Source organism: Streptosporangium sp. NPDC002524, assembly GCF_040295985.1.
Taxonomy (GTDB): Bacteria; Actinomycetota; Actinomycetes; order Streptosporangiales; family Streptosporangiaceae; genus Streptosporangium.
Genome location: NZ_JBEOWK010000009.1, coordinates 1 through 112,578, shown reverse-complemented (window position 1 = coordinate 112,578; position 112,578 = coordinate 1). Strand labels below are relative to the sequence as shown.

At 72.3% G+C, this 112,578-nt stretch carries 102 protein-coding genes and 1 riboswitch; of the genes, 51 read left to right on the top strand and 51 right to left on the bottom strand.

What is annotated here, in order from left to right; translation table 11 throughout:
• The first annotated feature begins 78 nt into the window (after nt 1-78).
• Nucleotides 79-582 carry a calcium-binding protein gene (locus ABT053_RS17745; protein WP_350970121.1) on the top strand — a complete coding sequence of 168 codons (504 nt, stop codon included), beginning with the start codon at nt 79-81 and terminating at the stop codon, nt 580-582.
• Nucleotides 583-733: 151 nt separating this feature from the next.
• On the opposite strand, the gene ABT053_RS17740 is transcribed toward ABT053_RS17745, so the two are convergent.
• Nucleotides 734-1,510 carry an alpha/beta fold hydrolase gene (locus tag ABT053_RS17740; RefSeq protein ID WP_350970120.1) on the bottom strand — a complete coding sequence of 259 codons (777 nt, stop codon included), beginning with the start codon at nt 1,508-1,510 and terminating at the stop codon, nt 734-736.
• A 57-nt stretch (nt 1,511-1,567) separates the two neighbouring features.
• Between ABT053_RS17740 and ABT053_RS17735 the strand changes: the two genes are divergently transcribed.
• Nucleotides 1,568-2,026, top strand: a complete 459-nt coding sequence (locus tag ABT053_RS17735) for a MarR family winged helix-turn-helix transcriptional regulator (RefSeq protein WP_350970119.1) — start codon at nt 1,568-1,570, stop codon at nt 2,024-2,026.
• Nucleotides 2,027-2,159: 133 nt separating this feature from the next.
• Here the strand turns inward: ABT053_RS17735 and ABT053_RS17730 are convergent, their stop codons facing one another.
• The gene (locus ABT053_RS17730; protein WP_350970313.1) at nt 2,160-2,759 is read right to left on the bottom strand and encodes a TetR/AcrR family transcriptional regulator; all 600 of its coding nucleotides are present in this window, start codon (nt 2,757-2,759) and stop codon (nt 2,160-2,162) included.
• Nucleotides 2,760-2,828: 69 nt separating this feature from the next.
• Between ABT053_RS17730 and ABT053_RS17725 the strand changes: the two genes are divergently transcribed.
• From ABT053_RS17725 to pcaG, 5 genes are all read left to right on the top strand, one after another.
• Entirely contained in the window at nt 2,829-3,656 is an 828-nt protein-coding gene (locus tag ABT053_RS17725) for a class I SAM-dependent methyltransferase (RefSeq protein ID WP_350970118.1), read from the top strand.
• Nucleotides 3,657-3,855: 199 nt separating this feature from the next.
• The gene (locus tag ABT053_RS17720) at nt 3,856-4,644 is read left to right on the top strand and encodes a CoA transferase subunit A (RefSeq protein ID WP_350970117.1); all 789 of its coding nucleotides are present in this window, start codon (nt 3,856-3,858) and stop codon (nt 4,642-4,644) included.
• Nucleotides 4,641-5,270 (top strand): CoA transferase subunit B, encoded by a 630-nt coding sequence (locus ABT053_RS17715; protein ID WP_350970116.1) that lies wholly within the window; start codon nt 4,641-4,643, stop codon nt 5,268-5,270. Before ABT053_RS17720 ends, ABT053_RS17715 begins: the two co-directional genes overlap by 4 nt.
• A gap of 98 nt (nt 5,271-5,368) precedes the next feature.
• Complete coding sequence (pcaH, locus tag ABT053_RS17710; protein ID WP_350970312.1) at nt 5,369-6,139, top strand: protocatechuate 3,4-dioxygenase subunit beta; 771 nt, start codon at nt 5,369-5,371, stop codon at nt 6,137-6,139.
• Complete coding sequence (gene pcaG / locus ABT053_RS17705) at nt 6,136-6,660, top strand: protocatechuate 3,4-dioxygenase subunit alpha (protein ID WP_350970115.1); 525 nt, start codon at nt 6,136-6,138, stop codon at nt 6,658-6,660. Before pcaH ends, pcaG begins: the two co-directional genes overlap by 4 nt.
• A 220-nt stretch (nt 6,661-6,880) precedes the next feature.
• Here the strand turns inward: pcaG and ABT053_RS17700 are convergent, their stop codons facing one another.
• A complete protein-coding gene (locus ABT053_RS17700; RefSeq protein ID WP_350970114.1) occupies nt 6,881-7,714 on the bottom strand; it encodes an NAD(P)H-binding protein in 834 nt (277 codons plus the stop codon).
• 129 nt (nt 7,715-7,843) lie between these two features.
• On the opposite strand from ABT053_RS17700, the gene ABT053_RS17695 reads away from it, so the two are divergent.
• The 7 genes from ABT053_RS17695 to ABT053_RS17665 all read left to right on the top strand — a co-directional run bounded on the left by ABT053_RS17695 (nt 7,844) and on the right by ABT053_RS17665 (nt 15,338).
• Entirely contained in the window at nt 7,844-8,821 is a 978-nt protein-coding gene (locus ABT053_RS17695; RefSeq protein WP_350970113.1) for an AraC family transcriptional regulator, read from the top strand.
• 180 nt (nt 8,822-9,001) lie between these two features.
• Entirely contained in the window at nt 9,002-9,259 is a 258-nt protein-coding gene (locus ABT053_RS17690) for a type II 3-dehydroquinate dehydratase (RefSeq protein ID WP_350970112.1), read from the top strand.
• Nucleotides 9,259-10,104 carry a shikimate dehydrogenase gene (locus ABT053_RS17685; RefSeq protein WP_350970111.1) on the top strand — a complete coding sequence of 282 codons (846 nt, stop codon included), beginning with the start codon at nt 9,259-9,261 and terminating at the stop codon, nt 10,102-10,104. The genes ABT053_RS17690 and ABT053_RS17685 overlap by 1 nt, the downstream gene beginning before the upstream one ends.
• A 314-nt stretch (nt 10,105-10,418) precedes the next feature.
• Nucleotides 10,419-12,248 carry a sugar phosphate isomerase/epimerase and 4-hydroxyphenylpyruvate domain-containing protein gene (locus ABT053_RS17680; protein ID WP_350970110.1) on the top strand — a complete coding sequence of 610 codons (1,830 nt, stop codon included), beginning with the start codon at nt 10,419-10,421 and terminating at the stop codon, nt 12,246-12,248.
• Nucleotides 12,245-12,955, top strand: a complete 711-nt coding sequence (locus ABT053_RS17675) for a TetR family transcriptional regulator (RefSeq protein ID WP_350970109.1) — start codon at nt 12,245-12,247, stop codon at nt 12,953-12,955. The genes ABT053_RS17680 and ABT053_RS17675 overlap by 4 nt, the downstream gene beginning before the upstream one ends.
• Nucleotides 12,956-13,257: 302 nt before the next feature.
• Nucleotides 13,258-14,565 carry an MFS transporter gene (locus tag ABT053_RS17670; RefSeq protein ID WP_350970108.1) on the top strand — a complete coding sequence of 436 codons (1,308 nt, stop codon included), beginning with the start codon at nt 13,258-13,260 and terminating at the stop codon, nt 14,563-14,565.
• The gene (locus ABT053_RS17665; RefSeq protein ID WP_350970107.1) at nt 14,562-15,338 is read left to right on the top strand and encodes an N-acyl homoserine lactonase family protein; all 777 of its coding nucleotides are present in this window, start codon (nt 14,562-14,564) and stop codon (nt 15,336-15,338) included. Before ABT053_RS17670 ends, ABT053_RS17665 begins: the two co-directional genes overlap by 4 nt.
• Nucleotides 15,339-15,407: 69 nt before the next feature.
• Here the strand turns inward: ABT053_RS17665 and ABT053_RS17660 are convergent, their stop codons facing one another.
• Nucleotides 15,408-16,070 carry a TetR/AcrR family transcriptional regulator gene (locus ABT053_RS17660; RefSeq protein WP_350970106.1) on the bottom strand — a complete coding sequence of 221 codons (663 nt, stop codon included), beginning with the start codon at nt 16,068-16,070 and terminating at the stop codon, nt 15,408-15,410.
• 173 nt (nt 16,071-16,243) lie between these two features.
• On the opposite strand from ABT053_RS17660, the gene ABT053_RS17655 reads away from it, so the two are divergent.
• The 3 genes from ABT053_RS17655 (at nt 16,244) to ABT053_RS17645 (ending at nt 18,462) form a co-directional block, all read left to right on the top strand.
• Nucleotides 16,244-17,455, top strand: a complete 1,212-nt coding sequence (locus tag ABT053_RS17655; protein ID WP_350970105.1) for a cytochrome P450 — start codon at nt 16,244-16,246, stop codon at nt 17,453-17,455.
• Nucleotides 17,456-17,495: 40 nt separating this feature from the next.
• Complete coding sequence (locus ABT053_RS17650) at nt 17,496-17,690, top strand: ferredoxin (RefSeq protein WP_350970104.1); 195 nt, start codon at nt 17,496-17,498, stop codon at nt 17,688-17,690.
• A 262-nt stretch (nt 17,691-17,952) separates the two neighbouring features.
• On the top strand, nt 17,953-18,462 hold the full coding sequence (locus ABT053_RS17645) for a DUF1579 family protein (RefSeq protein ID WP_350970103.1): 510 nt from the start codon (nt 17,953-17,955) through the stop codon (nt 18,460-18,462).
• A gap of 172 nt (nt 18,463-18,634) precedes the next feature.
• On the opposite strand, the gene ABT053_RS17640 is transcribed toward ABT053_RS17645, so the two are convergent.
• The 5 genes from ABT053_RS17640 to ABT053_RS17620 all read right to left on the bottom strand — a co-directional run bounded on the left by ABT053_RS17640 (nt 18,635) and on the right by ABT053_RS17620 (nt 24,714).
• Nucleotides 18,635-19,624, bottom strand: a complete 990-nt coding sequence (locus tag ABT053_RS17640) for an amidohydrolase family protein (RefSeq protein WP_350970102.1) — start codon at nt 19,622-19,624, stop codon at nt 18,635-18,637.
• A 224-nt stretch (nt 19,625-19,848) separates the two neighbouring features.
• Nucleotides 19,849-20,331 carry a (2Fe-2S)-binding protein gene (locus ABT053_RS17635; RefSeq protein WP_350970101.1) on the bottom strand — a complete coding sequence of 161 codons (483 nt, stop codon included), beginning with the start codon at nt 20,329-20,331 and terminating at the stop codon, nt 19,849-19,851.
• On the bottom strand, nt 20,328-21,254 hold the full coding sequence (locus ABT053_RS17630) for an FAD binding domain-containing protein (RefSeq protein ID WP_350970100.1): 927 nt from the start codon (nt 21,252-21,254) through the stop codon (nt 20,328-20,330). Before ABT053_RS17630 ends, ABT053_RS17635 begins: the two co-directional genes overlap by 4 nt.
• Nucleotides 21,251-23,746, bottom strand: a complete 2,496-nt coding sequence (locus tag ABT053_RS17625) for a xanthine dehydrogenase family protein molybdopterin-binding subunit (RefSeq protein ID WP_350970099.1) — start codon at nt 23,744-23,746, stop codon at nt 21,251-21,253. Before ABT053_RS17625 ends, ABT053_RS17630 begins: the two co-directional genes overlap by 4 nt.
• Nucleotides 23,747-24,162: 416 nt before the next feature.
• Nucleotides 24,163-24,714 (bottom strand): NADPH-dependent FMN reductase, encoded by a 552-nt coding sequence (locus ABT053_RS17620; RefSeq protein WP_350970098.1) that lies wholly within the window; start codon nt 24,712-24,714, stop codon nt 24,163-24,165.
• 113 nt (nt 24,715-24,827) lie between these two features.
• Between ABT053_RS17620 and ABT053_RS17615 the strand changes: the two genes are divergently transcribed.
• From ABT053_RS17615 to ABT053_RS17595, 5 genes are all read left to right on the top strand, one after another.
• The gene (locus tag ABT053_RS17615; RefSeq protein ID WP_350970097.1) at nt 24,828-25,751 is read left to right on the top strand and encodes an AraC family transcriptional regulator; all 924 of its coding nucleotides are present in this window, start codon (nt 24,828-24,830) and stop codon (nt 25,749-25,751) included.
• A gap of 406 nt (nt 25,752-26,157) precedes the next feature.
• Entirely contained in the window at nt 26,158-27,231 is a 1,074-nt protein-coding gene (locus ABT053_RS17610) for a TDP-N-acetylfucosamine:lipid II N-acetylfucosaminyltransferase family protein (RefSeq protein WP_350970096.1), read from the top strand.
• An 11-nt stretch (nt 27,232-27,242) separates the two neighbouring features.
• Nucleotides 27,243-28,793 (top strand): WzyE family oligosaccharide polymerase, encoded by a 1,551-nt coding sequence (locus ABT053_RS17605; RefSeq protein ID WP_350970094.1) that lies wholly within the window; start codon nt 27,243-27,245, stop codon nt 28,791-28,793.
• Nucleotides 28,790-29,524 carry a lipopolysaccharide N-acetylmannosaminouronosyltransferase gene (wecG, locus tag ABT053_RS17600; RefSeq protein WP_350970093.1) on the top strand — a complete coding sequence of 245 codons (735 nt, stop codon included), beginning with the start codon at nt 28,790-28,792 and terminating at the stop codon, nt 29,522-29,524. Before ABT053_RS17605 ends, wecG begins: the two co-directional genes overlap by 4 nt.
• A gap of 118 nt (nt 29,525-29,642) precedes the next feature.
• Nucleotides 29,643-30,050 (top strand): TetR/AcrR family transcriptional regulator, encoded by a 408-nt coding sequence (locus ABT053_RS17595; protein ID WP_350970092.1) that lies wholly within the window; start codon nt 29,643-29,645, stop codon nt 30,048-30,050.
• Here the strand turns inward: ABT053_RS17595 and ABT053_RS17590 are convergent.
• The gene (locus ABT053_RS17590) at nt 30,004-30,753 is read right to left on the bottom strand and encodes an SDR family NAD(P)-dependent oxidoreductase (protein ID WP_350970091.1); all 750 of its coding nucleotides are present in this window, start codon (nt 30,751-30,753) and stop codon (nt 30,004-30,006) included. The two genes, ABT053_RS17595 and ABT053_RS17590, sit on opposite strands and share 47 nt — an antisense overlap.
• Before the next feature lie 235 nt (nt 30,754-30,988).
• On the opposite strand from ABT053_RS17590, the gene ABT053_RS17585 reads away from it, so the two are divergent.
• Entirely contained in the window at nt 30,989-31,546 is a 558-nt protein-coding gene (locus ABT053_RS17585; protein ID WP_350970090.1) for a TetR family transcriptional regulator, read from the top strand.
• Nucleotides 31,547-31,748: 202 nt separating this feature from the next.
• On the opposite strand, the gene ABT053_RS17580 is transcribed toward ABT053_RS17585, so the two are convergent.
• A complete protein-coding gene (locus tag ABT053_RS17580; protein ID WP_350970089.1) occupies nt 31,749-32,129 on the bottom strand; it encodes an FAD-binding protein in 381 nt (126 codons plus the stop codon).
• Nucleotides 32,130-32,304: 175 nt separating this feature from the next.
• On the bottom strand, nt 32,305-32,850 hold the full coding sequence (locus ABT053_RS17575; RefSeq protein WP_350970088.1) for a YceI family protein: 546 nt from the start codon (nt 32,848-32,850) through the stop codon (nt 32,305-32,307).
• Between the two features lie 93 nt (nt 32,851-32,943).
• Here ABT053_RS17575 and ABT053_RS17570 point away from each other — a divergent pair, with 93 nt between their 5' ends.
• Together ABT053_RS17570 and ABT053_RS17565 are read left to right on the top strand one after the other, a co-directional pair.
• Nucleotides 32,944-33,420, top strand: a complete 477-nt coding sequence (locus ABT053_RS17570) for a MarR family winged helix-turn-helix transcriptional regulator (protein WP_350970087.1) — start codon at nt 32,944-32,946, stop codon at nt 33,418-33,420.
• Between the two features lie 98 nt (nt 33,421-33,518).
• Entirely contained in the window at nt 33,519-33,950 is a 432-nt protein-coding gene (locus ABT053_RS17565) for a VOC family protein (protein ID WP_350970086.1), read from the top strand.
• A gap of 71 nt (nt 33,951-34,021) precedes the next feature.
• Here ABT053_RS17565 and ABT053_RS17560 read toward each other — a convergent pair whose 3' ends face one another.
• The 3 genes from ABT053_RS17560 to ABT053_RS17550 all read right to left on the bottom strand — a co-directional run bounded on the left by ABT053_RS17560 (nt 34,022) and on the right by ABT053_RS17550 (nt 37,208).
• Nucleotides 34,022-34,546, bottom strand: coding sequence for a GNAT family N-acetyltransferase (locus ABT053_RS17560; protein ID WP_350970085.1), 525 nt, complete (start codon nt 34,544-34,546; stop codon nt 34,022-34,024).
• A 327-nt stretch (nt 34,547-34,873) separates the two neighbouring features.
• Nucleotides 34,874-35,623, bottom strand: coding sequence for a response regulator transcription factor (locus tag ABT053_RS17555; protein WP_350970084.1), 750 nt, complete (start codon nt 35,621-35,623; stop codon nt 34,874-34,876).
• A gap of 82 nt (nt 35,624-35,705) precedes the next feature.
• The gene (locus ABT053_RS17550; RefSeq protein WP_350970083.1) at nt 35,706-37,208 is read right to left on the bottom strand and encodes a histidine kinase; all 1,503 of its coding nucleotides are present in this window, start codon (nt 37,206-37,208) and stop codon (nt 35,706-35,708) included.
• 258 nt (nt 37,209-37,466) lie between these two features.
• On the opposite strand from ABT053_RS17550, the gene ABT053_RS17545 reads away from it, so the two are divergent.
• The gene (locus ABT053_RS17545; protein ID WP_350970082.1) at nt 37,467-38,528 is read left to right on the top strand and encodes an AF_0692 family protein; all 1,062 of its coding nucleotides are present in this window, start codon (nt 37,467-37,469) and stop codon (nt 38,526-38,528) included.
• A 66-nt stretch (nt 38,529-38,594) separates the two neighbouring features.
• On the opposite strand, the gene ABT053_RS17540 is transcribed toward ABT053_RS17545, so the two are convergent.
• The 11 genes from ABT053_RS17540 to ABT053_RS17490 form a co-directional block, all read right to left on the bottom strand.
• On the bottom strand, nt 38,595-38,936 hold the full coding sequence (locus ABT053_RS17540; RefSeq protein WP_350970081.1) for a hypothetical protein: 342 nt from the start codon (nt 38,934-38,936) through the stop codon (nt 38,595-38,597).
• A gap of 225 nt (nt 38,937-39,161) precedes the next feature.
• Nucleotides 39,162-40,613: a family 43 glycosylhydrolase gene (locus ABT053_RS17535; RefSeq protein ID WP_350970080.1), complete on the bottom strand. Its 1,452-nt coding sequence runs from the start codon at nt 40,611-40,613 to the stop codon at nt 39,162-39,164.
• Nucleotides 40,614-40,802: 189 nt separating this feature from the next.
• Nucleotides 40,803-43,118 carry a rhamnogalacturonan lyase family protein gene (locus ABT053_RS17530; protein ID WP_350970079.1) on the bottom strand — a complete coding sequence of 772 codons (2,316 nt, stop codon included), beginning with the start codon at nt 43,116-43,118 and terminating at the stop codon, nt 40,803-40,805.
• A 751-nt stretch (nt 43,119-43,869) separates the two neighbouring features.
• Nucleotides 43,870-45,318, bottom strand: a complete 1,449-nt coding sequence (gene argG, locus ABT053_RS17525; protein WP_350970078.1) for an argininosuccinate synthase — start codon at nt 45,316-45,318, stop codon at nt 43,870-43,872.
• A 272-nt stretch (nt 45,319-45,590) separates the two neighbouring features.
• Nucleotides 45,591-46,217: a GNAT family N-acetyltransferase gene (locus ABT053_RS17520; RefSeq protein ID WP_350970077.1), complete on the bottom strand. Its 627-nt coding sequence runs from the start codon at nt 46,215-46,217 to the stop codon at nt 45,591-45,593.
• 317 nt (nt 46,218-46,534) lie between these two features.
• A complete protein-coding gene (locus ABT053_RS17515; RefSeq protein ID WP_350970076.1) occupies nt 46,535-48,292 on the bottom strand; it encodes an ABC transporter ATP-binding protein in 1,758 nt (585 codons plus the stop codon).
• Nucleotides 48,289-50,004: an ABC transporter ATP-binding protein gene (locus ABT053_RS17510; RefSeq protein ID WP_350970075.1), complete on the bottom strand. Its 1,716-nt coding sequence runs from the start codon at nt 50,002-50,004 to the stop codon at nt 48,289-48,291. Before ABT053_RS17510 ends, ABT053_RS17515 begins: the two co-directional genes overlap by 4 nt.
• A gap of 129 nt (nt 50,005-50,133) precedes the next feature.
• Nucleotides 50,134-50,370, bottom strand: coding sequence for a hypothetical protein (locus tag ABT053_RS17505; protein ID WP_350970073.1), 237 nt, complete (start codon nt 50,368-50,370; stop codon nt 50,134-50,136).
• A gap of 152 nt (nt 50,371-50,522) precedes the next feature.
• Entirely contained in the window at nt 50,523-51,671 is a 1,149-nt protein-coding gene (locus tag ABT053_RS17500) for a serine hydrolase domain-containing protein (protein ID WP_350970072.1), read from the bottom strand.
• A gap of 168 nt (nt 51,672-51,839) precedes the next feature.
• A complete protein-coding gene (locus ABT053_RS17495; RefSeq protein WP_350970310.1) occupies nt 51,840-52,319 on the bottom strand; it encodes a Clp protease N-terminal domain-containing protein in 480 nt (159 codons plus the stop codon).
• A gap of 2 nt (nt 52,320-52,321) precedes the next feature.
• Complete coding sequence (locus tag ABT053_RS17490) at nt 52,322-52,558, bottom strand: hypothetical protein (protein ID WP_350970071.1); 237 nt, start codon at nt 52,556-52,558, stop codon at nt 52,322-52,324.
• A gap of 296 nt (nt 52,559-52,854) precedes the next feature.
• Between ABT053_RS17490 and ABT053_RS17485 the strand changes: the two genes are divergently transcribed.
• A complete protein-coding gene (locus ABT053_RS17485) occupies nt 52,855-53,301 on the top strand; it encodes an SgcJ/EcaC family oxidoreductase (protein WP_350970070.1) in 447 nt (148 codons plus the stop codon).
• Nucleotides 53,302-53,467: 166 nt separating this feature from the next.
• On the opposite strand, the gene ABT053_RS17480 is transcribed toward ABT053_RS17485, so the two are convergent.
• On the bottom strand, nt 53,468-53,953 hold the full coding sequence (locus tag ABT053_RS17480) for a winged helix-turn-helix transcriptional regulator (RefSeq protein ID WP_350970069.1): 486 nt from the start codon (nt 53,951-53,953) through the stop codon (nt 53,468-53,470).
• Between the two features lie 118 nt (nt 53,954-54,071).
• Here ABT053_RS17480 and ABT053_RS17475 point away from each other — a divergent pair, with 118 nt between their 5' ends.
• Nucleotides 54,072-54,665 (top strand): dihydrofolate reductase family protein, encoded by a 594-nt coding sequence (locus ABT053_RS17475; protein ID WP_350970068.1) that lies wholly within the window; start codon nt 54,072-54,074, stop codon nt 54,663-54,665.
• Between the two features lie 112 nt (nt 54,666-54,777).
• Here ABT053_RS17475 and mug read toward each other — a convergent pair whose 3' ends face one another.
• From mug to ABT053_RS17460, 3 genes are all read right to left on the bottom strand, one after another.
• Complete coding sequence (gene mug / locus ABT053_RS17470; protein ID WP_350970067.1) at nt 54,778-55,335, bottom strand: G/U mismatch-specific DNA glycosylase; 558 nt, start codon at nt 55,333-55,335, stop codon at nt 54,778-54,780.
• Between the two features lie 117 nt (nt 55,336-55,452).
• Nucleotides 55,453-56,019, bottom strand: coding sequence for an SPL family radical SAM protein (locus ABT053_RS17465; protein WP_350970065.1), 567 nt, complete (start codon nt 56,017-56,019; stop codon nt 55,453-55,455).
• A gap of 279 nt (nt 56,020-56,298) precedes the next feature.
• On the bottom strand, nt 56,299-57,114 hold the full coding sequence (locus tag ABT053_RS17460; RefSeq protein ID WP_350970064.1) for an isocitrate lyase/PEP mutase family protein: 816 nt from the start codon (nt 57,112-57,114) through the stop codon (nt 56,299-56,301).
• A 208-nt stretch (nt 57,115-57,322) separates the two neighbouring features.
• Between ABT053_RS17460 and ABT053_RS17455 the strand changes: the two genes are divergently transcribed.
• Complete coding sequence (locus ABT053_RS17455) at nt 57,323-57,967, top strand: TetR/AcrR family transcriptional regulator (RefSeq protein ID WP_350970063.1); 645 nt, start codon at nt 57,323-57,325, stop codon at nt 57,965-57,967.
• A gap of 220 nt (nt 57,968-58,187) precedes the next feature.
• Here the strand turns inward: ABT053_RS17455 and ABT053_RS17450 are convergent, their stop codons facing one another.
• Nucleotides 58,188-58,658 (bottom strand): nuclear transport factor 2 family protein, encoded by a 471-nt coding sequence (locus ABT053_RS17450; protein WP_350970062.1) that lies wholly within the window; start codon nt 58,656-58,658, stop codon nt 58,188-58,190.
• Between the two features lie 354 nt (nt 58,659-59,012).
• On the opposite strand from ABT053_RS17450, the gene ABT053_RS17445 reads away from it, so the two are divergent.
• The 3 genes from ABT053_RS17445 to ABT053_RS17435 all read left to right on the top strand — a co-directional run bounded on the left by ABT053_RS17445 (nt 59,013) and on the right by ABT053_RS17435 (nt 61,325).
• On the top strand, nt 59,013-59,525 hold the full coding sequence (locus ABT053_RS17445) for an RNA polymerase sigma factor (RefSeq protein WP_350970061.1): 513 nt from the start codon (nt 59,013-59,015) through the stop codon (nt 59,523-59,525).
• Nucleotides 59,522-60,571 (top strand): CU044_5270 family protein, encoded by a 1,050-nt coding sequence (locus tag ABT053_RS17440; RefSeq protein ID WP_350970060.1) that lies wholly within the window; start codon nt 59,522-59,524, stop codon nt 60,569-60,571. Before ABT053_RS17445 ends, ABT053_RS17440 begins: the two co-directional genes overlap by 4 nt.
• Before the next feature lie 133 nt (nt 60,572-60,704).
• Entirely contained in the window at nt 60,705-61,325 is a 621-nt protein-coding gene (locus ABT053_RS17435) for a TetR/AcrR family transcriptional regulator (protein ID WP_350970059.1), read from the top strand.
• Nucleotides 61,326-61,545: 220 nt separating this feature from the next.
• Here ABT053_RS17435 and ABT053_RS17430 read toward each other — a convergent pair whose 3' ends face one another.
• Nucleotides 61,546-61,680 (bottom strand): hypothetical protein, encoded by a 135-nt coding sequence (locus ABT053_RS17430; RefSeq protein ID WP_350970058.1) that lies wholly within the window; start codon nt 61,678-61,680, stop codon nt 61,546-61,548.
• 458 nt (nt 61,681-62,138) lie between these two features.
• Here ABT053_RS17430 and ABT053_RS17425 point away from each other — a divergent pair, with 458 nt between their 5' ends.
• From ABT053_RS17425 to ABT053_RS17405, 5 genes are all read left to right on the top strand, one after another.
• Nucleotides 62,139-63,092 (top strand): sporulation protein, encoded by a 954-nt coding sequence (locus tag ABT053_RS17425; RefSeq protein WP_350970057.1) that lies wholly within the window; start codon nt 62,139-62,141, stop codon nt 63,090-63,092.
• A gap of 475 nt (nt 63,093-63,567) precedes the next feature.
• Complete coding sequence (locus tag ABT053_RS17420) at nt 63,568-64,188, top strand: L-threonylcarbamoyladenylate synthase (RefSeq protein WP_350970056.1); 621 nt, start codon at nt 63,568-63,570, stop codon at nt 64,186-64,188.
• A 459-nt stretch (nt 64,189-64,647) separates the two neighbouring features.
• Nucleotides 64,648-65,679, top strand: a complete 1,032-nt coding sequence (locus tag ABT053_RS17415; protein ID WP_350970055.1) for a LacI family DNA-binding transcriptional regulator — start codon at nt 64,648-64,650, stop codon at nt 65,677-65,679.
• A 689-nt stretch (nt 65,680-66,368) separates the two neighbouring features.
• On the top strand, nt 66,369-67,820 hold the full coding sequence (locus ABT053_RS17410; RefSeq protein WP_350970054.1) for a glycoside hydrolase family 43 protein: 1,452 nt from the start codon (nt 66,369-66,371) through the stop codon (nt 67,818-67,820).
• 378 nt (nt 67,821-68,198) lie between these two features.
• Nucleotides 68,199-70,226 carry a PQQ-dependent sugar dehydrogenase gene (locus ABT053_RS17405; protein ID WP_350970309.1) on the top strand — a complete coding sequence of 676 codons (2,028 nt, stop codon included), beginning with the start codon at nt 68,199-68,201 and terminating at the stop codon, nt 70,224-70,226.
• A gap of 183 nt (nt 70,227-70,409) precedes the next feature.
• Here ABT053_RS17405 and ABT053_RS17400 read toward each other — a convergent pair whose 3' ends face one another.
• Complete coding sequence (locus tag ABT053_RS17400; RefSeq protein ID WP_350970053.1) at nt 70,410-71,504, bottom strand: LacI family DNA-binding transcriptional regulator; 1,095 nt, start codon at nt 71,502-71,504, stop codon at nt 70,410-70,412.
• Nucleotides 71,505-71,709: 205 nt separating this feature from the next.
• Here ABT053_RS17400 and ABT053_RS17395 point away from each other — a divergent pair, with 205 nt between their 5' ends.
• The 3 genes from ABT053_RS17395 to ABT053_RS17385 are packed head-to-tail and all read left to right on the top strand — an operon-like array spanning nt 71,710 to nt 75,003.
• Nucleotides 71,710-72,612 (top strand): carbohydrate ABC transporter permease, encoded by a 903-nt coding sequence (locus ABT053_RS17395; RefSeq protein ID WP_350970052.1) that lies wholly within the window; start codon nt 71,710-71,712, stop codon nt 72,610-72,612.
• Between the two features lie 2 nt (nt 72,613-72,614).
• A complete protein-coding gene (locus ABT053_RS17390) occupies nt 72,615-73,610 on the top strand; it encodes a carbohydrate ABC transporter permease (protein ID WP_350970051.1) in 996 nt (331 codons plus the stop codon).
• A gap of 49 nt (nt 73,611-73,659) precedes the next feature.
• Entirely contained in the window at nt 73,660-75,003 is a 1,344-nt protein-coding gene (locus ABT053_RS17385) for an ABC transporter substrate-binding protein (RefSeq protein ID WP_350970050.1), read from the top strand.
• Nucleotides 75,004-75,196: 193 nt separating this feature from the next.
• Here ABT053_RS17385 and ABT053_RS17380 read toward each other — a convergent pair whose 3' ends face one another.
• Together ABT053_RS17380 and ABT053_RS17375 are read right to left on the bottom strand one after the other, a co-directional pair.
• Nucleotides 75,197-77,254 (bottom strand): beta-galactosidase, encoded by a 2,058-nt coding sequence (locus tag ABT053_RS17380; protein ID WP_350970049.1) that lies wholly within the window; start codon nt 77,252-77,254, stop codon nt 75,197-75,199.
• 205 nt (nt 77,255-77,459) lie between these two features.
• The gene (locus tag ABT053_RS17375; RefSeq protein WP_350970048.1) at nt 77,460-78,335 is read right to left on the bottom strand and encodes a bile acid:sodium symporter family protein; all 876 of its coding nucleotides are present in this window, start codon (nt 78,333-78,335) and stop codon (nt 77,460-77,462) included.
• 422 nt (nt 78,336-78,757) lie between these two features.
• Nucleotides 78,758-78,935, top strand: a riboswitch (cobalamin riboswitch).
• A 200-nt stretch (nt 78,936-79,135) separates the two neighbouring features.
• Here ABT053_RS17375 and ABT053_RS17370 point away from each other — a divergent pair.
• Complete coding sequence (locus tag ABT053_RS17370) at nt 79,136-79,465, top strand: (2Fe-2S) ferredoxin domain-containing protein (protein WP_350970047.1); 330 nt, start codon at nt 79,136-79,138, stop codon at nt 79,463-79,465.
• Nucleotides 79,466-79,611: 146 nt separating this feature from the next.
• Here ABT053_RS17370 and ABT053_RS17365 read toward each other — a convergent pair whose 3' ends face one another.
• Nucleotides 79,612-82,257, bottom strand: a complete 2,646-nt coding sequence (locus ABT053_RS17365) for a ricin-type beta-trefoil lectin domain protein (RefSeq protein WP_350970046.1) — start codon at nt 82,255-82,257, stop codon at nt 79,612-79,614.
• Nucleotides 82,258-82,581: 324 nt separating this feature from the next.
• Between ABT053_RS17365 and ABT053_RS17360 the strand changes: the two genes are divergently transcribed.
• A complete protein-coding gene (locus ABT053_RS17360) occupies nt 82,582-83,670 on the top strand; it encodes a methyltransferase (RefSeq protein WP_350970045.1) in 1,089 nt (362 codons plus the stop codon).
• 152 nt (nt 83,671-83,822) lie between these two features.
• Here ABT053_RS17360 and ABT053_RS17355 read toward each other — a convergent pair whose 3' ends face one another.
• Both ABT053_RS17355 and ABT053_RS17350 read right to left on the bottom strand, forming a co-directional pair.
• A complete protein-coding gene (locus tag ABT053_RS17355; RefSeq protein ID WP_350970044.1) occupies nt 83,823-84,233 on the bottom strand; it encodes a VOC family protein in 411 nt (136 codons plus the stop codon).
• 10 nt (nt 84,234-84,243) lie between these two features.
• The gene (locus ABT053_RS17350) at nt 84,244-84,684 is read right to left on the bottom strand and encodes a helix-turn-helix transcriptional regulator (RefSeq protein WP_350970043.1); all 441 of its coding nucleotides are present in this window, start codon (nt 84,682-84,684) and stop codon (nt 84,244-84,246) included.
• Between the two features lie 193 nt (nt 84,685-84,877).
• Between ABT053_RS17350 and ABT053_RS17345 the strand changes: the two genes are divergently transcribed.
• Both ABT053_RS17345 and ABT053_RS17340 read left to right on the top strand, forming a co-directional pair.
• Nucleotides 84,878-85,558, top strand: a complete 681-nt coding sequence (locus ABT053_RS17345; RefSeq protein WP_350970042.1) for a hypothetical protein — start codon at nt 84,878-84,880, stop codon at nt 85,556-85,558.
• 262 nt (nt 85,559-85,820) lie between these two features.
• Nucleotides 85,821-86,450: a DoxX family protein gene (locus tag ABT053_RS17340; protein WP_350970041.1), complete on the top strand. Its 630-nt coding sequence runs from the start codon at nt 85,821-85,823 to the stop codon at nt 86,448-86,450.
• A 184-nt stretch (nt 86,451-86,634) separates the two neighbouring features.
• Here ABT053_RS17340 and ABT053_RS17335 read toward each other — a convergent pair whose 3' ends face one another.
• Complete coding sequence (locus ABT053_RS17335) at nt 86,635-87,285, bottom strand: MOSC domain-containing protein (RefSeq protein ID WP_350970040.1); 651 nt, start codon at nt 87,283-87,285, stop codon at nt 86,635-86,637.
• Nucleotides 87,286-87,671: 386 nt separating this feature from the next.
• Between ABT053_RS17335 and ABT053_RS17330 the strand changes: the two genes are divergently transcribed.
• Nucleotides 87,672-88,529, top strand: coding sequence for an NPP1 family protein (locus tag ABT053_RS17330; RefSeq protein WP_350970039.1), 858 nt, complete (start codon nt 87,672-87,674; stop codon nt 88,527-88,529).
• Nucleotides 88,530-88,534: 5 nt separating this feature from the next.
• Here ABT053_RS17330 and ABT053_RS17325 read toward each other — a convergent pair whose 3' ends face one another.
• The 6 genes from ABT053_RS17325 to ABT053_RS17300 all read right to left on the bottom strand — a co-directional run bounded on the left by ABT053_RS17325 (nt 88,535) and on the right by ABT053_RS17300 (nt 95,956).
• Nucleotides 88,535-91,072, bottom strand: a complete 2,538-nt coding sequence (locus ABT053_RS17325; RefSeq protein ID WP_350970038.1) for an FtsX-like permease family protein — start codon at nt 91,070-91,072, stop codon at nt 88,535-88,537.
• A complete protein-coding gene (locus tag ABT053_RS17320) occupies nt 91,069-91,761 on the bottom strand; it encodes an ABC transporter ATP-binding protein (RefSeq protein WP_350970037.1) in 693 nt (230 codons plus the stop codon). Before ABT053_RS17320 ends, ABT053_RS17325 begins: the two co-directional genes overlap by 4 nt.
• Complete coding sequence (locus ABT053_RS17315; RefSeq protein ID WP_350970036.1) at nt 91,758-92,282, bottom strand: PadR family transcriptional regulator; 525 nt, start codon at nt 92,280-92,282, stop codon at nt 91,758-91,760. The genes ABT053_RS17320 and ABT053_RS17315 overlap by 4 nt, the downstream gene beginning before the upstream one ends.
• Before the next feature lie 129 nt (nt 92,283-92,411).
• Nucleotides 92,412-94,709 (bottom strand): S8 family serine peptidase, encoded by a 2,298-nt coding sequence (locus tag ABT053_RS17310; protein WP_350970035.1) that lies wholly within the window; start codon nt 94,707-94,709, stop codon nt 92,412-92,414.
• Between the two features lie 471 nt (nt 94,710-95,180).
• The gene (locus ABT053_RS17305) at nt 95,181-95,471 is read right to left on the bottom strand and encodes a hypothetical protein (protein ID WP_350970034.1); all 291 of its coding nucleotides are present in this window, start codon (nt 95,469-95,471) and stop codon (nt 95,181-95,183) included.
• A gap of 32 nt (nt 95,472-95,503) precedes the next feature.
• Complete coding sequence (locus ABT053_RS17300; protein ID WP_350970033.1) at nt 95,504-95,956, bottom strand: carboxymuconolactone decarboxylase family protein; 453 nt, start codon at nt 95,954-95,956, stop codon at nt 95,504-95,506.
• Nucleotides 95,957-96,062: 106 nt separating this feature from the next.
• Between ABT053_RS17300 and ABT053_RS17295 the strand changes: the two genes are divergently transcribed.
• On the top strand, nt 96,063-98,843 hold the full coding sequence (locus ABT053_RS17295) for an AfsR/SARP family transcriptional regulator (RefSeq protein WP_350970032.1): 2,781 nt from the start codon (nt 96,063-96,065) through the stop codon (nt 98,841-98,843).
• Nucleotides 98,844-98,891: 48 nt separating this feature from the next.
• Here the strand turns inward: ABT053_RS17295 and ABT053_RS17290 are convergent, their stop codons facing one another.
• From ABT053_RS17290 to ABT053_RS17280, 3 genes are all read right to left on the bottom strand, one after another.
• Nucleotides 98,892-99,740 (bottom strand): SGNH/GDSL hydrolase family protein, encoded by an 849-nt coding sequence (locus ABT053_RS17290; RefSeq protein WP_350970031.1) that lies wholly within the window; start codon nt 99,738-99,740, stop codon nt 98,892-98,894.
• A 219-nt stretch (nt 99,741-99,959) separates the two neighbouring features.
• On the bottom strand, nt 99,960-100,838 hold the full coding sequence (locus ABT053_RS17285) for an alpha/beta fold hydrolase (protein WP_350970030.1): 879 nt from the start codon (nt 100,836-100,838) through the stop codon (nt 99,960-99,962).
• A gap of 3 nt (nt 100,839-100,841) precedes the next feature.
• Nucleotides 100,842-103,577: a helix-turn-helix transcriptional regulator gene (locus tag ABT053_RS17280; protein ID WP_350970029.1), complete on the bottom strand. Its 2,736-nt coding sequence runs from the start codon at nt 103,575-103,577 to the stop codon at nt 100,842-100,844.
• Between the two features lie 259 nt (nt 103,578-103,836).
• On the opposite strand from ABT053_RS17280, the gene ABT053_RS17275 reads away from it, so the two are divergent.
• The 4 genes from ABT053_RS17275 to ABT053_RS17260 are packed head-to-tail and all read left to right on the top strand — an operon-like array spanning nt 103,837 to nt 107,842.
• Nucleotides 103,837-104,868 carry an ABC transporter substrate-binding protein gene (locus ABT053_RS17275; protein WP_350970027.1) on the top strand — a complete coding sequence of 344 codons (1,032 nt, stop codon included), beginning with the start codon at nt 103,837-103,839 and terminating at the stop codon, nt 104,866-104,868.
• A 9-nt stretch (nt 104,869-104,877) separates the two neighbouring features.
• Nucleotides 104,878-105,918, top strand: coding sequence for a FecCD family ABC transporter permease (locus ABT053_RS17270; RefSeq protein ID WP_350970026.1), 1,041 nt, complete (start codon nt 104,878-104,880; stop codon nt 105,916-105,918).
• A gap of 5 nt (nt 105,919-105,923) precedes the next feature.
• Complete coding sequence (locus tag ABT053_RS17265; RefSeq protein ID WP_350970025.1) at nt 105,924-107,072, top strand: FecCD family ABC transporter permease; 1,149 nt, start codon at nt 105,924-105,926, stop codon at nt 107,070-107,072.
• Nucleotides 107,069-107,842, top strand: a complete 774-nt coding sequence (locus tag ABT053_RS17260) for an ABC transporter ATP-binding protein (protein WP_350970024.1) — start codon at nt 107,069-107,071, stop codon at nt 107,840-107,842. Before ABT053_RS17265 ends, ABT053_RS17260 begins: the two co-directional genes overlap by 4 nt.
• Before the next feature lie 22 nt (nt 107,843-107,864).
• On the opposite strand, the gene ABT053_RS17255 is transcribed toward ABT053_RS17260, so the two are convergent.
• Both ABT053_RS17255 and ABT053_RS17250 read right to left on the bottom strand, forming a co-directional pair.
• On the bottom strand, nt 107,865-108,668 hold the full coding sequence (locus ABT053_RS17255; RefSeq protein ID WP_350970023.1) for a MerR family transcriptional regulator: 804 nt from the start codon (nt 108,666-108,668) through the stop codon (nt 107,865-107,867).
• Nucleotides 108,661-109,197, bottom strand: a complete 537-nt coding sequence (locus ABT053_RS17250) for a VOC family protein (RefSeq protein WP_350970022.1) — start codon at nt 109,195-109,197, stop codon at nt 108,661-108,663. Before ABT053_RS17250 ends, ABT053_RS17255 begins: the two co-directional genes overlap by 8 nt.
• 533 nt (nt 109,198-109,730) lie before the next feature.
• Here ABT053_RS17250 and ABT053_RS17245 point away from each other — a divergent pair.
• Nucleotides 109,731-110,084 (top strand): hypothetical protein, encoded by a 354-nt coding sequence (locus ABT053_RS17245; RefSeq protein WP_350970021.1) that lies wholly within the window; start codon nt 109,731-109,733, stop codon nt 110,082-110,084.
• A gap of 149 nt (nt 110,085-110,233) precedes the next feature.
• Here ABT053_RS17245 and helR read toward each other — a convergent pair whose 3' ends face one another.
• Complete coding sequence (helR, locus tag ABT053_RS17240) at nt 110,234-112,384, bottom strand: RNA polymerase recycling motor ATPase HelR (protein ID WP_350970020.1); 2,151 nt, start codon at nt 112,382-112,384, stop codon at nt 110,234-110,236.
• Nucleotides 112,385-112,578: the final 194 nt, after the last annotated feature.

Genomic DNA, 112,578 nt, shown 5'->3' with positions numbered 1-112,578 from the left:
GGAGGGGGTCTGAGGCGCTTTCCTTGGGTCATCGGCCCGACGGGGGCCGGGACCATCGAATCGAAGGACTGAATGAAAATGCGTCGTCACATCGCCGCTCTCGCTCTCACCATCGCCGGTCTGGCCGGCATGGTGTCGCTGTCGGCTCCCGCCCAGGCGGCCGCGCCGATCAACGTGACCGTGAGCCTCGGCGGCCTGTCGGTCACCGGCACGACCGGATCCGACCTGATCACTCTTGCCGAGGGCGGCAGCGGCCTCATCAGGGTGACCGGGGCGGGCGTCACCTCCAGCGACACCGACTGCCAGCCGATCTCCGGCGGGGTCAGCTGCGCGAACGCCAGCACGATCATGGTCAACATGCGCCAGGGCGACGACATCGTCAACAACGACACCGTCAACCGGTTCACCGAGATCTTCGGCTCGGCCGGCCACGACACCCTCTGGGGCGGCAGCGGCCGCGACGTCCTCGTCGGCGGCACCGGTGACGACTTCCTGCACGGCCGTGGCGGCAACGACACGACCGACGGCGGAGCCAACACCGACACCTGCACCGGCGAGACCGAGGAGAACTGCGAGATCTGAGCGACCGGCCTCACGGTAGGGGACCGTTGAGCCGGTAGCGGGGCCGGGCGTCCGATCGGACGCCCGGCCCTTCCACGTCCGGCCCTTCCACGCCCGGCCCTTTCGTGACCGGCCTCGGAAGCCGGTTTCGCGTCACGCCTCACCCGTGCCGTCAGGTCGTGCGGAGGAAGTCCGCGAGGATCTCGTTGAAGACGCCGGGACGTTCCATGTTGGGGTAGTGGGCGGCGTCGCCGACGGAGACGGCGCGGCCGTGGGCGACGGTTTCCGCGAGGCGTCCGGCCATGCCGATGTGGTCGGGGGAGTCGACGGCGCCGTGGACGGCCAGCACCGGGACGTCGATCTCGGCGGCGCGGGCCCAGGTGTCGCGCACCGGGACGAGCCAGTCGGGTTCGTCGGCGGTGTGCTTGCCCATGGTCTCCGCGGCCATGCGGCGCAGGCGGCGTACGACGTCGGGGTCGACCTCGTCGAGGGTCCGGTACGGGCCCGCCGCGAACAGCGTGAACGCCTCGATCGAGGCGACCAGGTCGCCGGCGGCCATCGCGGAGGTCCAGGTGGCGAGGCTCCGGGTGGTCCACGGGTCGGTGAAGTACGGTTCGCCGGTCCCGGCGCCGCTGACGACCAGGGCCCTGACCAGCTCGGGGTGCTCCAGGGCGGTGTCGACCGCGACGGCGGCCCCCATGGACACGCCGACGAGGACCGCGGGACCGGTGCCGAGGTGACGGAGCAGCGCGGCGAGGTCGTCGGTGTGGCGGAACGGCTCGGTCGCGTTGGGGGACCGGCCGTGGCCGCGGGCGTCGGGCGCGATGACGTGGTGGTACGGCGCGAAGGCGGGGATCTGCGCGTCCCACATGCCATGACCGAGAAAGCCGCCGTGCAGCAGGACGAGGGGTGGGCCAGAGCCGGCTTCGCGCCAGAACAGGTCACTCATGACACCTAAGGTGTCATGTTATCGCCATGATGACAACCTAGGTGTCATCATGGTGGAGTGACGGAAACAGGACGGGAGCCGGCCGACCGGCTCGCCGAGGTGTTCGACCTGGTGGGGCCGCTGTACCGGCGGGCGCAGCGCAAGGTGGAGCAGGACGTGCCGGGCGAGGGATTGTCGGTCGGGGTCCGGGCCGTGCTGAACATGCTCCACGGGCACGGGCCGATGACCGTCCCGCAGATGGGTCGGGCCCAGGCGCTGAGCCGCCAGTTCGTGCAGCGGATGGTCAACGAGGCGGCCGCCCGGCACCTCGTCGAGTCCGTCGAGAACCCGGCGCACAAGCGGTCCTCGCTCATCCGGCTGACCGCCGGGGGCGCGGCCGTCATCGGCGCCGTGATCGCCCGCGAGCGCGCGATGCTCGGCCAGGTCGGCGACGACCTCACCGACGCCGAGGTCGACGGCTGCGTCCGGGTGCTCTCGCGCCTGCTCCGGCTCCTCGACGACGTCGAGATGGACTGACGGGCGGGCCATCGGGCGGGCGCGGTTCCGTGCGGCCGTCCCTGTGCGATTGGGCGCGGTTCCGTGCGGCCGTCCCTGTTGCGACGTCGAGCCGCCGGTGCCGCGCTCGCGGCCCGACGTCGCGGACGGGCGCTCAGAGCAGCCGTCTCTGCACGACGTCGGCGACGACCGTGGTCACGATCCTGTCGACGGCCCCGGCCTCGGGCGGGGTGCCCCCCGTGCCGGCGTACAGCAGGTGCCCGGCCCCGACCAGCGTGAACGCGAGCGTTTCGACGTCGGCGTCCGCCGCGATGCGGCCCATCTCGCACTCGGCGGTGAGGTAGGCGGCGAGCATGGCCCCGGCCTCCGCCAGGACTGGGACGCCGGGCGATCCGGACCGGCGCAGCCGGGCGCGCAGGTCGTCCCGGGAGATGACGAGGCCGACGATCGCCACGGCGACCGTCTCGAACAGCTCCGTCAGCGCGCCGGCGAGGTTGCCGGCGACGGTGCCGGTCCCGGCGGAGTCGCGCAGGGCGGTGGCCTGGGCGCCGATCCGGGCGACGCGGTCCAGCACGAGCTCGGCGAGGAAGGCGTCGAAGTCGGCGAAGTGCCGGTGCAGGACCCCCTTGGCGCAGTCGGCCTCCGTGGTGACCGCCCGGCTGGTCAGCGCGTTCGGCCCGTCCCTGAGCAGGACGCGCTCGGCGGCGTCGAACAGCTGCTCGCGCGCGTCGCGCATGGCCACCCCCGTCGGCACGTGCATCCCCGCTTTCGATCGAAGAACCCGTCCGTTGACGAGTGGGCATGTGCCCACTACGGTGGGCACATGCCCACTATATCGTCGGCCGGAGCGCCCCTTCCCAAGAACGATCCTCATCGGCACCGGCAGGTGGCGGAGTCGTTCGGCTCGGACGCCGAACGCTACGACCGCGCCCGGCCCCGCTACCCCGACGCGATGGTCGGCCGGATCGTCGCCGCCAGTCCCGGGCCCGGCGTCCTCGACGTCGGCTGCGGCACCGGCATAGCGGCCCGGCAGTTCCGGGCGGCCGGCTGCGAGGTGCTCGGCGTCGAGCCCGACGCGCGGATGGCCGGCTTCGCGCGGAGCGGCGGGATCGAGGTCGAGGTGGCGACGTTCGAGGACTGGGACCCCGCCGGCCGGGAGTTCGACGCGGTCGTCGCCGGGACGGCCTGGCACTGGGTGGACCCGGTGGCGGGAGCCGCCAAGGCGGCGCGGGTGCTGCGGCCCGGTGGCCGGCTGGCGGCGTTCTGGCACGTGTTCCAGCTCCCGCCCGGCGTGGCGGAGGCGTTCGCCGAGGTCTACCGGCGGGTGGTGCCCGACTCGCCGTTCGTCTTCCAGGGGGCGGGGAACGCCCTGGAGGGATACCAGGCGCTGTTCACCAGGGCCGCCGACGGGATCCGGGAGGTGGGCGGGTTCGGCGAGCCGGAGCAGTGGCGGTTCGACTGGGAGTGTTCCTACACCCGTGAGTCGTGGCTGGACCAGCTGCCCACCTCCGGCGCGCTCACCCGGCTCCCGCCGGACCGGCTGGCGGAGGTGCTGGAGGGCGCGGGGGAGGCCATCGACGCGATGGGGGGCGGCTTCACGATGCCCTACGCCACGGTGGTCGTCACCGCCGCGCGAACCGGTGCCGCCTGACGCGATCGCCGTACGCGGTACGACATGCGGTACGACCGTCGTGCGCGCTGTCTCCTGCTGGTGTGGCAGGTGCGCTTTGACAGGAGGGTCGCCGGTACACATACTCAAGTGCGCGATAATGAACCAAAGTTCGCACAGCGAACACGACGAACACGATGAGCACAGCGAACACAGCGAACGCCTGGCCGAACGGAGTGTCGTGCGCGGAGACCGCGGGGACAAGGTGATCGCCACGGCCGCGGAGGCCCTGGCGGATGTGCGCGACGGCGCGTCGTTCGCGGTGGGCGGGTTCGGCCTGAGCGGCATCCCGAACGTGCTGATCCAGGCCCTGTACGACACGGGGGTGCGCGGGATCGGCGTGGTGTCGAACAACTGCGGCGTGGACGGCGGCGGCCTGGGCGTCCTGCTGGAGGCCGGGCGGATCGGCCGGGTGACCGCCTCCTACATCGGCGACAACAAGGAGTTCGCCCGGCAGTACCTGACGGGGGAGCTGGAGGTGGAGCTCACCCCGCAGGGCAGCCTGGCCGAGCGGCTGCGCGCGGGCGGCTGCGGCATCCCCGCCTTCTACACCCCGGCCGGGGTCGGCACGCCCGTCGCCGACGGCGGGCTGCCGTTGCGGCACGGCCCGGACGGCTCGGTGGTGCTCGCCTCGCCGCCCAAGGAGGTACGCGAGTTCGACGGCCGGGCCTACGTGCTGGAGCACGGCATCACCACCGACTTCGCGCTGGTACGGGCGGCCAGGGGGGACCGGCACGGCAACCTCGTGTTCGGCAAGGCCGCGAGGAACTTCAACCCGCTGGCCGCGATGGCCGGGCGGGTCACGATCGCCGAGGTCGAGGAGCTGACCGAGCTCGACCCCGACGAGATCCACCTGCCCGGGGTGTTCGTCCAGCGCGTCGTGCCGCTCACCCCGGAGCAGGCCGCCGACAAGGCCGTCGAGCGGCGTACCACCTCCGCGCCCGCGGAGCGGGAGGGGGCCACCTCATGAGCTGGAGCCGTGACCAGATGGTCGCGCGCGCGGCGGACGAGCTGCGCGACGGCGACTACGTCAACCTCGGCATCGGCCTGCCCACCCGCATCCCCTCCTTCCTGCCGCCGGGCACGGACGTGATCCTGCACTCGGAGAACGGCATCCTCGGCGTCGGCCCCTATCCCGCGCCGGACGCGGTCGACCCCGACCTGATCAACGCGGGCAAGGAGACGGTGACCGTGCTCCCCGGCGCGTCGTTCTTCGACTCCTCGCTGTCGTTCGGCATGATCCGAGGGGGGCACATCGACGTGGCGGTGCTGGGCGCGATGCAGGTCTCGGCCCGTGGTGACCTGGCCAACTGGATGGTCCCCGGCAGGCTCGTCAAGGGCATGGGCGGGGCGATGGACCTGGTCCACGGCGCCCGCAGGGTCATCGTGATCATGGATCACGTCGCCAAGGACGGCTCGCCGAAGATCATCGAAAGGTGCTCGCTGCCCCTCACGGGGAAGGAGTGCGTGCACCGCATCATCACCGACCTCGGCGTCCTCGACGTCACGGGGGAGGGGCTGGCGCTGGTGGAGACCGCGCCCGGGGTGAGCCTGGCGGAGCTGCGCGATCGTACGGACGCGGAGGTGCGGGCATGAGGGGCGTCCCCGTGGCCGGGGCGGACGGCACCGGCCGCGCCTCCCCGCACGCCGGTGCCGGTCAGGGCCTCGCCGTCGTTCCCGAAAGGCAGGAGTTCATGTCAACACCCCTCACGCAGGCCGACATCGACCGCGAGATCGCCGAGCTCCGCGAGCTCCGCGCGCTCCGGGCCGACGGTGACGGACGGGAGGCGCACCACCCATCCCGCGACTACGGCCCCTACCGCAGCACCGCGCTCCGCCATCCGAGACAACCGCTGATCGCGCTCAAGGACCCGGAGGCGGCCGAGCTGGCCGGGCCGGTCTTCGGCGTCACCGACGTCACCGCGCTCGACGCCGACCTGACCAGGCAGCACCTCGCCGAGCCGCTGGGCGAGCGCATCACCGTGCACGGCCGCGTCCTCGACAGGAACGGCCGCCCGGTGCGCGGCCAGCTCGTGGAGATCTGGCAGGCCAACGCCTCCGGCCGCTACCCGCACCAGCGCGACGACCACCCGGCCCCGCTCGATCCCAACTTCACCGGCGTCGGCCGCTGCCTCACCGGCGACGACGGCGGCTACGCCTTCACGACGATCAAGCCCGGCGCCTACCCATGGCGCAACCACACCAACGCCTGGCGCCCCGCGCACATCCACTTCTCGGTCTTCGGCACGGCCTTCACCCAGCGCCTGGTCACCCAGATGTACTTCCCGAACGACCCGCTGTTCCCCTACGACCCGATCTTCAACTCCGTCACCGACGAGCGGGCCCGGCAGCGCATGATCGCCGCCTACGAGCACGACCTGTCCGTTCCCGAGTGGTCCCTCGGCTACCGGTGGGACATCGTCCTGGACGGCCCCGCCGCGACCTGGACGGAGGAGGACCGGTGAACCCCACCCCCTCGCAGACCGTCGGCCCCTTCTACGGCTACGCGCTCCCGTTCCCCGGCGGCGGTGACATCGCGACCGGCGGGATCACCCTGCACGGGTACGTCTACGACGGCGCGGGCGATCCGGTGCCGGACGCGCTGCTGGAGTTCTGGCAGGCGTCTCCGTCCGGCGACCTCACCGGCGCGCCCGGCACGCTGCGCCGCGACCCGGTGAACGGCGCGGTCATCGGCAGGAACGGCGTCGACTTCACCGGCTTCGGCCGGGTGCCCACCGAGGCCGACGGCCGCTGGACGCTGCGCACGCTCGTGCCCGGCAACGGCTACGTCAGCGTGTGCGTGTTCGCCCGCGGCCTGCTGCACCACCTCTACACCCGCGTCTACCTCGCCCACGACGCCTTCCTCGACTCGCTGCCGCCCGAGCGCGCGCACACGCTGCTCGCCGCCCGGGAGGGGGAGGACCGCTACCGCTTCGACATCCACCTGCAGGGCGAGAAGGAAACGATCTTCTTCGACTTCGGCTGACCCGGCTCCGGTTGATCCGGCTTTAGCTGGCCCGGCTCCGGTTGACCTGGCTTCGGCCGGCTCGGGTTCGGGTTCGGGTTCGGCTGGTTCCGGGCCGTCACCCCGTGGGGGCGGGCGCCGTTCACAGGGCGCACGTCTCCGGGGTGGCCGCTTTCACGGGATACCCGTGTTCAGGGGATACCCGCGTCGACAAGACGCCTGTGCAACGGGACGGCGGGCTTCACGGGGTGCGGAACCGGTCCGCGTGGTCGGTCACCCAGGCGCGGAACGTGCGTGCCGGGACTCCGGTGACCTCCTCCACCGTGGCGGTGGCCGCTCTCGGCGAGGTCACCATCCCGGCCTGGGCCCGCAGGACGCCGTCCACGGCCTCGGGGGGCCAGCCCCGTTCGAGCATCCGCTCCCGCGCGGCCCGGGGCGAGGTCTCCTCCCAGCGCACCGGGCGGCCGATCACCTCCCCGATGACTCTCGCCTGCTCGGCCTGGGTCAGTGTTTCGGGACCGGCCAGCTCGTAGGCCGCGCCGTCGTGCCCGTCGCCGGTGAGCGCGCGCACCGCGACCGCCGCGAGGTCCCGCTCGTGCAGCGGGGGCATCGCGGCCGCGCCGTACGGCTCGCGCACGACGGCCTCGGCGCGGATCTGCCCGGCCCACCGCAGGGTGTTGGCCGCGAAGGCGTGCGGCCGCAGGAACGTCCGTTCCAGCCCGGACCGCTCGATCATCCCCTCGATCCGCCGCTCGTGGTCGCGTACGGCGGCCGAGGAGAGGTAGACGACGCGGCGGGCGTGTGCGGCGATCATGTCCAGGAGCGCGGGCATCCCCTCGGCGGTGGCGAAGGGCCAGAGGAGGAAGACGGCCTCGGCCCCGTCCAGGGGCGCGCGCAGGCTGTCGGGGTCGGCCAGGTCGGCGCGCACGACCTCGGCGCCGCCGGGAAGCCCGGCCGTCTCCGGATCTCGGGCCGCCGCGCGCACCTCGGCGCCCGCCTCCAGCGCCTGGGCCACGACCTGCCGGCCGATCGTGCCGGTCGCCCCGATCACCAGGATCCCGCGCTGACCCGCCATGAAGGCTCCTCCTACGGTTGATCACCTTGTGTCCGCCAACCGTATGAGCCCGTAGAGAGACATCCAATGTGTGATTATCTCGTTTTCATGCGTATTCGTCTTCGGGGAGCCGCCGGATAGACTCGCGCGATGGACGTGCTCAGTGACGTGATCGCCGCGATGCGCGCCGGTGAGCCCCGTTCGGCGCGCGTCCGGTGGCACGCTCCCTGGGGGCAGCGCTTCCCCGCGGTGCGCGGGTCCGCCGGTTTCCAGGTGGTCCTTCAGGGATCGTGCCGGTTGATCCCCCCGGACGGCGGCGTCCCCGTCACGCTGAACGTCGGCGACGTGGTGTTCCTGCCGCACGGAGGCGGCTACGCGCTCGCCGACAGCCCCGGCACCCCGCTGACCGGACCCGCCTGCGACCCGCTGAACGACTCCCGGTTCGAGGACCGCTACGCCTCCGCGAGCGTGGGGGAGGTCGGGGACGGCAGCCCGCAGGCGGTCACCGTGACCCTCTGCGGCGGATACCGGCTCGATCCAGGCCGGGCCCATCCGCTCCTGGGCGACCTGCCGGAGATCGTCCACCTGCCCGCCCGCCTGGGGCACCACCCCGAGCTGCGCGCCGCCGTCGACCTCCTCGGCGGCGAGCTCGACGCCCCCCGCCTCGGCGTGGACACCATAGTGCCCGCCCTGCTCGACATGCTGCTGCTCTACATCCTGCGGACCTGGTTCGACGAGCAGTCCGAGCGCGGTACGGCCACCGGCTGGGCCGCGGCCCTCGCCGACCCGGCGATCGGCGCCGCGCTGCACGCCCTGCACCGCGACCCCGCCCTCCCGTGGACGGTCGAGACGCTCGGCGGCAGGGCGGGACTGTCCAGGGCGGCCTTCTCCCGGCGCTTCACCGCCCTGGTCGGCCGTCCGCCCCTCACCTACCTGACCTGGTGGCGGATGACCGCCGCCGCCCGGCTGCTCCGCGAGTCCGACGCCCCGCTCGGCGAGGTGGCCGCCCGGGTCGGGTACACCTCGGAGTTCGCCTTCGCCAACGCCTTCAAGCGAGAGCACGGCACCCCGCCCGGCGGCTACCGGCGGCGGAGCCGTGCGGAGGCCCGGAGCGGCGCCCCGGCGTGACCCCGCCCCGGCCGGCTGACTGGAAAGCGGGGGCGTCATGCGCTATAACGAACTCACTAGTTCGTACATAAAAATGGCACATGAATGGGAAGGGTGTCCTGGCGCTGTCGCCTGGCCGCTCCGGCCCGGTCCGTGCGCCTGCCTGGTCAGCTAACGTACTAGTACGTACATTGGAGAGCGATGCCTGGCGTCATGGTCCTCGACGGGTCCAACCTCAACCTCCCCGGCCGTCGCGAGCCGCACCCGTACGGCGGCGCGGCACTCGCCGGCATCCGGGCGCGGTGCCACCGCGTCGGCGCCACACCCGGTCCCGAGGTGGACTTCCGGCAGAGCGACCACGAAGGCGTGCCGATCGACGCCGTGATCCGCGGCGCCGGGGCGCACGGGTACGTCCTCGCGCCGATCCATCTGGCGCACCCGCTGAAGAGGGAGAACTGATGGCCTCGTACCTGACCGGGTTGATCGGCTCGGGCATCGGCCCCTCGCTCAGCCCGCCGCTGCACGAGCGCGAGGCCGCCCACCACGGGCTGCGGTACGTCTACCGCCTGCTCGACACCGACAGCCTGGGGCAGGACGTGGGGGAGCTGGTCCGCACGGCCCGCCGGTTCGGCTACGACGGGCTCAACATCACCCACCCGTGCAAGCAGGCCGTCATCCCGCACCTGGACGAGCTGTCGGAGGACGCCCGCATGCTGGGCGCCGTCAACACGGTCGTCTTCGACGGCGAGCGGGCCGTCGGCCACAACACCGACTGGACGGGCTTCGCCGAGTCGTTCGACCGGGGACTGCCGGACGCGCCCACCCGGCGCGTCGTCCAGCTCGGCGCGGGAGGCGCGGGAGCGGCGATCGCGCACGCGCTGCTGACCATGGGCGCGGGCCAGGTCACCGTCGTGGACGCCGACCCCGGGCGGGCGACGGCGCTGGCCGCCCGGCTGGGCGACCGCTTCGGGCGCGAACGGGCCCGCCCCGCCGCCCAGGACGACCTGCCCGGACTGCTCGCCGGCGCCGACGGCCTGGCGCACGCCACCCCCACCGGCATGGCGCTCCACCCCGGGCTGCCGCTGCCGGTCGAGCTGCTCCACCCCGGGCTGTGGGTGGCCGACATCGTCTACCGGCCGCTGGAGACCGAGCTGCTCAAGCAGGCCCGCGCCCTGGGGTGCCGGACGCTCGACGGCGGGGGCATGGTCGTCTTCCAGGCCGCGCACGCCTTCCGCCTCTTCACCGGCCGCACCCCGGACAGCGAGCGGATGCTCGCCCACCTGACCGACCTGGTCGCCACCTGACCACCTGTTCGGCAAGGGCGCCGCCTGAGACCCCGTTCGGCAGGGGTGCCGCCTGAGAACCCATCCATCCGACCGCCCTGATCGCCACCGACCGGCCTGACCACCACTGACCGACCGGTCACCACCGACTGGTCTGGTCACCACCGACCGGCCTGACCGCCACCGACCGACCGGTCACCACCGACCGACCCGATCGCCACCGACCTGCCTGACCGCCACCGACCGACCCGGTCACCACCGACGGAACCTGATTGCCACCGACCGGCCCGGTCACCACCTGGGAACCCGGCCAGGCCACCACCCGAGAAGGAGCCATGCGCACGTCCATCGCCACCGTATCCGTCAGCGGCACCCTCACCGAGAAGCTCATCGCGATCGCCACCGCGGGGTTCGACGGGGTGGAGATCTTCGAGAACGACCTGCTCGTCTGCCCGCACCCGCCTGAGGAGATCCGCGCCCGCGCCGCCGACCTCGGCCTCGGCATCGACCTCTACCAGCCGTTCCGCGACTTCGAGGCCGTACCCGCCGCCGTGCTGGAGGCGAACCTGGAGAGGGCCGAGCGCAAGTTCCGGGTGATGGAGCGCCTCGGCGCGGACCTGCTGCTGGTCTGCTCGAACGTCTCGCCCGCCTCGATCGGCGACGACGCCCTCGCCGCCGAGCAGCTGCGGCGGCTCGCCGAGCGGGCCGCCGAGCACGGCATCCGGATCGCCTACGAGGCGCTGGCCTGGGGCCGGCACGTCAACGAGTACCTGCACGCCTGGCGGATCGTCCGGATGGCCGACCACCCCAACCTGGGCACCTGCCTGGACAGCTTCCACATCCTGTCGCGCGGCTCCGACCCGATCGGCATCGAGGCCATCCCCGGCGAGAAGATCTTCTTCCTGCAGCTCGCCGACGCGCCGCTGCTCTCCATGGACGTGCTGCAGTGGAGCCGCCACTACCGCTGCTTCCCCGGCCAGGGCACCCTGGACGTCGCCGGGCTGGTCCGGCACGCGCTGAACGCCGGATACGACGGGCCGCTGTCGCTGGAGGTGTTCAACGACCACTTCCGCCAGGCCGACACCGGCCGTACCGCCCGCGACGGCATGCGCTCGCTCATCGCCCTGGAACAAACCCTGCGGGGCGCCGCGCACCCCGCCGTGCCCACCGGCTTTGCCTTCGCCGAACTCGCCGACGCCGACGGCTCCCTGAGCGGCGTGCTGAGCGCGCTCGGCTTCACCCGTACCGGCTCGCACACCAGCAAACCGGTCGAGCTGTGGACCCAGGGCGAGGCCCGGATGCTGCTCAACGCCGCCGGGACCGATCCCGCCCTGGTCGCCCTCGGCCTGGACAGCCCGGATCCCGCGCGGGCCGTCAAGCACGCCGAGACGCTGCTGGCGCCGGTGCTCCCGCGCGAGCGCGCCCCGCGGGACGCCTCGCTGGACGCGATCGCCGCCCCGGACGGCACCGCGCTCTTCTTCTGCGACACCGCCTGGCTCGGCGACTTCGTCGGCTCCGGCGACCCCGGTGACCCCGCCGCCGGGACGGTGGAGGCCGTTCCCGGGCGGATCACCCACATCGACCACGTGGCGCTCACCCAGCCCTGGCACCACTTCGACGAGGCCGCGCTGTTCTACGGCAGCGTGCTGGGACTGCGCCCGCAGGAGAGCCTGGAGCTGCCCGACCCCTACGGCCTGCTGCGCAGCAGGGCGATGTCCACGACGCCGGTGTCCGCCGCGGGCACGGGCACGACGGACGGGGGTGCCGGGGCCGCCGGGGCCGCGGAACAGGTGCGGATGGTGCTCAACATCGCCCAGGTCGGCGCGGGTGACACGCCGTGGCAGCACGTCGCCCTGGCCAGCGACGACCTGCTGTCCGTCGCTCGCGCGCTGCGGGCAAGGCATCCGGAGCTGCTGCTGCCCATCCCGGGCAACTACTACGACGATCTGGAGGACCGCCATGCCGTCGATCCCGAGCTGCGCCGGCTGGGCGTGCTGTACGACAGGGACGAGCACGGTGAGTTCCTGCACATGTACACCGTCACCGTGGGACGTGTCTTCTTCGAGATCGTCCAGCGCGTCGGCGGCTACCGGGGCTACGGCGCCGTCAACGCCCCGATCCGGCTCGCCGTGCAGCACGCGGGCCATCCTAAGATGGGTCAATGACCTCGCAGCCCGCCACCACCGAACGCCAGCGGGACGCCGACCGCACCAGGGCGGAGATCCTCGAGGTCGCCCAGCACGAGTTCGCGCGCCACGGCTACGCCGGTGCGCGGGTCGACGAGATCGCCGCCAGGATGCGCACCACCAAGCGCATGATCTACTACTACTACGGCAGCAAGGAGCGGCTCTACATCGCGGTGCTGGAGAAGGCGTACGCCGAGGTCCGCGCGGCCGAGCGCACGGTCGACGTCGAGCACCTGGACCCGGTCGAGGCGATCCGCACGCTGGCCGAGCTGACCTTCGACCACCACGACGCGCACCGCGACTTCATCCAGCTCGTCGCCATCGAGAACATCCACCAGGCCGAGCACATCCGCAAGTCACAGGCGCTGGCCGGTCTCGCCACCCCGGTGCTCGACCTCATCGGGCGCATCCTCGACGCGGGCCAGGAGTCCGGTGACTTCGTCACCGAGGCCGACGCCATCGACGTGCACATGATGATCAGCTCGTTCTGCTTCTTCCGGGTGGCCAACCAGCACACGTTCGGCGCGCTGTTCGGCCGCGACATGACCGCGCCCGAGCATCGGGCCAGGCTGCGCCGGATGGTCGGCGAGATGGTCGTCGGCTACCTGCGCGGTGAGGGTGGCGAGGGCGGGAAAGACGGGCAGGGCCGCTCCGCGCCGACCTCCGCGCCTGCTTCCCCGGCGTGATGGCGTGATGGCGTGATCCCGCGTTCGACGTGACCCCTCGGGTGCTCGGCGGCCGGGGGTGAACCGCGCCGCGCCGCGTCGCCGGCGCGCGAGGAGCGCGGGGAACGCGGTGCCCGTGCCCCGGTGACGCCCGCCCGCGCGGCGCGGCCTCCGACGAACGCGGGCACGGGCACGGGCATAAGCATGGGTGCGCCCACGGATCCGGGGTAACCGATCGGCAACACTCTTGTAATGTACGAACCGGTGAGTTAGTTTCCTGCCATCACGCTATCCCCCCAAACCTCCCAGCATGAGGAGCGCCCGTGACAGTGCAGGGTAAACCCCGCAAGGCGGCCGCGGCGGCCTGGATCGGCAGTGCCTTGGAGTACTACGACTTCTTCATCTACGGCACCGCGGCCGCGCTGGTCTTCAGCAAGATCTTCTTCCCGGAGTCCTCGCCCGCGACGGGCACGCTCCTCGCGCTGGCCACCTTCGGCGTCGGCTATCTGGCCAGGCCGGTGGGCGCCTTCGTCCTCGGGCACGTGGGTGACAGATTCGGCCGCAAGAAGGTGCTGGTCATCACCCTGGTGATGATGGGCGTGTCGACGTTCCTGGTCGGCTGCCTGCCCACCTACGACGAGGTCGGCGTGCTCGCGCCGATCCTGCTCGTGCTGCTGCGCCTGCTGCAGGGCTTCTCCGTCTCCGGCGAGCAGGCGGGCGCCAACTCCATGACCCTCGAACACGCCCCGCCGGGACGGCGCGCCTTCTACACCAGCTTCACCCTCAACGGCACCCAGGCCGGGCAGATCATCGCCACCGCCGTCTTCCTGCCGATCGCCGCGCTGCCCGAGGAGCAGCTGCTGAGCTGGGGCTGGCGGGTGCCGTTCTGGCTGAGCATCGTGGTGGCCGTGGTCGGGCTGGTCATCCGGCGCACCCTGGAGGAGACGCCCGTGTTCGAGCGGGAGGTCGCCTCCAACGCCGTCGCCAAGCTCCCGCTGGCCGTGCTCTTCCGCGAGCACTGGAAGGACGTGCTGCGGGTCGTCGTGGCCGCGGTCATCGCCTCGGTGAGCACGATCTTCACCGTCCACGCCCTGTCCTACGCGGTCAACACCGTGGGACTGGAGCGAGGTCCCATGCTGTGGGTGGGCGTCCTGGCCAACGTCGCCGCGGTGATCACCATCCCGCTGTGGGGCATGCTGTCGGACAGGATCGGCCGCAAGCCGGTCTTCATCGGCGGGTCGCTGGGCTGCGCGGTGCTGATGTTCGCCTACCTGTGGTCGATCTCCACCGGCAGCTACGCCCTGATCTTCGTGCTGGGCATCGCGATGTTCGGCGTCGTGCACAGCGCCACCAGCGCGGTCTGGCCTTCCTTCTACGGCGAGATGTTCACCACCAGGGTGCGGCTGTCCGGCATGGCGGTCGGCACCCAGATCGGCTTCGCGATCGCCGGCTTCGCGCCGACGGTGGCCACCGCGCTGGCGGGCACGGGCAGGGAGAGCTGGTTCGGCGTGTCGGTCATCGTGGCGGTGCTGTGCCTGGTTAACGTGGCCGCGGTGGCGACCGGCCGGGAGACCTACCGGGTCCCCACCGAGCAGCTCGGTCTCAAGCGTACGGAGCCGATGAAGGTATGAACGAGTTCCGCGTCTACGCCCTGCGCTACGCCGTGCGCGACGCCCGGCGCGGGGAGCACTTCCACGGCTACGACGCCGATGCCGGCCTGCCGCATCCCACCTCGTACTACGTGTGGCTCGCGGTCTCCGAAAAGCACACCGTCGTCGTCGACACCGGCATCGGCCGCACGCGCGCCCGGGGCGTCGAGGGGCTGGACTACCGCACCTCGCCGGTGGAGGCCGTGGCGGCGCTGGGCGTACCCGCGGACTCCGTCGACCACGTGGTGCTGACCCACCTGCACTACGACCACACCGGCACCGCGCGCGAGTTCACCTCCGCCCGCTACGTCCTGCAGCGGGCGGAGCTCGACTACTGGACCGGCCCCTGGGCCGACCGCATCACCAGAGAGCGCCGGCTGCTGAACGCCGACGACCTGGCCCACCTGCTCGCCGCCCGCGAGGACGGGCGGCTGACGCTGGTGGACGGCGACGCCGACGTCGTGCCCGGCCTGAGCGTCCACCTGGTGGGCGGGCACACCGCGGGCATGCAGGTGGTGCGCGTCAACACCGCGCGCGGCGACGTCGTCCTGGCCTCCGACGCCGCCCACTTCTACGAGAACCTGGAGGACGACCGGCCCTTCCCGATCCTGCACAGCATGACCGGCATGTACGGCGCCTTCGACAGGATCGGCCGGCTGGCCGGCGGGCCGCATCTCGTGGTCGCCGGTCACGACCCGGAGGTGCTCGAACGCTTCCCGCGGCTGGGACCCGACGTCGCGGTGATCTCCGGCTGAGCGGGCCGTCCACCGGGCGGGCCGATCGTCACTTCGCCCGGCACCTGCCCGCGGGGTGCGGTGGGGGCCTCAGGTGGGCGTACCGGTGTCGACGCGGTGGTCGAGCGCGCTGAAGAGCGGCCAGGTCAGGGCGGCCATCTCGGCCGGAGAGCGCGGGCATCCGCGCTGGAGCCAGTCGGAGGCCACGCCGATGAGCGCCCCGGCGGTGAACGCGGCCGGGACGTCGTGCGGGATGTCATGTGGGACGTCGTGTGGGATGTCCGCCGGCGCGCCGGGATGTCCCGTCGGATCACCGGTGGCGATCCGGTGGAGGCGGTCGTGGACGGTGGCGGCGATGCGGCGCCGGATGTGGTCGACGACACGCGCGCTGCCCTGCGGCCCCAGCAGGGTGCGGAAGAGCCCCGCGTGCTCGGCGAGGCTGGCGAAGAACGCCTCCAGCGACTGGGTCGCCTCCGGCTCCGGGTCCGCCGCCTCCGGGCCGGGGCCGGGCAGGGACTCGATCAGCCCGTCGATCATCGCGGTGCAGGCGACCTCGGCGAGCTCGTGGACGTCGCGGTAGTGGTCGTAGAAGGTCGAGCGGCTCACCCCGGCGCCTTCGGCGACGTCGGCCACGGTGATCCGGGAGAGGTCCCGCTCCTCGACGAGCTCGATCAGCGCGCGCGCCAGGGCCGTGTGGGTGCGTCGCACGCGCCGGTCACCGGAGAGGGAGTTGCTGTTCTTGGTCGTGGCCACGTTCTTACTTTACCGTCAAACTACATGTGTAGGTTTCCCGACACGTGTAGGGTAGCGTGAGGGTGCATTCGGTACCTGGCGTGCGGCTCCTCACCTCACGCCCGCGTGACAGCGGAGCGGCACAGGCACACGACGCGGCCCGCCCGATCCATCCGTTCGCAAGGAGATGACGCATGAGTGCCAACGAGCAGGTCCTGCGCTACCCGATCCCCAACGACAGGGCGCTGGACCCGCCCGCGGAATGGGCCGAGCTGCGCGGCGAGTGCCCGGTGGCGCACGTGGAGCTGCCCAGCGGCGACCGGGCGACGCTGCTGACCCGCTACAAGGACGTCAGGCAGGTGCTCGCCGACCCGCGCTTCACCCGTCAGCTCACCGCCCCCGACGCGGCGCGGCTGTCGGCGGAGGGCGGCGGGGTCTTCAGCAGCGAGATGGCGCAGATCATCCCCGACGGGGGCGAGGAGCACCAGCACTGGCGCCGCCTGGTCGGCAAGTGGTTCACCGCCAAGCGGATGTCCGCGCTGCGGCCCTCGATGGCCAGGATCGCCGAGGAGCTCATCGACGACATGGTCGGGCGCGGCGCGCCGGGCGACCTCAGGGCGGCCCTGGGCTTCCCGCTGCCGGTGTACGTCATCTGCGACATGCTCGGCGTGCCCGCCGCCGACCGGGACCGGTTCTCCTACTGGTCCGACACCCTGCTGAACCTCACCCGCTACAGCAAGGCCGAGACCGAGGCCGCGCAAGTGGAGTTCTTCCAGTACATGTCCGAGCACGTCGCCGCCAAGCGCGCCGAGCCGGGCGAGGACCTGCTGAGCGAGCTGATCGCGGTCGGCGGCCCCGAGGACGGCGGGCTGTCCGACATCCAGATCCTGGTCACCGGCATGGGACTGCTGGTCGCCGGGCACGAGACCACCGCCAACATGATCGGCAAGATGGTCTCCATGCTGCTGGCCGACCGCGGCCGGTGGGAGCGGCTGCTCGCCGACCCGTCGCTGGTACGCACGGCCGTGGAGGAGACGCTGCGGCTCGACGCCAACTCCGGCTTCGGCCTGCCGCGCTACCTGCCCGAGGAGACCGAGGTGAGCGGCACGGCCCTGCCCCGCGGCACCACCGTGGTGTGCAGCATGGCCGCGGCCAACCGCGACGAGAGCGTCTTCGAGGCCGCCGACGAGATGGACCTGACCCGCAGCCCGAACCCGCACCTGGCCTTCGGGGTGGGCGCCCACTCCTGCCTGGGGCAGGCGCTGGCCCGCACCGAGCTGCAGGTCGTGCTGGAGGTGCTGCTGCGCAGGCTTCCGTCCCTGGAGCTGGCCGTCCCGGTGGAGGAGCTGGAGCGCGTGGAGGGGCTCGCCGTCGGCGGCCTGCGCACGGTGCCGGTCCGCTGGTGACCCGGCACCGCCCCACCCGGTCAACGGAGAGGAACGCGATATGAAGGTCATCGTGGACGAGGACAAGTGCTGCGGCGCGGGTCAGTGCGTGCTGATCGCGCCGGAGGTGTTCGACCAGCGCGACGACGACGGCATCGTCCTCCTGCTCGACCCCGAGCCCGGCGCGGACCAGCACGCCCTGGTCCGCGAGGCCGCCGCCGTCTGCCCCGCCGCCGCGATCACGCTGAGCGAGTAGGCCCGAGCACGCGGATCCGAGCGGTCCCGTACGCCTCGTGCACCCCGTGCACCCTGTCCATGCCGGGTGCCGGTCGTGACCATGGCGGGCGCCTGGCCTGGACGGGGGACTGGTGAACCCGGGCTGGTGAACCCGCCGGTGCCGATCCGCTCCCGCGCCTCCCGGAGGCGGCGGGAACGGATCGGCGAAGGATGTCGAGGCGTCCGTGCCGGTTCCGACCATGGGGTGTACGAACCTTCACCGCGCACCCCAGGGAGCAATCATGTCCAACGCCCGTACCGGCGAGTCCGCTCGCGTCCTCAAGGTCGCCGCCGGGGTCGAGCGCACCGACCGGCGGGCGCCGGTGCGTGACGCGCGCCACGAGGCGCTCGAGATCCTGATCGGCAAGTGGATCAACGAGGGGCACACGGTCGGCGCCGAGGGGACCCCGCCGGTCCCGATCCTGACCAGCGACGTCTACGAGTGGGCGCCCGGCGGGTTCTTCGTGGTGCACTCGGCCTACGGAAGGATCGGCGACACGAGCGTCGGCGGCGTCGAGATCATCGGCGTTGACGGCGACGCGTACCGCTCCACGTTCTACGACAGCCTCGGCAACGTCCACGGCTCGCGTGTGGAGGTCGACGGCGAGGTGATCAGGTGGGTCGGCGACCGGACCCGCTGCACGGTGACGCTCACGGACGGCGGCATGACCCAGGTCGCCCGCCACGAGTCCAGCGCGGACGGCGTGAGCTGGAGCGCGTCGATGGACGTCACACTCCGCAAGTCCGGGTGAGCGGACGGCACCCCTAGGCCAAGCCGGGCCGGGTAGGCCGGGTAGGCCGGGCGCGGTGCGGGCGGCGGCTCGCCCGAGCCGCCCGGCCCAGGTCTGGAGCGGCCCAGGTCTGGAGCGGCCCAGGTCTGGAGCGGCCCAGGTCTGGAGCGGCCCAAGTCAGGGGCGGCCCAAGTCAGGGGCGGGGGGCCAGCCCAAGGAAGGCGCGCCCGTTCGCCTCTAGTGTCGCGGCGTCGATCCCGTTGTCCAGCGGGAAGCGGGCGGGGTCCGGCTGCGCCATGTCGAACGGGTAGTCGCTGCCGCAGATGATCCGGTCCCGCGAGGCGCGCGCCCTCAGCAGTCGCAGCACCTCCGGGTCGTGGGTGACCGTGTCGAAGTACATCAGGGCGAATGATTCGGCGGGCGGGCGGTTGTTCCCCCGCCGTACCTCCGCCCGCGTCCGCCAGCCGTGTTCCCAGCGCCCGAGCAGGGACGGCGCGCAGCCTCCGCCGTGGACGAAGCAGATCCGCAGGTCCGGCAGCGTCTCCATGACACCGCCCAGGAGCATCGACGCCACGGCGGTGGCGGTCTCCACCGGGTTGCCGATCAGGTTGGCCAGGTAGTGGTCCGCCCACTCGGGGCGCGGCGTCTGCATGGGGTGCACCAGGACCGCGAGGTCCAGTTCGGCGGCGACACCGAGCACCTCGCGCATGACGCCCTCGCCGTAGGACCGTCCCCGCACGAGCGGCGGGACGGCGATGCCGGCGACGCGTTCCGCCGCCGCCAGCCGCGTCATCTCCCGCCGGGCGGCGTCCACGTTGTCCAGCCGTACCAGCCCGAGTCCCACGAGTGCCCCGCCGGCGGACGACACGGTCTCGGTGAGCCGTTCGTTGTAGGAGGCGACGTAGTCGTCCGCCTCGGCCGGCGCGTGGACGGGGAAGGCGAAGGGCGGCGCCGAGATGGCGCGGACGCCGAGGCCGGCTCTCGCGGTGTCGGCGACGAGCCTGCCGACGTCGCTCATCGCCGCCGCCGGGAACGACAACGGAAGCTCGCCGAGGAACAGCTCGCCGTCGCGCTCGTTCATGCCCCCCAGCGGGGTGCCGGGCGGGAGGGCGAACAGCTCTCGCGGCAGCCAGTGCGCGTGGACATCGACGATCCCCGCGCGGATGTCACCTGTCACAGCCATCGTTCCCCTCCTCGCTCGTCACCTTCACCGCTCTCGCGGGAGTCCCTTCGTTCGTCACCTTCGCCTACCGCTCTCGCGGGAGTCCCTTCGCCCGTCGCCCTCGCCTGCCGCTCTCGCGGAGGTCTCCTCGCTCGTCGCCCTCGCTTACCGCTCTCGCGGGGTCACCCTGTCCGCCGCTTTCACCCGCCGCTCTCACGGAGATCACCCCGGGGCCGAGGATCACCTCAGGACGGGGTTCGCGGCCACTCGCTCGCGGCGCGTGCGATCGCGCGCCGGATGGGCTCGTAGCCGGTGCACCGGCAGATGTTGGAACCGACCAGGGCGGCGACGCGCTCCGGGTCGTCTCCGGCGGAGGGGTCCGCCTCCAGCGCCCCGGCGGCCACCATCAGGAAGCCCGGCGTGCAGAAACCGCACTGCAGGGCGTGCTCGGCGGAGAAGGCCCGCTGCAGCGGGTGGGGCTCGCCGCCGGGACCGGACAGCCCTTCGACGGTACGGACCGAGGCGCCGTCGCACTGCACGGCCAGCACGAGGCACGACCGGACGGCCTCGCCGTCGACCAGCACCGTGCAGGCCCCGCAGACGCCGTGCTCGCAGCCCAGGTGCGTGCCCGTGAGGCGGCAGTCCTCACGCAGCACGTCGGCCAGAACGCGCCGGGGCTCCACGTCGAGCGCGCGCTCCTCGCCGTTCACCGTGACGGTGATCCTCATCGGTGGCCTCCTCCGGATGTGCCGGTCCGCGACAGCCGATCCCGGGCCGCCTCGCACAGGGTCCTGCCGACCAGGACGGCGACGGCCTGGCGCCGGTACTCCACGTCGGCGTACGGCTCGGGCAGGGGGGCGGCGTCCCGTTCGGCGGCGGCGCGGCCCGCGCGGGCGAACGGGTGGTCGCCGGGCACCCGGTGCCCGGCCGGGGGCGTGATCTCGGCGCCGATCAGCGCCCGTTCGGCGGCGTGGGCCCGCACCGGCCGGTCGGCGCAGTTGACGAGCCCGATCCTCGCCTCGGTGATCACTCCGTCGGACGCGGTGAGCGTCGCCGCCACGGCCACCTGGGCGAAGCAGAAGTGCGTGCGCCGGTGCTCGACGAAGCCGACACCGGTGTCGTCCGCGAGCAGCGGGAACCGTACGGCGGCGATGAGCTCGTCCTGCGCGCGCGAGGTCAGGAACGGCCCGAGGAAGTAGTCGCGAGCCGCGATCTCGCGCGGGCCGCCGGGGCCGTGCACCTCGATGGCGGCGTCGAGGGCGAGGGCGAGGGCGCACCACTCCGCGGCCGGATGCGCCCAGGCGAGGCTGCCCACCAGGGTGCCGCGGGAGCGGATGGGCGGATGGGCGACGTTGACGACGGCGCGGGAGAACAGCGTGCCGAGCGGGCCCGGCACGGCCCCCTCCCGCTCGAAGGCGGCATGACGGACCAGGGCGCCGACCCGCAGCGTGCCGTCGTCGGCGCTCAGGTGGCCGAGTTCGGCGACGTGGTTGATGTCGACCACCAGGTCCGGGCGGACGCGCTGCAGGCGCATCTCCAGGATGAGGCTCTGGCCACCGGCGAGAATCCGGGCGCCCGGCCCAGTGCCGAGCGCGCCGACGGCCTCGCGCACCGTGCGCGGCACGACGTAGTCGAAGGCGGCGGGCTTCACCGGCCCCCCTCCCCGGCCTCCCCGGCCTCCCCGGCCTCCCCGAACTTCCCGGCCTTCCCGAACTCCCCGGCTTTTCCGAACTCCCCGGCCTCTCCGAACTCCCCGGTCTTCCCGAACTCCCCGGCTTGCCCGACCTCCCCGAATTTCGGGGCGCGAGCCGCCCGCCACACCACGTCCGGGGTGAGTGGCATCTGCAGCAGGCAGGGGTCGGCCACCCGCAGCGCGTCGGCCACCGCGTTGACGATCGCGGCCGGGGTGCCGATGCAGCCCGACTCCCCGGCCCCCTTGGCGCCCAGCGGCGTGCTGGGACTCGGCGTGCGGGTGTCCCTGATCTCGATGGGCGGGATCTCGGCGAACGTCGGCAGCAGGTAGTCCAGCAGCCCCTCGGCGAGCAGCGGCACGCCGTTCTCCCCGAAGGGGATGCCCTCGTACAGCGCCTGGCCGATTCCCTGGACGGCCGAGCCGAAGGCCTGCCCGTGCACCATGGCCGGATCGAGCACCACCCCGCAGTCGTCCACCGCCACCAGCCGCAGCACGCGCACGGTGCCCAGCTCGGGATCGACCTCCGCCACCGCCGCGTGGGCGCCGAACGGGAACGCCATGCCCGACTCGAACCGGCCGCCCACCCGCATCGGCCCGGTCGTCTTCACCAGCTCGGCCAGGTCCATCGCCGCCGCGCCGCCATGGCCGCCGTGGCCGCCGTGGACGGGGTGCACGGTGCCGCCGGACCACGCCACCTCCGCCTCCGGCACCTCCCACAGGGCCGCCGCCCGCGCCCGCGCCTCCTCGACGAGCAGCGTGGCGGCCTCCCGCAGCGCCGCGCCGCCCACCTGTGCCGACCGGCTGGCGAAGGAGCCGACCCCCTCCGGCTGCTCGCCGGTGTCGCCCTCGACCAGCCGGACCAGTGTCCCGTCCACGCCGAGGGTCTCGGCGACCAGCGCGGGGAAGACCGTCTCGTGGCTCTGGCCGCTGGAGGCCGTGCCGCAGCGGGCGGTGAGCGTCCCGTCCTCGTGCGCCTCGACGCTGGCGAACTCGTGCAGCCCTCCCGGTTCGCCACCGGAGCGCTCCACGTAGCAGGACAGGCCTATCCCCAGGGGGAGGGCGTCCGGGTCCGTCCGGCGGCGGGCCCGCTCGGCCCGCCACCCGTCGTAGTCGAGGGTCTCCAGCGCCAGGTCGAGCGCGGCGGCGTAGTTCCCGCTGTCGTAGCGCCGCCCGGTGGGCGTCTCGTACGGGAAGTCCTCGGGCGGGATGAAGTTGCGCCGCCGCAGCTCCGCCGGGTCCATGCCCAGCTCGCGGGCGAGCGTGTCCATCGACCGCTCCAGCGCGATCGCCGCCTCGGGGCGCCCCGCGCCTCGGTAGGGGTAGGTCACCATGGTGTTGGTGACCATCGAGCGGACCGTGGCGTGCACCCGCGGGGTGGCGTACGGACCGGTCGCCATCCAGGCGGTCTGCATGGGCAGCCCGACCCCGAGGTGGGGGTAGGCGCCGATGTCGGCGTCGATGTTCAGCTCGTACGCGAGCAGCCGCCCGTCGGCGTCGGCGGCGAGCCGGACCCGCTGGTCCTGGCCCCGGCCCCGGCTGGCGACCGTCATCGACTCCAGCCGGTCCTCGATCCACCGGACGGGACGCCCGAGCTTCACCGCGAGGAAGGCGACCGCGATGAACTCGGGGAAGGTCGCGCTCTTCGACCCGAACGCGCCCCCGGTGTCCGGGACGACCACGCGTACCCGCTCGACCAGCCCGCCCAGCAGCGTGGCCAGCTCCCGGCGCAACCGGTGCGGTGCCTGATGGCCCGACCACACCGTCAGCGCGTCTCCCTCGGGTACGGCGAGGATCGTCCTGCACTCCATGGGGGTGGGCATCAGCAACTGCTGGCGGTACCGGGCCTCCACCACGACCGCCGCCTCCCGCCACACCGACTCCTCGATCGGCTCGCCGGTCTCCCCCCGCAGGGCGACGTTGCTCAGGCCGTCGAACAGGCGGACGGAGTCGTCCGCGGCGGTGGACGGCGTCACCACCGCGGGCAGCGGGTCGATCCGGAAGGTGACCTTCGCGGCCCCGTCCTCGGCCCGGTAGCGGTCCTCGCCCAAGACCACCACCAGCGCCTCGCCCGGGTAGCGCACCCGGTCCCTCACCAGCACCGGCCACTCCCGTCCGGCCACGGCCTCCTCCGTGGACAGCTGGGCGAGCAGCACGTACGGAACCGGAGGCAGGTCCTGGAGCGTGGCGGCCGACTGCGCGCACGGCGGCATCTCGGAGAGATCGGCGGCGGACCAGGCACCCACCACTCCCGGCACCTCGTAGGCGGCGGAGCAGTCCACCTCGCGCAGCGTGCCGTGGGCGACGTCGCTCCTCACGAACACGGCGTCCAGGCAGCCCGGCACGTCCATGTCGGCGACGTAGCGGCCCTCACCGGTGAGCAGCCGTTCGTCCTCACGCCTTGACCATTGCTCCACGACCAGAACCTCCGCGCCGTGCATGTCGCCGTGCATGTCATCGCATGGTTCGGTTGATTTTCAGCGGATGCGCGGGGGGTGACGGATATTCGTGGTCGGCCGCCACGCGGGAGGTGGCGCGAGTCGTTCGCGGACGCATCGGATGCGCGACTTGGATGTGACTTGAGTGTACTGAATCAACGGTACATGGGGATTTGAGGGGGTTTTGGGGGTTTTGAAGGTGATTTGAGGACGATTTTCCCGGGCTTCGACGGCCGGGGCCTCCGCCCCGCGAACCCGGGCCCGGCATCGGCGCGACCGAGCGCCCGCACCGGAACCGGACGTACAGCCGTGATCGAGCGCCCCTGCCGGACCGTCGGACCGGGGTGGTACGGCCGTGATCGAGCGCGCCTGCCGGCCGGTGGGACCGGGCCGGTCGCCCGACGGCGACCGGCGGGGACGCCCGTCGCCGGCTACCCCCTGAGCGGGCGCAGGACGGAGCCCCAGGAGAGGACCTGGTCGAGGACGAGGTTCAGCCGGTCCTCGTGGGCGGGGGCGGGCTTGAAGCCGTCCGCGAAGTCGGTGTGGATCGACAGCCCGACCTGGTTCGACACGGTGGCCACGCTGAGCAGGCCCAGGACGTGCCGCAGGTGCGAGATCGCCCGGGGCGCGCCGTCCACGCCGTAGCCGACGAAACCGGCCGCCTTGTTGTTCCATTCCGCGTACAGGAAGTCGAGGGCGTTCTTGAGCGCGCCGGGGTACGAGTTGTTGTACTCGGGGGTCACGATCACGAACGCGTCCAGGGACGAGACCTTGGCCGACCAGCGCTTGGTGTGCTCGTGCGTGTAGTTGCCCATGGCGGGGTGCTCGGGCTCGTCCAGGTTGCCCAGGTCGTAGTCCTTCAGGTCGACGAGCTCGTACTCGGCGTCGCCTCGTTTGACCGCCAGATCGCGGACCCAGTGCGCCACCGCCTCGCCGTTGCGGCCGGGACGGGTGCTGCCCAGGATGATGCCTACCCTCAGCATGTCGATACTCCCTCAGTCGGTTACGTGAACCACGCTAGGGGGACCCGCTGAGATACTGAATGCGCTCCTGTCCAACATTTATACGCCAGCGTCTCAGGCCATAGACTCGGCCCATGGACATGCTGAGCGACGTCGTGGCCTTCATGCGGTGCGGGCGCCCCACCTCCGCCCGGATCTCCTGGCGGGCGCCCTGGGGGGTGTCGTTCCGCGCGGTGCCCGAATCCGCGGGGTTCCAGGTCGTGCTGCGCGGGTCCTGCTGGCTCATCCCCTCCCAGGGCGAGCCCGTCCCGCTGAGCGTGGGCGATGTGGTGTTCATGCCGCACAGCGACCCGTTCGGGCTGGCCGACGACCCCGCGAGGCCGCTGGCCGAGTCGGACTGCGGCCCGCACTCCGAGCTGTTCGCCTCGGCCGGTTTCGGCGGCACCGGGGCCGAGACGGTGATCCTGTCCTGCGGCTACCGGCTCGACCTCGACAGGACCCACCCGATCCTGAGCTCGCTGCCCGGCGTGATCCACCTGCCCGCGACGCTCGGCGGCCGTCCGGAGCTGCGGGCCGCCGTCGAGCTGCTGGCCGCCGAGATCGACACCCCGCGCCCCGGCACGGACACCGTCGTGTCGTCCCTGCTCGACATGCTGCAGCTGTACGTCCTGCGGGCCTACTTCGACACCCAGGACGAGCCCTGCACGCTGTCCGGCTGGGCCGCCGCGCTGGCCGACCCCGCCGTCGGCCGCGCGCTCGACGCCATCCACCGCGACCCGGCCCGCCGCTGGACGGTCGAGTCGCTCGGCACCCACGCGGGCATGTCGCGCGCGGGCTTCGCCCGCCGCTTCGCCGGGCTGGTCGGGCAGCCGCCGCTGGCGTACCTGACCTGGTGGCGGCTGGTGAGCGGGGCGCGCATCCTGCGCGAGTCCGACGCGTCGGTGGCGGAGGTCGCCGAGCGGGTGGGGTACGGATCGGAATTCGCCTTCGGCAACGCCTTCAAGCGGGAGTTCGGCGTGGCGCCCGGCCGCTACCGCCGCCGGGTCGCGGTGGTCTAGGCCCGGCCGGTGGGGCGACGCGGGAGGCGTCCAGCCGGAACGGACGCCGGCCGTCGCGGCCCCGTTCCTCCCAAGTGCCGGAGATGTTTCCCACGAGCGCCGCGAGCGCTGTGGGTGCCGGAGGTATGGCAGGAACCGGACACGGGAAAGGGTCGGTCATTCTTCGGTCACACAAAGACATGAGTCGCTACGCAGAGTAATATCTGGGCGGTCGGTTCCCCGCACGTAAGGAAACGCCCCGATGAGAACTCTCCCCGCGATCGCGGCGCCGGTAGTCACCCCGGCCTCTCCTGCGACCTCGGAGGAAGGCTCGCCCAGCGTGCCGCGGGTCCCCGGGGAAGCGCACTTCACCGTCGTCCCGGCCTGACCCGGCCGGCCCCCGCACAGCGTCCAGGCAGGCGCCGCCGTGATTCACGTCCTCGGATCCGACATCGCGCACCACAACCCGACCGTGCTGCGGTTCTTCAACGACGTGCTGGCGGCCGAGCTGCCCGGGCGGCCGCTGTTCTGGGTGGTGTCCGCGGCTCCCGAGCGGCTCGGCACGCACCCGCGCCTGGACGTCGTCGCCTACCCCGACCGGCGGGCACTGGCCAGGGCCCTGGTGGCGAGGGCGCGGCGAGCGCGTGGGGAGCGTTTCTTCCTGCACGGCCAGTTCTCCCCGTGGATCTGGCTGGCCCTGCTGACCGGGGCCGTCCACGGCTCGCAGGTCCTGTGGCACATCTGGGGAGCGGACCTGTACGAGAACGTCTCCGGCCCGCGGGCCTGGCTCGCCTATTCGCTGCGCAGGGCGGCCCACGGGCGCGTCGGACAGGTCTTCGGCACCCGCGGCGATCTGGCCCACTACCGGCGCGGGCACCCGGGCACCCCGTCGCAGCCGCTGTACTTCCCCACCCGCATGCCGGACGGCGACATCCGCCCCGCACCGGCACCCTCCGGGCGGGATCCGCTCACCGTCGTGATCGGCAACTCGGGCGATCGCGGCAACCGGCACGTCGAGGCGTTGCACGCCGTCCGCGAGCGGTTCGGCCCTGACACGCGCGTCGTCATCCCCTTCGGCTACCCGCCGGGCAACGACGGTTACGCCCGCCGGGTGCGCGCCGCCGCGCACCGGCTCTTCGCGCCCGAGCGCGTCGAGCTGCTGGAGGAGACGCAGGATCTCGACCGGTACGCGGCGACGCTGGCCCGATGCGATCTGGGTTACTTCATCTTCCGGCGCCAGCAGGGCATCGGCACCCTGTGCCTGCTGATCCGCTCGCACGTGCCGTTCGTCATCAGCCCGGACAATCCCTTCGCGCTCGACCTCGCCGGCCAGCGGATCCCCTTCCTGCTGCACGGCGGCGACCTGGACGCGCGGGCCGTCGCGCGCACCAGGGCCGGGCTGGCCGCCCTGTCCTGGGACGACATCTCCTTCGCGCCGCACAACTGCGTGGCCGGATGGCGCCGGGCCCTGACCCGTGGACAGACGGACGCCCCCCGATGAGAGGAGAGCCGATGCCACCCGACGACGGCACAAGCGGTGACACCGACGGCGACGACACCGACGGCGACAACGACAGCGGCGGCGACGCACGCGAACCCACGCCGCCCGATGAGCAAACGGCCGATGAGCAAACGGCCAACGAGCAGACGGCCGATGAGCGGGCGCGCGACGAGCGGGCGGCCGGAGAGATCCGAGAGGAGGTCGGAGGGGAGGAGGGGGAGGGCCGGACCGCGATGTCGGTCGAGGAGTTCGCCGTTCTGCTGGCCATCTGGCTGGCCTGCACGCTGATCATGATCGCCCTCATGTGCCGGTCGTTCGCCGCCACCGGCTTCAGCTTCCACCTGTGCTTCTCACTGGCCTACCTGCTGACGTTCTACTCCGGTTTCCCGCTGTCGGCCGTGCTGGTGTTCCGGTTCCGGTCGCCCATCGTCGAGTCGCCCTACCTGGCGGGCGCGCTGCTGCTGGCACTCGCCTTCTACCTCGCCTACCACGACGCCTACACCGCCGGAGGTTCCTCCCGGGGCATCCCGGGGCCGGCCTTCGGCCAGGGCTTCGACGAAGGCGAGGCCGTCGCGACGGCGGCCGTGCTGGCACTGATCGCGCTGGCCGCCCTGACGGCGTTCGTCGCCAGGAACGGGCTGCTGCTGTTCAAGCTCCGTACCTACAGCCAGACGTTCTCCCGGCAGGTGTCCGGGTTCGCCCTGCGGCGCTTCTTCTCCTTCTTCCTACCCGGCATGCTGATCGCCTACTTCCTGCGTCCGGGCGTCGGGAGCTGGCTGATGTTCCTGGCGGCCTGCGCCGGGTTCGGCGCGTTCACCTACGTCGCCGTCGGCGGCACGCGCGCCAACCTCGCCATGGCCCTCGCGCTGTTCGTCGCCGTGGGACTGGCCGAGGGACACCTTCACCCCCGGCACCTGCCGCCGCTCGCGGCCCTGGGGGTGACCGGCATGGCGCTGCTCGCGCTGGCCCGCTACCGGCTGCCCGGCCCGGCCGTCCAGCAGGTGCACCACGCCGTGCTCTTCACCCGCGACACGCTCTCGCCGTGGGAGAACCTGGCCCTGACCCTGCGGCACCTGCCGCGGATCGAACGCCAGGGCCTGGCCCCGATCGTGCGCGACTTCTACGTCCACATCCCCAGAAGACTCTGGCCCGGCCGCCCCGACCTGGTGCTCAACACACCGAACTACTTCACCAGGAACGTGCTGGGACGCGGGCCCGGCGTGACCATCTCACCGACGCTGATCAGCTCGTGCCTCATCATGGGCGGCCTGCTCGCCCTCCCGGTGGGGGCGCTCGCCTGCGGGCGCCTCATCCGCTGGTACGACCGGCTCTACGACACCGCCCGCCGCGCCGACGACCCGGGCACCCGCGCGGTCGTCAAGGCGTTCTGCTTCGGCTCGCTGTTCAACATCGCCGTGCTGGTACGGGAGGGCCCGGACTCCTTCGTCTCCCGCTTCGCCTTCCACGGCGCCGGGTTCGGCCTGTCCGCGCTGGCGGCCAAGGGCTCCTCCCGCCTGTCGCGCAAGGTCGGGAACATCCGAGGACGAACGGCGGCGCCATGACGACCACCCCCGTGCCCACCTACCGCCTGCGCGGCCTGGACATCCTCGGCTTCGGCAGCCAGGAGGAGTTCCTCGACGAGCTCTTCGCCGACGGCCGGGTCAAGACCGGCCTCATGATCGCTTTCAACGCCGAGAAGGTCGTCGTCTGCGATCGGGACCCCGCGCTGCGCCGCATCGCCGAACAGGCCGCCTACACCTACGCCGACGGCATCAGCGTCGTCCGGTCCATCAGGCGCAAGTACGCCGACGGCCTGCCCCGCATCGCAGGCATCGACCTGTGGCAGGCCATGATGAGCCGCGCCGGCCGCGAGCGGATCCCCGTCTTCCTGCTCGGAGCGCGGGCGGAGGTGCTGACCGAGGTCGAGCGGCGGCTCAAGGACGAGTGGGGGGTCGACGTCGTCGGCGGCCAGGACGGCTACTTCGACGACGACCAACGCGACGCGATCTTCGAACGGATCCGGCGGAGCGGCGCGGCCATCGTGACCGTCGCGCTGGGCTCCCCCGCGCAGGAGATCTTCATGCACGAGTGCCACCAGGTGTATCCCGGCGCGCTCTACATGGGCGTCGGCGGCACCTTCGACGTGGTGGCCGGATACGTCAAACGCGCCCCCGCGGGCTGGCGCAGAGCCAACCTCGAATGGCTCTACCGGCTGCTCTCCCGGCCGGCCCGGCTGCGCCGGAGCGGACGGCTGGTCGTCTACGCCTTCTACCACTTCACCAACCGGCTGTAGCCGGTGTCCACGAGGGCGGCAACGGCCGGACACCCGGGCCCGGCCTCGCGAGACTCCGGCACCCGCGGCCCGGCGACCGGCCGGGCGGTGCCCGGCGAGCCTGGCCTAGGCTGGGACCGTGACACCGAATGCTGAGCGGGCGCCGGCGCTGCGCGCGGACGCCGCGCGCAACCGCGCACGGGTGTTGCAGGTCGCCAGGGAGCAGCTGGCCACGGGTGACGACTCGCTCATGCTGAACACCATCGCCCGGCTCACGGGAGTGGGCGTCGGGATGGTGTACCGGCACTTCCCCAACCGGCACGCGCTGCTGGAAGCGCTCTCGGCGGAACGCTTTCAGCAGCTCGTCCACGAGGCGCAGGCCGCGGGGCAGAGCCGGATCGTGAACGTCACCTCGGGTTCGGTCCGGGCCGCCAAACGCTCCTTCGGCGCCGTCGAGCCGTTCCGGTGTTCCTCGACCCCGGCGCCCCCGCGCGAAGGTCTCAGGCCGCCGACCAGCCGCCGTCCACCGGCACGATCGCGCCGTTGACGAACGAGGCGGCGTCGGAGGCGAGGAAGAGGGCGACCTCGGCCATCTGCTCCGGCTGGGCGAGGCGCTCCCCCAGGCTGAGCACGGGGGCGAGGCGGGCCGCGCCGATCGGGTCGAAGGAGGCGCCGTCGGCGATGCCGGTCATGGTCGGGCCCGGCAGGATGGCGTTGCAGCGGACGCCCTCCTTGGCGTAGGCCCAGGCGACGTTGCGGGTCAGGCCGACGACACCGTGTTTGGAAGCGGTGTAGGCGGCCCCGGCCGCGCCGCCGCGGATCCCGGCCTCGGAGGCGGTGTTGACGATGGCGCCGCCGCCCTGGCGGAGCAGGTGCGGCAGCACGGCGCGGGTGACCAGGAACGCCCCGGTCAGGTTGACGCGCATGACCCGGTCCCACTGCTCCAGCGTGATGTCGGCGGGCAGCGCCATGCTGTCCATGATCCCGGCGTTGTTGCACAGGACGTCGACGCGGCCGTACGCGCCGATCGCGGTCTCGACCAGCGTGGCCACCGAGGTCTCGGAGGAGACGTCGGCGGTGACGGCGAGGGCGGCGTCACCGATGCCGGAGGCGGTGAGCCCGGCGCGGTCGGGGTCGAGGTCGCAGACCACCACGCGGGCGCCGGCCTTGGCGAAGGCGATCGCCATCGCCCTGCCGATCCCGGAGCCCGCGCCGGTGATCAGGGCGACCTTGTCGTCGAAGGTGCTCAAGAGGTGGTCCTTTCGGTCGGAGCGGCGGCCGGGCGCCGGGATTCCCATGGAGTGAGGGCTGCCGTGGTTCAGGTGTCCACGGGCGCGGCCCGCGGCCGGGGTGGTGGCGGGTAGGGGCCGTGGCCTTGGTGGCGGGGGCGGGTCGCCGTACCCCGTGGGGGGTGTGGTCCGCCGAGCGGTCGCGGCGCCTTCGGCGCCCATCGGACGTCATTCTCCGGTTGGTAACGTGACCGCTGTGACTGCCACGCGTCGACCCAACAGAGGGCCTCGTGCCGCGGCCGCGAACCGGGCGGCGCTGATCACCGCGGCCCGCGAGGCCTTCTCCGCCACCGGATACGACGCGCCGCTCACCGAGGTCGCGCGGGCGGCCGGGGTCGGGCAGGGCAGCCTCTACCGGCACTTTCCCGACCGCATCAGCCTGGCGCTGGCCGTGTTCAAGGACAGCGTCGCCGACCTGGAGACGCTGGCCGCCAGGCCCGGCACCACCCTCGACGACGTGCTGGACCTGCTCACCGAGCAGACCATCGCCTCGACCGCGTTCGTCGACATGGTGACCCTGGCCTCGGCCAGCGATCCCCGCGTCATCGAGGTGCGCGACCGGGTGGGGAATCTGCTGGCGGGCACGCTCCCCGAGGCCCGGCGGACCGGCAGGCTCGGCGAGGACGTCACCGCGGACGACCTGCTCCTGGCCGTCGGCATGCTCGCCGGGCTCCTCACCAGGCTCCCGGCCGCCGAGCGGCGTACGACCGCCGAGCGGATGTGGACGCTGCTCCGCCACGGGATCGAGCCCTGAGCGCGGTGCGGCGGGGGCGTTATCCGCTCCGGTGACGGCGAGGCCGTCGAGGTCGTCGGGGCCGTGGGAGGTGTCGCCCGCTTCGGTGACGGTGGAGCCGTCGGGGCTGCCGGGGCCGTGGGGGTGTCGCCCGCTTCGGTGGTGAGGCCGCCGGGGGGCGGGGAGAGCGCGTTCGCGCCTGCCCGCGGCCCGGCTCCCGGGGTCACCGTGACGCGGCGGCGTGCTGTGCGGCACGGTAACCGAAGACGACGGCGGGGGCGATGGAAGGCCACGACCTCGGGGGCGGTCCGGACGAAGGCGGTCCTGCGCTCGGGGGAGGAGGCGGGACCGGCGTCGCCGATGACGTCGTCCGTGTACCGCAGGGCCTCCTCGGCGGAGTCCCGTACGCCGGCCCGGAGCATGAGCGGGCCGGCGGGCATCCACGGCCCGCCCCGGAGGCGGAGGTGGTGTCGCCCCGCCGGGGGGTGCTCTCCACCACGAGGACGTCCAGCCCGAGGTCGGCGGCCGTGATGGCGGCGGTCAGGCCCGCCGCGCCGGAACCCGCGACGAGCACGTCGACGGCGGTGTCCCACTGATCGGTCATCACAGCGTCCTTCGATTCGCGGGGGACGGCTCGGAAGGCGCCTCCCCACAACCGGACGGTCTCGTCCGGTTGGCTCGTAGTCTGTGTGATGACCGCGCACCGCGTCAACAGTGGCGTGGTGAGCGGGACGTCGATCCCTTCTTCCCCCGTGCCGGGGAGGGGGTGGCGAGAGCGCTCAGGTGGTCCTCACGGCGGACAGGTCGAACTCGAGCGTGATCTTCTCGGAGACCATCACGCCGCCGGTCTCCAGGACGGCGTTGTAGGTCATGCCGAAGTCCTTGCGGTTGATCACGGTGCTGCCCTCGAAGCCGACCCGGGTCATGCCCTGGATGTCGACCGCCGTCCCGGTGTACCGGAGGGGGACGGTGATCTGCCTGCTCACGCCGCGGATGGTCAGATCGCCCGTGACCTCGAAGTCGTCGTCGCCCGCCTGCTTGACGCCGGTGGAGTCGAAGGTGATGAAGGGGTGGCCGGTCGCGTCGAGGAAGTCGCCGGTGCGCAGGTGGGCGTCGCGGTTCTCGTTGCCGGTCTCGATGCCGGCCACGTCGAGGACCACGTGGACGCTGGAGGCGCCCGGGTCGCCGGCGTCCAGGGAGGCGGTGGCCTCCCGGACGGGGATGCTGCCCCGGACCTTGGTGACCATCGCGTGTCGGGCCGCGAAGCCGAACCGGCTGTGCGCGGGGTCGAGGGTGTAGGTGCCGGTGAGTTCGCTGGGGTACATGCCGCGCCGCTCCTTTTAGTTCAGTGCTGGAATATTTAGCAGGACAGTACCTCCGCTTATTTCAGCGCGCAACTTTTGAGTACGATGACTTCCGTGACACGATGGCTCACCGACGACGAACAGCGCGCCTGGCGGGCCTTCGCGCTCGCCACCCGCCTGCTGAACGACCGGCTGGACCGCGATCTGCAGGCCGCGGCCGACATGCCTCCGACCTACTACGAGCTGCTGGTGCTGCTCTCCGAGGCACCCGGGCGGACCCTGCGCATGAGCGAGCTGGCGCACTGGACCAACTCCAAGCCCAGCCGCATCTCCCACGCGATCAACAAGCTCGAACAGAAGGGGTGGGTGCGCCGGCAGCACTGCGCGGACGACCGGCGCGGCTGGCTCGCCGTCCTGACCGACGACGGGCTCGCCACGCTGCGGGAGGCGGCCCCCCCGCACGTGGCCAGCGTGCGCGAACACCTGATCGACCTGCTCACCCCGGAGCAGGTCCGGCACCTGGAGGACATCAGCCGGGTCCTCCTCGACCACCTTGCGGCCGAGTCCGGTCCGCCCTCCCTGTCACGATGATCACCGGCGGCGGGCTCTCCCCGCTGTCGTGATGTCACCATTGGGGCAACCGCTTCCGGTCCGGTGACCCGCCGGGCCCGCGTCCAGGAAGGCAGCCCATGACCGTTCTCGACTCCCCGATCCCCAGGTTCCATCTGGCCGTGCCGGTCGACGACCTGGCCGCCGCGCGCCACTTCTACGGCGAGGTGCTGGGCCTGGAGCAGGGCCGCAGCTCGGACACCTGGGTCGACTGGAACCTGCGCGGCCACCAGTTCGTCACGCATCTGGCACCCGGCCGCGCGCGGCGCGTGCACAACCCCGTCGACGGCCACGACGTCCCCGTACCGCACTTCGGCCTGATCCTGACGATCCCGGGGTTCCACGCGCTCGCCGACCGGCTGCGCGCGGCGGGTACCGAGTTCGTCATCGAGCCCTACGTCCGCTTCGAGGGGCAGACCGGTGAGCAGTGGACGATGTTCCTGCTCGACCCGGCGGGCAACGCCTTGGAGTTCAAGGCGTTCGCCGACGACTCCCAGGTCTTCGCCTCCTGACGGCGAACACTCGGGCCCCGGTGCGGGCGCCCACGCCGTGACCGGTCGTGGGCGCCGGGGCCGCCCGGCAGCTAGACGCCGAATGCCGCCGGGTAGCGGATGACACCGGAGGGGACCGGGCGCGCGGGGTCGAGGACGAGCGCCATCATGTGCTCGTCGGAGACGTCGAACGGCGGCCGGATGGCGTGACCCGAGGCCGGGGTGAAGCCGAAGCGGGGATAGTACCCGGCGTGGCCGAGGACGAGGACGAGGCTCTCGCCCTGGTCACGGGCAGCTCGCAGGGCGGCGCGGATGGCGGCCGAACCGGCGCCCCGCCTCTGGTGGCCGGGCAGGACGGCGCACGGGCCCAGGGCGAGGGCGGGGACGTCGCCGACATGGCACCGGGTGAGCAGCGCGAACCCGGCGACGGTCCCGTCGGGGGCCTGGGCGAGCCAGGACAGGCCGGGGCGCCAGGCCGCGGGGTCGGCGCGCAGGGCCTCCACCAGGTCGGCCTCCTCCGAGGTGGGGAAGGCGGCGAGGTTGACCGCGCGAATCGCGGCGAGGTCGGCGTCGGCCTCGGTCCGGGTGATCCAGGTGGCGCTGGTGGCGGTGTTCATACCGGGACAGGCTCCTCGGAACACGAAGACCGGCTGTGACGCGTCCCGCGTCTTGACGTTGTCACCATATCGGCAGCCGGTACGCGCGACAGCGGGTCGTCCCGAGGCGCGTACCGATGACCGGGGAGCCGGGACCGTTCCTCCGCACCGGGGGAGGAGCGCCATCCGGGAGGGGGAGTCATTCAGGGGACGGGCCGTCCTCCGTGCCGGGGTCGTCCACCAGGAACGTCCCTCCACACAGGGAGGGAGACGTCATCCGGGAGGCGGGCCGTCCTCCGTGCCGGGGTCGTCCACCAGGAACGTCCCTCCACGCCGGGGGAGGGTACGTCATCCGGGAGACGGGTCGTCCTCCGTGCCGGGGTCGTCCACCAAACCGGCCTCGTGCGCGAGCAGCACCGCGTTGGCCCGGTTGGCCAGGTCGAGCTTGGCGAGCAACCTGGAGACGTAGCTCTTGACCGTCGTCTCGGACAGGAAGCGGTCCGCGGCGATCTCCCGGTTCGTCAGGCCCCGCCCGACCAGGCCCAGCAGGTGGCGCTCCCGGTCGTTCAGCACGGTGATCCTGCTTCGCGCGGCGTCCCGGTCGTCCGCCGCGCGGGCCGAGCGATCCAGCAGGCGTCGCGCGGCGCCGGGCGACAGCACGCTGTGCCCGCTCGCGGCCACCTTGATCAGGCCGAGCAGGTCCTCGGGGGGCGTCGTCTTCGCCAGGAAGCCGATCGCGCCCGCCTCCAGCGCGCCCAGCACATGGGCGTCCGAGTCGAAGGTGGTCAGCGCCACGACGGCGGGCGGAGTGGGCAGCCGGCCGATCTCCCTGGTGGCGGTGACCCCGTCGACACCGGGCATCCTGATGTCCATCAGCACTACGTCGGGGCGGTTGCGCAGCACCTCTTCGACGGCCTCGGCGCCGTCGTGCGCCACGCCGACGATGTCGATCTCCGCTGTCGAGCCCAGGATGGTCCGCAGGTGGCCGAGGACCATCGGGTCGTCGTCGACGAGCAGGACCCTGATCGCCGGTGACGGGCCGTCGGCACCGGCCTGACCGGCGTCGTCCGGCGGCTCGGCCGACCGGGGGGTGGTCATGTCCCAAGCGTATCCATCCGCGCCGGTCCCCACACCGGACGCGACGGGGGGGCGGCGGGCCGGGCCCGGCCGGGCCCGTCGCTCACGCGGGGGCTCGCGGCGGAAGCGGGGCCGGGGGAACAGCTCGCTCATGGTGGTCCTCGGCCGGGACGGGCGCCGGTCGTTCTTGGTGGTCTTCGGCCGGGACGGGTGCCGGTTGTTCACGGTGGTCTTCGGCCGGGAGGGGTGCCGGTCGTTCTTGAGGGTCTTCGGCCGGAACGGGCATCGGCTGTTCACGGTGGTCCTCGGTCGGGACGGGCACCGGTTGCTCTTGGTGGTTTCCGACCGGAACGAGCACCGGTCGCTCCTGGTGGTCGTCGGCTGGGACCGAGGCCGGGAGGCTCGCCGTGACCAGGTATCCGCCCTGTTCGGTGGGCCCGTTCCGCAGGGTGCCGCCGAGCAGGGACACCCGGCGTCGCAGACCGGCCAGCCCCGCCCGCGACCCGCTCGCGACCAGCGACGGGTCGGCGGACTCGGTGGGCGCGGTGTTGAGGATCTCGATGCTCACCGCCTCGGGGCGGTAGCGCAGGTCGACGGTCGTACGGGCTCCCGGGGCGTGTTTGCGGACGTTGGTCAGCGCCTCCTGCACCACCCGGTACGCGGCACGGGAGATCACAGGGGACGCCGTGCCGGGATCGCCGCCGACGCGCAGCGACGCCCCGGTGGCGACGGTCAGCTCGGCCAGGTCGCCGCCGCGGTCGTCCGTGCCCCGCGGTGCCGTCCGGTGGCCGTCCCGGTCGTACGTCCCCCGTTCCGGTGTGGCCCGCTCGCCGCTCCGCATGACGCCGATGAGGTCCCGCAGCTCGACCATGGTCCGGGAGCCGAGGTCCCCGATCCGCCGTGCCGCGGCCCTGACGGCCTCGTCCTCGGTGGACGTCCGCAGGGCCCCGGCGCTCAGGACGATCTCGGTGACGTGGTGGGTGACGACGTCGTGCATCTCGGCGGCCAGGTGCTGGCGTTCGGCCGCGATGGCCCTCTCGTTGAGCAGATGCCTCTCACGTTCGGCGATCTCGACCCGCTCGCGCAGCGAGTGCAGCAGCCGCGCCCGCGCCCGCAGGTACATCGCGATCACGGCGGGCAGCACGGTGTAGACCGCGGCGACGTAGAGGCCGGTCCAGGTCGGCGCCCACGGCTGGGCGTTCAGCAGCGCCAGCGCGCCGACGCAGGCGAACGCCGTGGGCGTGGGCCGCAGGTAGGCCAGGATCCACACCGCGACGGGCGTCGCCAGCGGCACCGGGCCCGCGAAGAGCGTGTCGGTGGAGGTCAGCAGCCCCGGCGCGGCCACAGCTGCGACCTGCGCGACCACCGCGCCGAGGACGACGAGAACGCCGGCCGTCCGCGGGCGGCCCGGCATGAGCAGCAGGAGCCCGTCGACGGCGAGGTTGAACACCAGTTCGGCCGCCGGTCCCAGCGCTCCCGAGGTCCGTTGCCCCCCGGCGTGGAGCAGCACCTGCAGGCACGCGTAGGCCGCGACGACGGCGAACATCGCGGCGTACCCCGCCCGCCCGGGGTCCCGGTCGCGGGCGGGCGCCGATCGTGACGTCATGACCGCCCACCTTCCCCGTCAGGAGACGCCGTCACCTCGTGGCGGCGGCCGGAAGCGGGCCGCCGAACAGACAACATCGGCGTCGTACAACGCAACTCGGTTGCCGGGGTCGCAGGGCTTTCAGCCGATAGATTGGTCATTGTCCGTACGGCAATTCGGCAGGTCAGCGTGCCGATGCCAGTGGCGTCCGGTCGCGGTCGCGCGCAGGTCGAACCGCCGTCCTCACCGCCGTAAACCACTCCACACAAGGAGATCGGCATGTGGAAAAACACGCACCCATCCGATCCCGTCCCGCACCCCGGACCGGCCGGAGACCGGCCGGAGCCGAGGTGGCGGCGATGGGCCCCCGTCGTCTCCCTGCTGCTGCTCGCGCCGTTCGTGGCGGAGTTGCTGCTCGGCGACGTCGCGTTGCCCAGCGTGGGCATCGTGGTGGTCTTCGTCCCGCTGTACGGCTGCGGGGCACTGCTCGTCCGCGAGCTCGCGCGGCGCACCGGCCGGGGCTGGCCCACCATCGCGTTGCTGGCCGGGGCCTACGGCGTGCTGGAAGAGGGCTTCGCCACGATGTCCCTGTTCAACCCGGACTTTGCCGGGCACCGCCTGCTCGACGAATCACCCCTGCCCTTCCTCGGCATGGGGGCGAAATGGACGGTCTACGTGCTGTCGCTGCACGTCATCTGGAGCGTCTGCACGTCGATCGCGCTCGCCGAGACCCTGTTCCCGAGCCGGGCACGGGTGCCGTGGCTGCGTACTCGCGGCCTGGTCGTCACGTCCGTCGTGTTCCTGATCACCGTCGCGCTCTACTGGGCCGGGGCGCTCTACGCGGCGGGGACGACCCCCGGGGTGCCGGTGTTCCGGCCCTCCGCGCCCCAGATGATCGCGACCGCGGTCACCGCCGTGGCGCTCGTCGTCGCCGCCTTCGCCGTCCGGCCGAACGCCACGGCCTCCCGCCCGTCCGGCTTCGTCCCCTCGCCCCTGCTCGTCTTCGCCGGATCGCTGGTGGCGGCGAGCGCCGTCCGGCAGAGCGCTCATCACCTGCACGGCTGGGTGAGCGTCGCCGTCTGCCTGTCGGCCGAGATCGTGGCGGTGGCCGCGCTCTGGTGGTACGGCCGCCGGCGAGGGTGGGGGCCGCCGCAGGTCTTCGCCGCCGCGTCGGGGGCAGTCGTCGCCTACGCGTGGTCGAGCTTCTTCCTGACGCCCATCGTCGGCACGACCGATCCGGTCGTCGCCCGCGTCGGCAACGTGGTCTACACGCTGATCGCCGTCGCGATCCTCGCCCTCGCCGCGCGGCGCCTCCGCGGGACCACGACGCCCCGACCGTGACGCGACGCGCGTCCGTCACCGCCCCGGCCTCGGGCCTGCCCCGGCCGACGGCGGGCGGCGGGACGGCTAGGGCAGGTCGCGGAGCACCAGGGCCCGGGCGTACGACTCCCCGGTCCTGCGGGCGTACGTCATCCGCGCACGCACATCGGCGGGCGTGCGCGGGCGCCAGCCGGGGCCGCCGCAGCACCCCTGGTGGAAGCCGACTCCCGCGTGCAGCAGCAGCGAGAGCGTCCGCCAGGCCGCCGTGTCGCGCCTGCGCGGCGCGGCGAACGCGGAACCGACATGGGTCAGCGAGCCGGCGCAGCGCGGGCAGGACCGCTCGAAGCGGCCCTCACCGGGGGCGAGGCGCGCCTGCTTGTACGAGGCCCGGCAGGGCAGGCAGACGTACGAGGTGTTCGACGGGGCCATCCGGCCAGGATAGGTCCGCCGCCGTCCGCGATCTACCGGGTTTTTCCCCGGCCCGCGCTCCTTTCTCCGCCGCCCGCGATCCACCGGGTTCTCCCACGGCCCGCGCGGTCCTTTCTCCGCCGCCCCCGGTTTTCGGCGGGGCGGGGCGTGGGCGGGGTCGTGACCCGTGGAGGCCCGGACCCCGCGAGGAACGCTGCGCCCGGGTCGCCGCCCGCTCGCCGGATCTCATTCCTGGACGAAGGCGGCGTTGCCCCTGAAGGTGGCGGTGCCGTCGTTCTGCTCGACCCATACCTGGCCGGCACGGTGCCGCAGGTAGTAGCCGGGGAAGTTGGCCGATTCCAGCGACAGCGTGCCCGAGCCGGCGAGCCCGGCGCGGCGGATGAAGCCGGCGTCGGCCCTGAACAGGCTCGTGCCGTCGTTCCTCTCCACCCAGGCCTCGTGGTCGCGGTGCCGCAGGTAGTAGCCGGGGAAGTTGGTGGACTCCAGCGACACGGTGCCCGAGCCGGACAGGCCGGTGACGAGCTTGAACTGGGAGTCGGCCAGCGGGGAGACGTTCGCCTCCAGGCGGGCCCGGTACTCCCAGTGGCGCACCGCGAAGCCCGGCGTGTCGTGGGACATCAGCCGTACGGGGGTCGCGCCGTCGGGGACCGGGATGCCGAAGTCGGGGGTGCCGTCCGCCCTCCAGTAGATCTTCTGGACGCGGGTGCGGCGGTTGGGGTCGTTGAGCGGGTCGCCGGTGATGTCGCGGTAATTGCGGTCGTGGTAGACGAGGATGTCGCTCTGCCCGTCCTCCGAGGTGGTGAAGGAGTTGTGGCCGGGGCCGTACTGGCCGGTCGAGGCGTTGCTCGCGAAGACGGGGCTCGCGCTCTTGGTCCAGGAGGAGGCCCGCAGCGGGTCGGCCGAGGCGGGGGCGGTCAGCATGCCGAGGCAGTAGTTGGCGTCGGTGGCGCTGGCGGAGTAGGTGAGGAAGAGCCGCCCGTTGCGCTGGAGCACGGCCGGGCCCTCGGCGACCTTGAAGCCGCGGGTCTCCCACGCCAGGGTGGGCACGGTCAGGCGGGTGGTGGCGCCGGTGATCGTCCAGGGGTTGGCGCCCATCCGGGCGATGTACAGGTTGGAGTTGGTGGCGATCCCCGGCTCCTGCTGGGCCCAGAGCAGGTAGCGCACGCCGTTCGTGACGAAGGTGGTGGCGTCCAGGGCGAAGGTGTCCCAGGGGGTGGTGATCCGGCCGCGTTCCGTCCAGCCGCCGGTCAGGGGATTGGCCGCCGGGCTTTCGAGCACGTACATGCGGATCCGCCAGACGTCGTCGGCCCGGCCGGCGGCGAAGTAGACGTACCACCTGCCGTTGATGAAGTGGATCTCCGGTGCCCAGATGTGGGCGCCCATCTCGCCGCTGGTGTGCCTGCGCCAGATGACCGTCTCGGGGGCGCTCGCCAGGCCCTGGATCGTGGTGGCGCGGCGCAGCACGATGCGGTCGTACTCGGGGACGGTCGCGGTGAGGTAGTAGTAGCCGTCGGTGTGGCGGAAGATGTGCGGGTCGGCGCGCTGGGTGACCAGGGGGTTGGTGTACTGGACGGCGGGGGAGGCGTGGGCCGTTCCCGGCGGGAGCAGGCCGCCGATCATGACGAGCACCGCGGCCAGGGCGGCCACCAGCGAACGGCGCCTGTACGAGGGGGACATCGGGCTGTCCTTTCTGGCCGGGAGTGGATCACCGCTCACCGTGAACGCCGGGGCAGGTCACCGCGAAGATCGGGAGTGGATCATCGCGAAGGCCGGGGGCGGGTCACCGCGTGGACCGGGGGTGAGGTCGCCGAAGGCCGGGGACCCGGTTCCCGGCACCGAGGGGGTGCCGGGAGCCGGGTCGAGGGCTCAGGGCAGGTAGACCTTCGGCTGCGGCGGGGTGGCCATGCCGTCGCCGATGAAGAAGCCCGGGTGGGGCGGCTGGTTGTAGGCGGTGTTCTGCCAGGCCAGGGCCACCCGGTACTGCGGGTCGTGCAGCAGTGTGTGGATCTTGGTGGTGGTCACGGCCGGCGTGCTGTAGATCCGCAGCGCGGTGTTGTTGGAAGTCGGCCACACGACCTCCTCGCGCCAGTCGCCGAGCAGGTCGCCCGACAGGGACGGGGTGGACTTGGTGCCGTTGTTGGAGTGCACCCCGGAGGCGGTGAGCAGCCGGGTCTCCCCGCCGGTGCCGTACTTGTCGACGCGGGTCCCGTCCACCAGCTCGCGGACCGGGTCGCCGTCCCACCAGGCCAGGAAGTTGGCCGAGGAGGGGGTACGGCCGACCGAGGCCCCGGAGGAGTTGTACAGGTTGCCCATGTTGGTCCCCGCGCCCCAGAACTCCGCCCCCGGGCTGCCGGCGTAGACGTCGGCGGCGACGCCGCGGCCGGGTCCCTCCGCGCCGCCGTTGCCCGGACGCTGCCAGACGACCTGCCCGGTGCGGGCGTCGTGCACGTCGGCCGCGGGCTGGTTGCCCGACTCGTGGATGGTGAACACCTCCAGGCCCGACCGGCCCGGGATCAGGTCGCCCACGTGCAGCGCGTCGCCGTGCCCGAACCCGGTGCGGTACATGCCGGCGCCGTTGTCGTCGATCGTGGCCGAGCCGTAGACGATCTCCTGCCTGCCGTCGGCGTCCACGTCGGCGACGGACAGCTGGTGGTTGCCCTGCCCGGCGTAGCCGCTGTTGCCCGAGGAGTTGGAGTCGAACGTCCAGCGCCGGGTCAGCGAGCCGTTGCGGAAGTCCCAGGCGACGACGACCGACCGGGTGTAGTAACCGCGTGCCATGATCAGGCTCGGCCGCCGACCGTCCAGGTAGGCGGTGCCTGCCAGGAACCGGTCCACCCGGTTGCCGTAGTTGTCACCCCAGGAGGAGACGGTGCCGCGCCCCGGCTCGTAGGCGACGGTCGACATCGCGGCGCCGGTCTGGCCGTTGAACATCGTCAGGTACTCGGGACCGCTCAGGATGTAGCCGGAGGAGTTGACGTGGTTGGCGCTCGCGTTGCCGATGGTGGTGCCGCGGCCGTCGACCGTGCCGTCGGCGGTCTTCATCGCCACCTCGGCCCGGCCGTCGCCGTCGTAGTCGTACACCTGGAACTGGGTGTAGTGCGCGCCGGCGCGGATGTTGCGGCCCAGGTTGATCCGCCACAGCCGGGTGCCGTCGAGTTTGATCCCGTCGATGTATACCGGGCCGGTGGTCCCCGACTGGGAGTTGTCCTTGGCGTCGTTGGGCTCCCACTTGAGCACCAGGTCCAGCCTGCCGTCCCCGTCCAGGTCGCCGGTGCTCGCGTCACCGGCGGTGTGGTTGCCGCTGGGCGGGCTGATCGGCACGTCCAGATAGCCGCTGCCGAAGCGCAGCGAGGTCCCCGAGTCGGCCTGCTCGCCGCCGCCGACCACGGCGCGCACCGTGTACGAGGCGTCGGCCGGGGCGCCCGCGTCCAGGTAGTTGGTGGAGTTCGTGACGCCGGCGATCCGGGTGCCGCCCCGGTAGACGTTGAACGTGGTGTCGCGGGACTCGGTGCCCAGCAGGCGCCAGGAGACCAGGTTGCCGCTGCCGGAGCGCACGCTGATCAGGCCGCGGTCCAGGTCCTCCATCTGCTTGGCGTCCCCGGGGACCGGTTCGGTGGTGCCGAGCTTCACGAGCTGCCACTGCTGGTTGGCGCCGCCGAGGTCGGTGTACTGCGACAGGCGGGCACCGTCGGCGGTGGACCACTCCCACACCTCCAGGGCCTTGCCGCTGGTGCGGTTGATCAGTTTGACGTTGCCGTTGTCGGTGTCGACGACGCGGAACTGCTGGTTGCCGCCGTTGAGGTCGCCGTACTGGACGACCTCGGCGCCGTCGGCGGTGGAGTGGTTGAGGATGTCGAGGACCTTGCCGCTGTGGCGTGAGCGCAGCCGGTAGTAACCGCTGCCGGAGTCGACGAACTGCCACTGCTGCCAGGCGCCGTCGTTGCGGGACCACTGGGCGATGGGGGCGCCGTCGCCGGTGGCGAGGTCGAGGACGTCGACGGCCTTGCCGCTGTGCCGGTTCACCAGGACGTACCAGGCGTTGGTGTCGATCGTCGCGGCGGAGGCCGGGCCTGCGGCCACGAGCGACTGGCACACCGCGAGCAGTACCAGGACGGCTGCCGCGAGAACGGCGCCGGTACGGCGGCGGGCGCCTCGCGGGGGAGGGCTTGCGGGTCTGTTCACAGGGGGGTGCCTCTCGTTGCGGACGACTCGCCGGGGACGATTCGTTACGGACGACGGCTCTACAGGCGGTTGCTCTGCGGACGACGGCTTCTGCGGACGGTTGCCCTATGGACGGTTACTCTGCGGACGGTTGCTCTGTGGGCGATGGCTCCACGGACGTGTTACGAGTGTTGTTAGCGTTAACATTTCCGTCGCGTGTCCGGGGCCTCACAGTCGTGAAGGCGGAGGTGTGCCAAGTTTCGACAGCGTCGCCGGGGCCGTCAAGCGGCGGGTGGGATCCCCGCGAGGCCCTGCCGCGCGGGATCGATGTCCCGCGGGGCCTTCCCGGCCGTTCCCGACCGGCGGCCGGTCGTACGCGACCTGCGTCTTCCCGGGGCCCGGTGCTGCCCGGGGCATCGTCTCAGCGGTCCGTCGGGAGGGCCTGGAGGGGCTGAAAGTTTCAGCGTCGCGACCCTGGCCGGTGTGCCGCTCGCCGGTGACGGCGGCCCGGCCCACCGCGCGGGCCGATGGGGATTCTCATCGGCCCGCCGGAGGCCGGTCGTGGGGGTGCGGGCCGGATGTCGGCCGTTCGTCGACGGCCCCGCTCGGTGGTGCCGAGCGGGGCCGTCGATCATCCGCCGGTGGCCCGGTCCGGCCGGTGCCGGTCCGTGGCGGGCGCCCGGGGGCGGAGGCCACCCCCGCCGCGTTCGCCGGGAACGAGCTCGTCCGTGGCGGGTGCCCGGAGGCGGAGGCTCCCGGCGGGGAGGGCCGGTCAGTCGGTGCCGAACTCCATCGCGGCGCGGTCGAGCATCTCGTCGTCGCCGGAGACCTCGCCGCGAGAGGCGATGGCCTCGGCGCCGCCCTGCGGCATCGCGCCGATCAGGCCGGTCGAGGCCGCCTGGGCGGCGCCGATGAGCGCGGGATGGGTGGTGCCGACCATGCCGAGGCCGGCGTACTGCTCCAGCTTGGCGCGCGAGTCGGCGATGTCGAGGTTGCGCATGGTGAGCTGGCCGATCCGGTCCAGCGGGCCGAACGCCGAGTCCTCGGTGCGCTCCATCGACAGCTTGTCCGGGTGGTAGCTGAAGGCCGGGCCCGAGGTGTCGAGGATCGAGTAGTCCTCGCCGCGCCGCAGCCGCAGCGTCACCTCGCCGGTGATCGCCGTGCCGACCCAGCGCTGCAGCGACTCCCGCAGCATCAGCGCCTGCGGGTCGAGCCAGCGGCCCTCGTACATCAGCCGGCCGAGCCGCCGTCCCTCGTTGTGGTAGCTCGCCAGGGTGTCCTCGTTGTGGATCGCGTTGACCAGCCGCTCGTACGCCGCGTGCAGCAACGCCATCCCGGGCGCCTCGTAGATGCCCCGGCTCTTGGCCTCGATCACCCGGTTCTCGATCTGGTCCGACATGCCCATGCCGTGCCGTCCGCCGATCGTGTTCGCCTCCATCACCAGGTCGACCGGGGTGGCGAACTCCTTGCCGTTGATCGTCACCGGGCGGCCCTGGTCGAAGCCGATGGTCACGACCTCGGTGGCGATCTCGACCTCGGGGTCCCAGAACCGCACGCCCATGATCGGGTCAACGGTCTCGATGCCGGTGTCGAGGTGCTCCAGGGTCTTGGCCTCGTGGGTGGCGCCCCAGATGTTGGCGTCGGTCGAATAGGCCTTCTCGGTGCTGTCGCGGTAGGGCAGGTCGTGGGCGAGCAGCCACTCCGACATCTCCTTGCGGCCGCCGAGCTCGGACACGAAGTCCGCGTCCAGCCAGGGCTTGTAGATGCGCAGGTGGGGGTTCGCGAGCAGGCCGTACCGGTAGAAGCGCTCGATGTCGTTGCCCTTGAACGTCGAGCCGTCGCCCCAGATCTGCACGTCGTCCTCGACCATCGTCCGGACCAGCAGGGTCCCGGTGACGGCACGGCCGAGCGGCGTGGTGTTGAAGTAGGGGCGCCCTCCCGAGCGGATGTGGAACGCGCCGCAGGTGAGCGCGGCCAGGCCCTCCTCGACCAGCGCCGCGCGGCAGTCGACCAGGCGCGCGATCTCGGCGCCGTACGCCAGCGCGCGGCCGGGCACCGAGGCGATGTCGGGCTCGTCGTACTGGCCGATGTCGGCGGTGTAGGTGCACGGAACGGCACCCTTGTCGCGCATCCACGCGACGGCGACCGAGGTGTCGAGACCGCCGGAGAAGGCGATGCCGACCCGCTCGCCGATGGGCAGGGAGGTGAGAACCTTGGACATGAAACAAGATTATGCATTACGCCGCATGGTCATGCAACGCGGGGTGGCGTCCACCGCGCCGGGGCGCGGTGATGACCGCCGTCACCGGGCTCGCGGGCCGTGCCGGAGGCGGGGGAGAGGTCCGGCGGACCGTGCCGGGGTGCCGGAGGGAGTGACGGTTCGGAGGGCCGGGTCCCGGGTGGCGGGGGGAGAGGTTCGGGGGGGGCGTACCGGAGCCAAGGGGCGGTGACGGGTGGGCCGGGTGGGCCGGGTGAGCGGGAGGGGGTGGCGGGTCAGTGGGCGGGCTGGGTGTGGTGCGGAGGGGTCGGCCGGGTCCCGGCCATCGGGGCGGTGATGGCCCACCGTTCGTGGTCTCGCCAGGCGCCGTCGATGAACAGGAGATCGGGGGAGTAGCCCTCCTGCCTGAAGCCGTGTCGCCGGAGCAGCTTGAGGGACGCCGTGTTGCCGGGCTGGACCTGGGCTTCCAGGCGGTGGAGCCGCAGTTCCTCGAAGGCGTGTCGCAGCAGCAGCCGGAGACCTTCGGACATGTAGCCCCGGCCGGCGGTGGGGGCGAAGGCCGCGTAGGCGATGGATCCGCCCTGGAGGCGCCCGCGGATGATGCTGTTGATGTAAACCGTGCCGGCGATGGCCCCGGTGTCGCGCAGGCAGACCAGCAGGCACTCCTCGTCCGACTGGTCGTAGCGGGTGAGGAGGGTCTGGAATTCGTCGGCCGTGGTGGGCATGGACATCCACGGATGGTGCAAATCGACGCTGGCACGGGTCAGTCCGAGGAACTCGTCCCGGTCGTGGCCGGCGATCGGACGCAGGATCACGCGAGCGGAGTCTCCCGGCCGGTCCAGGGGGAACGGCTCGATCGTCGAGGCCTGTTCGGTTCCTTCGGTTCCGTCGTTCTGAATCACGGATGGAACGGTATCGCGGCCCATGACCCGGCCCATGACCCGGCCCGTGCCCCGGGCGCCCCGGGCTCCCCGGCCACCGCGGTCGGCGACCTGTCGTAAGGACGCCTTCCGAGTACGCTTCCCGGGCCCGGACCGTCTCCCGATCACGCCTCCCGAGTCCGGCGCGGTTCGCGGCCCCGGAACCGCTTCCGGGCTCAGCGCGGCTTCCGGACCCGGCACGCCTTCCGGGCCCGGCACGATTCCCGGCCCGATCCGGCTTCAGGTCCGGCCCGGCTTCAGGTCCGGCCCGGCTCCCGGTCCGGCCCGGTTCCCGGGGATCAGCGCGACTCCCAGGCCTCCCACAGACGGGCGTAGCGGCCTCCGGCGGCGACCAGCCGTTCGTGGGGCCCCTCCTCGACGATCCGCCCGTCCTCCAGGACGACGACCCGGTCGGCGGTGACGGCCTGGGTCAGCCGGTGCGCCACGACCAGGGTGGTCCTGCCGCGGGTGGCCGCGGCGGCCGACTCCTCCAGCACGCGGGCGCCCATGCTGCCCGCCTCCGCGGTGGCCTCGTCCAGCACGGCGACGGCCGGGTCGGCCAGTACCAGGCGGGCCAGGGCGAGCTGTTGCGCCTGGGCGGGCGAGAGCTCGTGACCGCCCTCCCCGACCACGGTGTCGAGGCCCTCGGGCAGCGCCAGCACCCACGGCAGCGCCCCGACCGTCTCCAGCGCCGAGGTGACCTGCCCGGCCGTCGCGTCGGGGCGGGCCAGCCGCAGGTCCTCGACGAGAGGCCCGGCGAAGACGTGGGTCTCCTGCGTGATGATCGCCACGTGCCCGCGCAGCCTCGCCGTGTCCAGCGAGGAGGGCGGCACCCCGCCGATCAGCACGCTGCCGCCGGTCGGGCGCAGCGACCCGGCCGCGACGGCGGCGAGGGTCGACTTGCCCGCGCCCGTCGAGCCGACCAGCGCCACCCGGGCCCCGGCCGGTACGCGCAGGGTGACGCCGTGCAGGACCTCGGCGGAGGTGTCGTAGCCGAACCGCACGTCGACCAGGTCGAGCGAGCCGTCGGCCGGAGCCGTTCCCCCCTCGGGCTCGGGGTCGGACTCCAGGTGGGCGACGCCGACCAGCCTGGCCAGGCTCGCCCCGGCCGCCTGCACCTCGTCGAAGACGAACAGCAACATGCCGATCGGGTTGAACAGCCGGTGGAACAGCACGGCCGCGGCGGCGGCCTCACCGACGGTGACGGCGTCCGCGCGGACCAGCAGGAAACCGGCGACCAGGATGGTGGTCAGGCCGAAGAACTCGGCCCTGTTGACCCGTCCCACGAAACGGGTGAACAGGTCCAGCACCCCCACCGACACCTCCCGCGAGTCGCGCGAGGCGGTGTCGATGGCGCGCAGGTGCCCCTCTTCCACGCGGTAGGCGTGCACCGTCCGCACGCCCTGCATGCTCTCCACCAGCCGCTGCGACGAGCGCGCGACCGCGACGCGCTGCCTGGCGTAGTACGGGGCGGCCCGGGGGAGGTACCAGCGCAGCGCCAGCGCGTACAGCGGCACCGAGACGGCACCGGCCAGGCCGAGCCGCCAGTCGAGGCCGACCATCGCGGCCAGGCTCAGCGTGCCGAGCAGGACCGAGGCGATCACACCGGGGATGACGCCGGAGACGGCCTTGGTGACCTCGGCGGCGTCCGCGCTGACGCGCGACAGCAGGTCGCCCTTGCCCGCGCGCTCCAGCCGGGTGAGCGGGAGCGTGAGGGCGCGGGCGACCGTGCGCTCGCGCAGGGCGGCGAGGACCTGGCCGCCCAGCCTGGCCACGAGGTAGGACGTCACCCCGGTGGCCGCGCCGCCCGCGAGGGCCGACAACGTGATGACCACGGCGACCGCGACGATCACCGAGGTGCCCGACTGCTCGCGCACCCGGTCGACGAGGATGCCCATCACGTACGCGGGGACGACCGACGCCGTCGCGCCGAGCACGCCCACGAGCAGCGTCACGGCCACCGTGCCGCGGCGCTCGCGCAGCTGGGCGCGCAGCCAGCGCCAGGTCTCCGCGCCGCTCGCGACCGGCAGCAGGTCCCGCTCTCCCGATGCGCTCATCGCTGGACCGCCCGCCTGTAGTCGTCGTCGGTGGCACCCAGTTCGGCGTGTGATCCCTCGGCGACCACCTTGCCGTCGTCCAGCACGAACACCCGGTCGGCGGCGGCGAGCAGGGCGGGGCTGCTGGTCACCACCACGGTGGTGAAGGTGGCGCCGTCCCCGGCGTGGCGCAGGGAGCGCAGGCCCCGGGCGATGCCCTGTTCGGTGACCGCGTCCACGGCCGTGGTCGGGTCGTGCAGCACCAGGATCGGCGGGCGGGCCAGCAGCGCCCTGGCCAGGGCCACCCGCTGGCGCTGGCCGCCCGACAGGCTCGCGCCCCGCTCCACCACCTGATGTTCCAGGCCGTCGGGATGGGCGGCGACCACGTCGTCGGCCGCCGAGGCGGCCAGGACCGCCGCGAGCTCCTCGGGACTCCCCGGCTCGCCTCCCACGGTCAGGTTCGTGGCGAGGGTGCCCTCGAACAGGTCGGTACGGTGGGGTTCGACGAGGATCCTGCCGTCGATCCGCACACTTCCGCCGTACTCGGCGGGGTCCACCCGCCCGGACAGCACCCGTACCAGCGCGTCGGCGTCGGCGGGGCGGTGGGCCATCACCCCGACGAACTCGCCGGGCCCGGCCGTCAGGTCCACCCCCGCGAGCGCGTCGTAGCTCAGCCCGGAGACCTCCAGTCCGGGGAGACCCCCGTCCGCCGGACCCGCCGCGTCGCTGTCACGGGTCCGCGGGTCGCCGGGGAGCAGCGGCGGCGCCCCGGCCACGCGCGCCACCCGGTCGGCCGAGGCGCGCGCCTCGGCCACCCAGCCGGGCACCAGCGTCAGCGTGCCCACGGGCTCCATCAGGAACTGCGCCAGCCCGATCACCGTGATGAACTCGCCGGCGGAGATCTGGCCGCGCAACGCGAACCACCCGGCGAGCACCGCGACCCCGCAGGCCAGCAGCGCGCCGCCCGCGCCGGAGACGGCCGCGTAGATCCCCTGGGTACGGGCGGCCCGCAGCGCGGCCGCCAGCGAGAGCCGGCTCACCCGCTCGTACCGCCGGGAGGCCGCCGTCTCGGCGCCGATACCCCGCAGCGGCCGCACGCCGCTGACCAGGTCGGTCGCGAGCGACGCGGCCTGACCGGCCAGCTCCTGCTGGGCGGCGACGTGCCGGATGATGTACGGCGTGCCGACGTGCAGCGCGAGCAGCGTCAACGGCGTGGCCACCAGGACGGCCACGCCGAGCGGCAGGTCGATGAGCAGCAGCGTCACGGCGCACATCGCCGCCGCGACCAGCGCCCCGACCGCGCGCGGCAGGTAGTCCAGGAGCTCGGAGGTGTTGTCCGCGTCGTTGGAGGAGATCGTGAGCAGCTCGCCCGCGCGCAGGCCGGTGTCCAGGCCGCGCGGATCGAGGATCTTCGCGGCGAGTTCCAGGCGCAGCAGGTGGGCCTCGTGGGCGATGGCGCGCATGAGGGTCCGCGCGCCGTACCGGTAGGCCAGGCTCAGCGCGGTGAACAGCGCGGCCAGCGCGGCGAGCCACCACAGCAGCGACCCGCCGTCACCCGGGCCGATCGCGCGGTCGACGATCACCCCGATGAGGATCGGCACGCTCGCCTCGCACACCTGGTGCAGGCTGAGCAGCAGGGTTCCCGCGCCCAGGCGCGGGGCGTTGCGCCTCAAGGTCCTGCGCAGGACGTTCGTCCCGGTCATGCTCGTCCCGGCCGTACGTGCCTCGGTCATGCCCGCTCCTGTCATGCCCGTCCCCGTCCGCCCGTCTCCGTCACGCCCGTCTCCATCACGCCCGCCCCTGTCATGCGGGTGCCTGTCTGGCCGGCGGCCACGCGAAACAGGCCCCGCCCAGGCTCACGGTCACCACTCCCACCGGTAGTCGTGCCGGGGAGAAGAGAGGACGGTGCGGGAGACGCGCAGGTCGCGGACGCTCGCCTGCTCGTCGGTGCCGGTGAAGCGGAAGAGCGCGTCCCAGACGGTGTGCGGGCCGATGTTCCGGGTGCTCACGGCGAGACTCAGCACACGCGCGGTGGCCACCAGGGCCAGGCAGACCCGGAGCCGGCCCGTACGGCGGGCGAGGGACTGCGCGGGGGGCATGGAACACTCTTTCGGGCGGCTCTTGAGCGAGGCGGGGACGGAGAGCTCGCCTGAAGTAGGTTAGCCTTTCCTAAGGAAAAGTTAGCCTAACCGGGTTCCACTAATTTCGACAAACCGGACATCACATGCTCGGCGGGGTGCCGGGCCTTCGGTCATACGTCCGTGCCGTCCGGTGACGAGGCGGCCGGGCGGAAGCGCGTCTCGAAGAGCGTGGCGAACGTCTCCAGGAAGTCGTTCCAGTCGCCGTTCAGATTGCTCACCAGCACGCGGGTGCCCTGACGGTCGCCCATCGCGTACGACATCGAACCGTGGATGAAGCCGCCGCCGCCCCAGAGCGTGACCCCGCACGGGAGCCTCTGCGAATAGACGCCGAGGCCGTATTCGGTGTCCGGGACCCAGCCCGAGCCCTCCGTCGAGACGGTGGTGAACATCTCCTCCTGCTGGGCGGGCGGCAGGAGACGGCCGCCCAGCAGGGCGTTCAGGAATTCGTGCAGGTCCGAGGTCGTCGAGACCATGCCGCCGGCGGCCCCGGCCCAGCTCACGTCCATCTCCGTGATGTCGTGGATCTCCGCGCCGGGATCGCTCTCGCCCAGCTTGGAGTAGTGGCGGGCGTGCGGGGCGCGGACCGTCTCCTCCGCGCCGGGGAGGCCGGGGATCCCGGGGAGATAGGTCCCCGTCAGGTGGAGCGGACGGGCGAGGCGGTGCTCGATCTCCTCCGCGAGGGTCCTGCCCGTCGCGAGCTCGACGATCATTCCGGCGAGGTTGTAGTTGACCTTGGAGTAGATGAAACGCGTCCCCGGCTCCTCCGGGGGCGCGGGCTCCTGGCCGAGGACGGCGTCGGGGAGCCCGCTGGTGTGGTTGAGCAGTTGCCTGACGGTGATTTTGGTGCCGTCCGCGCCGAGGTGCTCCTCCACCACGCCGGGCAGCCACTTCGCCACCGTGTCGTCCAGGGTCAGCTTCTCCTCGGCCACCAGCTGCAGGACCACCGTGCCGGTGAACGCCTTGGTGAGACTCCCGATGCGGAAGTGCTCACCCGGCCGGCGCTCGCGGCCGGTCGTCATGTCGGCCACCCCCGCCGTGCCGAACCACGGCGCCGAGCGGGCGTCCCTGAACTCGGCGACGACGCCGGGGCCACCGCCGCCGGCCACGACCTGGTCGAGCGCGCGCTGGAGGCCGGTGCGGTCGTTCTCGCTCTCGTTCTCGCGCTCGCGTCCGGCCGCGGAGGCGGGGGTGGTCATGGTGGCCCCCGCCACCACCAGGGCGACGGCGAGCAGGCCGGCGCGGGCATGGAACATCGACATTCTGCCTCCTTGGGCATGGAGAAGAGCGGGAGATCGGAAGGGGGGCACGGCATGCCGGAAGAGGGCCTGAAGGGGAGGGCATGGCACGCCGGAAGAGAGCCGCGCGGGCAGGAGTGTGAAAGGCGGCCGGAAGGTGGCCGGGGATGGTGGAAGGGGCCGGCGCGGTCGTTACCCGAGGTCGCCGTTCTCGATGACGGTCTGGACGCGGGCCAGCAGGTCGGTACGGTCGACGCCGGCCAGGGCCAGCGCGCGTGGCACCGTGCCGACCTCGGCCCGCAGGATCCCGAGCAGCACGTGCGCCGGTCGCAGGTCCTTCTTGCGAGGGGCCGAGGCGAAGCCCCGGTCGAGGGCGAGCCTGCCCGTCGCGCCCATGCTGGGCGGGCGCTCGAGCGCGGTGCCCGGCAGGGGAAGGCCGAGGGAGGGCAGGGACACCCCGACCGTGCTCAGGCTGTGGTCGAACTCCCGGTCGAGAGCGGCCCGGACCGCCCCGTGGTCGAGACCGGCGGAGGCCAGGACGCGCTGCGGGGCGGTGCCCTCCTGGGCCGCGACGGCCAGCAGGAGGTGGTGCGCCTCGACCGTGGCCGAGCCGTGCCGCTGCGCCTGGACCGCCCCCTCCGTGATGACCGTGTGGAGGTATCTGTCGAACATCCTCAAGGTGAACGTCTCCTCAGCGTGACGCCCGCGGCGATGAGCCGCTTGGCGTGCTTCCGGTGGACCGCCTGGCGGGTCACGCCGAGCGCCTCGGCGACCTGCGGCCAGCTCCAGCCCGCGCGCATCGCCCGCTCGACGGAGGCGTCCTCCAGCTGGTCGGCCAGGCGCCGCAGCGCCACCACGGCCGCCAGCGCGTCGGCGGGGTCCTGGGGTACGGGGATGTCGCTCGCGGGCATGCAAGCAACACTAGTTGACTAACTCGGCGTTAGTCAACATGAGTTGCTTAGAAGGGCGATCGCGAACGACGCCGGATCCGTCCGGATTCCTCGCCTCGGAAATCCCGGAACCCGGAGGCCCGGAGACTTGGAGGCCCCGAGGACGGTCGCGGCTGGTCGGGGCCGATCGGGGCCGCCGTTCGAGATCGGTGAGGAGGCGGCGCGCGCTTGACCTCAGGTTGAGTTGAGGGTGCATGGTTCTCCTCGGGGGCGATCGGCCCCCGCGCCGACCGAGTGACCGAACCGGGAGAACCGACATGAACACTGATCCGGCTGACCTGGCCGACCTGGCCGACCTGGCTGATCTGTCCGAGGAGGCCGCCATTCGTCAGGTGGTCGCGGACGCCGTGGAGTTCCAGAGCGACGTGGACAGGTTCGTCCCCCTGCACACCGCTGAGGCGTCGATCGTCAATTTCGGCGGACGCCGGGTGGCGGGGCGCGAGGTGCTGGCCGAGGCGATGCGCCAGGCCCTGGCTTCGCCGCTGGCCGACGTGCTCACCACGGTCGAGGTCGAGGACATCCGCTTCCTCCGCGACGACGTGGCGATCGTGGCGAGCGTCAAGCACATCCACGACCGGCGGGAGGGCGGCGACGCCCCGGCGGGCGCGCTGCCCGCCACCTCGGGGCGGCTCACCTACGTGATGGTCAAGGATGACGGCGCCTGGCGGATCGCCTCCGCCCAGACCACGCCGATCCTCACCTGATCCGTACCCATTCGTGAAGGCGGGGCCGTTCCCGTCACCCGGTCACGCGTGGCCGACCGGCAAGCCCGTACGGGGGCATCAGGGCGCGGCGCCGCGAACCCGGGCCGGGGTTCCGGCGCGCCCGGCCGGACCCCCGTTCATCCGCGGGTGACCGGGAAGCGAGGTGTCAGAGCACGGCGGTGTAGGCCTGGGCGAGGCGTTCCAGCACGCCGGGACCGTCCCGTTCCGGCGCCGGTTCGCCGAGATGCACGGTCCGCAGCTCGGCCATGAACTCCTCCCACAGCTCCGGCCCGCCGGCCGCGAGCAGCTCCGCCCGCACCCGCAGCCGCTTCGTGGTCGGCCGGTGGTGCAGGCCCCACTCGCCGAGGTGGGCGAAGACGGGCACCAGCCGGATCGACGCCTCGGTCAGGCTGTAGGCGGCCCGCCGTCCCGGCCCCGCGTCCTCGCGGGTCAGCAGACCGGCGTTGACCAGCCGCTTCAGCCGGTCGGCGAGGATGTTGGAGGCGATGCCCTCCTCCGAGCCCGCGAGCAGCTCCCTGAAGTAGCGCCGGCTCCCGAACATGATGTCCCGCAGCACGAGCAGGCTCCAGCTGTCGCCGAACGCCTCGACCGCGGCATTGATCGGACACCCCGAACGCGCCGTCTCCGTCACCCCGCACCCCCGCTTCCGGACACTTCCGATGCTCCCGACCTGGTTGCAATTTACCACCGGCGTGGCCTAGCGTGAGGCTACCGATTGCAAAATGCAAGCAGATAGCAGGAGGCGACGAATGGGTGACACCGAGCCGCAGACCGCGGACGGAAAGGTGCTCTGGCACTTCACGATGTCGCTGGACGGGTTCGTGGCGGGGCCGGGTCACGGGATGGACTGGATGACCGGCGTCTCGTCCCGTCCGGGCCTGATCGACGAGTACGTCACGACCACCGGCGCCGTGCTGGGAGGCCGGGACGGCTGGGACCTGTCCCCGGACCCGGGCGGCGTGTACGGCGGCGCCTGGGAGGGACCGCTCTTCGTCCTCACCCACCACCCCGAGGACGCGAAGCCCGCCGACGGGGTCACGTTCCTCGGCTGCGACCCCGCCGAGGCCGTGCGGATCGGCCTCGCGGCGGCCGGAGGCAAGAATCTCGAGGTGTTCTCGCCGACCATCGGCCGCCAGCTTCTCGAACTCGGGCTGATCGACGAGATCGACCTGCACATCGCACCGGTCCTGCTCGGCGACGGCATCCGGCTGTACGACAACCCCGGCGGCGCGCCGGTCCGCCTCCACCGGGTCGGCGGCGGCGACCCCACGCTGGCCGTGAACGTACGCTACCGGCCCGTCACGACGGCGAGGACCCCGGCCGGGAGCGCGTCGGACGACTGAGCGACGGCGATCGGCCGTCCGCGCCGGAAGACGTCGCAGAATCGGACGACGGCCATCTGGCCGCGTTCGCACGCCGTCCTCATCGTGTCTTCCCGGCAGGGTCCCGGTGCCGTCAGGGGTGCGCGGACCGGTCGGGCAGTCCTGTCGCGCGGCGCAGCCGGGTGAACTCCGCCGCCAGGGCGGCGGGCGGGAAGTGGGCGTTGCGGCCGCTGGGGTTGGGCAGTATCCACACCCGGGCGCCGCCGATCGTGCAGTCCTGGGCTCCTACGCAGGCCTGGGGTACGCCGAACGCGACGCGGTATCCGCTCACGCCGAGGAACGCCGCCCAGCGGGGAGAGAAGGCGCGCAGGCGCCGGGTCAGGTCGCGGCCACCGTCGGCCAGCTCGTGCGGCGTCAGCTGGTCGGCCCGGGAGGTGGGCCGGCGCACGATGCCGGTGATGCCCAGCCCCAGGTCCAGCAGGTCCCGTTCCTGCTGCGGTCGCAGGACGGCCGGGGTGAAGCCGGAGGCGTGCAGGGCCGGCCAGAACCGGTTGCCCGGGGTCGCGAAGCTGTGCCCGGCCGCGACGGAGAGCGGTGCGGGATTGATGCCGACGAAGACGACGCTCAGCCCTTCGGCGAGGACGTCCGCCAGTCCTTCGGCGGGGACACCCGCAAGCTCCTGATCACTCATGGCTTCTCTCCTGGTCTGACGATGCTGTGCCCCTGTGTGTTCGCCGTGGCGGGGCCGTTCGCCCGGTGTTTCAGCCGCGTCGGTGGCGGATCCTCATCACCCTCGGGTCCGGCGCGGTCAGAACAGTGTTGCCTGTCGCGGTGGTTCCGGCCGGCCGCGTCGGCCGCGCAGGGCGAACTTGTCCTCGGTGGCCTTGTCGGGCAGCGGCAGCCCGTACCGGGTGAGGAGAGGAAACAGGCGGGCGCGCATGTCCTTGCGGTACTCCGGGAGGACCTCCGAGCCCTTCGCGTACAGCGTGGTGTAGGTGTCGAGGAGTTCGGGACGGTGGGCGCGCAGCCAGTCGAAGAACACCTCCTTCACGCCCGAGGCGAGGTGCAGCGGTGTCCAGTGCACGCCTGTCGCACCGGCCCGGACCATCTCCTCCAGCTGGGCGGGGCCGTCGCTCAGTCCGGGCAGGACCGGGGCGAGGAAGACCGTGCAGTCCAGGCCCGCCTCGCGGATCGCCCGTACGGTGTCCAGGCGGGCCCGGGTGGTCGCCGTGCCCGGTTCGACGGACTGCTGCAGCTCGGTGTCGGGCAGGGAGACCGAGATGCCCAGGTGCACCGTCGTGACGGCGCTCGCGGTGACGAGCAGGGGCAGGTCCTGGCGGATCAGTGTGCCTTTCGTCAGGATCGAGAACGGCACGCGCGCGGCGGTGAGTGCCTCGATTGCGCCGGCTGTCCCACCGCATCGGCGCGGGCCCGCTGCCGGAGGCGTGCTCTTTGTCCGGGGATGTCATGATGCCTTTCACCTCCGTTTTCCATCGGCCTGGCCACAGCGCGTGCCCCGCTCTGTCGCGTCATCCCGGACAGCGGCGGACATCTTCTCGATCCCTCTGCTCGTCGAGAACCCTGTCGCGTCGTACGGGCTCCTCGGCGGGCGAGCCGGGACTCCCCAGGAACCGGCCGCCGAGCCGGACTACGGCTACAGCGTGTGGAGCAGGTCCAGGCCCATCGTGGTGGGGAAGGCGGCGAGGTCGCCTCCGGCGAGCTTGCCGGCGGCCGTGCGCAGGGCGCTCAGGCTGTGCAGGTAGGGGTCGACGCCCAGGCTGATGCGGCGGGCGCCGGCCCGCCGGACGTCGTCGAGGGTGAAGGCGCCCGACGACCATCCCATGAGCACGTTGACGGGCTTGGGGGCGACCGCCTTGACGACGGTGGCGATGGCGTCCAGGTCGGGCAGGTAGGGGGCGAAGAGCACGTCGGCGCCTGCCTCGGCGAAGGCGGTCAGGCGGCGGACGGTGTCGTCGAGGTCGGGCCGGCCCTGGATGAAGTTGTCGGTGCGGCCGGTCAGCACGATCTGCCCCCGGGCCGCGGCGGCGGCGTGGCGGACGCGCTCCACGGCCTCGTCGAAGTCGCGGATGGGCTGGTCGGGGTCGGCGGAGGTGTCCTCGACGCCGATGCCGGACAGGCCCGCGGCGATGGCGGCCTCGACGGTCGCGGCGACGTCCCCGGGAGTCTCGCCGTAGCCGTCCTCGAAGTCGCCGTTGACGGGAAGCCTGCTGGTCCGGCTGAGCAACTGGGCGTGAGCGAGGTGCTCGTCGCGGCTGATGGCGTGGCGGCCGTCGAGGCGGCCGAGGGTGGCGGCGAGGGCGGCCGAGGAGGTGGCGACGGCCTTGAAGCCCGCGTCGGCGAACACCGCGGCCGACAGCCCGTCGAAGGCGTTGGGCATGACGAAGACGTCGTCCTGCTCGTGCAGGGCGGCGAAGGCCTCGTAGCGCTCGCGCGCCGTGGTGTCAGACATGACTCTGTCCTTTCGAGATGATCCGAGATGATCCGAGATGAACGGTGCCGCACTGATCGTCGCCGTATCGTCCGACGATCCGTCTGCCGGTCTCGTTCAGCGTTTACGCAGGTCAGGGATGTGAGCTTCCAACTTTTTGGGCTACGCAGCCCAGTTAACCGGACATGGATTGGGCTGTCAAACCCAATTTTGGAGTACGCTCTGTGTCATGGGCGTTAAAAGGGCCGATGCGAAGTTCACGGCCAAGGGGCTCGCGGCCAGGGCGCGCATCATCGAGCACGCGGCGGAGCTGATCTACACCCACGGCGTGCACGGCACGAGCAACGAGCTGCTGCGCAAGGCCTCGGGCGTCAGCGGATCACAGCTCACCCACTACTTCCCGGACAAGGAAAGTCTCGTGCTCGCGGTGATCGAGTGGCAGACGGAGAAGATCCTCACCCTGCACGCCGGGTCGAGCTTCGCGGGGTTCGACACCATCGACGCCCTGCGCGAGTGGGCCGCGTTCTACCTCTCCCATGAGCGGGTGTGCCAGGAGGGCTGCACGCTGGGCTCACTCGCGGCCGAGATCGTCAAGGCCGATCTCGACGTCCGCGACCGGCTCGCCGCCGACTTCGACCGCTGGAAGGACGTGCTGCGCACCGGACTCGGCCGCATGCGCGAGCACGGCCGGCTTCGCGGCGACGCCGACCCCGAGCGGCTGGCGAACCTGCTGCTGTCCGCCATGCAGGGAGGCATGCTGCTCGCCCAGATCGCCCGCGACGTCACCCCGCTGCGCGACGCCCTGACCGCCGCCATCGACCATGTGCAGTCCTTCGAGACGACGCGGGCCCCGCAGGCCGCGCCCTCCGCGTGATCCCTTCGAAACAGGCGGCTGCCCCGCGTTCCGGAGATTCACCGGCACGCGGGGCAAGCACTACTGATCACTCTTCTACTCTTCCTCTTCTACGACTGACCGGCGATCCGTGTGAGTCCTCCGGCCGTCGCCTCACCAGGACGTTGAACGCCATGACAGGCGTGAATCAGGAGTCCGTCCGTGACACCCATCTCACCCGGCCCCCGCGCTCGACGACCGGTCAGGCGCCCGGCGTGACGGTCTCCTTCCAGGCGTCGGCCCACCCTCCCTGCACCATGGTCTGGAAGACCCACCGGCCGCCCGACTTCACCAGCAGGTCCGCGTAACGCATGCCGTACGCCGCGCCGTCGGCCGTCACCGTCGCGTCGGTGACCACGACGACCAGGTTCGCGGTCAGGAAGTGGGGCGTGCGGACCGACTCCATCGTGAGGTCGCCCTCCTCCCCGCCTCCCATCACCTCGGCCATCGTGCGGGTGAACCGCTCCCTCGTCCACCGGTCGGCCAGCCCGTCGCCGCCGGGACCGTCGGTCACCACGTTGAGCGGGAACATCGCCATGTCCGCCATGCGCTCGACGTCGGCCTTCGCGCTGTGGGCGTCGTACTCGGCGAACCACGCCTCGACGCTCTCCCTGTCCTCGGCCGTCGGCGTGAAGGCACCACCGCCGAACGGGGATTCCTGGATCTCTGACACGATTCCGCTCCTTCGTCGCTGACACGTCCTGCCGGTCCCTCACCCGTCACCGTGACGGCGCGAGGCGTTGTCCGGCGGCACGCTACGAACCGTACGACATACCGTACAGCGTACGGAAGCCCTGTCAAACGCGGTGGACGAGAGCCGCGTCCGCGGGTCCTAACGGGGCCCGTCCGGCGGGGCGCGGGGATCGGAGGCGCCACCTCCGGTCGCGGCGCGGAGAGAACCGAACCCGGCGCGCCGCTCCCGGGCTCGGCCGGGGCGAGTGGCGCGAACCGCTCACGGCGATCTGCAACATTCCAAAAAGTGCCGGACATGTACTGGGTGTCCAGCACCTTTCGGCAAGGAGATTCTGTGACACACCGAGATCGCTTCGAGGCGGTCTATGACGCGTACTACCCGGCGATACACCAGTACGCCGCCCGCCGCGCCGGCTCGCCCGACGACACGACGGACGTCATCTCCGAGACGTTCCTCACCGCCTGGCGGCGCATCGGCGACGTGCCCGAAGGGGAGGAGGCGCTGCTGTGGCTGTACGGGGTGGCCCGCCGAGTGCTGGCCAACCAGCGGCGCGGCGCCTCCCGCAGGGCCGTGCTCGCCGAACGGCTGCGCGGGGAACTCGCCGCCGACCGGCCGGTCGGGCCGGTCGAGCTGGACCACGTTCGCGCCGCCTTCGACGAGTTGCCCGAGCGCGACCGCGAGGTCCTGGCACTGGCCTGCTGGGAGGGGCTGACCAGCGAGCGGATCGCCAGGGTCGTGGGATGCACGGCCATCGCCGCCCGGACCCGGCTGCACCGGGCGCGCAAGCGGCTGGCGGCGGCGCTGGAGCGGCGGGCGTCCTTGACGACCGTGAGGAGAGAAGCATGAGTGACATCGACAACCTGATGAGGGCCATCGACCCGGCACCGCACGCACCGGAACAGGGGCCCGGCGCGCGCGAACTGCGTGAAGCGATCATGGCGACCCGGACCCGCCCGTACCGGACGGCCTGGCGGCGCCTGCCGTGGTGGGCCGGTGCCGTCGGGGCGGTCGCGGCCACGACCACGACGGTGGTCTTCCTCGGCCAGGCCGTTCCGGCTCCGCCGGCCCCTCCCAGGGCCACGACCGGCGTCACCTCCCTGTCGGGCGCCTCGGTCCTGCTGGCCGCCGCCGCCAAGGCCAGGACCGCCCCCGAAGGGACCTACTGGCGCCTCAAGCAGCAGTACACGATGCGGTTGGCCATGCCGTTCGGCAAGAAGGGCAGCACCTACCGTCTGGAGATCTCCCGGCTCTCGGAGACATGGGTGGCCAAGGACGGCCGGAGCTGGACCGGTTTCAAGGAGCTGGCCGCACGCCCGCTGGACACGGGGGCGTGGCGCCGGGACGGCTCGCCGACCAAGTGGGAGATAGGAGGGGATGGCTACGTCATCTCCGCCTCGCCCGGCGAGGGCAGGCTCACGCGGAGCAGGGGCGGGCAGCGGTTCTACTGGAGTGCCATGCCCCTCACCCTGGAGAAGATCGAGGCGCTGCCCGCCGACCCCGAGGTGCTGAAGAGGCGGGCCGCCGAGGCGATCAGGGTGGACAAGGACTTCGTCGGTTCGGTCGAGCACGGCCTGCCGAGGACCCTGGCCACCCTCCTGTATGAACTGCCCGCCTCCCCGCAGGTGCGCGCCGCCGCCTACCAGGCGCTGGCGACGCTGCCGCTGGTACGGGTCGAAGGCCCGGCCACCGACTCGCGGGGACGGCCGGGGGTCGCCGTGACCTTCCCGATCCAGGAGGGGCAGCCCACCAAGGGCAGGCTGGTCATCGACCCCGAGACCTCCAAGGTGCTGGCCTTCGACGTCATCGGCATGCCGATGAAGGGGGACCGGAGCGAGGTGGTGCTGGAGTCCGGCTGGACCGACACCAGGCCGTCTCCGCCCTCGGTCGACTGAGGGCCACCGGTTCGGCTCGGATCGGGAACCGGGACAGGTGCTGCAGCGATGGCCGTACCGGCTCCTCGGCATGGGATCTCGCGGGCTCAGGGCGCCGAAAATATAGCAATGCAATGCTATATATTCTGGTGCCATGGTGAGGACGAAGGATCCGGCGGTCCGCACCCTGCTCATCGAGCGGGCCGCGCACATGCTCCGCACCCGCGAGCCCATCACCCTTCGTTCCCTGGTGGCCGGGACGGGTGTGTCGACGATGGCCGTCTACACCTACTTCGGGAACATGGACGGCATGTGGAAGGCCCTGCGCCAGGAGGGCTTCACCCGCCTGGCGGCCAGGTTCACGACGGTGACGATGTCCGCGGACCCGGTACGGGACCTGACGGTCATGGTCGCCGCCTACCTCCGGAACGCCCTGGACCACCCCGACCTGTACCGGGTCATGTTCGACGCGAACTTCGACCTCGAAGACCTCGGGGCCGCGGACGCGACCCTGGAGCATCTGGTCCGGGCCGTCGAACGAGGCAGGAGGACTGGCCGCTTCCGCGACGGCACCGACCCGTCGGCGCTGGCGATCCAGAGCTGGACCATCGCCCACGGGCTCGCCTCCCTGGTCGCCAACGGCCCCCTGCCGCGCGAGACGCTCGCTCACGGCGTTCCGCTGCTGACCGCGCTGTTCGTCGGCGCGGGAGACGACCCCGGCAGGTGCCGCCCGTCGGTCGAGAACGGCTGGAAGCACCTGCGTTCCCCCGGCTGACGTCCCGTCCGGGGGGGGCCGCTCATGTCCGGCCACTCCGAGCCATTCCGAGCCACTCCGAAAGGAGCCTGACCGGCACGGACAGAGATCCGCCGCCCGGAAATCCGATTGCGTGAGGGAAGCGGGATGAGGTTGGGTCGGGTCCCGTGACCGCGTTCGACGTACTCCTGCGCCCCGACCGCCCGCAGGAAGTGACCCCTCAGGACCCCGGCGACCTGCCTCAGTCGGGTCCGGCGGTCATCAGCAGGGTCACGAAGGCGATCATCGCGAGCAGGAAAGCGATCATGACCCCTGTGAGGGCGAGTTGCACGGCCGCGGTGAGCCTGGCCCACCGGAGGTTCTCGCGCTGGTTCACCAGCACACGGTAACAGCCACCTGCCCGCTTTCCCAGGATGGAAGAACCGCGGGCGATGTCCACCCGTAACCATGACACGACGGGCAGAGTGACAGGTGTCGAGTGTGGTCGTGGTCGCGGGGAGGACATCATGACCGGACATACCGCAGGCGGATCGGGGCGCGGGCGAAGACGCGCGCCCGCCGTCATGCTGTGGGCGGCACTGTGGCTGCTCAACACCTACGACCTGCTGCTGGCGATCTGACCGGTTCCTCGGCGACGCCTCCCGGGGACAGTGGAGTAAAACGGGCACGTTGGGCATGCCCGCCATACGCCCGTAAAACCATGCGCTCATGCCGCGCACCAGGTGAGACGCGCTTTTTTACCTGCCGATCCGGTATGGAGCGTCGGGAACCCTCGCCGTGCAGTGATCGTTTTCCTCTCGATCACCACACGTCACACGAACAAGAGGGGTAACCGTGATCTTCAAACGGATGCTGGGGGCTTTCGGGGTCGGAGCTCCCTCGGTGGACACCGTGCTGGCCGCGCCGCGGGCGCGGCCAGGTGAGCTGTTGCGGGGCGAGGTGCGTGTCAAGGGCGGCGACTTCGACGCCGACATCGAGTACATCGCCCTCGGCCTGGTCACCAGGATGGAATCTGAGCACGGCGAGGGTGAGCAGACCGGTCTGGTGGAGTTCTTCCGCACGCAGGTCAGCGGGCCGTTCCGGCTGCGCAGCGGCGAGGACAAGATGGTGCCGTTCCAGTTCCCCGTCCCGTGGGAGACTCCGGTCACCGAGGTGATGGGCCAGCGCCTGCGCGGCATGGTCATGGGAGTGCGCACCGAGCTGGCGATCGCCGCGGCCGTCGACAAGGGCGACATGGACCCGATCGAGATCGCGCCGCTCGCCTCCCAGCAGGCGGTGCTGGACGCCTTCGTGCGGCTCGGCTTCCAGTTCAAGAGCGCCGACCTGGAGCACGGCCACCTCTACGGCGTCAGCCAGCAGCTGCCGTTCTACCAGGAGATCGAGTTCTACCCGCCCGCCCAGTACTCCGGGCGGATCAACGAGGTGGAGCTCACCTTCGTCGCCAGTCCCGCGGGCCTGGACATCATCGCGGAGGCCGACAAGCGCAGCGGCCGCTACGGCTCCGGCACCGACGCCTTCGGCCGCTGGCAGACCAGCCACGACCAGGCCCCGCACCGCGACTGGGCCTCCGAGATCAACACCTGGCTCGCCGCCCTTTCCCAGTACGGCTCCGGCGGCCACGACCCCTACGCCCACCAGGGCGGCCACTACGGCGGTCATCACGGTGGCCACCACGGCGGCCACGGCGGGCCCGGCTGGGGCGGCGTCGCCGCGGGTGTGGCCGGTGGCTTCGTCGCCGCCGAGGTCGTCGAAGAGATCTTCGAGGGCGACGAGGGCGAGGACGAGTAGTGAGATCGGGTGGGATCGGGGCGAGACCGGGATGAGACCGGCGCGCTGATCCCACCCCGGCCACGACGGTGTCGGCCCGGCCCCGCACGCATCGCGGGGCGGGCCGTCACCGCGCTACCGCCAAGCTCGGCTCACCACCGCTTCGGTGATCGAGGTGTCACCGGAGCCCGCCGTCACCCCGGTCGTCGCGCTGCCGCCGAACTCACCACCGCTTCGGTCATCGGAGTGTCGCCGGAGCCCGCCATCGCCTCGGTCGTCGTGCTGCCGCCGAGCCCGCCACCGCTTCGGTCGTCCAGGTTTCACCGAGCCCGCCATTGTCTCGGCGGAGGCTCCGCCTCGTCCGGCACCCGCCGCCCGTCCCCGAGAGTCGCGTGTCACGTCGAACCCCGAGGACCGCGTCCCAAGGACCGCGTGTCTCGTCGGGCCCTGAGAGCCGTGTGTCACGCGGGGCGGTAATCGCTTCTAAGCTCAGGGTGTGGCGAAATACCTTGATGTGCATCCGGACAGTCCCCAGCCCCGGCTGATCGGCCAGGTGGTCGATCTCCTGCGTGCGGACGGACTGATCGCGTACCCGACGGACTCGGGCTACGCGCTGGGGTGCCGGATGGGCAACAAGGAGGGGATCGACCGGATCAGGGAGATCCGTAACCTCGGCAGTGATCACCACTTCACCCTGGTCTGCAGAGATTTCGCGCAGTTCGGCCAGTTCGTGCACGTGAGCAATGCGCTGTTCCGCTCGATCAAGGCGGCGACCCCCGGCGGCTACACGTTCATCCTGCCCGCGACCAAGGAGGTGCCGCGGCGGTTGCTGCACCCCCGGAAGAAGACGGTCGGCGTCCGGATCCCCGATCACGTCGTCACGCAGGCGCTGCTCGCCGAACTCGGCGAACCGCTGGTGTCGAGCACCCTGCTGCTGCCCGACGAGGCCGAGCCCCTGACGCAGGGCTGGGAGATCAAGGAGAGGCTCGACCACGTGGTGGACGCCGTCATCGACTCCGGCGAGTGCGGTGCCGTCCCGACAACGGTCGTCGACCTCTCGCAGGACGAGCCCGAGATCCTCCGCCGGGGCACCGGAGACCCGTCCCTCTTCGAGTGACATCCGCTCCGTCCTGAGGGACGGGGATTCCGGCCTGCCGCACGTGCGGCTCCCGGAGGTTCACTGCTTCCGGCCGGTTCACCGATGTGCTCGACGACGCGGAGGCGCGGGGGCGCGTCGGCCACGTCACGACGGCGGGCGAAAGGTCGCCGCCGTGGTGTCCGCGCACGTTGCCGAGCCCGCTGAGCGGACGCGAGACGAACACCGATCGCCGAAGTACGCTCGGGCCTGGGCGGTCCTCCCGCGCGGGTTCTCACCCCGGCCTGAAGGTCCGGAGCATCGGCCCGTGTTTCGGTGGCGAGCCGTGGGAGATTTCGGTGGCGAGCCGTGGGGACAGGCAGGGACGGTCACGCGTCGGCGAGACCGTTCCGGCGGCCTGACCCGGGCACGAACGGTGCCCGCCGAAACGGAGCGGACTCATAACTCCTGTAGCGTTGTCGCACAGGGGGTGAGCTGCCTTTGAAGGCGAAATCGAACGACGGCCGGTCGCGCTCCAGACCGGCGGTGCTGGAAGACGTCGCCGCGCTCGCCGGGGTGTCGGCGATGACCGTTTCCCGGGCGCTCAACGCGCCCGAGAGGGTGCACACCGATACCCGGGCGCGCGTGCTGGCCGCGGTGCAGGAGCTGGACTACCGGCCCAACGCCGCCGCCCGCCAGCTCGCCACGGGACGGTCCGGGGTGCTGGGCGTGGTCAGCATCGACACCACCCTGTACGGCCCGGCCTCGACCCTCTACAGCATCGAGCGCGCCGCCAGGCTCAACGACTACTCCGTGAGCATCGCGAGCCTGAGCACGCTCAACCGCCGCTCGATCGAGGAGAGCCTCCGCCAGCTGCGGTCCCAGTCGGTGGACGGCGTCATCATCGTCGCGCCGCACGAGTCGGCGGCCGACGGCCTGCGCCACCTGTCGTCGGAGATCCCCGTGGTCGCGGTCGACGCCGGGGCCGGTCTCTCCGTTCCCGTCGTCATGGTCGACCAGCGGGCGGGAGCGGCGCGGGCGACCAGGCACCTGCTCAGCCTCGGCCACAGGACGGTGTGGCACGTGGCGGGCCCGGCCAGCTGGATCGACGCCAACGGCCGGGTTGAGGGCTGGCGCGAGGTGCTGGAGGCCGGAGGGCATCGGGTGCCCGAGATGCTGCGCGGCGACTGGAGCTCGCGCTCCGGCTACCAGCTCGGCCACCGCCTGGCACAGGATCCCGAGGTCACGGCCATCTTCGTGGGCAACGACCAGATGGCCCTGGGTGTGCTGCGAGCGCTGCGCGAGGCCGGGCGGCGCGTTCCCGAGGACGTCAGCGTGGTGGGTTTCGACGATGTGCCGGAGTCCGCCTACTTCTGGCCCCCGCTCACGACGGTCCGGCAGGATTTCGAGGAGGTCGGCAGCCACGCCTTCCACGTGCTGCTCGACCAGATGGCGGGCAGGCCGAGCCAGCCCCGGCGGCTGGTGGAGCCCGAGCTCATCGTGCGGGAGAGCACCGGGGCCGCGCCGAGGTGATCGGCCGCCTCGGCTCGGCGCGGCAGGCGCGAGCGCCGGATCGGCCAGGCCGGGCACCAGCCGCCACTGCCGGCCGACTGTCGAATCCATTGGACGGTGAGAACCGGGTCGCGTCCATGTTTCTCACGCGTCTCGCAGAATGTTAACGCTCACAGCAAGGTTGTCATACCCGGATTGCCGGGTGGGGGCGGTCCATGCCGTGCCGTAAATCCTGTAAAGCGCCGCTGAACTGCTATTTGTTGAAGGCTCGCGCACTCTCGGGCTCGTCGGTGCCGGTCACTCGCCAACTGGGCGTCATGGAGGTGTTGACCGGCGAGATGTTAGCGATCACACTGATGTCACGCCGATGTAACCTCCATTCGGCCGGGGTTGCGTGCCGCGTGTTTCGGCGCGAGGGCGATCACATATTGCTGCAACGGGCGAATTTCCGCGACGCGTGTTGTTAGCGCTAACACATGCGGTCCGGTAGGTGGGACGAAGTGTGACGCGCTCGCGCGCCCACCTCCGAAGTGACACCACTCCCGAATCCCGAAGCGACACCCACTCCCGAAACGGTGCCGACTCCCGAAACGGTGCCCAGTCCTCAACCGGTGTGCCCGATCCCTGAACCGGTGCCCGATCCCTGAACCGGTGCCGACTCCCAAGCGATGCCAGCTCCCGAAGCGTGCCCGCTCCCGAAGGAGAAACGCATGTCGAAAGCCCTGTCCCGGGTGGGCGCGGTGTTCGCCGCCTGCCTGATGTTCACGTCGTGGACGCTCGCCGTCCCGAAGAAGGCTGCCGCCCTCGAACCGTTCACCGGCTACCTGATGGCGCACTTCACCGGGGAGTCGGCGAACGGCGAGCAGATCTACCTCGCCCACAGCGACGACGGGCTGCGCTGGACCGACCTGAACAACGGCGCGCCGGTCCTGCGCTCCACGGTCGGCACGCGAGGGGTCCGCGACCCCGCCCTCGTCCGCTCTCCCGCCGGTGACCGCTACTGGATCGTCGCGACGGACCTGCGCATCGCGAGCGGCACCTCGTGGAACGACGCCGCGAACCGGGGCAGCACCTCGCTCGTCGTGTGGGAGTCGGCCGACCTGGTGAACTGGTCGGCCCCGCGGTTGATCGACGTCGCGGGAGGCATCCCCGGCGCGGGCAACGCCTGGGCGCCCGAGGCGATCTACAACCCCGCGACCGGCGACTACGTCCTGTACTGGGCGACGAACTCGCTCCGCGACGGCGTGACCAAGCACCGCATCTGGTACGTGCGCACCAGCGACTTCCGCGGCTTCACCGCGCCGCAGCCGTACATCGAGCGCGGCGGCGGCCAGGGCCTGATCGACACGCAGATCGTCGACGTGCCCGGAGGCGTCGGCGGCTACCGGTACTACCGGGCCTCGGCGGACGGCCACATCACGATCGAGGCGAGCAACTCGATCCTGGGCTCCTGGACGACCCTCGGGAACCTGTCGCACCTGGGGATCTCCAACGGCACGGGCGGCGGCAACGTCGTGGAGGGCCCGATGTGGGCGCAGTTCAACGGCCGCGACGAGTGGGCCCTGTGGCTGGACCAGTACGCCACCGGCCGGGGCTACATGCCCATCACCTCCACCAACCTGGGCAGCACGCGCAACTTCCGGACGCGCTCCGACTACGGCATGGGCGCCGGTCGCAAGCGCCACGGCTCCATCCTCAACCTGACCGCCGCGGAGGAGAACCGCGTCCTCGGCCGCTGGGGCGCCACCGTGCCGATCAGCCGCGTCCAGTCGTACAACAACCAGACCCGGTACGTGCGGCACGCGAACCTCGACGTGCGCATCGACGCGAACGTCAGCCCCGCCCAGGACGCGCAGTTCCGGCTGGTGCCCGGCCTGGCGAACGGGAACGGCTACGTGTCCTTCGCGTCGGTGAACTACCCCGGGTACTACCTGCGGCACTACGGGTTCGACTTCGTCCTCGCGCCCGACGACGGCACCGCCACCTTCGCGGCGGACGCCACGTTCCGCCAGGTGGCCGGGCTCGCCAGTTCGTCGTGGACGTCCTTCCAGTCGTACAACTACCCCGACCGCTACATCCGGCACTACGACTACCTGCTCCGGCTCGACCCGATCACCGACGCGCAGGGCCGCGGCGACGCCACCTTCCGCGTGACGACGTGACCTCCAGCGCGTGACGACGTGACCTCCGGCGCGTGACGACGTGACCTCCGGCGGGACCGGGCCGCCCGCCGGGCATGGGGACCGCCCTCGCCGGTGACGCGAACAGCGCGTCACCGGCGAGGCCGGGCCGGAGGAGATCGCTCGCCCGGCCCGCGCCGGAGCGCCTCTCCGGGAGAGAGGGGCCGGGAACGGTTTCCCGCTGATCTTTTCGGACAGAAGGTGTCAGCACGACGCACTCAAACCGGTCAGCATTGCGACATAGGCTGACGATCAGCTCACCTCGGAAACCCGCGGACGATCCCCCCTTGGAGAAAACCGGTGCGAACACCCCCCTCGACCAACCGCCGACGGTCATGGCCACGTGCGCTGGTGGCAGCGATGGCCGCCATGGCCACCGCGCTCACCATGACGGTGGCGGGCGCGGCGCCCGCCTCGGCGGCGCCGTCGACCGTGGTCGGCGTGGCCTCCGGCCGCTGCCTCGACGTGATCGGCAACAGCACGGCCTCCGGAACCGGCGTCAACATCTACGACTGCAACGGGCAGGCCAACCAGTCCTGGAACCTCACCGCGGCCGGTGAGCTCCGGGTGTACGGCGACACGAGGTGCCTGGACGTGGTCGGCCAGGACACCACCGCCCCGGCCGCGCTGCAGATCTACACCTGCACCGGCGGGGCCAACCAGCGCTGGAGGATCAACTCCGACGGCACCATCGTCGGCGTGCAGTCGGGCCTGTGCCTGGACGTGAACGGCGAGGGCACCGCGAACAGCACCCTGGTGGGGCTGTGGACCTGCACCGGGCGCGGCAACCAGAAGTGGACGACGTCCACCGGGAGCGCCGACACCCAGCCCCCGACGGTGCCGGGCGGCCCGAGGGTGAGCAACCTGACGTGCGACTCGGTGACGTTCGCGTGGAACGCCTCGACGGACAACGTGGGGGTGGCCTTCTACGACATCTACCACGACGGCCAGCAGATGAAGACGGTGAGCGGCACCACGCTGTCCACCGCCCTTACCGTGGTCCCCGGCGCGACCTGGGGCCTGTACGTCAACGCGCGCGACGCCGCGGGCAACGTCTCCCAGGCGAGCACCACGGTGACGATCACCCCGCCGCAGTGCCAGGCCGACACCCAGGCGCCGAGCGCGCCGACGCAGCTCACCGCCTCCGCGTCCGGGACCACGGTGACGCTGAGGTGGACCGCCTCGACCGACAACGTCGGGGTCCGGGCCTACGACGTCTACCGAGGCGGCGCGAAGGTCGGCGCGGTCAACGGCACCCCGCCGGCCACCACCTTCGTCGACAGCGGGCTGGCGGGCAGCACGAGCTACCAGTACTACGTGGTGGCCCGTGACGGGCAGGCCAACGTCTCGGCGCGCAGCAACACCGCGACGGCGACCACCGGCGCGGCGTGCGGCAACCCGGTGTGCACGGTGACGCAGGTCGCGACCGACACCGACATCCCGTGGGGCCTGGTCACGCTTCCCGACGGCACGATCCTCTACAGCCGCCGCGACGCCGACGACATCATCCGCCTCAACCCCGCCACCGGGGCGAAGACGACCGTGGGCACCGTGCCGAACGTGGCCGGCACCGACGGCGAGGGCGGCCTCATGGGCCTGGAGATCTCGCCCACCTTCAACAGTGACCGCTGGGTGTACGTCATGCACACCTCGCCGACCGACAACCGGGTCGTGCGGATCAAGCTGGAGAACGACAGGCTCAACACCTCCACCTCCCAGGTCCTGCTCAGCGGGATCCTGCGCAACAAGTACCACGACGGCGGCCGCCTGCGGTTCGGCCCGGACGGCAAGCTGTACGTCGCCACCGGTGACGCGCAGAACGGTGATTACGCCCAGAACACCTCCAACCTGAGCGGCAAGATCCTGCGGATCAACCCGGACGGCAGCGTGCCGTCGGACAACCCGTTCGGCAACCAGGTGTGGAGCTACGGCCACCGCAACCCGCAGGGACTGGCCTTCGACTCCCAGGGGCGGCTGTGGCAGCAGGAGTTCGGCAACAGCGTGATGGACGAGACCAACCTCATCACCAGGGGCGGCAACTACGGCTGGCCGGCGTGTGAGGGCACCAGCGGCGCCTGCGGCACCGCCGGGTTCGTCGCCCCCAAGCGCACCTACCCCACCGCCGCCGGTTCCTGCTCGGGCATCGCCATCGTGCGCGACGTGGTCTACGTGGCCTGCCTGCGCGGCACCCGGATGTACCGCTCGCCGATCAGCGGCAGCGGCCTGCCCAGCGTGCAGGAGTACTTCAACGGCACCTACGGCCGGCTGCGCACCGTGGAGCCCGCCCCGGACGGCGGTCTGTGGCTGACCACCTCCAACACCGGTGACAAGGACAGCACGCCGAACAACAGCAACGAGAGGATCCTGCGCGTCACGCTCGGCGGCTAGCTGGATGAGTCGGTGAGGTGAGGACGCCCGGCGGTCCCCGGAGACGATTCCGGGACCGCCGGGCGTCCTCGTTCCGGCCCCGCTTCCGGCCCCGCTTCCAGCCCCGCGCGGGGTCGGCACTCCTCGTTCGCCCCGGTCCACCCGGTCCACGTTCGACGCGAGGGCCGCCGCGCCGGGCCCGGTTCACCCGCCGGGGGCGGCCGTGCTGTTCCGTACCACCAGGCGGGTCGGGACGAGGTCGGTGCCGGGCAGGGAGGTCTGGTTCTCGCGGATCTGGACCAGGACCCGCTGCACGCACCTCCTGCCCACCTCCGCGAAGTCCTGGTGGACGGTCGTCAGGGGCGGGATGAAGAAGGCGGAGTCGGGGATGTCGTCGAAGCCGACCACGCTGATCTCGTCGGGGACCACCCGGCCGCGTTCGTGCAGGGCGCGCAGCAGCCCGAGGGCCATCTGGTCGTTGGCGACGAACACCGCCGTGCAGTCCGGCTCGTCCGCGAGCGCGAGACCGGCGGCGTAGCCGGACTCGGCCGACCAGTCGCCGGGCAGGGGCGGCGGCACCGGACGCCCGGCCTCCTCGAGTGTGGTGCGCCAGGCCTGGGCGCGGCGCTGGGCCGCGTAGGACGTCCGCGGTCCCGTCACGTGCCAGACGGTCCGGTGTCCCAGGTCGAGCAGGTGGTGGACGGCCCGCCGGGCCCCGTCGGCCTGGTCGGTGTCGACGACGCTGTAGCGGTCGCCGGCGTCGGAGTCGACGACGATGACGACGTGCACCCCGGGGGGCAGGGTCACGGTGCCCGCGTCGAGCAGGTGTATCTCGATGATGACGATGACCGCGTCCACGGCGAGCTCGCCCATCCGGGTGAACGCGCCCAGCACGTTGTCCTGGGTCGGCACGTCGACGGGGATCAGCGTGATGGCGTACCCTTCGGCGGCGGCGTGGGTGGCGATCGCCTCCACGGTGCGGCTGTTGCCGGTGGAGGCGAGGCTGAAGAGGATGACGCCGATGGTGTTGAACTGGCCGTACCGCAGCGCGCGGGCCGCGCTGTTGGGCCGGTAGCCCAGCTCGCGCATCGCCGCGAGCACGTGCTCGCGGGTCGAGTCGACCACTCCCGGGTGGCCGTTCGAGACCCGGGAGACGGTCTGGGACGAGACGCCCGCCAGCGTGGCGACGTCGGCCATGGAGACGCGCTGCTTGCGGCGCCCGCCGGGCACGCCCGACCCGCCGCGTTGCGCGCCGCCGCCGTGGGTCGTTCCCGGCTGCTGCCGGCCACCGCCGTTCATCGTTTTCGCCCTTCGGGTGTCTTCGGACGGCCGTCGGGCGCCGGGGAAACCTTGACGGCCTGTGTGACCGGTGTCACGATACCGCACGGACGTTTACGTAATCATTACTGATGGATTACCACTTATCACCCTGTGTTGGTTCTCGTCGGGCTTTCTGCTGGGCGTGATGTTTACGTAAACATTGCACGAGGGCGGGAGGGAACCGGTGGTCGCAGCCCCGCGGGTGAGCCGGAGGGTGGCCCGGGGGAGAAGGTCGTGGGCGGGGTGGCGGTTCGTCGGGCCGTTCCTCGCGGTGTTCGCGCTCGTCTTCCTCGCGCCGGTCGCGTACTCGATCCATCTGAGCCTGTTCCGCACCCGGCTGATCGGCGGGACGACCTTCGCCGGCGCGGACAACTATCTCGCGGCGCTGGCCGACCCGCAGTTCTGGTCCGCCTTCGGCAACGTGACGCTCTTCCTGGTCGTGCAGGTCCCGATCATGTTGTTCCTGTCGCTCCTGGTGGCCCTCGCGATCGACAGCGGCCGGCTGTACGGGGCGAGCTTCTTCCGCGTCGCGGTGTTCCTGCCCTACGCCGTGCCCGCGGTGGTCGCGACGCTGATGTGGGGCTTCATGTACGGGAACCGGTTCGGGCTCGTCGGCAACCTGAACGAGACGTTCGGGCTGTCGCTGCCGGACCCGCTGTCGGCCGAGCTGATCCTCGCCTCGATCGGCAACATCGTGACCTGGGAGTTCGTCGGCTACAACATGCTGATCCTGTACTCCGCCCTCCGCGTGGTCAATTCGTCGCTATACGAGGCCGCCGAGATCGACGGGGCGAGCCAGGTCCGGATCGTCTACGCGATCAAGCTCCCCGCGCTGCGCGGGGCGCTGCTGATCGCGACGATCTTCTCGATCATCGGCAGTTTCCAGCTCTTCAACGAGCCCAGCATCCTCAAGACCCTGGCGCCGAACGCGATCACCACCTACCTGACGCCGAACCTCTACGCCTACTCGCTGTCCTTCGACGGCCAGCGGTTCGACTACTCGGCGACCGTCGCCATCGTGATGGGCGTGATCACGATGATCATCGCCTACGTCGTCCAGCTCCGCGGCATGCGGAAGGAGGGCTGACCGTGACCGCCACCCCCGCGACCGGCCGCAAGCCCCGCACGCGGACCTCCTCCGGCCCGCTGGTGATCCGGCGCGGACGCCGCCGCCCCGGACGGGGTTCCGGACGGGGTTCCGGACGGGGCTCCGGACAGGGTTCTGGACAGGGTTCCGGGCGACGGGTCCGGCGCAGCGCCACGCTCACCGCCCTGACCTCGGTCATGCTGGTCTACGCGCTGCTCCCGCTGGTCTGGCTGCTGGTCAACGCGACCAAGACGCAGGAGGGGCTGTTCGCCTCGTTCGGCCTGTGGTTCGCCGACGACTTCGCGCTGTTCCGCAACATCGCCGCCACCTTCACCTACGACGGCGGCATCTTCACCCGCTGGCTGCTCAACACCCTGCTCTACGTGGTCGCGGGCGCGGGCGGCGCGACGGTGCTGGCCACGGTCGCCGGGTACGGGCTGGCGAAGTTCGACTTCCCCGGCAAGAGGGCCGTCTTCGCCGTCGTCATCGGCGCGGTCGCGGTGCCCGGCACCGCGCTGGCCGTCCCGACGTTCCTGATGTTCTCCGGCCTGGGCCTGACCAACACCCCGTGGGCGATCATCATCCCGTCGCTGGTCTCGCCGTTCGGCCTCTACCTCATGTGGACGTTCGCCGCCGACGCCGTCCCCGACGAGATCCTGGAGTCGGCGCGGGTGGACGGGGCGCGGGAGTTCCAGGCGTTCCTGCGCATCGGCCTGCCGCTGCTGGCGCCCGGGATCGTCACCGTCCTGCTGTTCACGGTCGTCGCGACGTGGAACAACTACTTCCTGCCGCTGATCATGCTGAAGGACCCGGACTGGTATCCGCTCACTCTCGGCCTCAAGAACTGGAACGCCCAGGCGTCGACCATCGGCGGCGAGGCGATCTTCAACCTCGTGATCACCGGTTCGCTGCTCACCATCGTCCCGCTGATCGCGGCGTTCCTGCTGCTCCAGCGGTACTGGCAGTCGGGCCTGGCCGCCGGAAGCGTCAAGGAGTGACCGAGGCCGCGCCCGACCGTCCCCAGGTACGACCACGAAAGGGGCCTCCATGACGACAACCCGCCGCCGTACCCTCCTGCTGGGCGCCGTACTGTCGGTGTCGCTGACGATCACCGCCTGCGCGCCCTCCTCCGGTGGCGGCTCCGGGGCGGCGGCTCCCCGGAGCGTGTCCGCCACGGACCTCCAGGCCGCGCTGGACGCCGGTGGCAGCATCACGATCTGGGCCTGGGAGCCGACCCTGAAGCAGGTGGTCGCCGATTTCCAGGCCAAGCATCCGAAGGTGAAGGTGAACCTGGTCAACGCCGGCACCGGCAACGACCACTACACCGCCCTGCAGAACGTGATCAAGGCCGGGTCGGGCATCCCCGACATCGCGCAGATCGAGTACTTCGCCCTGCCGCAGTTCGTGCTCGCCAAGTCGGTCGCCGACCTGAAGGGCTTCGGCGCGGACGAGCTGGAGGGCACCTTCACCCCCGGCCCCTGGAACGCCGTCCGCTCCGGCGGCGGGATCTACGGCATGCCGATGGACTCCGGGCCGATGGCCCTGTTCTACAACAAGGAGGTCTTCGACAGGCACGAGATCGAGGTCCCGGCCACCTGGGAGGAGTACATCGAGGCGGCGAGGAAACTGCACGCCGCCGACCCCAAGGCGTACATCACCAGCGACACCGGCGACCCCGGGTTCGCCACCAGCATGATCTGGCAGGCCGGCGGCAGGCCGTACAAGGTGGAGGGCTCCACGGTGAGCGTCGACTTCGGCGACGCCGGCACGCGGAGGTTCACCACGGCCTGGCAGCGGCTCGTCAGCGACAAGCTCGTCGCGCCGATCAACGGGTGGACCGACGCCTGGTACAAGGGCCTGGGTGACGGCACCATCGCCACGCTCGTGATCGGCGCGTGGATGCCCGCCAACCTGGAGACCGGGGTCAAGGCCGGGTTCGGCAAGTGGCGGGTCGCCCCCATGCCGCAGTGGGAGGCCGGCGGCAGGGCCACCTCGGAGAGCGGCGGCAGCTCGCTCGCCATCCCCGAGGCCAGCCCCGGCAAGGCGCTCGCCTACGCCTTCCTCAAGTACGCCGGCGTCGACGAGGGGGTGCGGACCCGGCTGGATGCCGGCGCGTTCCCCGCGACCACCGCTGAGCTGGCCTCCAAGACCTTCCAGGACAAGAAGTTCCCCTACTTCGGCGGCCAGCCGGTCAACCGGATCCTCGCCGAGTCGGCGGGCCAGGTCGTCCCAGGCTGGTCCTACCTGCCCTACCAGGTCTACGCCAACAGGATCTTCAACGACACCGCGGGCAAGGCCTACGTCAGCGGCGTCACCCTGCAGGACGGCCTCAAGGCGTGGCAGGACGCCTCCATCAAGTACGGCAGGGAGCAGGGCTTCAGCGTCCGGTGACCCCGCTGGCCTCTCGTCCCGCCGCCCGTCGGGGGTGGCGGCGGGACTCACCCTCGCGCCGAAGGAGGTCCCCGGTTTCCCGCGCCCGGTTTCCCGCGCCCGGTTTCCCGCGCCCGGTTTCCCGCGCCCGGTCTCCCGCGCCCGGTCTCCCGCGTACGGCGGAACCGTGCGCGGGAGGCCCGGCGCGCCGGTGTCAGGGGGTGGGCGGGGGTTCGTGCGCGCGGCGCAGGACGCACACCTGGCGAGGGGCGAGGGTGAGGTCCGCGGCCAGGCAGGGGGCCTGGAGGACCTCGCCCGCGACGCCGTCCACGGTGACGCTCTCGTCGGTGCGGTTGACGAGGAACCAGTAGTCGGCGTCGTCACCGGCGCGGATCGTGAGCTCCACCGCTCCGGCGACGGCGTCCGGGAGCTCGCCGCGCACCCCGGCCGTCGCCAGGAACCGCGAGAGCACCGGGCCCAGCCCCTCGGGGCCGAGCCTGGTCGAGACGTAGGACGCCGAGCCGGTCCCGGTCCTGCGGGTGGTGACGGCGGGCCGGCCCGCGTGCTCGCCCGAGGTGTAGCGGGCGACGACCTCGACGTCCGGCCCGGTGACGTCGATCCGGTCGCTCCACAGCGTGCCGGAGACGCCGAGGTCGAGGTCCACCCGGTCGCCGTCCAGCAGCGGCCCGAACTCCTCGATCCGGATGCCGAGCAGCTCGCGCAGCGCGCCGGGGTAGCCGCCGAGCCACACGTGGTCGTGCTCGTCCACGATGCCGGAGAAGTAGGTGGTGACGAGATGGCCGCCACCGGCCGCGTACGCGCCCAGGCGGTCGGCGAGCCCCCGCGGGACGACGTGCAGGATCGGGGCGACGAGCAGGTCGTAGTGCGAGAACGCGTCGGCGGAGGGGACGACGTCGACCCGCACCCCGGCCGCGGCGAACGCCGAGTACCAGTCCAGCGCCTCCTGCCGGTACCGCAGCCGTGAGGTGGGGTGGGAGTCCAGCTCGCTCGCCCACCAGGAGTCCCAGTCGAACACGATCGCGGCCCGGGCGCGGCGGCGGCGCGTCCCCGCGACCGGCGCGAGCCTCTCCAGGGTCGCGCCGAGGTCCACGACCGAACGGAAGACCTCGCTGTCCGTCCCGGCGTGCGGCACCATCGCCGAGTGGTACTTCTCGGCCCCGCCCGCCGACTGCCGCCACTGGAAGAAACACACCGCGTCCGCCCCGTACGCCACGTGGGTGAGCGAGTCTCGGGCCAGGGCGCCGGGCTTCTTGGCGGTGTTGACCGGCTGCCAGTTCACCGCGCCGGTGGAGTGCTCCATCAGGAACCAGGGCTCGCCCCCGGCGAGCCGGCCGGTCAGGTTGGCCGAGAACGACAGCTCGTCGCGCGCCTGCGGGCCGGTCATCAGGTAGTGGTCGTTGGAGACGAAGTCGACCTCGCGCGCCCAGCCGGCGTAGTCCATCCCCTTGGTCTCGCCCATCACCATGAAGTTGGTGGTGACCGGGATCCCGGGCGTCAGCTCGGCCAGCACGTCGCGTTCGGCCCGCAGATAGTCCTTCAGGGCGTCGGAGGAGAACCGCTTGAAGTCGAGCTGCTGGGTGGGGTTGGGGTAGGAGGTGGCCAGGCGCGGGGGCAGGATCTCCGCCCAGTCGCCGTAGGCCTGGGACCAGAACGCCGTCGCCCACGCCCGGTTCAGCTCCTCCACCGTGCCGTACCGGTCGCGCAACCAGGCGCGGAACGCCGTGGCGGCGTCCTCGGAGAAGTCGTGGACGTTGTGGCAGCCGAGCTCGTTGGAGACGTGCCACGCGGCGAGCGCCGGATGGCTCCCGTACCGCCCCGCCATGGCCCGCACCAGGCGCAGGGCGTGCTCGCGGAAGACCGGCGACGTGGGACGCCAGTGCTGGCGCGCGCCCGGCCACAGCGTGCGGCCCTCATGGTCGACGGGGAGGATCTCCGGGTGCCCGGCGGTGAGCCACGGCGGCGGGGACGCGGTGGCGGTCGCCAGGTCCACGGCGACGCCGTTCGCGTGCAGGAGGTCCATCACCTCGTCCAGCCAGTCGAAGGTCCACCGGTCGGCGCGCGGCTGGAGCCGGGCCCACGAGAAGATCGCGAGCGAGACGATGTTCACCCCGGCCCGGCGCATCGCCCGGACGTCCTCCCGCCACACCTCCCGGGGCCACTGCTCGGGGTTGTAGTCCGCGCCGAAGGCGAACCGGCGCCGCGAGGTCTCCGAGGGCCAGCGAAGCCAGCGCGGTCCGTGATCAGCTGTCACTGCCACTCCTGCCTGTCGTCACAGGGGGATCGTCGACCCTATGTTTACGTAAACATAGGGTATCCCAGCCCCGGTCCCCCGGCCCGGAAACCGGGGGCGGCAGGTGGTGGAACGGATGCCGCGCGTGCCGTGGCCCGGCCGGTCCGCCGCGAGGGGGCACCGTGGCCGGGCGGCCGCGCTCCGGTGACCGGTGCGCGCCGCCGCGTCAGGGGCGGGCCTCGTCGTAGGGGACCTGGGCGGTACGGGACCTGAGGAGGAATCCGGCCGCGGCGGCGGTGAAGAACATCAGCACGCCGTAGGTGGCGGCGGGGATCGCCATCTGGGTGTTGTTCAGCAGTGTGAGCGCGACCGCGATGGACAGCGTGGCGTTGTGGATGCCGATCTCCATGCAGGAGGCGACGGCCTGGCCGCGCCCGATCCCGGCCAGGCGCGGCACCCAGTAGCCGATCGCCAGGCTGAGCACGCTGAACACCAGCGTGATCGCGCCGACCGAGCGGATGTAGCCGCCGAGGTTGTCCAGCTCCTGCAGCAGGGCGCCGACGATCACCGCGACCAGGATGACGGCGGAGGCGATCTTCACGGGCGTGTTCATCCGGTCGGCGAACCTCGGCAGCCACGCCCGGACCGCCATGCCGACCGCGACGGGGACGAGCACGATCGCGACCACCTGGACGGTCTTGTCGAACTGCAGGCCCAGCGTGGCCGAGTCGGCGGCGAAGTAGTCCAGCGACAGGTTGGTGACCAGCGGCAGCGTGACGACGGCCAGCACGGAGTTGATCGCGGTGAGCGTCACGTTGAGCGCGACGTCGCCGCCGAACAGGTGGCTGTAGAGGTTGGCCGTGGTCCCGCCGGGGGAGGCGGCCAGGAGCATCATGCCCACGGCGAGCGCGGGCGGCAGGCCGAAGGCGAGCACCAGGCCGAAGCAGATCGCGGGCAGCAGCAGGATCTGGCAGGCGAGCGCGACCAGGGTGGCCCTGGGATAGGCGACGACGCGACGGAAGTCGGCGATCGTCAGGCCCAGGCCGAGGCCGAACATGATGACCGCGAGGGCGATGGGCAGGAAGACACCGGCAAGAGCCATGGGGGGTGTGTCCTCTTTCTTCTTTTCTTCGGACGGTTCTTCTTCGGACGGGTTCTCTGCGGACGGTTCTCTTCGGATGGTTCTCTTCGGACGGTTTTTCTTGGGCTGTTTTCCTAGGGCTGTTTTCCTCGGGCGGGCGGTGGGGGCGGGGTCGGCGTGGAGGGGGCCGGTCGTCACCGGCGACGCCGGTGCCGCGTCCGTGACGCCGGGGGGAGGCGGAGAGGGCGGAGGCCCCCGTTCCCGCGGTGACGGTACGGGCGGGAGCGCGGCGCCGCACGGTGGGTCCAATGATCACGTACATTTCGCGATCACGCCAGGAAGGGATTCCGGCCTTCCCGGTCCCGGTCCCGGTCCGGGTCCGGGTCCGGGGGAGGGGCGGGGCGGGGCGGCGTCCGCGCGGGGGCGGGTCCTGCCGCCGCCGGTGGCTGTGCGACCATGGTCGGCGAAGGCGACGGCGGAACGAGGAAGCCGGTGTGAATCCGGCGCGGTCCCGCCACTGTGATCGGCGAGCGAATCCCGACGAGGCCACTGCCCGCGAGGGCGGGAAGGCCGGGAGGAGCCTCGACCCGAGAGCCAGGAGACTCACGCTGTCGCCCCCTCACGAAACGGGGCGGATCTCCCCAGGAGAGGACGGCGGCCGTCATGCGGTTCCCCCGGCACGGCGTCCCGCGACCTGCCCGGCGCGCGAGCTTCTCCCGGTGACCCGGCCTCCCGGTGACCCGGCCTCCCGGCGGCGTCCCTCCCCGCCCGCCGCCGGAGCCCCGCCCCCTGGATCGCATCGGAAAGGGACTCACCCCCGCATGAGCAGGCTCACCGTCTGCCGGGACTGCTGCTGCGGCAGCACCGGCAAGGTCCCCGCCCTCGACCACGCCGAGCAGCTCCGCCGCCTGTCGGAGATCGCCGAGGTCCGCGTCAGCGAGTGCCTGGACGTGTGCGAGCAGGCCAACGTGGTCGTCGTGCGGCCCTCACCCGCCGGACGTGCCGCGGGCGGGCGGCCGGTGTGGCTCGGCCTGGTCAACCACCCCGACGCCGTCGAGGACATCGCCGCCTGGATCAGGGCCGGAGGCCCCGGCCTCGCCCCGATCCCCGACATCCTCACCCTGTACGTCTTCACGAGGCCCCGTTCGTAACGCGCCTTCCGCGCCACCCGGCCGCTCCCCGGCCGCCCCCGTGTCCGCGCTCCGGGGAGGGGGGTGGCCACGGGAGCCACCGAGCCCCCGCGCGTCGGCCGGGGGTGGGTGCGGGAGTCACGGCTCCCGCACCCACCCCCGCCGGGCTACTGCTTCCTGAACGTCTGCGCCAGGCTGCCGTTGCAGTCCCACAGCCGCAGCCTCGCGGCGTTGGCCGTGGAACCGTTGGGCGAGTCGAGGCAGCGGCCGGACTGCGGGTTGAGCAGCGCGCCGTTGCCCTGGGGCACCCACTGCTGGGCTCCGCCGCCGTTGCAGTCCCACAGCTGCACCGGTGACCCGTTCGCCGTCGCGTTGCCCGTCACGTCCAGGCACCGGTTGAGCGTGCGCAGTCCCGTGCCGTCCCACGCCCAGTGCTGGTCGACGGCGTGGGGCTGGCAGTCCCACAGCTGCACCGCGGCGCCGTTGCCGCCGGTGTCGTCGGCGGCCACGTCCACGCACTTGCCGCCGGGGCCGTTGACGAACGTGGCCCCGGCGGAGCCTCCGCCCAGCCGGAAGGTCTGCGCCGCGGCGCCGTTGCAGTCCCACAGCTGGAGCCTGGCCCCGTTGGCCGAGGAGCCGTTGGGTGAGTCGAGGCAGCGGCCGGACTGCGGGTTGAGCAGTGCGCCGTTGCCCTGGGGTACCCACTGCTGGGCGCCGCCGCCGTTGCAGTCCCACAGCTGGACCGGTGACCCGTTCGCCGTCGCGTTACCGGTCACGTCCAGGCATCGGTTCAGCGTGCGCAGGGCGTTGCCGTCCCGGGTCCAGTGCTGGTCGGCGGCGTTGATCTGGCAGTCCCACACCTGCACGGCGGAGCCGTTGCCGCCGGTGTCGTCGGCGGCCACGTCCACGCACTTGTTCCCGGGAGCGCCGATCGGCCGGCCGGGCGGGGGAGGGGCGGTGTTCAGCCGCTTCGACGCCGCGATGATGCCGAGGTTGGCCGCCCGCACCCGGGCGGCGTCGAACTTCACCACCTGCCGGTCGTAGGTCCAGAAGCCGTTGACCTCGCCCTCGACGTCGAACGGCTGCGTGTAGACGAGCGCGCTGAGCCCCCGGGCGTGCATGAGGTTCGCCGACTGGGCGACGAGGCTCACGTACCGGTCGGTGATCGACTGCGTGTTCGGGTGCGTCTCGTACGCGCCGAACTGGCCGTTGGGGCTGTACTCGTGACCGGGGGTGCGCACGCCCAGCCCGCCGTACTCGCCGAGCACGGAGGTCCGGGTGCTCGTCGGCGTCGGCGCGTCGGGGCCGACGTAGATGTGCCAGTCCATGATGTCGCCGTTGCCCGGGTCACCCTTGGAGGCGCAGCAGTTGTAGCCGCTGTGCCCGTTGACGAGCCTGGTCGGGTCCTGGTTCTTGACGTTCTGGATGATCCGGGTGGTGTCGGCCAGGTTCCACTCGCCCCAGCCCTCGTTGAACGGGACGTAGGCGACGGTCGAGGGTGACGAGCGGTGCTCGTCGACGATCTCCCTCAGCTCGCTCTCCCACTGCGCGTGGTGGGCGGCGTTGCCCCCGCCCATGCTCGGCATGTCCTGCCAGACCAGCAGGCCGATGCGGTCGGCGTGGTAGAACCACCGCTGCGGCTCCACCTTGATGTGCTTGCGGACCATGTTGAAGCCGAGGTCCTTGGTCTTCTGCAGGTCGCTCGCGAGCGCGGCGTCGGTCGGCGCCGTGTACAGGCCGTCGGGCCAGAAGCCCTGGTCCAGCACCCCGTTCTGCATGACGAACTGGCTGTTGAGCGTCAGCGCGAGCCGCCCGTTGACCACGGCCTTGCCGACCTCGCGCATCCCGAAGTAGTGCGTCGTCTGGTCGACGGTCGCGTTCGAGCCGTTGCGCAGGGAGATCCGCAGGTTGTACAGGAACGGGTCGTCCGGCGACCAGCGCCGCGCGCCGGGAACGGGGACGCTGAAGTCGGTGAACCCGCCGGTCGCGGTGCCGACGACGGCCGAGCCGTTCAGCGCCTCGGCGTACACCGAGTGCCCCGAGACGTCGCCGCGGGTGAACACGCGCACCCGCAGGGTGTTGTTGGCGAGGTTCGGGTAGAAGTCGACGCTGTAGATCGACGAGGTCGGGGTCGGCTCCAGCCACACCGTCTGCCAGATGCCCGACGACGGCGTGTACATGATGCCGCCCGGGTTGCGGACCTGCTTGCCGCGGGCGGGGTTGGTCCCGTTCACCCCGGAGTCCGACGGGTCGAAGACCCGCACGACCAGCTCGTTCGTCCCGCCGTTGAGCTGCGGGGTGATGTCGAACTCGAACCGGTCGTAGCCGCCGGTGTGCCCGCCGACCTGCACGCCGTTCACCCACACGGTCGTCTGCCAGTCCACGGCGCCGAAGTGCAGCTGCACCCGGCGGCCGGTCCAGCCGGCCGGCACGGTGAACGTCCGCCGGTAGGTCAGGTAGTAGCGGTTGTCGTTGGCCGCCCGCTTGATCCCGGACAGGGCCGACTCCACCGGGAACGGCACGTTGACGCGCTCCGGCAGCGTCTGCCCGAACACGGGCGCGTCGTTCGTGGTCGACTGCCGCAGCTGCCACTCCCCGTTGAGGTTCTGCCAGTCGGGCCGGGTCATCTGCGGGCGGGGGTACTCCGGCAGCGGCGTGCCGTTCAACGCCTGGTTCGTCCACGGCGTCGTCAGCGGCGACGGCTGGGCCGGGGCGGCGCCGGCCTGGGGCGCGCCGACGACCAGCGTCGCGAGGCCGACGACGCAGACGACGACGGCGTGCAGCAGCCGTCGCCAAGGGCGTACTCGTTGCATGGGATCTCCTCAGGGGGTGGGGGTTCGGAGATGTGGGACCCGGTGGCGGAGCTTCGCGGGTGCCCGCCACCGGCCGCGGCCGGGCGGGCACCCAACAGAGGGGGTGATCAAAAGTGAATACTTTGAAACATCTATGTGTCAATATTTGATCGAATACGATCAGTCCAATTTTGGGATCATGGATCCGAGGCGGCGAAGGCCCGCGCCGCGAGAAGCCCGCAGGCCCCGCGCTGCACCGCTCAGGGAGGTCGTGAAGGGGGAGGATCGCCGATTCGTCCAAGCCAGGACCGGCGCCGGCCCGCACCATGGGGGCAGGAGGTACGTATGACGAGCAACGACGAGGCGCCCGCGACGACCGGGACGCCCCTGACGGCCGGGACGACCGGTGGCGCCGTGCCGGACGGGTTCGACGCGTGGCGGACCATGACGCCGCTGATGGACCTGGTGACCCCGATGGCGCTCCGGGTGGCCGTGACCCTGCGGCTGCCCGATCTGGTGGACGAGGACGGTTCGGACATCGGCGACCTGGCCGCCAGGGCCGGCGCGGACCCGGACGCGCTGGGACGGCTGCTGCGCCACCTGGTCGGCCGCGACGTGTTCGCCGAGCCCCGGCCGGGCACGTTCGCGGCGACCGGGACGAGCACCCTGCTGCGCCGGGACCACCCGTCCGCGGTGTGGCGGTGGCTGGACCTGGACGGGTTCGGCGGCCGGATGGACCTGGCCTTCACCGGCCTGGCGGACACGGTACGGACCGGCCTGCCCGCCTGGCCGGCGGTTTTCGGCGCACCGTTCTGGGACCACCTCGACGCGAACCCCGAGCTGAGCGCCTCCTTCGACGCGACGATGGCGGTCGACAGCGGGTACGCCGAGCTGGCGGAGGGCTACGACTGGCCATCACTGGGCCGGGTGGCCGACGTCGGCGGCGGCACCGGAGTGCTGCTGGCCGAGCTGCTGCTGCGCCACGAGGGCCTGCGCGGTGTGCTGATCGACCTGCCGGACACCGCCTCACGCGCGCGGAGGTACCTGGACGGACGCGGGCTGGCGGACCGGTGCGAGACGGCCGGGCGGAGTTTCTTCGACGAGCTGCCCGGCGGCGCCGGCGCGTACGTGCTCAACCGCGTGCTGCACGACTGGGCCGACGCCGAGGCGATCGCCGTCCTGCGCCGCTGCGCCGAGGCGGCGGGCCCGCGCGGCCGGGTGCTGATCCTCGAGTCGCCGCTCGTCTCGGGGACCGATCCGGCCATGTTCGCGGAGATGAACCTGCGGATGCTGGTCCTGTCCGGCGGCAGGGAGCGGACCGTCGACGACTACCGGGCGCTGGCCGAGGCCGCCGGGCTGCGGGTCGCCGCCGTACGCGACGTCACGGCCCGGCACACCGTCGTCGAGTGCGTCCCGGCCGCCGCCGGCACCTGACGGTCCTTTCCCGCAGGGGCCGTGTCCGGCGCCTCCGGCACCTCCGGGACCGCCCGGCATACGAGACCGCCCGGCCTTCGGGACCGCCCGGCACACGAGACCGCCCGGCGCGCGAGGCGTCCGGGCGGTGGTGGCGTCGCCACGGCCGGGCGTTACGCCTTGGCCTCCTGCTGGATCCGCACCATGTTGCCCGAGGGGTCGCGGAAGGCGCAGTCGCGCGGCCCCCAGGGCTGGTCGATCGGCTCCTGCAGCACCTCGGCGCCCGACGCCCGTACCCGCTCGAAGGCCGCGTCGAGATCGTCGGTGCTGAAGACGCTCATCGGCAGGACCCCCTTGGTGAGCAGCTCCTGCAGGGCGTCGCCGTCGGCCTGGGAACGACCGGCGTGCGGTTCGGAGAGCACGATCTCCAGGCCCGGCTGGGTCGCGCTGCCGAGGGTGACCCAGCGGAATCCGCCGGAGGCGACGTCGTTGCGTACTTCGAGGCCGAGCCCGTCGCGGTAGAAGGCGAGCGATTCGTCCAGGTCGTTGACGGTGATGTGGCAGTACTGGAGTGCGATGGTCATAGCGCCAACGTTAGGCGGCGGCGGTACGGTCCGCTTCTCGGATCCTGCTCGGCGGGTTTCGCGCCGGGCGGGTCCGGACCTTCGCCACGCACGCGGGCATCGCCGCCACGGCGCTGTGCTCCCGGCCGCGGTACGCGCTCGGCGTCTCCCCGACGATCTCGGTGAACCGCGAGCTGAACGAGCCGAGCGAGGTACAGCCGACCGCCATGCACGCGTCGGTCACGCTCATCCCGCCGCGCAGCAGCGCCATCGCCCGCTCGATCCGGCGGGTCATGAGGTAGCTGTACGGCGTCTCGCCGTAGGCCGCCCGGAACCGCCGGGAGAAGTGCGCCGGCGACATGAGCGCGCGGCGGGCCATCGTCGGCACGTCGAGCGGCCGGGCGTACTCCCGGTCGATCAGATCCCGGGCCCGGCGCAGGTGCGCGAGGTTGGCGAGGTCCTCCGGGCTCATGGGGCGACCCTACCACCTGCGCGAACGGGACCTAAGGCGGTGAATTCATTATAAATCTACATTGTAAAGGCATCTGGCAGTTTTAACGTCATTAACATCAAAAGGGAACAATCAGGCATTCGACGTGTGCATGGACGTAGATCGTTGAAACCGGTACCGTCAACCCCGTAGTCGTGGTGACAGGAGTCGCGGGATGTCCTCAAAAACGGCCAGGCGACCTCGTGTCCCGGCCCAGCCGGGTGCTCGTCCGTCCAGCCGGACGGGTCTCATCGTGGCCGTTCTCGCCGCCGTCGTGGTGGCCGGGCCGGTGGGGTATTTCCTCGGTCGCCCCGACGCCTCCCAGGTCGCCGTCGCCGACATGCGTGAGGCGGAGGCGAAGCGGGACGTCCAGCAGATCGGTGAGCTGACGTCCGTGGCCCGGACGACCGTCGGTGAGCTGAACGGGGTGCTGGCCGGGCTCGCGGAGGTGCTTCCCCGGGACGGGAAGCCCGGTGCGCGGTCGGCGGAGCCGGCGGAGGTCGACGGGTGGCGGAAGGCCGTGCGGCAGGCCGTCGACAGGCACGCGGAGACTCCTTCGGGGACGACCGCGACCAACGTGGCCCGTGCGGGGCTCCGGAGCGCGGTGGACGCCATGGCGATCGCGGTCGACGCGTACGCGGCCGGTTCGCGGCTTCCCGAGGACTCGCGGCGGACCTTCCTCGATCTGGCGGCCCGTCAGCGGTCCGCCGCCGTCGCGACGTGGTCCGTCGCGGCGACCCAGCTGGACCAGATCAGTATCGACGCCGGTCACGGCCACCAGCACGTCTATCTGACGGGTGTTCCGGGTGAGGAGGGCATCTCCGCGGACACCGTCCCGGAGGGCAGCCCCGGCTAGCCGCCAGCCAGGTCCGGCGGGGCGGACGCCGGGCCTGTCCGCCCCGCGTGGTGGCTCGGTGGTTCAGTAGCAGAGGTAGGGGCTGTAGGTCTGGTCGCTGTGTCGCGGGCCGCGTGACAGGGCCGAAGGTCCTGTGGGTGAGGGACCTTCGAGGAGCGCGGGTCGGTTCGTACGGCTCTGTGGCGGGGCGTGGGGAGGCGGTGTGATGAGGACGTCACGAAGACCGCCGAACATCACGAAGCGCCGGGGAAAGGGAGCCGTCATGGCCGCCACTCATGGGTACGAGGTTCACACCGGGACGTTCGCGGGCGGTGTCCCGGAGCCGGTCGTTCCCGGGGCGGCTGTCCCCGCGCAGGCCGTTCCCGCGTCGGCCGCCGAGCCTTCGGGGGACGGGCGGCGGGCTGCCGGGCGTCCGGCCGGCTACGCGTGGGCGATCGCCCGGATCGGTCTGGGGTGGATCTTCCTGTGGGCGTTCCTGGACAAGGTCTTCGGCTGGGGGTTCGCCACTCCCGCCGAGCGGGCCTGGGTCAACGGGGGCAGCCCCACCACCGGTTTCCTCAAGGGCACCGGGGAGAACGCTCTGGGCGGGGTGTTCACCGGGCTGGCCGGGCAGGGGTGGGTCGACTGGCTGTTCATGCTCGGTCTGCTCGGGGTCGGGACCGCTCTCGTCCTGGGTGCGGGCCTGCGGGTCGCCGCCGTGGCGGGTGGTCTGATGATGGTCCTGATGTGGGCCGCCGCACTGCCGCTGGAGACGAATCCCTTCGTGGACGACCACCTCGTCTACGCCGTCGTGCTGGCCGGTCTGGCTCTGGACGGTGCCGGTGCCACCTGGGGCGTCGGCGGCTGGTGGGCCGCGACTCCTCTGGTGCGCCGCTATCCCGTCCTCCGGTAGCCGTTCCCCGGTGTTGACGGCGAGGCCCGCTCCGGGGGAGCGGGCCTTTTCCGTGCGTACGGGCCGGGGAGGTCGTACCTGAGGATCTCCAGGTCTGCCGGGTCGAGCTTCGTGTCCTTTCGTTCCGTGAGGGTGTGCAGGGGCGGAAGTCCTCTCGGGCGGGTGGTCCGGGCGGTGCCGGTGTCTACGCGGTGGTGCGCCGGCGGGCTCGTTCCTTGATCTCTTCCGGTAGGGCGTCGGCGGCCAGCAGTCGTGGCAGCAGGTTCGGTTCGAGTGTCATCGCCCGGAAGACGAGTGCGACGGTCGCCTCGTGGTCGGGCCGGTGCACGATCTCGATCGGGTCGGTGGCGCGGATGTCGCCGGGTTCGATCACGCGCAGGTACGCGCCCGGTCGTGCGGCCCGGGTGAATTGTTTGATCCAGCCCTCGCGTTCCAGCCAGCCCTGGAAGGTCGCGCACGGGAGGCGTGCGCACGACACCTCCAGGACGACGTCCGGGCCGATTCGCCATCGTTCGCCGATCAGGGCTTCGTTGACGTCCAGGCCCTGGGTGGTGAGGTTCTCGCCGAAGATCCCGTTCGGGAGTGGTCTGTCCAGCTCGGTCTCCCATCCGTCGAGGTCTTCGCGGGCGTAGGCGTAGACGGCCTGGTCGGGGCCGCCGTGGTGTTTCACGTCGTGGACGCGGTCGCCGGCGAGGCCGACGGCGCCGGTGCCCTTGGGGCCGGGGGCGGTGACGGTGACCGGGCCGTCGGCGGGCCGCTTGTCGATGCCGGTGGAGGCCAGTCCCTTCCAGGGGTTGGGGCGGGGCCGGCCGATGTTGACCGAGAGCAGCTTCATAACGGTGACGGTACGTTTCGCCGCTCACCCGGGCGACATCTTTTTCCGCTTCGGCCGCCGGCGAGCCGCGGTACCTGAGTCAGGGGGCCTGTCGCGGGAGGAGTTTTTCGGGCCGGTGCCGGACGTGCCGATCGCGGGTGTGGGCTCGATGCGCTTCGCGCGAGGGGTTTCCATCCGGACAATTTGTGATCTTTCGCTCGTGGTTCATCCGCTGACCGTCGCCGATACATGTCGGCGTCATTTGCCGCGGAGACCTTGATCAAGCGTCGGTTCCGTGGTGCCGTGCAGGTGCGAGGCACGCTCATCTCGGGGCGGAGAACGCGGCCGATGGGCACCACGCCGACGCGCTGTCAGGTCATGGAGCGGTTCTTCGAGAAAGCGGAAGAATGCGAAAGCTGTCGTCGTTCATGTCCACCGCGAAAGTACCGAAGCCGGCGATCGGGCCGGAGGGGAGCGAGTCCCGTCCCGCGTCTCCCGCGCGCAGGCGTTCCCGGCTCGGGATCGTGGCCGGGGTCGCCGTTCTGGGGGTCGTGCTCCCCGCGTCGGCGGCCTACGCCGATCCGCCGCGCAACCTGCCCCAGTCGGCGGGAGGGTATGAGTCGTCGTTCTCGCCGGCCTACGACTACGACGGCGACGGGTGCTACGCCACGCCCGGTATCGGGCCGGACGGGACGCTCGCGCCGGGGCTGAACCCGACCGGCGCGGTCAACGGCAACTGCCGTGACCGGTCGGACCTGGACAACTCCCAGACCTATGCCCGCGCCAAGTGCAACAACGGCTGGTGCGCCATCGTGTACGCCAGCTACTTCGAGAAGGACCAGGCGTTGCCCGGCATCAGCCTCGGCGGCCACCGTCACGACTGGGAGCACGTCATCTCCTGGGTCAACCAGGCGTCCAACCAGGTGGAGTACGTCTCGACCACGCAGCACAGCAGTGTGGTGACCTATCCGCGTTCGCAGGTGCGTTTCGACGGGTCGCACCCCAAGGTCGTCTATCACAAGGACGGGGCGTCCACGCACTTCATCCGGCTCGCCACCGGCAACGACGAGCCGCCGGAGAACCACTACCAGAACTGGCGTTACCCCCCGCTGGTGGACTGGAACGGCTGGCCGAGCACCTCGCTGCGCGACAGGTTGATGAACGCGAACTTCGGTTCCGCGACCATCAAGATCAATGACGGCAGGTTCGGGGATCTCCTCTCGCGTTCCAAGCCCGGTGGCATTCCCTTCGATCCCTGGGCCTGAGGAGGTCACGGGCGGCGGCGGGCGAGGGGCGGCAGGGTCCGGGTGATCAGTGCCGCCGCGGTGGCCAGGACGGGCAGTCCGACCACCACGGCGATCAGGAACGGCCACGGTACGGCGATCGTGGCCGGGTCCCCGGCGCCGTTCGTCGTCATCGGCCGGCTCAGTGCCACGCCCGTCACCGTTCCCGCGGCGAGTCCCACCAGTGCGCCGAGCCCGGAGATGTAGAGGGCCTGGCCGGCCACGACCATCCGTAGCGTCGCGGGCGGGGCGCCGATGGCCGCCATCGTGGTCCGTTCGGGCCGTGTGTCGGCGGCCGCCAGGCGGGTGGCGGCCAGGGTGCCGCCCACGACGAGGACGAGGGCGCCGGCGAGCCAGTTCCACAGTCCGGGGTCGGGGGTGCTGAGGTAGCCCTCTTCGGAGGCGACCGTGACGCGGGTGGTCACCTTGTTGAGGTCCTCCGCCAGTGTGGAGCCGGGTGGTAGCCGGTGCATGGCGTACAGCTGGCTCTCCTTGGTCGAGAAACCGGCCTGTTCGACCAGGGCGCGCGGCAGCAGGGCGCCGCCCTGGTGTTCGTCGGCGGGGACGGCCGGTACGGCGGGTACCTCCAGCCTGCGCGGGGGGCCGGAGATGGAGCCCGCCCGTAGTGTGAGTTTGCCGTCGCGCAGTGCGGAGGGGTCGAAGACCACGGCTTTGCCGCTCGCCAGCGCCGCGGCGGCGACGGGGTCGTGGCGTCCTTGCAGGAGGGTGAGCAGGGCCTGGTCGCCGATGGCCGCGCTGCGGCGTGTGCGTATCCCGTTCCAGCGCACGGTGTATCGCAGCGCGTAGCGGCGGTTGTCGGCGTTTCTCGCCTGGTAGCCGGAGGCCAGCGGCACGCCGGGCAGGTGGCGGGCGGTTTCGGCGCGGACCTTTTTCCAGGTCGCGTCGTCGACGGTGCCTGCCCAGATCGCCAGCATGCCGGCCGGGCGTGCCGAGGTGTAGGCGTTGCGCCGGTCCATGTACTCGCTGTGGGTGCCGATGCCCACCGCCACGACGGTGGCGGTGACCGCCATGACGGCCGCCACGGCGCTCGCAGTCCGGGAGCGGTGGCGGATCGCGTCGCGGAGGGCCATCCGCAGCGGGAGGCGCAGCCGGGCGGCCGGTCGTCCCGTCTGGCGGACCAGCCAGGGTGTCAGGACGACCAGTCCGAGCAGGACCAGCACCGCGGCGGAGAGCACCCACACCGAGCCGGACTGGCGCCGGGCCACCACGGTCGCCCCCAGGCCGGCCAGCACCAGGACGGCTCCGAGCAGGGGCCAGCCCCGCCGGTCGGGTGTCGCGGGCGTGCGGTTGGCCAGTACGGTGGCGGTGTTCTGGCGGCCCGCCTGCAGGGCGGGTACCAGTGCCGCGACGAGTCCGGTGAGCAGGCCCAGCGCGGCGACGCTCAGGACCGGTGCCCACGGTACCTCCGGCGGGCCGGCCTGCCCGCCCCAGCGCGCCACGACCGGGGCGCCCAGCGTTCCGGCCGCGACGCCCAGCGCGGTCGCGGCGAGGGTGGCCGGGGCGCCGAGGACCAGCCCGTCGGCCAGCACGATCGTCCGCAGTTGCCGGGCCGAGCCGCCTTGGGCGGCGATCTCGGCCAGTTCCCTGCGCCGTCTGCGGAGGCCGACGGCGAAGGCGGGCCCGGCCAGCAGCACGGTGACCAGCACCACCATGATCACCATGGCGCCGATCCCGACCGTGTACTGGACGCCGGCGTTCAAGGGGCGGGCCGGGGGTTGCGGCGATTCCGTGATCATGGCGCGGGAGGTGACGTACACGCCGGCCCTGTTGAGGGCGGGCACGTCGGTCCAGAGCACCGGTTTCGGGGTGTCGGCGAGCCATCCGGTGCCGGACTCGCGCGGGGTCCAGAACTTCCCCGGCGGCGGCAGGGGGAGGTCCGGGCCCACGATCTTGCGGAGGGTGGGCAGGTAGGGGTGTTCGACCACGCCCACCACCGGCAGTGGCGCCGTGCCGGACAGCCGCAGGAGGTCGCCGGGCCGCAGGCCGAGCGCGGGGGTCACCGCGACCTCGCGGGCGGAGGGGAACCTGCCCTCGCTCAGCGTCAGCGTTCCCCTGGTGAGGGGGTCGCGCAGGTCGGTCTCCAGGGCGTCGACTTCGAGGGGGTCGCGCAGGCCGGTCTGCGGCGCGTCGGCCGGCTCGGCGTCCAGGCGGAGCACGCCGGTGTTGAAGGGGACCAGCCGGGTGCCCGGTCCGAGCAGGGCCGCCACCTCGGCGGCGCCGGGCCTGGGCGCGGTCGCCTCGATGCCGGTGCTCCAGCTCGCCCCGCCGTCCCGGTCCTGGCTGAGCACCGTGCCGGCGGGTGACTGCGCGAGGTGGGCGTCGGCCGTGCCGAGTTCGGTCGTCAGTCCTTCCCGTGGTGTGATCCGCATCGTCTCGGTGAGGGTGAGGAGTGTCGTGATCACCAGGACGGGCAGGCCGATCATCGTCATGATGAGCGCGCTGCGTCCCCGGGAGCGCCACGCGCCGCGGCGGGCGACGCGCAGCGCGACGCGGACGGCGCTCATCGGGCGCTCTCCAGTGACACGTCCGTGGAGTCGGTGATCGTCCCGTCGCGGAGGAACACCACCCGGTCGGCCCAGGCGGCGTAGCGCGGTTCGTGGGTGACGAGCAGGACCGCCGCGCCCGCGTCGCAGCGGGCGCGCAGTATCTGCAGGATCTCGTCGCCGGTGCGTGTGTCGAGGGCGCCGGTCGGTTCGTCGGCCAGCAGCAGGCGGCGCTCGCCCACCAGGGCGCGGGCGATGGCGACCCGCTGGCGCTGGCCGCCGGACAGTTCGTCGGGGAAGCGGTCGGCCAGGTGTGCCACGTCGATCTCCTCCAGCACGGTCATGGCCTCCTGCCTGGCGAGGCGTGTGCGTACGCCGTCGAGTTCGCGGGGCAGCATCACGTTCTCCGCCGCGGTCAGCGAGGTGATCAGGTTGAGGTCCTGGAAGACGTAGCCGACGCCGCGGCGGCGCAGTGCCGCCAGGTCGCGTACGGCGGCGAGGTCCTGCTCGCCGAGGTGTACCGTCCCCGTGGTGGGCCGGTCGAGGCCGCCCGCGAGGTTGAGCAGGGTCGACTTGCCCGACCCGGAGGGGCCCATGACCGCGACCAGCTCTCCTTCGCCGACCTCCAGGCTCACCCCCCGCAGGGCGTGTACGGCCGTCGCTCCCTCGCCGTGGAACCTGGTCACCTCGGCCAGCCGTACGACCGTCATCTTTCCTCCTTGAGAACGGCCTCGCAGTGGTCCAGCCACCGTTGCTCGGCCTCGGCCTGGAAGATCATGGAATCGAGGACGAGCCGCTGGGCCGCGCCCTCGGTGGTGGTTTGTTCGGTGGCGGTTCGTTTGGCCCTGGTCAGCTGCTGGAGGGCGCGCATGGTCGCGGTCCGCTGCTTGCGGACGACCTCGGCGACGTCGACCTCTTTGGCGGCGACGGCCATGGCCAGTTTGATGACGAGCTCGTCGCGTGGCCGGTCGGACTGGACGACCGGGGTGGCGAACCATCGGGTCATCTCCGCCAGGCCGGCCGTGGTGATGGTGTAGACGACCCGGCCCTGCTCGTCGGACTCGCCCGGCTCGACGAGGCCGTCGCGCTCCAGGCGTGACAGCGTCGTGTAGACCTGGCCGATGTTGAGCGGCCAGGTCGCCCCGGTCGACCCCTCGAACTCCACCCGCAGCTGGTAGCCGTGCCGGGGCCCCCTGCTGAGGAGGGCGAGCAGCCCGTGCCTGATCGACATAGATACTAAGTATGCATATTCAGTATGCAGTGCTCAAGGGGATCGGCCGTATCGGGCATGAGACGAGGCCGGGTGCCCCCCACGACGTGGAGGGCACCCGGCGGGAACGGCGGTGGTCGGCTCGGCAGGTCAGGAGGCGAGGACCCGCAGCTCGGAGAGCTGGCCGGCGGGCCAGGCGGTGTTGGCGGCGAACACCAGCCGGACGTAGCGTACGGCCGCCATGTTGAAGCTCGCCGACACCGCGTTCCCCGAGGCCGGGGTGAAGGCGTACGCCCGTGATCCGACGATCGGCCGGTAGGTGACGCCGTCGGTGCTGCCCTCGATGGACAGCGTCTGGGTGCGGGCGCCCCACGAGGGCGGCAGCGCCATCTCCACCTGGTAGATCCGGCAGGTCGCGCCGAGGTCGACGGTCAGGGACTGCGGGAAGGCGTTGTTGGCGCTCTCCCAGTAGGTGGAGGCGTTGCCGTCGACCGTGTTCGCCGTGCCGTACCCCGGCTGCGCGCTGCCCTGGACGGGCCGGCCGAGGGCGGCGTTCTTGCCGGACGCCGAGAACGCCTGCACCTCGGCGATCTTGATGGTCGGTGTCCAGGGGCCGGTCGGGAAGCTCAGCGACAGGCAGCACCCGTGGACCGGCGGGAAGGTGATCGTGACCTTGTTGCCGGTGGCCGGGCTGAAGCTGTAGCTCTGCGCCGGGCTCACCGTGACGTTGTCGACCGTGCCCACGTAGGCCGCCTGGACCGACATCGTCAGCGTCCGGGCCGGCTCGCCGGCCGGCAGCCGCACCACCACCTTGTCGGTCGTGCGGCGGCCGCCGTCGAAGGCGTAGTTGATCGACACCGAGTTCACGAACGCCGGGACCTCCCAGTAGGTGGCCGGGTCGCGGTCGACCGAGGAGAGGCCCCAGTGGCCGTCGGTGCCGGGCAGGGACCGGTTGTAGCCCATCACCAGCGGCAGCTCGGTGCCCGGCGCGATCACGCCGGACCTGGCCCGCGCCACGGCGGCGTAGGCGTCCAGCTTGCCGTGCCCCCAGACCTCGTTGACCGTCCCGGCCGAGGCGCAGGAGGTGTCGGGCTTGGGCACGGCGCTGGAGTCCAGGATCTGCCGGGTCGCGTCGACGTTGCCGCGCAACGACGGCACCGCCGCCCAGATGAGGGCCACCGTCGCCGCCGTGTGCGGGGAGGCCATGGAGGTCCCGCTGTAGCCGGCGTAGCCGCCGGGCACCGAGGAGCGCACGTTCACCCCGGGGGCGGCGATGTCCGGCTTGATGTAGGGGGCGCCGTCACCGCGGCTGGAGAAGGGCGCGATCACGTCGTCGACGTCGAAGGCCGCCGAGCTGTAGGCCTGGACGAGCCCGCCGGGGTAGCCCGCGGTCCCGCAGTCGGGGCCGTCGTTGCCGATGGCGAAGGCGGGGAAGATGCCCGCCTGGATCCAGGAGGACAGGACGTCGGCGTACCACTCCGAGTAGCCCGGGCCGCCCCAGGAGTTGTTCACCACGTCGGGGGCGAGGTCGGGCCGGGGGTTGTTGCCGCCGAGGTCGGTGGGGGCCAGCATCCACTGGCCGGCCGCGAGCAGGTCGGCGGCCGAGCAGGTGGTGCCCTCGCATCCCTTGGCCGCGATCCACTTCACCCCGGGGGCGACGCCGATCTTGTTCGTGCCGCCGTCGTCCCCGGCCATCGTCCCCATCGTGTGGGTGCCGTGCCCGTTGGTGTCGCACGGCGCGGCGGTGGGGCATCCGCCCACGGGGTTGAACCAGGCGTAGTTGTGGTTCGCCGCCCCGCCGGTGTTGCCCCGGTACTGTCCCAGCAGGGCGGGGTGGTCCCACTGGACGCCGGTGTCGATGTTGGCGACCACGATGCCCTGGCCGCGGTCGGAGAACTCCTCCCACACCTGGTCGGCGCCGATCTTGTCGACGTTCCACTCGACACCGGCCACCGTGGCCTGCGCCCGTGGGGCCACGGCGGGTTCCGGTACGGCGAGCGGGACGTCGGCCTCGATCTTCGCCACCTCGGGCAGCGCGGCGAGCCGCTCCAGCAGCGCGGCGTCGCCGGTCACCCTGACGGTGTTGGAGATCCAGAACGAGGTGAAGCCGGCGCCGGCGGCGCGCAGGGTGGCGACGACCCGCTTCTGGGAGGAGTCGGCCACGTCCTTGCGGGCGCGGATCACCTCGGTGGCCCGTCCCGCGCGGGTCCGCTCGCCCGCCGCGGCGCCGAGGTCGGCGCGCTGGGCGAGGCGTACCCAGAAGGTGGCGGCGCGGCCGCCGGCCACGCTGTCGCGGACCGCCGCCGGGATCTTGGGCGGCGGGGCGGGCTCGGCCGCCGCGAGCGTGAGCGCCGGGCCGCCCGCGTGGGCGGTGCCGGCGGGTAAGAGGAGAGCCATGGCGACGACGGCCGTCACCAGGGCATGCGGAAGCCGCATGAGTCGCGACAAGGAGAGGTCCTTTCCTAGGGGGACGTCCGGCGGCCGCTGGTGACGCGCCGCGCGGACGGTGAGGGTTCCGTGCGGCTCGCGCGATGCCGTACGGGACATCCGGGTGGCACCTCGGCCCGGACGGACCTGGAGTTCAGGGGGTGGGGAGTCGTTCAGCTCTCGTCATGTCGGGGGCGAACCCGCCCCCGGACACGGAAAGACAGACACGACCAAGATCCCCCGTTCCAGTCACACCCCACACCTTAACGATCTAGCTCCTCCTACGCGATCCGATTTATCCCTTATTTCCCTTTAATGTATGAATTCTGCGTAAATTTGCTTATTTTTTGCAATGGGAAGTTCGGCGAGACCCGGAGGGCGCCCTCCAGGTCTCGCCGCGTGACGAACCGGTCCGGGCGCCGGCCCCCGCCGGTCGGCACCCGGACCGGAGACGACCGGCCGGGGAAGGGCGGCCGGGGGAGCAGCCGGGGCTCAGCGCTCGTCGACGACCCGGCCGTTCAGGGCGGTGCCGTCCCTGGTGAGGGCCATGGTCAGCGGCGCCTCGGGGAAGGTGGGCAGGGCGGCGAGCGCGGCGTCCAGCTGCCCGGGGCTCTCCCAGTACCAGGTGTCGGTGTAGGTGCCGTCCTCGAGACGGATCAGCACGGCGCGGCTGAGCCCGGGGTGCCCCTCCCGGACGGTCGCGATCAGCGAGCTCCGGCGGGCCAGGAACTCCTCCAGGCCCGCGTCGGCGACGAGGTAGCGGTGCGAGCGGACGACGGACATGTCGATTCCTCCTGGTGCGTGGGGACCGGCGCTCACCAGCTGCCGGCGACCTGCCGGATCGGGGCGTTCAGGCGGTTGAAGAGGTTGGTGACGGCGGTCATCAGCAGGATCGAGGCCAGCTGACGCTCGTCGAAGTGGCCGGCGGCGTTGTCCCAGACCTCGTCGGGGACGGCGTCGACGCGGTCGGCCAGCCGGGTCGCGGCCTCGGCCAGCTCCAGCGCGGCCCGCTCGGCGTCGGTGTAGTACGGGGCCTCGCGCCAGGCGGTGACCAGGCCGATGCGCTCGTCGCTCTCGCCGAGCTTGCGCAGGTTCTTCAGACCGGCGTCGACGCAGAAGCTACACCCGTTGATCTGGCTGACCCGCAGGTGGATCATCTCCATGAGCTCCTGGGGAAGCCCCTGGGACTGGGCGGCCCTCATCAGCTCCTGGATCGGCTGGACCGCGGCGGGAACGAGCGTGGCGGGGTTCTTCATCCGGGCTTCCATCGTGTTTCCTCCGTCGGTGTTCGTCTTGGTTCGTGTGAGATTCAGAGTGGCCGCCTGGATTGATACATTCGCTATGCGCGCGCGATGCGACGGCCGGGGAGGGACGATGCTGCGCCTCACCCTTCTGGGACCCGTCCAGCTGATCGCCGACGGCGAGCCCCTGACGGGCGTGGCCCCACGTCACCGGGCCGTCCTGGCCTACCTGCTGCTCAACTCCGGCCGGGTGATCAGCATCGAGCGGCTGATCGACGCGATCTGGGGCCACGACCGGCCCGACACCGCCCGGTCCCAGATCCACGCCTCCGTCACCGCGCTGCGCAGGGTGCTGCGCGGCGCGGGAGCCGCGCAGCTCCTGGAGACGCGCGCCGGCGGCTACGTCGCGCGGCCCGAGCCGGGACAGCTCGACGCGCGGGAGTTCACCGAGCTGGTGTCCGCCGGTGAGCTGCGCCGCGCCCTGGACCTGTGGAGCGGCGAGGCGCTGGAGGACGTGCACGCCCACTACGTCGACGGCGTCCGGGAACTGTGGAGGGACCGGCGGCTGTCGGCGTACGAGCGCCTGGTGGAGGCCGAGCTCGCCGCCGGGCGGCACGGCGAGCTGCTCGACGAGCTCGCCGCCCAGGTGAGCGCCAACCCGCTCCGCGAGAGGCTCGGCGGCCACCTCGTGCTGGCCCTGCACCGGGCCGGGCGCCAGGCCGACGCCCTGGCCGCGGCGCGCTCCTACCGCGGCGCTCTGGCCGAGGCGCAGGGCCTCGACCCCGGGCGCGCCTTCACCGAGCTGGAACGGGCGGTCCTGGCCGACGACCCGGCCCTGCGCCTGGCCGCCGCGACGCCGGTGGCCACCGCCCCGCCGCGCCGCTCCACCTTCCTGCCCTACGACATCCCCGACTTCTCCGGACGGACCGCCGAGCTGGAACGGCTCGCGGGCGGCCACCACGGGCCCGCGGTCGTCACGATCGACGGCATGGCCGGGGTCGGCAAGACCGCGCTCGCCGTCCACGCGGCCCACCGGCTCACCGCCCGCTACCCGGACGGCCGGCTCTTCATCGACCTGCGGGCCCACACCGCCGGCCGCGAACCGGTCGACGCCACCGCCGCCCTGGAGACCCTCCTGCGCCAGCTCGGGGTGCCCGCCGACCGCATCCCGGTCACCGCGGCCGAGCGGGGCGCCCTGTGGCGCGCCGAGCTGGCCGACCGCCGCGTGCTCGCCGTGCTGGACAACGCCCTCGACGCCGAGCACGTGCGCCCCCTGCTGCCGGGACACTCCGACACCCTCGTCCTGGTCACCAGCAGGCGGCGGCTCGTCGACCTCGACGGCGCCCACGCCCTCTCGGTCGACCTGCTGGGGGAGCGGGACGCCGCCGTGCTGTTCGAGCGGATCGTGGGCGAGCGCGCCCACCGCGAGCCGGACGCCGTACGCGAGGTGCTGCGGCTGTGCGGACACCTCCCGCTCGCCATCCGCATCTCGGCCGCCCGACTCCAGCACCGCCCCCGCTGGAGCGTGTCCTACCTCGCGGGCCGGCTGCGCGACCACCGCAGGCTCCTGGACGGGGTGTCGGCGGCCTTCACCCTGTCCTACGAGCACCTCGGCGAGGCCGAACGGCGCATGTTCCGCCTGCTCGGGCTGGTGCCCGGCCGCGACATCGACCCCTGCGGCGCGGCCGCGCTGGCCGGGATCGGGGAGGAGGAGGCCGAGGAGCTCCTCGAAGGACTCCTCGACGCCCACATGCTCCTGCAGCTCGAACCCGGCCGCTACACCTTCCACGACCTGCTCCGCGAGCACGCCCGCTCGATCGCCGAGGACGACGGCGCCGTCATGCGGTTGCTCGCCTACTACCTGCACCGCTCCCGCGCGGCGATGGACCGGCTCTTCCCCGACAGCGTCGCCCAGCGCGAGGGCGTCCCCCAGCCGGCCACCCCGGTCGCGCCCATCCGCGACGCCGCCGAGGCGAGCGCCTGGCTCGACGCCGAACGCTCCAACATCATCGCGACCGCCGTCCACGGCCCCGAGATCTGCCTCGGCCTCCTGGCCCTGACGATGCGCCCCTTCCTCGACCGGCGGGCCCACCACGACGACGCGCTCACCCTGCACACCCTGGCGCTCCGGCGCAGCCGCGCGCTCGGCGACCGCGCCGTCCAGGCGCGGGCCCTCGCCGACCTGGCGTGGACCCACTGGCGGCTCGGCGAGTACGAGCGGGCCGAGGAGCACGCCCACCAGGCCCTCGACATGGGCGAGGAGGCCGGCGAGCGGGCGCGGGCGCTGCTCACGCTGGGCAACGTGGCCCTGCGGCGCCGGGACGGAAAGGCGGAGGGCTACCTCAAGCGGGCGCTCGACCTCACCCGGATCGGCGCCGACACCTGGGGCGAGGCCCACGTGCTCGGCATCCTCGCCCTCGTCCTCGACCGGGCGGGCCGTCCGGAGGAGGCCCGGCGCCACCTGGACCTGGCGCTGGCGCTGCACCGCAAGGTCGGCAACCCGGTCGGGGAGGCGGTGACGCTCAACCACCTCGGCGTCGTCCTGCGGCGCCAGGGCGAGCTCGACGGGGCACGCGCCCGGCACGAGCGGGCCGCGGCCCTCTACCGCGAGCTCGGCAACACCGCCGACGAGGCGGCCGCGCTCAACGGGCTCGCCGAGGCGGCGGGCGACCCGGCGCGGGCGGCCGAGGAGCACGCGGCCGCGCTCGCGCTCGCCGGGCTGACGCGCAACCGGCCGGAGCTGGCGCGCGCCCACGACGGGCTGGCGCGCGCCCACCTCGCGCTCGGCTGCCCGGAGCGGGCCGGGGAGCACGGGCGGCTGGCTCTCGGCCTCTACCGGGAGCTCGGCGTCCCGGAGGCCGAGGAGGTCCGCGCCCTCCTGGAATCAGGCCGGGCAGACCGTCCCCGCCCGTGAGGGCACGGGTGTCTCCTGACGGGCCCTCTGACGGGCGGGGACGGACGGCTACGCGTCGGGGACCGCCACCGGGCTTGACTGGACGGCCTGGTAGGTCACCTCGGCGAGGACCCGCTGACCGCTGGTGTTGGGATGGAAGTAGTCCCAGGTGCTGAGCTGCCCGAGCGTGAAGGGGTAGGAGAAGACGGCGCCGCCGTCGTACCTGCAGGTGCCGTACTCCGCGCAGACCCGGGCGAGCACGCCGTTGAAGTCGACGACCCGCTGCCTGACCCGCTCCCGGCGCGCCTCGTCCCCGGCGGAGGTCGAGCGGGGAGAGGCCAGCATCGACTGGCAGATGCCGAAGGCGGCCCAGGCCGTGCGCGCCGAGGAGCTGTCCTTGCCGACCGACCACAGGCGCTTGATGTCGGGGATGCTGGCGACGAACACCGACGCCTGCGGGATCCCGGCCGCCAGCTCCTGCATCGCCGCCCGGAAGTGGCTCTCGAAGTCGGCCACCGAGGTCATCGACGCCTCCGAGGAGGCGCACGCGTCGTTGGCGCCCATCAGGATCGTCACGTAGTCGACCCCCCGCGAGGCCGCGGTCCGCGCCTGCCCGGCGAGGTCGGCGATCTTCGCGCCCGACCGGGCGTCGTTGTAGGCGACGAGATCGGGGTTCTGCGTCCTGATCCGGTTGCGGTGGCTGTCGACCGAGGTGCTCGACCCGGTCGACCACGACCGGCTGGTGCAGTCGGCGAACCAGCCGCAGGCGTTGAACCCGCGGGTGATGGAGTCGCCCAGCCCGGACATGGAGCCGGGCGGCGCGGCGGAGTCCGAGGCCGCCGTACCGGCGGGGACCAGGGCCCAGCCGAGGGACGCGGCGACGACGAGGGCGATGCGGAGGGCATGGCGTCTGGACAAGGGACCTACCTCTGCCAAGGGGGGTGTGCCGGATGCTGATCGTGCATCGCCCCGGGGCCGCCGTACATAGGGAAAACAGAAAACTTACGCCCCGGTCAAGTTCACGGTCAGAAGCCGGGCGGCCGGGCCTTCCCGGCGGGCCTTTCCGGCGGGCCTTGCGGTGGGCCTTGGGGCGGGCCTTGGGGCGGCGCGGTGTGGAGGGCGCCGCCCGGCCGGGCCTCACCCGGCCGTGTGCGCGTGGACGGCGGCGGCCAGCTCCTCGTGCGTCTGCGGTGGCAGCGTGTGGCCCATCCCCGCCACGATCATCAGCCGCGCCCCCGGGATCTCCTCGGCGATGAGCGCGCCGTGGCCCGGCTTGACCGGCTCGTGGCCGCCCTCGACGACCAGGGTGGGCGCCTTCACCCGGTGCAGCGCGCCGACCGGCTCGAAGTCCGGCCGGGCCGCCGCGGCGAGCCGGTGGTTGGCCGCCGCGGACAGGTCGCGGGCCCGGTCGTGGATCCGTTCCTGCAGCCTGCGTGCCGCGTCCTCGTCGAACGGCAGCCCGGTCCCGTGCAGCAGGCGCTGCTCGGCGATCATGCCGTCGATCCGGGCGCGCCGGTCCCGCGGCGGCGGGGCGGCCATCAGCGCGCGGTAGAAGGCCACGAACTCCGGCGACGGCCCGGGCAGGCTCCCCTCGGGCTGCGGCTCGCCCATCAGGGCCCGCATGAGCACCCGGCCCTCGCCGCCGCCGAGCGGCGAGGAGCCGATGACGGTCAGCGAGCGCACCCGTTCCGGCCGCTCCACCGCGACGAGCTGGCCGAGCAGCCCGCCCGCCGAGTGGCCGACCAGGTGCGCGCTTTCCAGGCCGTGGGCGTCCAGCACGCGGTAGACGTCGTCCTTGACGTCGTCCCACGTGTACGGCTCCGCCGCGAAGTCGACGGTGCCCGACCTGCCGGTGTCGCGGTGGTCGTAGCGGACGACCCGGCGGCCCCCGGTGACGAGGCGGCCGACGAACTCGTCCGGCCACAGGACGCCCTGCGACATCGAACCCATGATCAACAGGATCGGCGCGTCCGTCGCGGCGCCGAACTCCTCACTCCAGATCTTCACGTCACTCATGTCTCAGAGCATGCCGTCCCGCGCCACGGGCGCCTTCTGTAGAACTACCAGTCGCGCCAGTTCCGTACGGGAGCCGATGCCCAGCTTCGGATAGATCTTGTACAGGTGGTACTCGACCGTGCGCGGGCTCAGGAACAGCCGGGCGGCGATCCGCTTGCTCGACAACCCGTCGGCGACCAGGCCCGCGATCCGCGCCTCCTGCGGGGTCAGCGCGTCCAGCACGGCCGGGCGCGGGGCCTGCCCGCTCTCGCCCGCCGCCCGCAGCTCACCGTGCGCGCGCCGTGCCCACGGCCCCGCGCCCGCCCGCTCGAACGTCTCCCACGCCGCCCGCAGATGCGCCCGCGCCTCGCCCGGCCGCTGCGCGCGGCGCAGGCGCTCACCCAGCAGCAGGGCCGTCCTGGCCGCCTCGAACGGGTTGGTGTGCAGCCGCAGCGCCTCGGCGAAGGCGTCCTCGGGGGACTCGGAGGACTCGGAGGACTCGGACGACTCGGGGGACTCGGCCGACTCGGCCAGGCCCCGGCAGCGGGCCAGCAGGGCACGTGACTCGGGCGTCGCGGCGTGCGCCGACCAGCGCCGGTACGTCTCCAGCGCCGCCCGCGCGCCCGCCGCGTCGCCCGCGCCCGCGGCGGCCTCCACGCGATCGGGCGCCGTCCGCCCCACCACGGCGGGGTGCCCGGCGCCCGGTCCCGCCGCGGCGAGGGCGGTGAAACGGTCGTGCGCCGCCGCGTGGCGTCCCAGGCACAGGTCGAGCAGCGCCGGCGCGTACGCGGCCACCCCCGCCCGCAGGCCCACCCGATGCGGCACGGCGATGGCCAGCGCCTCGCGGGCCAGCCGTCCGCAGGCCTCCTCCTCGCCGCGCAGCGCCGCCAGCACCGCCAGGTTGGCCAGGTGCGCGGCCACCGTGTTCTCGTAGCCGGCCTCGCGGGCCAGCTCCAGGCCCTCCTCGGAGACGGCCCGGCTGCTCGCCAGGCGTCCGGCCAGCCGCTCGGCCGTCGCCACGAACTCCAGCACGACGGGCAGCTGCCCGGTCATCCCCGACACCCTGGCCACCCGCCCGGCCCGGTCGGCCATCTCGGCCGCCAGGTCCGGCTCGCCCAGCTGGCCGGCCGCGGCCGCCGCCCACAGGTACTGCGCCGCCTCCTCCAGCTCGCCGGTCCGCGCCAGCGCCCGCCGCAGCAGGACCGGCCCGGCGGCGTCGCCGTCCAGCGTCAGGCCGATCCCGGCCACCGCGTCCCGCAGGAACCCCCCGGGATGCGCCGCCGCCCTGCGCCCGAGCTCGACGACGGCCGCCGTGTCGCCGACGTATGAGGCGGCCTCGACGGCGTCGGCCAGCATCTCCAGGCTGTCGCCCGCCGCCAGGATCCGCACGGCCTCGGCGGCGTCGCCGGAGGTCAGCTCGAACCGGCCCCGGAGCCGGGCGATCTCCATGGCGAGGCCGGTGTCCGCGCCACCCAGGTCGCGGGCCTCGGCCAGCAGCGACTCCGCCTGCCCCGGGCGGCCACCGAGCCAGGCCGCGACGGCGGCGTCCTTCAGGCGGGCGGCACGGGCGCGCGGCTCGGGGGTCAGCTCGGCGGCCCTGGCCAGGGCGGTGGCGGCGGTGGCGTACCCGCCGCGGTCGCGCGCCCGCTCCGCGGCGGCCACCAGCTCGGCGGCGACCGGCTCGTCCTGGCCCGTGGCGGCTCCGGCCAGGTGCCAGGCGCGGCTGTCGCCCTCGGTCACCTCCGCCAGCGCGGCGTGCGCCCGGCGGACGTCGGCGGGGGCGGCGGCCTCGTGCACCGCCGACCGGACGAGCGGATGGCGAAAGCGCACGCGCGTACCCGACAGGACGGCCAGCCCGGACTCCTCCAGCTCGGCCAGCGCGGCCCGGGTTCCCGCCTCGTCCCCGGGCGGTGCCGCCCGCCCGGCGGACAGCCGGGCGGTGGCGCGCAGGGCCGGGCCGAGGTCGGCCTCCAGGGCGGCGGCGAGGGCGAGCAGCCGGGCGGGGGCCGACAGCGCGGCCACCCGGTCGCCGAACAGCCGGACACCGCCGGGCAGCGGGTCGGGCAGCGGTTCGCGTCCGGCGAGCTGCGCGGGTGTCAGGCGGGCGGCGATCTCGTTCAGGGCGAGCGGGTTCGCGCGGGTCAGCGCGATGAGCTCCCGCGCCACCCCGGGCGGCACGCCGTGGCGGGACTGCAGCATCTCGGCCGCCGGGCCGGCGGGCAGGCCGCGCACCTCCACCGCCGACGGCAGGCCCTTGAGCGGAGCGTCCCCGCGCACGGCGAACAGCATCGCGATCCGTTCCGTCCCCAGCCGCCTGGCGGCGAACAGCAGCGCGTCGGCCGAGGCCCGGTCGACCCACTGGAAGTCGTCGACCACGCAGAGGAGCCCGTCCGGCGCGGCGGCCTCGGCGAGCAGCGAGAGCACGCCCGCGCCCAGCAGGAACCGGTCGCCGGCGCCGCCCGCGGCGAGTCCCAGGGCCGCCCCCACGGCGTCGCGCTGCGGTTCGGGCAGCGCGCCGAGCGAGCCGGTCACCGGCCGCAGCACCTGGTGCAGCGCCGCGAACGCGAGGTCGGACTCGGGCTCGGCGCCGGTGGTGCGCAGCACGCGCATCGCGCCGCCTCGCGTGGCCGCCGCGTCGAGCAGGGCGGTCTTGCCCGCGCCCGCCTCGCCCCGTACCACCACCGCGCCGCCGGAGCCGTCACGGGCCCGTGCGATCACCTCGTCGAGCGCGCCGATTTCCGCGGATCTGCCGTAGAGCACGGACACCCACTGTAGGAGGTTCCGCGCGCCGCCCCGCGCGGGGCCCGCACCGGGTCCTGTCCGGGCCGCACCCGGGTCCCGCACGGGCCACACCCGGGTCGCGTACGAGCTCACCCGGGTCGCTTCCGGGGCGGAAATGTGCGAATGGGAGGTGTGTGGCGAAAGGTGCGGGATTGGTCACACCTGTCCGGGGTTGTGGTTTTGGCTAGGCTAACCTAACTTTAGGGCAAAGTTTCCCTTTGCGAGATAGGAACACCGCATGCGCACGTCGCGTCGGGTTCTCGCCGTGGCGGCGCTGGGCCTTGCGCTCACCGGTTGCGGTGCACAGAATCCCCCCGCCACCCCGGGTGCCCAGCCGTCCTCGGCCGCCCAGCCCTCGTCGGCCGGTCCGTGGTCGTTCACCGACGGCTCCGGCGAGACCGTCAAGGCCGACAAGACCCCCACCCGGATCATCGCGCACGCGGGTGAGGCGGCCGCGCTGATGTCGTTCGGCATCAAGCCGGTCGGCATCTACGCCGACGAGCCGGTCAAGACCGACCCCAACCTGAAGGACCTCGACCTGTCCGGGATCGAGCTCCTCGGCCAGGAGTGGGGGAAGATCGACGTGGAGAAGGCGGCCGGGCTGCGGCCGGACCTGATCGTCGCGGACTGGTGGCCCGCCGAGAAGGCGCACAGCGGCCTGGAGGAAGGGGTCGACGAGAAGAGCAAGAAGCTCGCCGAGCTCGCTCCCGTGGTGGGCGTCTCCCAGGGCAAGTCCATCGAGGACCTCGCCGAGGGCTACGAGAGCCTCGCCAAGAGCCTGGGCGCCAAGGTGGACGCCCCCGAGATCGCCGCGAACAAGAAGCGCTTCGAGGAGTCGGTCGGGAAGTTCAAGGCGGCGGTCGCGGCCAAGCCCGGCCTGACGGCCCTGGGCATGTCGCCCGCCGACGACAAGCTCTACGCCGCCAACCCCGAGTACGCGCCCGAGCTGCTGGACTTCCAGCGCTGGGGGCTGAAGGTGATCAACCCGGCCGAGCCGGACCCGGGTTTCCCGTACTGGGAGAACCTCAGCTGGGAGAACGCCGACAAGTACCAGCCCGACCTCATCCTGTTCGACGGCCGCTCCTTCACGCCCACGGCCAACGCCGAGTGGGCCAAGAAGCAGCCCACCTGGTTCAAGATCAAGGCGGCCAAGGCCGGTGCGGTGGCGGCGTGGCCGGCGTACTGGCTGCACACCTTCGGCGACTTCGCCACCGAGGTGGACAAGCTCACCGAGGCGATCAAGGTCGCTGACGAGAACCTCGGCGACTGATCCCCTCCGATGTCCAGCACGCTTTCCCCCAGCACGTTCTCGACACGACGGGCCCCGCTCCTCGGGCTCGGGCTCGTCGCGCTCTGCGTCCTGCTCGCCGCGGTGGCGTTCCTCAGCGTGACCTTCGGCTCGCGCGACATCGGCCTGCCCGACGTCCTGCGGGCGCTGGGCGGCCTCGGGGCCGACGAGTCGATCACCAGCACGGTGACCCTGGAGCTGCGCGTGCCGCGCACGCTCCTGGGCGTCCTGGTGGGCGCGGCCCTGGGCCTGGCGGGCGCGATCCTGCAGGGCGTCACGCGCAACCCGCTCGCCGACGCCGGGATCATGGGGATCAACTCCGGCGCGGCCGTCCTGGTGGTCTTCGCGTTCACCGTCCTGGGGATCCGGGGCGTGAACGTCTACATCTGGTTCGCCTTCGCGGGCGCGATCGCCGCGACCCTGCTGGGGTACGCGATCGCGTCGATGGGCCGCGAGGGCGCCACCCCCGTCAAGCTGGCCCTCGCCGGCGCGGCGGTCACCGCCGGCCTCGGCTCCGTCACCTCGGGCATCGTCATGACCGACGTCGACGCGCTGAACGAGCTGCGTTTCTGGCAGGTCGGCTCGCTCGCCGGCCGCTACGCCCCGATCCTGACCGGGGTCGCGCCGTTCCTGATCGCGGGCCTGGTCGCGGCGCTGTTCCTGGGCAGGGCGCTCAACGGGCTCGCGCTCGGCGAGGACGTCGCGCGGGGGCTCGGCCAGCGGGTCGGCCTCACCAGGATCGTCGCCTTCGGGATCGTCGCGGTCCTCGCCGGCGCGGCCACGGCGGCCTGCGGGCCGATCGTCTTCGTCGGGCTGGTGGTACCCCACCTCGCGCGGGCGCTCTGCGGCCCTGACCACCGCTGGATCCTGCCGTACTCGATGCTGCTGGCGCCGATCGTGCTGCTGCTGGCCGACGTGCTCGGCCGGGTCGCGGGCGCGCCCGGTGAGCTGCAGGTCGGGGTGGTCCTCGGGGTGCTCGGCGCGCCGGTCTTCGTGGTGATCGTGCGCTACGGCCGGCTGTCGGAGGTGTGACGACGATGGCGGCCACGACTCACGACACCCCCGACACCCCCGACACCCCCGCGACCCACGCGACCCCCGAGACCCACGCGGCTCCCGAGACCCCCGACACTCGCGACACTCGCGACGCCCTCGCGGCCGTCTTCGGCGCGGTCCGCGCCAACCGGCGCGGCCGTACGGCCCGGATCGCGGTGGTGACCTCCGCGCTCGCCGCGGCCGTCGCCACCCTGTTCGTGGTGACGATGATGGTGGGCAGCTTCCGGCTGTCGGCCGCCGAGGTGGTCGGGTCACTGCTGGGCACGATCGACGACCCGAGCCTCGACTTCGTCGTCCTGGGCCTGCGGCTGCCCACCGCCGCGACCGCGCTCGCGGTCGGGCTCGCCCTCGGCGCGTCCGGGACGATCTTCCAGCAGCTGCTGCGCAACCCGCTCGCCTCACCCGACTTCGTCGGCATCTCCTCGGGCGCCGGCCTGGCCGCGGTCACCGGCCTGGTGTTCCTGCACGTCAGCGGCATCGCCATCGCCGGGCTCGCGCTGGGCGGGGCCGTCGTGGCCGCGCTGCTGATGTACGTGCTCGCCTGGCGCGACGGCGTGAGCGGCTACCGCTTCATCCTGATCGGCATCGGCGTGGCGGCCTTCTTCGAGGGGCTCACCGGGTTCGTGCTGACCCGCGCCCAGCTGTTCGAGGCGCGTCAGGCGATGCACTGGCTGACCGGCTCGGTCGGGCAGGCCAGCGACACCGAGCTGCGGCTCCTGCTCGGCGCGCTGGCCGTCCTGCTGCCCCTGGCCATGCTGCTGCAACGGCAGCTTCGCGTGCTCGAACTCGGCGACGACGCCGCGCGGGGGCTGGGCGTGCCCACCGAGCTCGCCCGCGCTGGCCTGCTGGCCACCGCGGTGATCCTGGTCGCGCTCGCCGTCGCGGCGGCCGGGCCCCTCGTCTTCGTCGCGCTCGTCGCCGGGCCGATCGCCAACCGGCTGCTGGGCCCGGCCACCGGCGGCATCGTCGCCGCCGCCCTGGTGGGCGCGGCGGTCCTGCTCACCGCCGACCTGGTCGCCGTGCACCTGCTGCCGGTGGCACTGCCCACCGGCGTGGTCACCGGCGCGGTCGGCGCGCCGTACCTGCTGTGGCTGCTCGCCACCACCAACAGACAAGGAGCGGGCGGATGAGCCGTCTGCGCGCCGAGGGCCTGTCCCTGGGCTACGACGACCGGGCCGTCATCACCGGCCTCGACGTCTCCGTCCTCGACGGGAGGATCACCGCGATCGTCGGCGCCAACGCCTGCGGCAAGTCGACGCTGCTGCGCGGCCTGGCCCGGCTCCTCAAACCACGCGAGGGAGTCGTGTACCTCGACGACAGGGCGCTCGCCGAGCTGAGCACCCTCGACGTGGCCAAGGTGCTCGGCCTGCTGCCGCAGACCCCCGTGGCGCCCGACGGCATCACGGTCGCCGACCTGGTCTCGCGCGGCCGTTACCCGCACCAGGGCTGGTTTCGCCGGTGGACCGGCCGCGACCACGAGGCGGTGACCCGGGCGCTGGCCGCGACCGACACGGCCGACCTGATCGACCGCCCGCTGCGCGCCCTGTCGGGCGGGCAGCGGCAGCGGGTCTGGGTCGCCATGGCGCTCGCCCAGGACACCGACCTGCTGCTGCTCGACGAGCCCACCACGTTCCTGGACATCAACCACCAGGTGGAGCTGCTGCGGCTGCTGCGCAGGCTCAACACCGAGTCCGGCAAGACCATCGTCGCCGTGCTGCACGACCTCAACCTCGCCTCCCGCTTCTGCGACCACATCATCGCGATGGCCGGCGGCGCCGTCGTCGCAGAGGGGTCCCCGGCCGAGGTGATCACCGCCGAGCTGGTCGAGAAGGTCTTCGGCCTCTCCTGCGTGATCGTCCCCGACCCGGTCGCCGGAACCCCCATCGTGGTGCCCGCCTAGCCGCGCCCGGTCACGACGCGTCCTACCGCCAGGTCGCGGTGTCGGGGTCGATGCCGTGGGCGCGCGCGGCGGCGTCGATGATCCGGCGCAGCCAGGAGGCGAGGCCGGCGCGGACGCCGTCGTAGTGGGCGGCGAATCCCGGCTCGGCCTCGTACATGCGGCCGAGACAGACCTGCATCTGCCTGGTGAGGGGGAAGTACGAGGAGAAGACCTCGCGGTGCCGCTCGACGAGCCGGTTCGCCTCCGGGCTGCCGGGGATGACACCGGCCTCCATCGCGTCCCCGAGGGCGCGGTCGAGCCCGGCGACGGCGTCGGCGACGGCCTGCCACTCCTCCGGGCCGCGAGAGGCCGAGAGTTCGGCGTAGCGCAGCCACTGCGTCGTACCCCCGTAGCGCCGGCGGGCCTGGGCGGGCCAGTCCGGGTCCCACAGCGGGCCGAAGATCGCGGCCTGCTGCTCGGCGGTCAGCAGCAGGCCGTGCTCGTGGGCGTCGATCATGCGATCCAGCCCGTCGCCGAGTCGCTGGAGGCGGTCGATCCGTTCGGCGATCTGGGCGCGCTGCGCGCGCAACGCGCCGGTCACGTCCGCGGCCGAGTCGTCCAGGACGGCCCGGATCCTGTCCAGGCCGAGACCGAGCTCGCGGTAGACGACGACGCGGTGCAGGCGTTCCAGGTCACCGGCGGTGTAGAGCCGGTATCCGGCGGCCGTGCGCAGCGACGGCCGCGCCAGGCCGACCTCGTCCCAGTGGTGCAGCGCGCGGACCGTCACGCCCAGACGCGCCGAGACCTGACCGACGGTCAGGCCATCGGTGTCGGTGACATCAGGCATGCTCCCCATTGTCGCCGCGACCGGCGCCCGGCGCGGTGATCCCGATGGCCTCGAGGTTCCGCGCCTCCTGACTGGCCGGATCGAAGGGCTTCGCCGCGGTGAGGACGATCCGCGCGTTCTCGGGGGTGATCACCGTCACGTCGCGGGTGTTCCAGGGGGTGTCCCGCGGGCCGTCGACCGAGTCCGGGCGCAGCGCGCGGCAGGCCTCGACGAGGGAATCGACCTGGTCGAGCACGCACGCGAAACTGAGGCTCATCGCCGGTGGCCGCTCCGGATCGCTCTCCGCCGAGACGAGGAGCACGTCCTGGAACGCCCACCGGCGCAGATGCACGAGCCTGCCGGGGATGCCGAACAGCTCGAAGAACCCGAGGCCACGAACCCAGAAGTCCGTCGACGTCGCCAGGTCGCTCGTGGGGATCGTCGCGAACGCGGGCATTCCGTAGATGCCGCGGAACGGCTCGGGCGCGACCGCGTCGGGGCCGGGGGCGGGTACGGGACTCATCTCGAAGGCGTTGTAGTAGTCGCTCACGCGCCTCACCCTCCAGCCTCACGCGGCGTGAGGGTCAAGCCGGGCCGCTGCCCCGCGCGACCCGTACCGGGGTCACCCGGGGCCGGACGGCCGGGGAAAGGCGGCGATCACGATGACGGCCAGGGGGGTGAGAATGGCGGGCTTCGGTTCCGGTACGGGCGATCCGGCGTCCGTCATTGCCTTTGACGCGACGAGCAGTCGATGAGCCGTTGACGAGCCGTCGATATCGGCCGGGAAACGCGGAGGTAATGGGGAGACCGGGGACGCTCGATCGCTGTTTGCCCAGGTATCAGAGGCGAAGTCGGCTTTGTCGCCCAAGCCGTGCCGGTGGTCTCCGCCCCCGGATAACCCCCGGCTTTCTTTCCGCCGGGATCCCGGACCAAGGCTTTGTGGTGTTCGGGGCGAAAGTCCATATATCTGAGAACTAGCGTCTTACGTGACGTCGATTAACTGGTTTTTATGCAAATCGCGTTGGCGTTGTGCAAGCCCCGGAAGCAGGCCGGGACCGGACATCGGACACGGAGTGATCTTTCATGTTCAAGCAGGCTCTCGTTACCAGCGCACTGATGGCCTCCGGCCTCATCGTCGCCATGACGATGTCGGCCCAGCCCGCCGGGGCAAGGTCGGCCCAGCCCGCCGAGGGGATGTCGGCCCAGTCCGCCGAGGCGATGTCGGCTCAGCCCGCCGGGGCGGGCGCGACGACCGGGGAAGCCGCCCCGACGCGCCTGCTCATGGACGATCCTCCGCCGTGGCACCAGCATCATTCCTGGCCCGGCGGCCACCACCATCACTCCTGGCCGGGACACCATCACCACTCCTGGCCCGGTCATCACCATCACCCCTGGCCGGAGCACCACCACCATCACTGGCCCTATGGTCACCACTAGGATCCCTTCTCCGGGGCTCGTGGCGCGGGTTTCAGCGGGGGACGGGGGCGCCACCGACGGGGCGGGAGCGGGCTTTCGGCCGGGCCGTTTCCCGGCCGGCTTTCCGGCCCCCGTTCCGGCTCGCGTTCCGGCCCCCGTTTCGGCCGGTGTCAGGAGCTCGTGAGGACGACGAGCCGCTGGGTCGCGCGGGTCATGGCGACGTAGCGGTCGACCGCTCCCTCGACGCCCTCGCCGAACGCCTCCGGGTCGACGAGGACGACCAGGTCGAACTCGAGCCCCTTGGCCAGCTCCGGGGTGAGCGACCGGACGCGGGACGTCCCCCGGAACGTGGGGTCGCCGATGACGCAGGCGATCCCGTCGGCGTGCGCGGCGAGCCAGCCGTCGAGGATCGGGCCCAGCTCCGAGACGGGCCCGCGTACGACGGGAGCGTCGCCGCCGCGGATGGACGTCGGCACGTTGGCGTCCGGGAGCACGGCCCGGATGACCGGCTCGGCCTCCGCCATGATCTCCGCCGGGGTCCGGTAGTTGACGCTCAGGGAGGCCAGGTCGATCCGGTCGAGCCCGATCCGCTCCAGCCGTTCCCGCCACGACTCCGTGAACCCGTGCCTGGCCTGCGCGCGGTCCCCGACGATGGTGAAGCTGCGGGACGGGCAGCGCAGCAGCAGCATCTGCCACTCCGCGTCGGTCAGCTCCTGGGCCTCGTCCACGACGACGTGCGCGAACGGGCCGGCGAGCAGGTCCGGCTCGGCGCCGGGGATCACGTTCTCGTCGACCAGGGCGTCCTTCATGTCCTGCCCGCGCAGCATCGTCACCGCGCCCTCGCCGTCGTCGTCGGCCTCCAGCAGGGCGTCGACGACCGTGGCCATGCGCTCGCGTTCGGCCGCGACGGAGGCCTCGTGGCGGCGCCTGCGCCGTGAGGCCTCCGGGTCGCCGAGCCGCTGCCGCGCCGCGTCCAGGAGCGGCAGGTCCGACACCGTCCAGGCCTGGGCGTTCTCGCGCCGCAGCCGCCGGACGTCGTCGGGGCCGAGCCAGGGGGCGCACATCCGCAGGTAGGCGGGCACCGACCACAGGTCCCCGACGAGGTCGGCCGCATCGAGCAGCGGCCAGGCGCGGTTGAAGACCGTGAGCAGCTCCCTGTTGCGCAGCAGCGACCTGCGGAGCAGGTGGGCCGGGGCCTCCTCGTCGCCGTGCCTGTCGACCAGGATCGTGAGCAGCTCCTCCCAGATCCGGTCGCGCGCCTCGTTGTGCGGCGTACCGGGTTCGGCCGCCTCGAACGCCTCGGCCCAGTCGGCGGCGCTCAGCCGGATGTCGGACCAGTCGGTCGTGACCGTCATCCCCTCGGCGGGCGGGTTCTCGTAGAACCTGACGGCCGGCTCGATCGCCCGGACCAGGTCCGCGGACGACTTCAGGCGGGCCACCTCCGGGTCGGTCTCGATCGTCGCCTCGGCTCCCTCGGCGACGAGGTCGCGCAGGGTGCAGGTCCGTACGCCCTCCTCCCCGAGGCTGGGCAGGACGTCGGCGACGTAGGCCAGGTAGGGCTGGTGCGGGCCGACGAACAGCACGCCGCCCCGGTGGTGGCCGAGGCGGGGGTCGGAGTAGAGGAGGTAGGCGGAGCGGTGCAGGGCGACGACGGTCTTGCCCGTCCCCGGGCCGCCGTCGACGACGAGGGCGCCACGGGATCCGGCGCGGATGATGGCGTCCTGGTCGGCCTGGATGGTGCCGAGCACGTCGCGCATCCGGGGCGAGCGGTCCGCGCCCAGGCTGGCGATGAAGGCGGACTGGTCGTCGAGCGCGGCGTGCCCCTCGAACCCCTCCGAGGCGAACACCTCGTCCCAGTAGTCGCTGATCCGGCCGCGGGTCCAGCGGTACCTGCGGCGGCTCGCCAGGCCCATCGGGTTGGCGTGGGTGGCCCCGAAGAACGGCTCGGCCGCGGGGGAGCGCCAGTCGAGCAGCAGCCGGCGGCCCGCGCTGTCGGTGAGGCCGAGCCGCCCGATGTACACCGGTTCGGGGTCGTCCGCGCCGACCATGTGCCCGAGGCACAGGTCCAGGCCGAAGCGGCGCAGGGTGCGCAGGCGGGCGGTGAGCCGGTGGATCTCCAGGTCCCGGTCCAGCACCTGCCGTCCCTTGCCGCCGGGCGCCCTGCGCTCGGCGTCGAGGCGGCCGGACAGGTCGGTGATCGACTGCTCCAGGCTCTCCGCGATGGCCGCGAAGTGCCGCTCGTCCCCGGCGATCAGCGCCGGGCCGGCCTTGGGGGAGAGGTGGTCGGGAAGGTCAAACGCGCTGGTGGTCAGCGGGTTCACGTCATCGGCTCCGATCTGAGGTCGCGTGCGACCGTCGCGCGTGGCAGGGCGTACGGACCGGCGTGACGAACCCGGCGGTCGTGCCGGGCGGTGCTCCGCCCCCCCCCCCCCCCCGGCGCCGGACCCCGCCCCGTGGGCCACAACAACCGCGTTTAATAGAAAGATGGGGGAGGGTTGGGGTTGTGGTGGGGTGG

Bases quoted from the DNA above. Each gene is read 5' to 3' on its own strand.
- ABT053_RS17745 (WP_350970121.1), top strand. From the start codon at position 79: ATGCGTCGTCACATCGCCGCTCTCGCTCTCACCATCGCCGGTCTGGCC.
- ABT053_RS17740 (WP_350970120.1), bottom strand. From the start codon at position 1,510: ATGAGTGACCTGTTCTGGCGCGAAGCCGGCTCTGGCCCACCCCTCGTC.
- ABT053_RS17725 (WP_350970118.1), top strand. From the start codon at position 2,829: ATGCCCACTATATCGTCGGCCGGAGCGCCCCTTCCCAAGAACGATCCT.
- ABT053_RS17715 (WP_350970116.1), top strand. From the start codon at position 4,641: ATGAGCTGGAGCCGTGACCAGATGGTCGCGCGCGCGGCGGACGAGCTG.
- pcaH (WP_350970312.1), top strand. From the start codon at position 5,369: ATGTCAACACCCCTCACGCAGGCCGACATCGACCGCGAGATCGCCGAG.
- ABT053_RS17700 (WP_350970114.1), bottom strand. From the start codon at position 7,714: ATGGCGGGTCAGCGCGGGATCCTGGTGATCGGGGCGACCGGCACGATC.
- ABT053_RS17695 (WP_350970113.1), top strand. From the start codon at position 7,844: ATGGACGTGCTCAGTGACGTGATCGCCGCGATGCGCGCCGGTGAGCCC.
- ABT053_RS17690 (WP_350970112.1), top strand. From the start codon at position 9,002: ATGCCTGGCGTCATGGTCCTCGACGGGTCCAACCTCAACCTCCCCGGC.
- ABT053_RS17685 (WP_350970111.1), top strand. From the start codon at position 9,259: ATGGCCTCGTACCTGACCGGGTTGATCGGCTCGGGCATCGGCCCCTCG.
- ABT053_RS17680 (WP_350970110.1), top strand. From the start codon at position 10,419: ATGCGCACGTCCATCGCCACCGTATCCGTCAGCGGCACCCTCACCGAG.
- ABT053_RS17675 (WP_350970109.1), top strand. From the start codon at position 12,245: ATGACCTCGCAGCCCGCCACCACCGAACGCCAGCGGGACGCCGACCGC.
- ABT053_RS17665 (WP_350970107.1), top strand. From the start codon at position 14,562: ATGAACGAGTTCCGCGTCTACGCCCTGCGCTACGCCGTGCGCGACGCC.
- ABT053_RS17655 (WP_350970105.1), top strand. From the start codon at position 16,244: ATGAGTGCCAACGAGCAGGTCCTGCGCTACCCGATCCCCAACGACAGG.
- ABT053_RS17650 (WP_350970104.1), top strand. From the start codon at position 17,496: ATGAAGGTCATCGTGGACGAGGACAAGTGCTGCGGCGCGGGTCAGTGC.
- ABT053_RS17645 (WP_350970103.1), top strand. From the start codon at position 17,953: ATGTCCAACGCCCGTACCGGCGAGTCCGCTCGCGTCCTCAAGGTCGCC.
- ABT053_RS17640 (WP_350970102.1), bottom strand. From the start codon at position 19,624: ATGGCTGTGACAGGTGACATCCGCGCGGGGATCGTCGATGTCCACGCG.
- ABT053_RS17635 (WP_350970101.1), bottom strand. From the start codon at position 20,331: ATGAGGATCACCGTCACGGTGAACGGCGAGGAGCGCGCGCTCGACGTG.
- ABT053_RS17625 (WP_350970099.1), bottom strand. From the start codon at position 23,746: ATGCACGGCGACATGCACGGCGCGGAGGTTCTGGTCGTGGAGCAATGG.
- ABT053_RS17620 (WP_350970098.1), bottom strand. From the start codon at position 24,714: ATGCTGAGGGTAGGCATCATCCTGGGCAGCACCCGTCCCGGCCGCAAC.
- ABT053_RS17615 (WP_350970097.1), top strand. From the start codon at position 24,828: ATGGACATGCTGAGCGACGTCGTGGCCTTCATGCGGTGCGGGCGCCCC.
- ABT053_RS17605 (WP_350970094.1), top strand. From the start codon at position 27,243: ATGCCACCCGACGACGGCACAAGCGGTGACACCGACGGCGACGACACC.
- wecG (WP_350970093.1), top strand. From the start codon at position 28,790: ATGACGACCACCCCCGTGCCCACCTACCGCCTGCGCGGCCTGGACATC.
- ABT053_RS17580 (WP_350970089.1), bottom strand. From the start codon at position 32,129: ATGACCGATCAGTGGGACACCGCCGTCGACGTGCTCGTCGCGGGTTCC.
- ABT053_RS17575 (WP_350970088.1), bottom strand. From the start codon at position 32,850: ATGTACCCCAGCGAACTCACCGGCACCTACACCCTCGACCCCGCGCAC.
- ABT053_RS17565 (WP_350970086.1), top strand. From the start codon at position 33,519: ATGACCGTTCTCGACTCCCCGATCCCCAGGTTCCATCTGGCCGTGCCG.
- ABT053_RS17560 (WP_350970085.1), bottom strand. From the start codon at position 34,546: ATGAACACCGCCACCAGCGCCACCTGGATCACCCGGACCGAGGCCGAC.
- ABT053_RS17555 (WP_350970084.1), bottom strand. From the start codon at position 35,623: ATGACCACCCCCCGGTCGGCCGAGCCGCCGGACGACGCCGGTCAGGCC.
- ABT053_RS17550 (WP_350970083.1), bottom strand. From the start codon at position 37,208: ATGACGTCACGATCGGCGCCCGCCCGCGACCGGGACCCCGGGCGGGCG.
- ABT053_RS17545 (WP_350970082.1), top strand. From the start codon at position 37,467: ATGTGGAAAAACACGCACCCATCCGATCCCGTCCCGCACCCCGGACCG.
- ABT053_RS17540 (WP_350970081.1), bottom strand. From the start codon at position 38,936: ATGGCCCCGTCGAACACCTCGTACGTCTGCCTGCCCTGCCGGGCCTCG.
- ABT053_RS17535 (WP_350970080.1), bottom strand. From the start codon at position 40,613: ATGTCCCCCTCGTACAGGCGCCGTTCGCTGGTGGCCGCCCTGGCCGCG.
- argG (WP_350970078.1), bottom strand. From the start codon at position 45,318: ATGTCCAAGGTTCTCACCTCCCTGCCCATCGGCGAGCGGGTCGGCATC.
- ABT053_RS17515 (WP_350970076.1), bottom strand. From the start codon at position 48,292: ATGAGCGCATCGGGAGAGCGGGACCTGCTGCCGGTCGCGAGCGGCGCG.
- ABT053_RS17510 (WP_350970075.1), bottom strand. From the start codon at position 50,004: ATGACCGAGGCACGTACGGCCGGGACGAGCATGACCGGGACGAACGTC.
- ABT053_RS17505 (WP_350970073.1), bottom strand. From the start codon at position 50,370: ATGCCCCCCGCGCAGTCCCTCGCCCGCCGTACGGGCCGGCTCCGGGTC.
- ABT053_RS17500 (WP_350970072.1), bottom strand. From the start codon at position 51,671: ATGTCGATGTTCCATGCCCGCGCCGGCCTGCTCGCCGTCGCCCTGGTG.
- ABT053_RS17495 (WP_350970310.1), bottom strand. From the start codon at position 52,319: ATGTTCGACAGATACCTCCACACGGTCATCACGGAGGGGGCGGTCCAG.
- ABT053_RS17490 (WP_350970071.1), bottom strand. From the start codon at position 52,558: ATGCCCGCGAGCGACATCCCCGTACCCCAGGACCCCGCCGACGCGCTG.
- ABT053_RS17485 (WP_350970070.1), top strand. From the start codon at position 52,855: ATGAACACTGATCCGGCTGACCTGGCCGACCTGGCCGACCTGGCTGAT.
- ABT053_RS17475 (WP_350970068.1), top strand. From the start codon at position 54,072: ATGGGTGACACCGAGCCGCAGACCGCGGACGGAAAGGTGCTCTGGCAC.
- mug (WP_350970067.1), bottom strand. From the start codon at position 55,335: ATGAGTGATCAGGAGCTTGCGGGTGTCCCCGCCGAAGGACTGGCGGAC.
- ABT053_RS17460 (WP_350970064.1), bottom strand. From the start codon at position 57,114: ATGTCTGACACCACGGCGCGCGAGCGCTACGAGGCCTTCGCCGCCCTG.
- ABT053_RS17455 (WP_350970063.1), top strand. From the start codon at position 57,323: ATGGGCGTTAAAAGGGCCGATGCGAAGTTCACGGCCAAGGGGCTCGCG.
- ABT053_RS17440 (WP_350970060.1), top strand. From the start codon at position 59,522: ATGAGTGACATCGACAACCTGATGAGGGCCATCGACCCGGCACCGCAC.
- ABT053_RS17435 (WP_350970059.1), top strand. From the start codon at position 60,705: ATGGTGAGGACGAAGGATCCGGCGGTCCGCACCCTGCTCATCGAGCGG.
- ABT053_RS17410 (WP_350970054.1), top strand. From the start codon at position 66,369: ATGTCGAAAGCCCTGTCCCGGGTGGGCGCGGTGTTCGCCGCCTGCCTG.
- ABT053_RS17405 (WP_350970309.1), top strand. From the start codon at position 68,199: ATGGCCGCCATGGCCACCGCGCTCACCATGACGGTGGCGGGCGCGGCG.
- ABT053_RS17400 (WP_350970053.1), bottom strand. From the start codon at position 71,504: ATGAACGGCGGTGGCCGGCAGCAGCCGGGAACGACCCACGGCGGCGGC.
- ABT053_RS17385 (WP_350970050.1), top strand. From the start codon at position 73,660: ATGACGACAACCCGCCGCCGTACCCTCCTGCTGGGCGCCGTACTGTCG.
- ABT053_RS17375 (WP_350970048.1), bottom strand. From the start codon at position 78,335: ATGGCTCTTGCCGGTGTCTTCCTGCCCATCGCCCTCGCGGTCATCATG.
- ABT053_RS17370 (WP_350970047.1), top strand. From the start codon at position 79,136: ATGAGCAGGCTCACCGTCTGCCGGGACTGCTGCTGCGGCAGCACCGGC.
- ABT053_RS17365 (WP_350970046.1), bottom strand. From the start codon at position 82,257: ATGCAACGAGTACGCCCTTGGCGACGGCTGCTGCACGCCGTCGTCGTC.
- ABT053_RS17360 (WP_350970045.1), top strand. From the start codon at position 82,582: ATGACGAGCAACGACGAGGCGCCCGCGACGACCGGGACGCCCCTGACG.
- ABT053_RS17355 (WP_350970044.1), bottom strand. From the start codon at position 84,233: ATGACCATCGCACTCCAGTACTGCCACATCACCGTCAACGACCTGGAC.
- ABT053_RS17350 (WP_350970043.1), bottom strand. From the start codon at position 84,684: ATGAGCCCGGAGGACCTCGCCAACCTCGCGCACCTGCGCCGGGCCCGG.
- ABT053_RS17345 (WP_350970042.1), top strand. From the start codon at position 84,878: ATGTCCTCAAAAACGGCCAGGCGACCTCGTGTCCCGGCCCAGCCGGGT.
- ABT053_RS17340 (WP_350970041.1), top strand. From the start codon at position 85,821: ATGGCCGCCACTCATGGGTACGAGGTTCACACCGGGACGTTCGCGGGC.
- ABT053_RS17335 (WP_350970040.1), bottom strand. From the start codon at position 87,285: ATGAAGCTGCTCTCGGTCAACATCGGCCGGCCCCGCCCCAACCCCTGG.
- ABT053_RS17330 (WP_350970039.1), top strand. From the start codon at position 87,672: ATGCGAAAGCTGTCGTCGTTCATGTCCACCGCGAAAGTACCGAAGCCG.
- ABT053_RS17325 (WP_350970038.1), bottom strand. From the start codon at position 91,072: ATGAGCGCCGTCCGCGTCGCGCTGCGCGTCGCCCGCCGCGGCGCGTGG.
- ABT053_RS17320 (WP_350970037.1), bottom strand. From the start codon at position 91,761: ATGACGGTCGTACGGCTGGCCGAGGTGACCAGGTTCCACGGCGAGGGA.
- ABT053_RS17315 (WP_350970036.1), bottom strand. From the start codon at position 92,282: ATGTCGATCAGGCACGGGCTGCTCGCCCTCCTCAGCAGGGGGCCCCGG.
- ABT053_RS17305 (WP_350970034.1), bottom strand. From the start codon at position 95,471: ATGTCCGTCGTCCGCTCGCACCGCTACCTCGTCGCCGACGCGGGCCTG.
- ABT053_RS17300 (WP_350970033.1), bottom strand. From the start codon at position 95,956: ATGGAAGCCCGGATGAAGAACCCCGCCACGCTCGTTCCCGCCGCGGTC.
- ABT053_RS17295 (WP_350970032.1), top strand. From the start codon at position 96,063: ATGCTGCGCCTCACCCTTCTGGGACCCGTCCAGCTGATCGCCGACGGC.
- ABT053_RS17285 (WP_350970030.1), bottom strand. From the start codon at position 100,838: ATGAGTGACGTGAAGATCTGGAGTGAGGAGTTCGGCGCCGCGACGGAC.
- ABT053_RS17275 (WP_350970027.1), top strand. From the start codon at position 103,837: ATGCGCACGTCGCGTCGGGTTCTCGCCGTGGCGGCGCTGGGCCTTGCG.
- ABT053_RS17270 (WP_350970026.1), top strand. From the start codon at position 104,878: ATGTCCAGCACGCTTTCCCCCAGCACGTTCTCGACACGACGGGCCCCG.
- ABT053_RS17265 (WP_350970025.1), top strand. From the start codon at position 105,924: ATGGCGGCCACGACTCACGACACCCCCGACACCCCCGACACCCCCGCG.
- ABT053_RS17260 (WP_350970024.1), top strand. From the start codon at position 107,069: ATGAGCCGTCTGCGCGCCGAGGGCCTGTCCCTGGGCTACGACGACCGG.
- ABT053_RS17255 (WP_350970023.1), bottom strand. From the start codon at position 108,668: ATGCCTGATGTCACCGACACCGATGGCCTGACCGTCGGTCAGGTCTCG.
- ABT053_RS17245 (WP_350970021.1), top strand. From the start codon at position 109,731: ATGTTCAAGCAGGCTCTCGTTACCAGCGCACTGATGGCCTCCGGCCTC.